Raw genomic sequence first — 115343 nt, forward strand, 5'->3', positions numbered from 1 at the left:
AGGAGCCAGCCGCCTAAGGTGGGATAGATGATTGGGGTGAAGTCGTAACAAGGTAGCCGTATCGGAAGGTGCGGCTGGATCACCTCCTTTCTAAGGAAAATGGAATTTATATTCCATCAAAGATTGTTGACGATTTGTTGTTCAGTTTTGAGGGAGCAATTCCTCAAAAAACAGGCTTATATTAAGCCGATTGTTCCTTGAAAACTAGATTATGAATAAACAAGATAGAAACCGAGTAATCGCCATCTTAGATTCTCTATTTTAGAGAATTACTTCTTTGAAAAGTAATCGTATCAAACGACTATTTATTCGAAGATTTGAGAGCAAAGAGAAGCAAGTAGGTCAAGGAAGCGACCGAGCGAGCACCGGAGCGTACGCTAGTACGTGAGGAGCAGAGTGAGGAAGTTGACGAAGAGATACGCCGCTTATCTTTGGTCGAAACTTAAGTTAAGTTAGAAAGGGCGCACGGTGGATGCCTTGGCACTAGGAGCCGATGAAGGACGGGATTAACACCGATATGCTTTGGGGAGCTGTAAGTAAGCTTTGATCCAGAGATTTCCGAATGGGGAAACCCTCTATCCGTAATGGGATAGAATCTTTACCTGAATACATAGGGTACTGAAGGCAGACCCGGGGAACTGAAACATCTAAGTACCCGGAGGAAGAGAAAGCAAACGCGATTCCCTGAGTAGCGGCGAGCGAAACGGGATTAGCCCAAACCAAGAGGCTTGCCTCTTGGGGTTGTAGGACACTCTATATGGAGTTACAAAGGAACGGGGTAGACGAATCGATCTGGAAAGGTCAGTCGTAGAAGGTAAAAACCCTGTAGTCGAAACTTCGTTCCCTCTTGAGTGTATCCTGAGTACGGCGGGACACGAGAAATCCCGTCGGAAGCAGGGAGGACCATCTCCCAAGGCTAAATACTCCCTAGTGACCGATAGTGAACCAGTACCGTGAGGGAAAGGTGAAAAGCACCCCGGAAGGGGAGTGAAATAGATCCTGAAACCGTGTGCCTACAAGTAGTTAGAGCCCATTTATGGGTGATAGCGTGCCTTTTGTAGAATGAACCGGCGAGTTACGATTACATGCGAGGTTAAGTTGATAAGACGGAGCCGCAGCGAAAGCGAGTCTGAATAGGGCGAAATAGTATGTGGTTGTAGACCCGAAACCAGGTGATCTACCCATGTCCAGGGTGAAGTCCAGGTAACACTGGATGGAGGCCCGAACCCACGCACGTTGAAAAGTGCGGGGATGAGGTGTGGGTAGCGGAGAAATTCCAATCGAACTTGGAGATAGCTGGTTCTCTCCGAAATAGCTTTAGGGCTAGCCTCAAGATTTAGAGTATTGGAGGTAGAGCACTGTTTGGACTAGGGGCCCCCATCGGGTTACCGAATTCAGACAAACTCCGAATGCCAAATACTTATTCTTGGGAGTCAGACTACGAGTGATAAGATCCGTGGTCAAGAGGGAAACAGCCCAGACCACCAGCTAAGGTCCCAAAGTATACGTTAAGTGGAAAAGGATGTGGAGTTGCTTAGACAACCAGGATGTTGGCTTAGAAGCAGCCACCATTTAAAGAGTGCGTAATAGCTCACTGGTCGAGTGACTCTGCGCCGAAAATGTACCGGGGCTAAACGTATCACCGAAGCTGTGGATTGACATCTATGATGTCAGTGGTAGGAGAGCGTTCTAAGTGCGTCGAAGCTAGACCGTAAGGACTGGTGGAGCGCTTAGAAGTGAGAATGCCGGTATGAGTAGCGAAAGATGAGTGAGAATCTCATCCACCGAATGCCTAAGGTTTCCTGAGGAAGGCTCGTCCGCTCAGGGTTAGTCGGGACCTAAGCCGAGGCTGAAAAGCGTAGGCGATGGACAACAGGTTGATATTCCTGTACCACCTTTAAATCGTTTGAGCAATGGGGGGACGCAGGAGGATAGGGTAAGCGTGCTGTTGGATTAGCACGTCCAAGCAGTTAGGCCGGTAATGAGGCAAATCCCATTACCACAAAAGCGGAGCTGTGACGGCGAGGGAAATATAGTACCGAAGTTCCTGATTCCACACTGCCAAGAAAAGCCTCTAGCGAGATTTATGGTGCCCGTACCGCAAACCGACACAGGTAGGCGAGGAGAGAATCCTAAGGTGAGCGAGAGAACTCTCGTTAAGGAACTCGGCAAAATGACCCCGTAACTTCGGGAGAAGGGGTGCTCTTTTGGGTGTTAAAGCCCGAGAGAGCCGCAGTGAATAGGCCCAGGCGACTGTTTAGCAAAAACACAGGTCTCTGCGAAGCCGCAAGGCGAAGTATAGGGGCTGACACCTGCCCGGTGCTGGAAGGTTAAGAGGAGGGGTTAGCACGTTAAGTGCGAAGCTCTGAATTGAAGCCCCAGTAAACGGCGGCCGTAACTATAACGGTCCTAAGGTAGCGAAATTCCTTGTCGGGTAAGTTCCGACCCGCACGAAAGGTGTAACGATCTGGGCACTGTCTCAACGAGAGACTCGGTGAAATTATAGTACCTGTGAAGATGCAGGTTACCCGCGACAGGACGGAAAGACCCCGTGGAGCTTTACTGCAGCCTGATATTGAATTTTGGTACAGCTTGTACAGGATAGGTAGGAGCCTTGGAAGCCGGAGCGCTAGCTTCGGTGGAGGCATTGGTGGGATACTACCCTGGCTGTATTGACATTCTAACCCGCACCCCTTATCGGGGTGGGAGACAGTGTCAGGTGGGCAGTTTGACTGGGGCGGTCGCCTCCTAAAAAGTAACGGAGGCGCCCAAAGGTTCCCTCAGAATGGTTGGAAATCATTCGTAGAGTGTAAAGGCACAAGGGAGCTTGACTGCGAGACCTACAAGTCGAGCAGGGACGAAAGTCGGGCTTAGTGATCCGGTGGTTCCGCATGGAAGGGCCATCGCTCAACGGATAAAAGCTACCCCGGGGATAACAGGCTTATCTCCCCCAAGAGTCCACATCGACGGGGAGGTTTGGCACCTCGATGTCGGCTCATCGCATCCTGGGGCTGTAGTCGGTCCCAAGGGTTGGGCTGTTCGCCCATTAAAGCGGTACGCGAGCTGGGTTCAGAACGTCGTGAGACAGTTCGGTCCCTATCCGTCGTGGGCGTAGGAAATTTGAGAGGAGCTGTCCTTAGTACGAGAGGACCGGGATGGACGCACCGCTGGTGTACCAGTTGTCTTGCCAAAGGCATCGCTGGGTAGCTATGTGCGGAAGGGATAAGTGCTGAAAGCATCTAAGCATGAAGCCCCCCTCAAGATGAGATTTCCCATAGCGTAAGCTAGTAAGATCCCTGAAAGATGATCAGGTTGATAGGTCAGAGGTGGAAGCGTGGCGACATGTGGAGCTGACTGATACTAATAGATCGAGGACTTAACTAAAACGAAAAGCGGAAACGCCTGTTTATCGGCGTACAAACTGGATGAGCATGTTCTTTCGATAAAGGAAACACGATGAGCGCAAGTGAATCGATGTTGACTTACGCAAAAGAGATGATCGGAAGTTTGATAGGCGATAGGCGTTGGAGCTGGACAATAATGATTACTCATTTCTTTCTTTTACTTCATAATCTAGTTTTCAGGGAATAATTTTTCGAAATTATACTTGAAAAAATCTCAAAAACATGTATAATAAAATATGTCTTGAGAAAAAGTCTGGTGGCGATAGCGAGAAGGTCACACCCGTTCCCATACCGAACACGGAAGTTAAGCTTCTCAGCGCCGATGGTAGTTGGGGGTTCTCCCCCTGTGAGAGTAGGACGTCGCCAGGCATACCATATTATTCCGCAGTAGCTCAGTGGTAGAGCATTCGGCTGTTAACCGAACGGTCGTAGGTTCGAGTCCTACCTGCGGAGCCATATTGGAGAGCTGTCCGAGTGGCCGAAGGAGCACGATTGGAAATCGTGTAGGCGGGTAACCCTGTCTCAAGGGTTCAAATCCCTTGCTCTCCGCCATTAACTTTTCATATGGCCCATTGGTCAAGCGGTTAAGACACCGCCCTTTCACGGCGGTAACACGGGTTCGAATCCCGTATGGGTCACCAATACTTATCATTACATTATGGAGGATTAGCTCAGCTGGGAGAGCATCTGCCTTACAAGCAGAGGGTCGGCGGTTCGATCCCGTCATCCTCCACCATTACTATTATCGCGGGGTGGAGCAGTCTGGTAGCTCGTCGGGCTCATAACCCGAAGGTCGCAGGTTCAAATCCTGTCCCCGCAATCTGGTCCGGTAGTTCAGTTGGTTAGAATGCCTGCCTGTCACGCAGGAGGTCGCGGGTTCGAGTCCCGTCCGGACCGCCATTTTTAAAAAAATCAATAGCAATAAATAATGGCTCAGTAGCTCAGTCGGTAGAGCAAAGGACTGAAAATCCTTGTGTCGGCGGTTCGATTCCGTCCTGAGCCACCATTTATGTCGGAGGGGTAGCGAAGTGGCTAAACGCGGCGGACTGTAAATCCGCTCCTTCGGGTTCGGCGGTTCGAATCCGTCCCCCTCCACCATCTATACAGGGGTATAGTTTAAAGGTAGAACGAAGGTCTCCAAAACCTTTGGTGTGGGTTCAATTCCTACTACCCCTGCCAATTTCCATTAAATATTATGGCGGATATGGCGAAGTGGTTAACGCATCGGATTGTGGCTCCGACACTCGTGGGTTCGATTCCCATTATTCGCCCCATTTTTTTGACACTTTTTTTATTTTATTGCATATAAATAGTATTGGGCTATAGCCAAGCGGTAAGGCAACGGACTTTGACTCCGTCACTCGTTGGTTCGAATCCAGCTAGCCCAGCCATTTGCGGAAGTAGTTCAGTGGTAGAACACCACCTTGCCAAGGTGGGGGTCGCGGGTTCGAATCCCGTCTTCCGCTCCAAGAATATTATGGCGGCATAGCCAAGTGGTAAGGCAGAGGTCTGCAAAACCTTTACCACCGGTTCGAATCCGGTTGCCGCCTCCATAATGCTTATTAAGTTTCCTAATCATATTACGCCGGGGTGGCGGAACTGGCAGACGCACAGGACTTAAAATCCTGCGGTAGGTGACTACCGTACCGGTTCGATTCCGGTCCTCGGCATTACCAAAACTTATAAGCGCGCCGGTGTGGCGGAATTGGCAGACGCGCACGACTCAAAATCGTGTTCCTTCTGGAGTGTCGGTTCGACCCCGACCACCGGTATCATAAAAAGGTATAAACCTTTATAAGTCAATGCTTTGAGCAATCGAGGCATTGGCTTTTTTTGTACTTTATTTTGCTAAAGTGATTTCCAAATCGTGTGGACAACAATTTTCGATTATTAAGTACCTTTAAGACCAATTTTCTTAAAGGGGAGATTTTTTGTGGCTGTAATCAATCGAAAGAAAAAAGTTAAGTTGGAGAAAACGGTAGAGGAACTTTTTAAAGATTTTCAGATGGATAACAGAATTAAAAATTTATCAGAAATGACCATTAGATTCTATGACCAAAATGTAATTCACTTCATGCGATTCCTAGATGATGAAGGTATACATCTTGTAAAATTAATTGAAAAGGATGATATAGATGAATTTATTTTGTTCTTAAAGCAAAAAGACCTTAAGGCAACAACGATTAATACTTATCTTAGAGCCACAAGGGCATTGTTATATTATGCAATGCGTGAGCAGCATTTAAACAAATTTGAGATAAATTTGATAAAGGCTGATAAGCAACAAAAAGAGCCTTACACAGAAGTTGAAATTAAGAAACTTATTAAAAAGCCGAATTTAAAGGAATGTGGATTTGTCGAGCATAGAAATTGGGTGCTAATTAATTACCTCCTTGAGACAGGAAACAGGCTCAATACTATTCTCAACATAAAAGTTGCTGATATTGATTTGGAGAATGGAATGGTTGTTTTAACGACAACTAAAAATAGAAAAACACAGTTTAATCCAATCAGCGAACATTTAGTTAAAACTATAAAATTTGGAACCTATTCTTTAGGTGGTGGACTTGATGAAGGTGAATCCGTGGTTGCTAATCTTCAATCAATTGCATGGGGCATTTTGTCCGAAGGTGGACTTCAGATTGATATTGATAAATCAGGTGAAGCGTTCCAACGTGGGCAAATTAAAATCCGTGCAAGAATCAATAGTGATTTTGCATTAACAAATCCAAAATTGATTTCTCATATCAGACCGACAACAACAGTTTAAAAATGTAGATTGACAGGGCAGGGGGAAACCCTGGCTTTTTTTGTTGTAAATAATCTTAGTATTTGAAATAATTGTTATTGAACTAACGCCCCGTTAGTTTAATAAGAAATCACAAAAGTAATGAGCATTTACTTTAAAATAAAATTAAACGGGGGTTTATATGCGCAAAGTTTATCTAGATAGAACAGAATTAACTGGAGCCGCCATAGGTGTAGATTTAGAAGATACTCAAGTTATACTAGCAGGGACAACGATGTTTCCTATGAGTGCTCATGATAAAAATGAAGAGTATAAAAAATATGCTAGCGATTATGATATACAATTTATCTTTGATGATGATATTCCACATTTAGAATTTTTTACGGTTCCACATGTAGATATTATGGCAAAAGATAGTAAGGGTGGATTTATCGGGACTGTTTATCAACCGTGTGATTTGGCAAGTGACGAACGACCAATTTGTTATATCAATAGGGATTTAGAATGCTTGGTAATTTCTGGAAACTTAAAAGGTTTTCTGAGTAATGTAGGAACTTGGCAAGACGACTTGAAACCCTATGATAAAATTACCATTTATCGTTCGAAAGCAGAAGCAGAAACTGAACTAGAATTTATCGATTTGTCTGTCTGATAGTCCTCCATTATTATAAATTCATGGTTGGCTAACGAGTGCATTACTTCAATAAGAATAGGTTTTAACAAATGGCTTTATATCGATTATTGGATAATATTTTAAATTGTTATAAGTAAATATTTATATTAGAATGATGACATAGGTATTTAATAATCGTATGGACAATTATATTAAAGCATTGAATATAATGGCTTAAAACCTTTTGACCGTGCCTATACCACGGAATTGGCAGGCGCGCACGACTCAAAATCGTGTTCCTCTGGAGTGTCGGTTCGACCCCGACCACCGGTATCTTTATTAAAATGTACTATAGCTTTTTTGTATATTAAGATAGTCTTATCTTAAAAATGCATAGAAATTAATTTTGTTTTACACAAGCAATACGGCACATCTTCGTTGGTTCATTTTAGATGAGCATTATCAAGGTCTTGGCGTTGGAACAAAGCTATTAGAAACAGCCATTAACTATTGTAAAGAACAAAGTTACCAACATATTTATCTATGGACAATTAGTATACTCCATGCTGCACGACATTTATATGCGAAATACGATTTTACACTGTCGGAGGAAAAAGAAAACGTTGAGTGGTGTAGTGAAAGAGTAATCGAAGAACGTTGGGACTTAGAACTATAGCATGAAAGTAAACAATAAAACTTTTGAGATTATTGTGAAATGATAACGCAACAATCAAGGCAATATATATTTTTTTCCACAATCTGGCGCGATTGTGGAAGACCATCAGTCTAATTCAACGGTAAAAATATAGAGGGAATTAGACCTTTTTTATCTCTCGCAATGCTGAATGCATTAAAAAGTTGGTGTCAGCGTAAAAAGTCAGTTGTCTTTTTATGTTCCTTAATATCGATTTTTATATCCATATTACACACCATAAGGAATTCCCCCAATCATTTGTACCCTTGGAAACCACCCCCATTCAAATATATCCCAATCGAATAGCTTACTCTTATTAATAAATTCATAAGTATCTCTAATTTATACATGATTTTCCCTCTATATTTAGGTGTACTTTATAGAATTCTAGTTTGATAAAATGAATAAAGAATTAGCTTTCAAATAAACTGGTTAGGTATGTAAGGGAGAGAATCGTATGAGTAAGGATACAATTGGTATTCCCTTAGAAGGTTTGCACCGTTTAGTAGAATAGTAGCTGCAGAGGGTGCCACGTGTATAATTTAGAGGATGGGAAAGAAGTAGTAACTTCCATGTATGATAAAGATGGCGTACAGGCTGGAGCAGTAACTATTTCACGTAACGGACAAGCGCTTTCTGTTATTGCCGATATAGGAGATAAGCCGTTTTCTCTGTTTTTACATGGCATAGAAGGTATAAATAAAGTAACTACTGGAGAATGGACTAAAGAAGAAAATGGAGTAAAAGTTCAGCTAAAAGGGTCTGCGGTGATTAAGTTTTAATGATGATAATATGGAACTTATTTACGTTTATGTCTGCCACCTATCGATTTTTATAGATGGCAGGCATTTTTATTTTTTGTGTAAATAGATGGAGTTTTTGTAGGTGTACGTATTTATACGAATATGTAAGTCGTGTCACCTTGTACCGAGTAAGATTATTTACAGTAGATTTAAGTTGACGTTAACTGGTTTTTATATAGAAAGCGCTTCGTTTTGGATTATCATCTAGTTTTGCAACTTCCTCATCATGGGTTACAATAATTATCTTTTAAAGTAAAGAGTGGTTCCTCTTACATACAATAATCACTAGTGCAATCACTGTGCAGGAATTGACAGATGACTTTACCCACTATTTTTCTTTTGAGTTACAGTGAGAAGTGTAAGAGAAAGCTCGACCAACTTCAAATCGTCCTTAATTTTGTAATGGTAGTTGCGGCGATTGCAATAGACAAAATACCTATAGAGATTAATATACTAATAAAAATCCAACTGTATGAAACCTTCATTCCAAATAAAATTATACTACCTAAAATTGCTCCAGAAATAATTGGGACTCCTGACCAGAGAAAGATTTCTTTAGAGAAATGAATCAGTATTCGACGCTTAGTCCACCCGATAATATGGTACATAGAAAATTCTTTCGCTCTGTATTGAAGAAGTGCTGTAACACTCTCACTAACTGCTAGGTAAGAAAGCAATACTGTTATGACCAAAATGGAAAGTTGTATGATTAATGTTTCATCCATTGTAAATTGACCTAGTGTTGTTCCCTTAGCTTTTTCAATGGAATACCCTAAGTTAGATATTTGAATAACCAGTAAAATAATAGAGATGAACAAAACAAAAATGGTTGGTAATATGAACTCCTTATAATGAATAATTGCTGGAACTTTCTTATATTCCATTATCCTAGTTTTATTCCCTGATCCATTTCTTAAAAATAACAAACATACCATGACCACGGTTAGGAACCATAATAATGAAGAGAGAAAATAAGGGAATGCGCCTTGTTTGAATAGAGTAAATAAAATAAGGCTAACTACATACCCAATAGTAATAATAATAAATTGTTCAAGACAGTTCCGCAGAAAAATAAATTTCCTTTTCCACCCTAATAAATATAGTAACTCATCTTCCTTATTTAAGGCTTTTTTTTCAAAAGTCACTCTTGAATATAACCAAAGAAACCCAAAAAGAGAAAACAATATGAAAGAAATCACGGACATGTGATTCCAATTTTCACTCAGCTCTTGTGCTACCCCTAGAGTTGTCCAAGGCTCCAATATCTGGCCTAAACCTTCAACATCTAATCTCATTTGTTTAAAAGAGGAACCAGCAACAATATCTACTTCATAACCAGATTTTAGTAGGTCTATTGCAACTTGTTCAATTTTCTCTTGAGAATCCGCGTTATATTTATTTATCCCGGCCACTTTAATCCTGATTGCATCAATCGGTTTTTTACCTTTTACCATTTCAGCAGCTTCAAGAGTTGTTATCCCACTGGCCGGTGTAGGAATAAAGCTTCCAGGAAAGATTGTAGATTGTACCACTTTACCATCTAAGCTTTTTGACTCTGTGGTAGAATATATACCTAATGGGCTTGAAGCTAACTGGTTAGTATCCCTATTAGGTGAAAATTCTCCCACTTGTTCAATAATAAAGGGCACCTTTTGACTTTGATAGGCACTTATCCCCTTTTTATTCACTGCTTTATATATTGGGGGAGGTCCATCTTCAAGTATGGGCACTTCTAGATTATTTTCATTTATTTTATAGTTGATTTTTGATGCTATGTAATAAATAGAGGTATCTTGGTCAGACATAAAGCGATCAGTCTCACTTAAACTGAAATCCTCCCCAATCTTTACAGCTGTCCCCTCAAACGGTTTTTGGAATTTAGATAAATCTAAATTATATTCTCTATAATCAAGCGCTTTAACTTTAGATAGTTCATTAATGACTTGCTCCATTTTTTCAGGTTTTTCATAGCCCATTAATAGCGAGTCATCTTTCATCAAGCCTAATTTCTCCTGGTATTCTTCAAGAGTTATATCTATCCTATCTGTCTTCACAGTCATATGTAATGGAATATTTATATCATGTCGCTGAAGTACTTTAATGACGGGGGGATTTCCTAAACTTTCCCTAAGTTCTTTAAATTCAATATCGTTTATCTCTTTATCTAATTCCGAATAGTCAATTCCAGTTAGCTTACTTTCACTTTCCACATCAACAGCAGCTAATAGATAATAATTAAAAGGCATTAATACCGTCATTGCCATACCCGTTAGTAAACTTTGTGTCGAAGCGGCAATATATTGTAAGTTTCCTGGAACCGAACCATCGAAATAATATAATTCCTCTTTCTGATCAATAGGATATTTATGAATTCCATCTGAGGTATAAAATTGCCAAGAAAATCTTGTTGGTTCCTTTAATACTGGAAGTTCAATAGACATCCTTTTACCACTAAAATACCCTAGAGATGCTACTGGGGCGGCCAATTCTATGTCCGGGTTTCTTTTAATCTGTTCCCAATCAGAAATAGAAATACCACCTCCTCCATCTCCGACATAATTCTCTTCAATCATTCCTAATTTTTTTTCAACATCTGTTCTAGTGGAACTTGGTCGGACTAAGATGTCATATGTACCTCGTCCGTATTCTTCTACGGAATGATTAACTGCTAACTTAATTTCTTTTGTGCTCTGAAAACCTAATGGAATAAGTGTATATAAACCAATAAAGGCTAACAAAATGGTAATGGAGATCAACTTTCTGCTTAAAATACGAACCCAAGCAAAACGTATCATACAAGTACCTCGTTTTCCTTTAAATTACCTTTGTATAATTTATAGGTCTTATCACCTAGTTTCGCAACTTCCTCGTCATGGGTTACAATAATAATTGTTTGTCCTTTATTCTTGCATTCAATCAGAATGCGCAGGATGTTATCCTTATTTTCAATATCCAAGTTTCCAGTCGGTTCATCACATATCAGCACCTTTGGATTAGCCATTAAAGCTCTTGCAATCCCAATTCTTTGCTTTTCCCCTCCTGATAAAGATTCTGGCAGTCTAGCAAACAAAGAATTACTAATTCCAACACTCTCAAGTAATTTTTCCGATCTAATATATAGTTCCTTTTTCGGATAATCATAAATAAGAGGTAACATGACATTGTCAATAACAGAGTAGTGGGGCAAAAGTTTGAAGTCCTGAAATATAAAACCAATATTTTTTTTTCTATACTCGCTTCTCGCATTTTCATTCATGGTATAAATATTAGTTCCATCGTATAAGACCTCGCTTTTATCAGGCTTTAAAAGTCCTGAAATACATTTAAGTAAAGTAGACTTTCCTGTACCAGAAGGGCCAACAATCGTATACCACTTTCCCTCTTCAATAGACAAGGATACATTTTCTATTAGGGAATTGGATTCAGAAAATGACTTTTGTAAATACTTAATATCAATCATGATGCTCCTCCTTACATTACATTAATCACAAGCACCCTAGTCAGTTGACTAGGGTGCCATAGAATTCACTTTACCTCTTAAGTGTTACTGTGCCGGTAGCCTGTGCAGTTCCACTCCCAGCAGATGAAACAGTTAGCCTAAGTGGCCACTGCTTAGTACTTAGGGAACCTAGATAGTATTTAGAGCTTACAGTATAAGAGTAATAATTAGCAGCAGGATCTGTATGTTGAGTAGTAATACCATCATGGTACTTTACATTATAAATTCCATTACCCCCACCCCAAGAAATAGTTTTAGTCATTGTAGCAGAAGAACCACTTAAAATTTGATTTTTTGGACCACTAATCTTTGCTTCAGTTGGTATTGCTGCAGATACGTTAGATAAACCTATTCCTAGAGATATACCTATTGCCAATCCACCAACCATTAATCTTTTCATTATATTCATTTGAATTTTCTCTTCCTATATTTTACAATTTAAGCATACTAAATAATATATTACATGTAAACTATTTTTTCAAAAAATTTACACTAATCTATCTTATTTAAATTCAAATCTATTTCACTACTAAATGCTTAAGCAATAGACTCTATTTCTGATACATCTTGTTAGAAAAAATATAAAGCGCTATCACTTTAATTCTCCACTGTCAATGTATTCCATCTTTCTGTAAAATTTATTATTACTAGCATTGAAGACATGTTTTAACTATTTCAGTTTATCGCATTCACAAAATCTAACTCTCTATCAGTCTTCGACAAATTCCGAGGCGTCACTGTGACCACACATGTAAAACTTACTATCTAGATCCTTTGGAAATGTAATTTTATGAGTTTTCCTAGGAACAACGCCAAATTCCATTAAATCTTGTTCTAATGTAGGGGAAGTAATATCAAGAGAAACAACTTCGAAATCCCCAACTCGCGTTTTCGCAATATGTTCACGAATTGGGTGTTCCGCCTCCATAGCTTCCTTGAACTTTAATATTATATCTTTGTCTTTTTTTGCAAGAGTAATAGTTAACGTTCCTTTTTTAGTAAGGCAACCATCGGCAAAGATGAAACCTAGTAGGTATGCCTTTTCTTCTGTGTTTACTACAGAGAAGTAATTGAAATTGGCACGGTACATATACCCCGTATTTCTTCGTTTAATCCCACGAACCCTTAGTAACTGCCTAACGTTTTGAGCACTCATATTATAATTCTTAGCCAAGTTACGAGTCGGCTCGCCTGAAATATATCCCTGAAGCACATTAATTGTCCTTTCTTTTGCATGTGTTAGTCCTAGTCTTTTTATAATTCTATCGGCAGTTCTAACCGAAACATTGTAGTTTTCTTTGATCCAAAGTTTATCGATAGGGTTTAAAAACGACTTTGCTCTTATTTCATCTAGTTGCTCTGCTGTTAATGGCAATTCTATTCCTCTTTTCGCATTTAATCTTTACTCCTCTAGAAAAAAGTAAATTCACAGTTTAATTCATTACAGGTTGGAATAATGTAAAGAGAATACTTATTGGCCAATAAAGTAATTCTACCTGAATAAATTGAGATTAATAGACGAAAGGAAATTAGCCAAATTAGGTAAGGGGTAGGTACTGTTATTGAAATAATAAGAACAAAAAAATAAAAATAAGAAAAATTATTGGCTGAACTTATCTAGTTTAGTAAAATATCTGTAAGAATAATGGAAAAGGATAAGGGAGAAGCTTAAGGTTCAAGAATTAGATTGATATTTAAAACAATTAGAGAATAGTTGAAATCAATAAATCTAAAAATAAATAAAAACAAAAGATCAAACTTATAAAGAATGTGTTGCTTCAAATTTAATGTTTAAGACAATTATATAGACTATAGTTTTATTTTGGATGAGTGATTGATATGTTTAGAGAGAAGGGGAGAAGAATATGAACTGGCAACATTTTCAAACTCATAATGACGCGCCAACACAGGCTTTTGAGTCAATGTGCAATCAATTGTTTGAATTGTGGTGCAATAAAACTTATCCAGAATCTTTGAAAACAGTTACAACTGTAAATGGATCTGGAGGAGATGGGGGAGTTGAATCCTTTGCAATAAAAAAAGATGAAACGATTATTGGAATGCAAGCTAAGTGGTTCTTAAATAGTATTACTGCGGGCCAATTTGGACAGATTAAAAATTCGATTAAAACGGCGCTTAATGTAAGACCATTAATTAAGAAATACATTGTGTGTATTCCTCGTGATTTATCAGCTGACCGTATTGGTAAAGGAAAAAAGGTTGTTGAAGATAATGAACTAAGCCGCTGGCTAAAACTTAAAAATAATTTAGAAGAAGAATATCCAGGGTTAGAAATAGAGTTATGGAATGAAACTCAACTACTAACTAAATTGCAAGATAGTGATGCTGCAGGGATATATCGATACTGGTTTGAAAAATCCGAGATTTCAAAGGATCTTCTAATATACTCTTATGAAAAACAAAAAAGTGGATGGCTGTCGCAGAAGTACACTCCTTCTCTCCATATTCAAGGACAAATTCAAAAAAGTATATTTAAATTTATAGGATCAATAGATGAACGTCAGAAAAGTATAAGTACACTAAATGTTATGAGCCAGCAATGTAGAAAATTCTTGAATGCTGGTGATGATTATATGCAATTTGTACAGGATTATTCTGATCAGGAGAAATTGATACGTGAAATTAAGAGTACTCAAGAAAGTGTAAAAAAACTATTAGATGAGTTAAATTCAGTATTAAAAGCTGTAAGTAATGATCAACAGACAAAGTCCGTTATAAATGAAGATATTTGGTATATTGATTTTGTATCGTTATTACAGTTGTTGAAGAAAAAGGAGCAAATTAGAGATAATTATTTTCACATTAACGAGATAAAAAAAGCAGCAGAAGCACTTCGTGCAAATGAAATACACACTATCATTTCGGACATTCGTTCTCAACTAGATAATGAAAAGTATCTTATATTAGGCAATCCTGGGTCTGGGAAAACACATGGTATAGCTTACCTAGTGGAAACATTATTAAAGGGCAATTCGCATATTCCCATATTGATTCGTGCGAAAGATATTAATCCGAATAATAATTGGATCAATATCTTAAAGAAAACATTAAGTCTAGCCTCTGTGTGGAACGAAACAGAATTGTGGCAGGCTTTAGAAGCTTTGTCTTATAGAGCTGAAATTAAAAATATTCCCATAGATGATTCAGTTAGAATTATACCTAAGATATTAATATGCATCGAGGGTATAGATGAATCAAGACCTTATGACCTTTGGTATGAGCGTTTACGAGAGATTGAAGCAATATGTTCAAATTATCCACGGTTGAGGTTTTGCATAACAAGTCGCCCTTACGTCTTTAGAGAGTTAGCTTTTGATGATAACTTATTAAGTAATACATTAAGATTACCTTCTGATGGTGATGTTCCGGTAAATGAGTTATTTAAGGACTATATCGAATATTATCGAGTTAATATTGCAGGATGTTCTTGGGTTAAGTGGAGCTTAAAAACTCCTATAGCCTTACGTGTCTTTTGTGAAAATTATAATAATAAAAGTATTTCTGGTATTAAGAAATCTTCTGTAACTATTACTAGCCTTCTCTCGCATAAATTTCGTATTATTGAAAAGGAATTTAAGTCGCAGTATGAAACTGATTATGGAGAAAAAGAGCACGTTGTTCAGGGTTCATTAGTAGCAATAGCTAATAATTTTCTTGAAAACAAAACTGTGTCCAGAGACGATTTGATTCATTCTCTGAAAGATGTTACAGGGCTTATTACTGTTTCCCATGATTATCGTAGAAAGCTAATAGACTTTATCGAAGATTATGGGATATTACAAAGCTATACAATAAATTCATTAAATATACTGGATCCTCCTAAAACATATTACACAATTGGAGTTCAACCTTTTTTTGACTATATACTTGCTCTCTTAATAACTAATCAATTTGAAGAACCATCACAGCTTAAACTTACAGACACATTGGTAGATCATGAAGGTGCTCTGCAAATGGTCTCAATTCTTCTTTTAGAAGATTATAACTATATGATAGCAAAGAATAAAAGCTTCAGAGATGGTTTAAGCAATAGTAAATTATTTGATTTAGTTTGTTTTTCATTATCAAATGTATCACCAAGCCCAACAGCGAAATACAAAACTTGGGTCAAAAGGATAATGAATCATAATTCTAATTATTTAAAAAGTATTGTGAGTAAAATTGTTCTTCCTGTATCACGAATTGAAAATCATCCACTTGGTCCACAGATGTTGCATGAACATCTTATGGGATTTGAAACAGTTGGAAGTCGAGATATTATGTGGTCTGTACCAAGTTACTTAAGGGGGCAAGAAGATGCTTCTTGGATATGCTATACAAACATTGATTTAAAAGATAGGAGATATAATTTAACTAGCGAGGACAAACATAATGGGCTACCTCTAATATATGCATGGATGCTAACTACTGTTAGTAATATTGATAGAGTAGATTATAGGCGAGAACTTATGAAGTGGGCTAAAAACCAACCTATTGAATTTTATAAGATGTTTAAGGAAACATGTAAAACGAATGATTCCCAGATGAAAGAGGATTTGTTTGCAATAGCAATGGGGACAGTGTTTATGCTTGAAAAGGGACACCCATGCACTAAATTATTCAGCGATTGGATGCTAAATAATATTTTCGCCCCAGAGAAAATTAGTATGTACTATAATTGTGCAATTCGTTACTATAGCAGAGCAATTGTTGAACGAGCCTATGCTTTTGGTGAAATAAAAGCTGAAGATGTTAAAAAGAGCCGTCCGCCATATCATACTGTTGGAAATATTCTTCTTAATCGTAATGCAACTTCTGGGACACGCATGGGTGGTTTTGGACCAATTGATTATGATTTGGCAAGATATGTACTGTGTGATCCAATTGATAGGATGTTTTTTAGTAATCGAGGTAGTGATACTACCATCGAAGAGGTTGATTTTACATCATTTTTTTCTGAGGAAGAAATTGAAGAGATATTGACTAACGAAGCAATTTCTCTTACTGAAAAATGCATTAGCACTTTAAAAGATATTCAAATGGAACATATGAATAGAAGAAGATCCTGGGATAATCTAATAAATAATCTTTCCATTCATAGTGTAGGTGAAAATTCGAAATTGCCTACTTACAAATATAACAAAGAAGGCGACAGCTTCTTATTAGAACACGCACGAATTTTAGAGATGGAAACATTGGAAGCGAGTCAATTTGTTCTAGCAGCCGCATATGCATACATCCTATTGCAAGGGTGGAATAATGAAGAATTCTATGGTTATCCAAATGGGGATAAACCAGGAGAAGTAATTGGTGTTGATATTGCAATAATGCGTCAACATCATTCCGCAACCCATGGTTCCAAAAGTAGCATAATGACTTTTGCTGAGAAGTATACGTGGTGCGCTCGTAATGAAATATTAGGCTACCTATCTGATCGATTATTATTTAGAGATTTTGAAAAAGCACCATCCTTGTTGAATGATTATGGATTACTTGATGATTTTCCAAATCCAGCCCAAGAGTTATTACAAGAAAATCCGGATAGCTTAATGGGGAAAACCTCTTGGTTTATGCCTGAAGATTTAGCTCCTTTAATTAATATAAATATAGGTGAAGCAGCTTTAAGGGATTGGATTATAAATGCTCCTAAACCTAATTTTAATAAATGGATCGATATTATTGAATTAAAAGATGATATCGTAAAAGATCAAAAGAAGGAATGGATATCTTTATATAGTTTTAATTCGGTATCAAATACTTTGGGTGGAGAATCACTTTTGTGGATCTCTTCGGGAATCGTCAAAAACAACGATTTTGAATATTTAAGGAATGACGTACTAAAAAGGCAAAAATCTTTAGTCAATAATCTCAAAAATCCTGAGGATTTTCATTCTTCTACTGAGACTCAATGCTATATAACTCCTAAAGAAGTATGTTGGATGAACTGGAAAGACGAGTGTTACAGTTCTCTCCAAAATGTCTCCATAGATAATGGTGATTTTATAGAATATACTATAACAAAAGCAGTCGAAGAATGTACTGCGAATTATCCCGAATTTGGTGATGTTTATTATAAATTACCTTCCAGAATTATACGAGAATTACTGGAGATAAGTGATGGAGATGGATATCAATATTACAATGGAGATAAGGAGCTAGAAGCTGTATTTTTTAATGCAGGGGAAAAATGGTACGACTCACAATCATATTTATGTGTTAATCGAGAGCAGCTCCTGTCGCAATTGGACCAATCCAATTCTAAAATATTTTGGATAGTAAGATTACTTAGACAAGCTACCTCAAAATCCCTTGAGAAATATCCTAAACTTCATAGTCGAAATGATAAATGTTGGATTGTTTGGTTCGACGACGGGGAGCTAAAATCTCAGCTTTTTTCAGAGGAGATTGGATAATTTTGTTTAAATAAATAAACAAGGCTGCTTTAGTAAAAACATCTTATTAAAGAAGTTCCTTATCCTAATGCTTTAAGTTAGTAGGATTACCTTCAGAGGTGTTTGATAGTTGATGACTTAGTACCAAATGAATAATAATAAGTCCTTCTGAATTAGATTGATTATCTAGAGTAGGAGGGATTTTTTATTATTAATTAGGGCTAGTTGCTAGTTGCCTTTCCTATTATTTTTTGTGGCAGATTTAAAAATTCTACAATTTATTTTTATGGTAAAATATAGTTATTCAAATATTTGTCGGGGTGATAGTGATGAGATCTTCTTTGTCTGCTGAGGAAACACCATTACATAAGATTTTTTCAGATGACTTTTTATTTACCATGCCTTCTGTACAAAGACCTTATTCTTGGACTACGGAAGAAGTAGGAGAACTTTTAGATGACTTGGTCGATTATATTAACCATTACAATATTGATCAAAAAACAATCTCGAAAATAGAAGAACCCTACTTTCTTGGGAGTGTTGTCCTGGTTAAGGGAGATAATCCTAAATCAGATGTCCTAGATGGGCAACAACGTCTTACCACGTTAACTATATTGTTAGCGGTGTTAAGAGACTACTTAGGTGATCACGAAATAGATGAAATGATCGTGCAAAGAGGGAAAAAGATACTTGGTACAAGTGATACATATCGGCTTCAACTTAGAAAAAGGGATAATGATTTTTTTCGAAATAATATACAAAATTTCGGGGCAACTCAAAAATTAAAAAGTGAAAAGAATGTTCAAACAGATAGCCAAAAATTAATCCGGGATAATGGCCTATACTTTATTGAAAGACTAAATGAATTAGATAAGACAACCGTCGAGATTCTTTCAAGTGTAATAGCAACACTTTGTTATATTGTCGTTGTTTCTACCCATAGCTTCGATTCTGCATTCCGCATCTTTACTGTCCTGAATGACAGAGGTTTAGATCTAATGACGAGTGACATCTTTAAAGCAAAGGTCATAGGTGATATTAAGGAAGAACATCAAGATGAGTATACTCGTAAATGGGAAGAAGTTGAAGTGTCGCTTGGGAGAGATAGATTTAATAAGCTATTTGAGCATATAAGAATGATCGTTCAAAAACGAAAGGGTAGTGCAAACATTAAAGACGAGTACGAAGAAATCTTTCCAAAAGTTAATGGTAGCGAATTTATTGATGACTTACTGATACCATATAGTGATGCCTATTTAAAAATTGTTGATTATAGAGTGCACTTTGGTGATAGTCCACAACTGCTCAAAATATTAGGGTTATTAAATCGCATTGATAATAATGATTGGATTCCGCCAGCAATATATTATATTCGTCATTATAATAGGGATCTAGAACAATTCTTTAATAAATTAGAGATTTTTGCTGGAACTAGTATGGTATTAAGGAAAAATTTTAATTGGAGAATGTCACGATATTCTTTAATAATACGTGGAATGGCAAACAATGAAGATATTTTTGCACAAAGTTCACCTTTAGAAGTTAAATCTGAGGATAAGTATGAAGTGTTAGAAAGACTAAAAGGAGACGTGTATACGGACTTAAAGGATTCTTCGAGACGATATATACTTCTTCGATTAGATTCACTGTTAACAACAGGACAACCTTACTATGATCATTCGGTCATAACAGTAGAGCATGTTCTTCCTCAAAATCCAGAACAAGATAGCGAATGGTTAAAAAACTTTGATGAGCCGGAACGCTATGTTCATAAGCTAGGTAATTTAGTCCTACTAACGCGTAAGAAGAATTCACAAGCAAAAAACTATGAATTTGATAAGAAAAAATCTTCTTATTTTCAGACAAAAAACGGAGTCAGTTCATTTGCTATAACTACACAAGTGATTAAAGAAAATCAATGGGATAAGGCTGTGTTAGAAAATAGACAAAAACAGTTGATAAATATGCTTGTCAAGGCTTGGGAATTAAACGTCCACTATAAAGAAGTACCTAAAGATGAGGGAGACAGAGTTTTCTTTTTTACAAACGGACCTCGTGGTGCAGAAGCAAAAGGTTATCCTACAGAGAATGGATTTATGGTACTAAAGGGATCATACTTTGCTACAGGTGTAAGTGACTCTATACAAAGTGGACATGTTGACCGGAGAAATAAATTGATTGAAAATAACAAATTAGTTAGAAAAGATGACAAGTTAGTGTTAATGGAAGACTATGAATTTGAAAGCCCATCCACAGCTGCTGGTATTGTGTTGGGGAGAAGTGCAAATGGTCGAACCGAGTGGAAGACTGAAGAGGGTAAAAGACTATCAGAAATAATGGAGTCAACGGCGGAGATGTGAGGGTAGAGAGTGTGAATTTTAACGTAATCGATAGGTGCCGAGCATCTGTCGATTAACCACTTTACGTCGACAAATTCTATCATATCTCGGGTGGTGCCAGGCACCTTTTTTCATCCTTTAAGCGTCTAATTGCTTTCTCAGTATTATTGCGGATATATTGGGAAGGGGTTTTGATTGAAGTTTTCATGGTCTAGTTCCTCAAGATGGTTTATTTGTTTCGGTAGTTTATCCACCGACAGGAAGTAACGTAACCCTTTGAAGGCAAAAAACAAGAGAGAATTGTAGGGAGTGTAATATATCTACGTTAACCACAATTAATATATATTTTCTGATATAATATAACTGTAAATTAAAGTAAATAAGTTACATAAAAGGAGATAAATAAATGGCGGTAATCGGTTTTGAGGAAAAATTATGGGCAGCTGCAGATAAACTAAGAAATAACATGGATTCTGGAGAATATAAGCATGTTGTTTTAGGGTTGATTTTCTTAAAGTATGTATCTGATTCGTTTCATGAAAAGTGGCAGGAACTGATGGATTTAGATCCTGATTTTGCAGAAGATCGTGATGCATATATGGCTGAGGGGATTTTCTGGGTACCTTCAAATGCTCGTTGGTCTTTTATTGCAGTAAGGTAAGGTCACAGTGACACCTCGAATAATCTTGTTTCACAGTAATGTTTCATGGGAGGTTTTAGTGATTCTCCGAATGTTGGTTTTACAATAAATAAAGATCAAAATCCACTCTTATTAAATACAGAAGGGGAAAACGTAGGATTAGGGCATAAATTCTTGGTCACAGTGACGCCCCGAAGTTTATCGAAGATTGATAGAGAATTAGATTGAGTGAATGATAAACTGAAATAGTTGAGTATTGCGAATAGATTGAGCAGGCAGTGCGGGGAAAGAGCCACTTTTTTTGGTCACTTTTTCCCGAATTTATACATGTCTACTAATAGGGGCTCACTGCACTGTGACGTCCCGAAGCCGATACAAGCTTTACCCGCCTTTTTATCAGATATTATCACAAAATATGGTCTTACAGAGGAAGAGGCAACACTCTTAACGGCATCTCATCGTGGGGAAGAATACCATATTGTAGCCTTGGAATCGATGTTAAAGAAATTGCCTATTAAAGAGGAAGAATTATTCTGTCCACCTTCTTATCCATTAAATGCAAATCCAAGAGATGCGATGTTAAGGAAAAGATTGGAGAAAAGAAGACTTTACCACAATTGTGCCGGCAAACATATGGGATTTTTAACTGTTTGTCGTGAAATGGGTTTTCCAACGGAAGGATACTGGGAGATTCATCACCCACTCCAACAACAAATTCTAACTATCCTTTCTGAACTGTCAAATGTACCAGTTTCAGATATAAAAGTAGGAACGGATGGGTGTGGTGTCCCGGTTTTTGCCATTCCATTAAAAAACATGGCTATTACCTATCTAAAATTATCTTCTCCTGAATTAATCGACAATTCTGATCTGAAAAGAGCAGTTAAAAGGATGACTGGATTGATGAATAAACATCCAAGAATAGTTGCCTCCGAGAAGTTTATTTGCACTACTTTATTAGAATACAGTAACATCGTAGCAAAAGGGGGAGCTCAAGGAGTTTATTGCTTTGGATTAAAAAAGGAAAGACTAGGCTTTGCATTAAAAGTAGCAAACGGTTCAGAAGATGTTTGGCCAAATATTATCGCATCCATTCTAGAACAAATCAATTACTCTAACAGCGATACAATTAATAGATTAAGAGAATTAAAACCCGCGATCATTAAAAATGATGGTGGAGTGGAAGTAGGGAGTATTAGAGAAGTATTTACATTATCTCGTATTTAAATATGCTGGTTTCTCTGGGGGTGTCCTATTTTTTGATGAAGCGTATAGCATAGCAGAGAATGATCTTAGCGATAGTTATGGGAAAGAAAGTCTTACTAAGTGTTAACAAAAGCTCTCGAAGATTAGCGTGATGACCTAGTTGTAATTGTAGCTTGATATCCTAATTTGATGGAGCAGTTCTTTCAATCCAATTTAGGATTAAAGTCGACATTCATTACTTTTATTTCTTTTAATAATTATTCACTCTATGAGCTTGTTCGAATACTCAATTACACTAGTAATCAAAATGACTATATTGCCGAAGATCAAGCTATTGGAAAAGTCCGAGATTTGTTGCAATAGAAATTTTATGAATAAGATGATTACTTTTCAATTAATTGTCTTGTTTGGAATCTGTTTGATGATATAAGGCTGAATCACTCGAAGAGGCTGTCGAAGTTGATGGGGGAATTACTAAAGGATGTCCTAAAGATGGTGATTTGTTTTAAAAGAGCACTTTAGAATTTAGGAGTGGACCCAATTATTTTGTCTTGTGGAACATTGCTGTGAAACAAGATTATTCGGGTTGTGACAGGGACTTCAGCTAAATTGCTACAGCAACAATCTCTTCCTTTTTTCCCTCGTTAGTAATTCTAACTATCTCATAAAGTGGTATTTTCCTAAATAATGAGGAGTTCTTAGAACATAGATTCTATGAACCTGTTAAATTGAGGAACAGTTTATACAAAATATTAATGAATTTCCAAGAAAATAACAAGATCTACAGTGCTAAACGATCCTTTAGACAAGTTAATGGTTTACTGACAACACAAGGAAAAAAATATCAAAAAAACCATTTTTATAGTTTTGTCTATTTTTGTCGAAGCTATTTGAATGTCAGTAAAAACTAGTATAATAGTACTGGTTTGGATAAATAGTCGGTTCTGATCAACTTTTGAAGATTTAGATAGGTAAATCCCTTATTAACAAACTACTAAAAATTATCAGGCTGTTTATAATTACTATACTTTTAAAACTGTACAGAACTTCGTAAAAAATATCCAAATGGGGTAGATTCAAATCACACAGCACTATGAGGGAAGGTAATCACATGTTCAATGCAAAGTTAAGAAAAAATGCAATCGACAATTATAATGCAGCGGTTGAACGTTATGAAAAAGTCGCCAATGATTTAGGTGAAAATACGAATGTTCTTTATAAAGAGCGTGAAAAAGCTTTAAAACTTGTTAAATTAATAGAAGAACGAATAAATAAATTAGCAAACACTCCAAAGGAATTCAAAGTAACACTTAAAAAAATTGAAATTGAAGTGGAAAATTTTAAGACAAAACAACAAGAAATTAAAAAGGCAGAAGTTGAAGCAAAAGCAGCTGCTGGAGGTTCTGGAGCGGGTGCAACTTTAAGTGCTCTTGGAGTTGCTGTAGCGACAATGGGTCCGACAGCAGCAATGGGCATTGCCACTACTTTTGGTGTTGCATCAACAGGTACTGCTATCTCTACTTTATCAGGAGCCGCTGCGACTAATGCTGCATTGGCATGGCTTGGTGGTGGTGCATTAGCAGCTGGTGGTGGTGGAATGAGTGCAGGTAGTGCATTCCTCGCACTAGCAGGACCAGTAGGTTGGACAATTGCTGGTGTTATGCTTGCAGGTTCGGTTGGTTCAGGCTTGTTTGCCAGTCATAAAAACAAAAAAACTGCGAATAAGCTAATTGCTGAGAGAGAAAATCTCGAGAAAATAATTAGAAAATTTAACAATATGAACTCTGAAGTCAAGGCATTGATGGAAACTACCAACACTCAAATTACTGGAGTATCTAAGGCAGAGAAAGCTTTGATTGGAAGTGATTATAGTCAATTCTCCAAAGATGAAAAACTACAAGCTGGATTGCTTGTGAATTCAACTTTAACTTTGGCACAACTAGTCAATAAGGAGCTAAAATTAGATGCTTAGTGAACAGTCTATTGATAATAATGTTGAACAAGGGATTGCTTCATATGTCGATTATTTAAATAATATCCGATTAACAGATCTGATGAATACATTAGAATCAATTCTTACTAGTGAAACAGATAAATTATCAGACTTAGCTACTAAATCAGCAAATGCATTATCAAATCTAGATTGGGCGAAAACAGAAATCGATAATCTTATCAATATTAATCGTGGTGGAGATACTGGAGTACATGGTTTTATTTCAGAGTTTGCTGAAACGGGTATAAGAAATGCAAGAGATGTTTATCAAGGACTACAGAAAAGTGTAGTCCTATTAAATGATAATGGACCTGCAGATATTCTACTTCAAGGCAAAGAAGTGCAAATGAAGTTTTATGCCAATATCTTAGAAGAGATTAAGCAAGCATCCAATTATGATAAAATGAGTATGATTTTTCCAAAAGACCATGTGGAAGTCATAGAAAAAATTATGAGCGGAGCAAAATCTGTAGAATTTAATGGAAATATCTTGTCTAACTCCCAAATCAATAATATTAGAAAAGCCATTGAGGATGAGAGTGCTCTGCGTGGCGTTACTTATGATAAATGGTTGGAATCATCAGTTCTTGAATATAAAGATGTTCAAAAAGGAACAATTGACCAAACGTTATCAGGGGAAGTAAATGACATAAATAAGCAAACTGCTCAACAAAAATCTGATATTAAAAAAGAAGCGGATAGCGATAGATTAAGCGCCCAACAAGAAGCACAACCAAGTTTCGGAGAAGCATCTAAAGTTGCTGGAATAGGTGCAGCAGTACAAGGTGGGTTTAATCTAGGGATCTTTGTCTATCAAAAGCATAAAGATGGAAAAGAAGTCTGGGATTTTGATATTGAAGATTGGAAAGAGTGTGGAGTCAGTACAGCTAAAGGTGCTATTAAAGGTGGAATTTCTGGATATGCAATATATGGATTAACCAACGTTTGTCACCTTGCTGCACCAAGTGCTGGTGCAATTACTTCAGGAACTTTTGGGTTAAGTAATGCCATTGTCAAATATAGAAAAGGTGATGTTGATAGAGATGGATTTATTGATTTAGTAACACTAAATGCCATTGATGCAACAGGGGCTGCTATTGGTGCTGCTATAGGACAAGCAGTAATACCAATTCCAGTTGTTGGTGCTTTGGTTGGCTCAATCGTTGCAACCACAGCACTAAGCCTTGGAAAAGGTGTCCTAAGCAAACACGAAATAGAAGTTATTAATCTTTATCAAGAAAAAATGAATGCATTTGTTGATAAATTGGACAAAGAATACCAAGTAAAACTAGATGAGCTTTTGAATAAATATCATAAACTCGGGGAATTGCAGCAATACTCGTTTGACTTCAATATCAATGTTCAGCTAAGATTTGTTTCTTCTATTAATTTAGCGAAGTCAGTAGGAGTACCAGAGAAAAGTATTCTCAAAAATGAAGATGAAATTGATGAATACTTTCTATGTTGATTTGTTCCCGCAAACGACCATCAATAAAAATGGGGCATAAAAATTTAATTTTGATAGCTATCCTGACCTCTCAAGGCACGTTGAGGTAGTATCGCAGATGATTTTAAAAAATGAAGCAGGCTCCCTATAAGGGGAAATCCCGCTTCTATTCAAATGTTGGGGCGGCAAATCGGTAATGAATCACCGGTGTGCCGTCTTCTTTTACATCGATTCGATTGATGAGTCGATGTAAAATTTCGGGTGTTAATTCATCAAAGTTTAGAAATTGAAGAAGCTCTTGTTTTAGCTTATCGATATTATCCATGACTTGCTCACTTTCAAGCATCGAGATCATTTCATTTTTCTTTTCTGTAAGCTGAGAGAGTTCGTTATTGTTATCCTCCACCATTTCTAAATACTCATCATGATTAATTTTTTCATCGGCAAGCATATTGATGAATTTCTTTTTTCGAACTTTTAGAACATCCATTTGCTTATTAAGTTTTTCAAGCTTTTGTTGAATATCCTTCTTTGACTTCTTTGATTTTTCCTCAAGTTCTTTCAGATATTGTTCTTTATCAATTTCTTGAACAAGTTTTTGGATATCATATAAAATCGTTTCTTTGAGAAAATCCTCTTTAATCGTGTGGGCGCTGCAAGCCTTTTTACCGTGACGAGCATAATTGCCGCAAATGTAACCATTTGGTCTATTACTTCTATACCACATGCCCTTTCCGCAATCTGCACAAAAAAGGATGTTTGTAAATAAATGAAGTTTCGGAGCAGTAATGAATTTCTTTCGCTGCTTCATCAAATTTTGAACTGCTTCAAACATATCGCGTGAAATGATGGGTTCATGGGTATTGTCAATGGTATACATATCATCTTTATCTTGTTTCTTCCGTTTTTTGCTTGTGACACTTACGGTGGTTGTGCGCCCTTGAACTAAATCCCCTACGTAATGAGGATTTGTGAGAATGAGCTTGATTGTGGAATCATTCCACTTGTCACTCGCATTTTTCTTCCCTGCAACATCAGCGGGTGTTTTGATTCCTTCATTGTAAAGCCGTCGTGCGATACTTTCACGACCACTTCCTTCAAGATACTCCTTGTAAATTCGTCGCACAATTTCAGGTGTCTCATCATGACGGATATAAAGCTTCCCCTCTCTAACCTCATACCCATATGGAGGATTTGAACCTTTAAATAAGCCTTTTTTTGCACGTGTTTTCAAGGTTTCTTTCACACGATTGCTGGTGTTTTGAGACTCTTGTTCATACATCCAAGCATATAGCCCAAACATATTGGTATTTCCAGTAAGCGTGTTAATCGCATTATCTAGTGTAATAATGTGAATACCTTGGTTTTCGCAAAGGTTTTTGATTTTGTATGATAACTCCCCATTCCGAGCAAGCCGCGATAACTCTTTAGCTAAGATGATATCGAACTTTTTGTCTTGTGCGTCTTCAATCATTCGTTGGAGATTTTTTCTTTTTGCTGTTGTTCCGGATTGAACATCTACGTAAAATTCGTAGATGTCCCATCCTTTTTCTTCAATGAATTTGTAAAACAATTCTTTTTGATATTTCAGTGAGGCTTTTTGTTCTTCTTTATCAGTTGATACTCGAATATAAATTGCACATCTCATGAAGCATCTTGCTCCTTATCGTTTGATTGAGATGTAGCAGTGTTCACCTTGTTAGCAGTATTGACAAGTTCCTCAATTTTATTATCAATAATTGCTTTGATGACTTGGGCAAATGCCAACTTAGGATCTGTATATATACGTTCGACTGAATGAGGTTTTTTACCCATAGTGAGCAGCCTCCAATCGAACGTTGGGTATAACCAATTTTACGTTGTATTTTTCCAATTCACTTACAACGGCTGCAAGTTCACCAGTTTTTCGTGAGAAACATGAAAGTGAATGAGTGATAATGATATCTACTTTTTGGTTGCGGACTTGGTTTAGTAAATGGTTTAGAGATTGTCGTTGTCCAACGCCGCTGTCAATATCCAGAAAGATAATAGGTTCCAATCCGCTTTCCTTTGCATATACCTCTAAGTGATGAAGGGGTGCCATATTATTTGAATGATTTTACGATAATAGATTGCTACTCTAGGTTGTTTTTTCATGATTGTTTGTTCCCTTTCAATTTTTGTATTTTTTGTTTAATTTTCTTTGAAGCTAATTCAGCAAAATAATTTGAATGCTTTCTATAGTCTTTTAAAAAGTTAGTTAGTATTACCCCATACCTTAATTTCGCTGGATCATTAACTCTTGAATAAATGATAATTACCGGCTTGAGAACATTTTTCATAAATGATTTCTTCTCCTTTCTAAAAATAAAAAACCGCAGAATTACATAGCCCACTTTTTCAATAAGTGGCTAAGTAACCTCTGCGGTTTTCGCTTGTTGTTGGGTTACAATGTTTTTTTTATTACTTAATCTGTTCTTCTAACAGACGTTTCTTCTTACCATATTTGATTCGCTGACTCAGGGTTTGAGTATCATGTTCAATTATCCAAGCATAAAGACTAATTAAATCTACATTTCCTTGCTGAGTATTGATGGAACCATCTAACGTTATAATTTGAATTTCCTCCATCTCACAAAGCTTTTTCATACTAGTCGATAGTTTAGGATTCCGTAATAATCGTGATGTGTCTGTCGAAAGAATAACATCAAATTTACTATTTTGGGCATCTTCAATCATTGTCCGTAGATTTTTGTGATTATTGGGACCTGATCCAATATCAATATATGAATTATATAACTGCCAATTCCGTTCTGTAATAAACTGTTCAAGTCGCTCGGTTTGTGTTTTTAAGTGGTAATCTTGATTGTTTTTGCTTGCGGTTCGGATATAAATTGCACATTTCATAATAGATATTTCTCCTTTAAGTTTATTAAATTGAGTAAACCATAATTGTCTAACGTAATTAATAGCTCTTCATTTTCCCCCTTTAACTTTTTTAAATTAATAATTGGTCAACCGGAATACATTGTATCTTCGTATTTTCATATTCGAAGACTTTTTCTTAAAAAAATATGATTATTTCTTTGTGGTTTTACTTTCAAGGTATTACTCTTGGCTACAAGCGTTAATCATCTTACTCTTAAGAAATTAAAATTCTTATAGGTCTAAAGACTTATTTTTCTTATCGAATCTTAAAATAAAATTATGATTGTGAGTTAAACTTACAATTTCTTAAAAGAGAAATTTAATTCCCTTTTAAATGATATGGGATTAAGCAATTACAGGGTTACATCCAGAGGAAAATTAAGAAAACTTGAGTCAATCCTCCAGTGCAATCAAAACAGAGAAGGAAATAGACGAACACAAAGTATTAGTAGAATGACAAGAGTAACACCAAACGATGTAAAATTGTTAGCTGATTTATTAAAGAGCAAACAACAACAGATAACTACTTATTTAAGAGTATTAAAAGAATTAAAAATTTTAATATGGGGTGATCAATTAATATGAAGAAAATTGCTATTATTGGCGGTGATAATCAAAATGGATATAACACAAAAATAAAAAGCATTTGACTGTGAAGTTAAATACCATAATTGAAGGATGAAACGAACAGGTACTAAAAATTTCTTTGGGAATTTATTAAAGGATGTCGATTGTGTTATATTTATACTATCAGCTGTATCTCACGGAACGATGTATGCAGTCAAAGAAGTTGCTGCTGATTTGGGTATTAAAGTTGTCTATCAACGAAGTAAAGGAATATCTGGTGTATTACAAGCTGTCCACGATAATGTGGCTTTTTAATAAAATTAAAATAAAAGGAACTTTAAATACCTTTTTCTGATAATGTAAATTCATTTTTAGGAGTTGTTACTGTGGAGAATATTGAGATAAAGGCAAGTAGAGCTAGCATGGAAATAAGTGATCGTTTAAGAGGTGAAATGCAGTCTTATCAATATCATGAGGTTGCTAGTAGAATCTTTACCGCAAAATTCCTTTTAACAAATAAAAATCATTCACTAAAAATTCCAGCTGATACAACTTGGGAAAGAATCAGTTTATCTAATTATGGAATAGGACAACAAATTGATTCTTTATTTTATGAGATTGCTAAAGTCAACAAATCGGATCTCCAAATATTAAATAATTTTCCATTAGCCCAAATCGGTGATCAAAAGGTAAGGTCACAGTGACACCTCGAATAATCTTGTTTCACAGGAATGTTTCACGGGAGGATAAGCGTCAAAGTATGTCCTGAAGAAATTCTAAACGTTGGTGCCTGTCAACATTTTTCAAAGGTTCATTCGACAAACAATCGAAACATTTATCGCACTTTAACGCCGACCATTATTTGGACTGTCAGTACCAAAATCAAAAGATTCATTTTGTTAAAATAAGGGAGCAGGTACCCATATTGTTGGATACCTGCTTTTTCATTGAGTGTTTTTAAATTCTTTAACATGTTGTCTCCATCAGTATCCTGGATAATAAGGAGTTGGATAAGGTAAGGTCACAGTGACACCTCGAATAATCTTGTTTCACAGGAATGTTTCACGGGAGGATAAGCGTCAAAGTATGTCCTGAAGAAATTCTAAACGTTGGTGACAGGCACCATTTTTCAAACCGTTAATCTTTTCATTATATTCATTTGAATTTCCTCTTCCTATATTTTACAATTTAAGCATACTAAATAATATATTGCATGTAAACTATTTTTTCAAAAAATTTACACTAATCTATCTTATTTAAATTCAAATCTATTTCACTACTAAATGCTTAAGCAATAGACTCTATTTCTGATACATCTTGTTAGAAAAAATATAAAGAGCTATCACTTTAATTCTCCACTGTCAATGTATTCCATATTTATGTAAAATTTATTATTACTAGCATTGAAGACATGTTTTAACTATTTCAGTTTATCGCATTCACAAAATCTAACTCTCTATCAGTCTTCGACAAATTCCGAGGCGTCACTGTGACCACACATTAATGAATGCGCTTTAGTCCTCCGCGAAAGAAAACTTTCTTCTGACAGTTAGGGCAATAAAGTTCTTTTGCTTCTGATAGTGTTCTTAAATTTAACTTATCTTCATGAAATGCAAATTGTTTCTCTCCATTTTGATCAATCGCTACAAACATTTTCTCACCTCGTTTAGCTAGGAAAAGTACTTATCTTACAATTTGTATAAAACAATACTGTTTTTTATTTCATTTACCTAAATGTATTACATATATTTCCATGGGTGTATTTTAAGTATAAAATAAGTTGTGATGATTGAACAAGATAATGAAGAGGAAAGTAAGAATAGAAGAAGGGTATATAAAAATCTATTAACACCAAAAAATTTGTGGAGACAGCATATGACTATAATTGAAATAACACCGATTATTTGAAGTTCTAATATTTAATAATAACTATATATAGTAATATTAAAAAATGACAACACCATATATTGTGTTTAAGCCTAATAGAATGATATAATGAAATCAGGGGAATATTTATCCAAAAAAAATAGAAAGGGGAGTTGGGAATGGTGAAAAGTTTTAGTAAAGCAAAATTAAATAGTGAAATTCGTCGTGCCGAGAACAAAATAAAAGCTGAATTAAATAAGGCTGAACGCGAAATCAATAGAGAAATTAGTAAGTTTCAAAGACAAATAAAAAAGGGATTCTAATGTGCGGCAACACATAGAAACCCAGTTGAAATAATTTTATAGATTTATCATAAACGTATTCAATTAGAAAAAAAAGAGTATATATGTTCTAATTTCTCCTACCTTAATAATTTATTGGAGTGAAGTTAAATGGCTAAATCTAGTTCTAGAAAAACATCAAGTGCAAAACTAGCTACAAAAGCTTCCAAAGTACTTAAAAGCAAACGTTCAAGTAAAGTTGCAAGGTCTTTGGCAGGTAGTGTATTAGCTCAGGCAAAATCTAAATAAGAAGTTTATTTTTTAACAAGAGAGCATGTTTTGAAATTAAAACATGCTCTTATTGGTAAAAGAAAGCAATAATCAGACGCTTAACATTAAAGAAAAAACTAAAGAGCCTAAATAAATTTTTATAAAGGATGAAGCTCATATTATGACAAGTATATCGTTACTGGAGTCAAAAGTAAAAAGGCTACGCTCAGATATAAGTAGATTAGAAGGTAAACGGGCAGGTGTAGTAAAGGAAGAGAGTATCTCAATTAAGAAAATAAACAATGCAAACTCTGCTTTACAAAGAACAAAGAATTCTTCCACAATTTCCTCAAAATTAAAAGAAATTGACCGTGAAAATATAAAAATTCAAAGAGCTAAGGGAGAACAGGCAAAGTTGATGTCTGACATAGCAAAAAAGACCACAGAGTTAAATAAGACATTAACTGAACTAAGTAAAACTCAGCAAAAAGAAGCTGGAAAAATATATGCTCAACAGGAAAAAAAGGTTAACGAATTATATGCCCAACAAAAATCTAGTTTGGAACTACTAACTTCTTCGCAAAATAATGGATTAGAATATAATATAGAATATGATGTTTTTATATCTCATTCAGCAGATGATAAGGACAGTTATGTTTCAGAATTGGCGGAAGAGTTAAAAGCAGCTGGTGTTACAATTTGGTACGATACTGACAGTATTGGCTGGGGGCAAAGTATTAGAAAAGAAATCGATAAAGGACTAGCTAACTCCAAATATGGGATAGTAGTTATTTCCTCAAGTTTTATCGAGAAATATTGGACTAATTATGAACTCGATGGAATTTTAAATAAAGAAGGTTCAACTGGAAATCAAATGATACTTCCAATTTGGCACAATGTTACAGCAGACCAAGTGAAAAAATACAGTTATTCATTAGCGGGTAAATTAGCCCTTAACTCAGCTATTAATACATTTGAGGATATTGTCGAAAATGTAAAAAAACTTATAAAATAATAACATGAGGTGGCTACAATTAAATTTGTTAAGGAAGTTATATTGTTAATACTATAGTTAGCTGGATCTTGTGAAACTAGTATTTAGAACTTTAACTAAATTACCAAATTTAATAAAGGCATGTTTTGAATATGGAATTCAAAACATGCCTTTATTTATTTAGGATAACTATTAACTGGTGAAATTTTATTTAATTATTATCCAGAAACTACATGTGCAATATTCTCATTGACCATAGCATCTTATTTTCATAAAAATAATCTTCAAAATGAGAAAAATGTAAATATTCTTTATTGGACCGAGAATTTCTTCAAGATATGCTTTAAATGATTTAGGAGTTAATCCAACAAGATATGGAATCACTGGGTCGTTAGTTACACTCAATAAAAAAGTTGAGTTCAAATTAAAATGGGTAAATATCGCTCGCTTTTTCAAAATAAGAACTCACCTCCATTGATTAGTATAATTAAGTAATTGATTATCTAGATATTTCCAAATAACTGAAAGGTGGTATAATAAAAGGAATTGATTCTTTATAACTATGAATAGGAAATCGGGGGGATTTTATGAGAGGAATTAATTTGGCCAATCCCAATAATTTAGTACAAAAGAGTATATTCGCTAGTAGTAATAGTAATGCAAATGCTATTTGTATTTTTTTGTCTCATATAAGTGAAGATAAAGATGCAGTTGTCAAAATAGGAAATTATATTCAGGATGCGGGGTATAATATTTACTTAGACATTTATGATGAAGCGTTAAATCAAGCAGTCAAAAGTGGAAATCCTGATGCTATTACAAAAAGTATAGAAAAAGGTTTAGAGTATTCTTCACATGTAATGTGTATTGTATCAGAAGAAACTGTGAAATCTTGGTGGGTACCATATGAAATTGGATTTGGCAAACGATCAAGGAAACCTCTATCAACATTAACATTAAAAAATACTATTACCATACCATCTTATTTGGAGATTACTTATTTAATTAGAGGTACAGCGGGACTAAATGAATATTTAATGAGTTTAAGTAAACAAAGTACTTTATTAAATAAGTCAGTATCAAATTTTGTGGAATTAAATAAACATTCTATTGCAGTTCATCCATTAGATGCTTATTTAGATTGGCAAAAATAACTTTAGGGGAGGGCATAATATGTTTTTTGGGAATATAGTTAACAAAACTTCTAGGCATAAAACATTTATTAGTTATTACCATAAAGATGATCAGTTTTATAAAAATGAGTTTGAAAATCGCTTTGGGCATATTTTTATAAATAAGTCAGTTTCTAATGGAGAAATAGATACTGACTTGAGTACCAATTATATAAAAAGGCTTATTCAAAAAGAATATATTACAGATACATCAGTATTGGTTGTACTAATTGGTCCTAATACACGTTGCCGTAAACATGTAGATTGGGAAATATCAGCTGCATTAAATAAAAAAGTAGGAGGATATTCAGGGCTAATTGGAATACTATTACCTGAATTTCCACTGACATCAGAAGGAAAATATTATTATGAAGACATCCCACCTAGATTAGCAGATAATATAGAAAGTGGTTATGCAAATATTTATACATGGGATTGGGTATGTGCAAGTGAATCAAGAATTAAAAAAGCAGTGGACGATGCATTTCAGAATCGTATATCTAAATTAGAAAGAATCAATAATTCTTTAAAACAGTTTCAGCGAAATCGTTGTGAGTAGTTACTATAATAGGAGGTATATCGTGCAAACACAGAAAAGGTATCAACCAAGTTTAAAAATCTATGTAATGTGGCATCCAAATTATAAAGAAGGTCAAATGTATGCGGATCAGATATATGCAAATTTTGGACGAGAAATTCAGAATGATATAATATATCGAAGACCCGGTATTCCTGTATATTTTAATAATGATATTGATAAAGTAATAGATTTGAATGAGGCTAAACATATTGCTATTTTAGTTTTGATTGATGATGAAATGGTCGTTGATTCTAAATGGAATAATTATTTAGTGGATTTGTGGAATGAATTTAAAAGTAGGAAGGATGGAATGCATCGTATCTACCCAATATCTATTTCCAAGAATGCGTTCCAGCTTGAAGAGATAAGTTCTATAAATTATATAAGACTACATGAAATAGATAGTGAAGAAAAAAAATTGAAAAAACTTTTAGGGAATGCAACGCATGAGATTTGTAGGTTACTACTTAGTCGTCCAAGAATCTCCACAGAAACAGAGTTAAGTACGGCTCCCGTTTCGTTATTTTTAAGTCACGCAAAAAAAGATGGTTCAGAGCTAGCCAAAGCAATTAAAAATTATATTCATCAAGAAACCCCTCTAAAAACTTTTTTTGATGCCACAGACATTGCATCAGGGTACTCCTTTTCAAGTGAAATAAATCAAAGTATAAAAATAAAAGAAACTGCCCTTCTTGTTCTTCAGACGGATACCTATTCGTCTCGTGATTGGTGTCGGAAAGAAGTAATTCAAGCCAAACTTTCAAACATTCCTATCGTTGTAGTTAACCTAATAACAACTGGTGAAGAAAGAAGTTTTCCCTATTTAGGAAACGTACCGACTGTGCGTTGGGATGGTTCAATAGAAATGATACAGGATATAATCAATATAACTTTAACTGAGATTTTACGAGATTTATATACAAAATTACATTTAGAAAGCTTAACAAACATTTATGAAGTATCGGATAGAGTACATACATTAGCACATCATCCTGAGTTGATGAGCTTTGTTAAAATTATCGAAGAAGAAGGGGATAAAGATTTATTGACAGTTTTATATCCTGATCCACCTCTTGGATACGAAGAGCTTGCTTTACTAACGTCAATCAAGCCCAATTTTAAATTTCTAACACCAACAATGCTGCCCATACTGCGTTATGCAGAACAAGAAGCATCTAGCGACCAATTAGAAATATTGAAAAATACTAAGGTAGGTTTATCAATTTCGAATTCTTCTGATTTGATGAGTTATGGGTTAAACAATATGCACTTGGAAGATGCATTTGTAGAATTTTCTCGATATCTTCTAGTTAATGGAGCAAAGTTGTTGTATGGTGGAGATTTAAGACAAGGAGGATTTACAGAAATATTATATAATCTAGTTCGAAATTATTTTCCTGAAGAGGTACAATCTGCTCACAAGATTGATAATTATCAAGCATGGCCAATATATCTAAACGTAACAACATCCATCCGTGCCGAATTAAATAAGGTTGTAAATTTTAAAATGATAGATTCACCTGAAAATTCACAAGTGGATCCACGTGAATTTTTACCACCAAATTGTAAAGAAAATAGAGTAATTTGGGCAAATAGTTTAACGAAAATGCGAGAAGAAATGAACAACGACCTTGATGCTAGGGTATTAATTGGTGGTGCAGTTCAAAATTATAAAGGTAAATATCCGGGACTTTTGGAAGAAGCATACATAGCCCTCCGTGATGGAAAGCCTCTTTATTTGTTAGGTGGTTTTGGAGGTTGTACAAAGGCTGTTATTGAAGCTTTATTGGGAAATAAACCAAGAGAGCTAACTGGAGATTTTCAAATGAGTAATCGTGAGTATTCTGAAATGGTTCAAGAATATAACTCTAAAAGTATAGATGATGAATCCATAGATTATGATAAGGTTCTAAATTTTTTAAAGGAAAAGGGAATCAGCAGTTTGAATAATGGCCTTTCTGAAGATGAAAATTTAATTTTGTTTAATAGTCCTCATATACCAGAAATGATATCTTTGGTTTTAAAAGGGTTGGCAAAAATCGCAAATGAATAGGAGTGATATATTAATTTGAATTATTAATGCAGTAGTAGTTTTAATTAAGTAAAAGCATTCCGGCCACTTTAAAAATCATGATATTAGTTACAAAAATGAAACGAGGTATATAGTTGAATAGAAAAAGAGTTTTTAATCCATTGTATCTTTTTTGTATAATACTGTTAATTTTATTTCTTTACGTTGTCGTATGGTTAGATTTAAGTTCCTTGAGTAGTAACCGTATATTAGTCAATGTAAAAACACTTTCAACATTATTATTAGGTTTTCTACCTATGTTGTTATTGGTAATTATAATATTTGGGCTTTTAACCAATAAATGGGCTATAAAAATTGAAAAAGTAAGTTTAGGAGGTTTCAATGTTCTATTTGATAATCCGGTTAGTTTGTATAAAAGATCTGTCCGTTCTTTTTTAGATACAAAGCGAGCTTTATTTTATATAGATTTTGACAGAGATAATTTTGATGAGACATTATCCTCCTATTATAAGACATATGAGTTTTTTAGAAATGAAATAAAAATATTGGAAAACAAAAAAGAGAGAGGCCGTCGGACCCATAAAGAGCAAGAAGAACTATATAGTAAAACAAATGAAATATTACAGGTACTCAATGAGTTTTTGACATCACATCAAAATAACTATCGAAGATGGTATAAACACATTTCTGAAAAAAATGAACTTGAAAGAATTGATGGATCAGGTGATTTATTAGAATTTTATTTGACTCCTATACATGAGGTACAAAAGCATTATTATCGATATGAAGAGATTTGCAAAGGGTTTAATGAAATAAACAATTATTTTAGATCTGACGTAAACAGCTATTTTCATGTGAATCTTCAAAAGTGGGAAAGGGTTGATTAAAGTTGCATAAGACATTTATTAGTTACCACCATGATAATGATCAAGATTTAAAAGATCAAATTATTGAAGGTTTTGGGGGTGAGGACTTTATAGATAAATCTGTTCATGACGGAGATATAGATACAGATAATTCAGAAGAGACAATAATGAGGAAAATAAGAGAAGAATATTTATCAGATTCAACTGTTACATTGGTTATTATTGGACAAGAGACTGCCCTACGACCATTCGTGAATTCTGAAATACAAGCATCACTTTGGGGGAATAATCCAAATGGGCTTTTAGCTGTAGTAAGAGATGAAGTTTATGATTTAATGTATAAATCGGGTACTTGTACTTCACCTAGTTGTAATTGCGGTATAAAACTAAGAAATACAACTAGCTTCTATAAAATTTATACTCCTGATTTAGTTTATGAGAATAGAATTTATGAGGGGAATGAAGCTCATTATAATGATTCGCAAGTATATTGTTCATTAATGCGCTTTTCAACTTTTATTAAAGATCCGGAAAAATATATTAATGAAGCTTTTGATAAAAGGGACTCCGGGTTTAAAATAAAGAAAAAATTAAAATCCGATACTCCTAAGATTGAAACTAAAAATAAAATTACTATGCTATAATGGACTATGATTTAAGTTACATATAACCTTATAAGAACCTTATGATAGTATGCAACTTTACATATCAAAATTTCTGTAATTTGACAACAATCAACACTCAAAACATGTAGATAATAAAAAAGAAGGTTAGATATTCGCCTTCTGTTGAAGTGATAATTTTAATATGAATACTAGTAATATTGTAAACTGTCACTTTATATCCTCTCAAATTCCTCCGGAATTGTTTATATACTTCTCTAGAATAATGTGCTAAATTTTTTGCATATTAGAAGGGGGAGTTTTTTTATGATCAAATTTCATGATTTTGGTATCAGCTTAGTGGAGTATGAAAAAAGAGGAAAAAAGAATGGATTTCCTTTGTTTGATGTATGTCCAAACTGCAAATGTCATGCCCATGGGAATCTTCATCGTAACGGCTATTACTGGCGATATGGAATAACTGATGAGACAACCGTACGTATCCCAATTTGTCGCCTAAGATGTTTACAGTGTGGAGTGAATATCTCTATCCTTCCAGACTTTCTTATCCCTTATTTTCAACATACTATTCATACAATTATAGAACGAGTGATGAAAATTCTTCAAAGGAAAAAAGCGAAAGGCAGCCGACAATTATTGAGGTTCCATCTTAATCGTTACTTAAAATGTATTAATTGGATTCACAGCTTCTTTATCAGCTTGGGGAAGAAAAGTGGCATGTCAGAGGATATAAATAGAGAAGCCACAAAATATATGAAAATGATCCTTGATTTTGGCGAATCACCCTTCTTACGAAGGTCACGGGGTCACTTATCAAAATACTTTATGGCAAATTAATTCTATCATATTTGGGTGAATTTAAAAATGTTCTTTGTCCCACATACCTTTTTCATAGTCAGAAAATATCGAAAAAAGTAGAATAATAACCATGGATGACCGGTCATCCTTCTATGAAAAAGGAGGAAGATTCCATGAATGAAAAAGAGCGTGAAAAAGTGGCCTTATTTCGGTATGGCTTAATAGCCCCCCTCTTGAATGGACAAGTTGACCCGAAAGAATATTTAAAAGGATTAGAGGGTAAGGTTCATTCTGTCCCTCATTATGGAGAAAGGAAAATTGCAGAGAAAACAATGAAAGAGTGGCTGCTTCATTATCGAAGAAATGGGTTTGAGGCACTAAAGCCGAAAAAGCGCATGGATAGAGGGAATTCTCGACGGCTGTCCCCTGATGACCAAGATCTTGTTCTTGAAATACGAAAAAAATCTCCCCATATGCCGGTTAGTGTTTTCTACGAACAACTAATCGAGCGTGGAGAGATACAAAAAAATCAAATATCTTACTCTACTATAATTCGATTATTAAAAAAACACAACCTTGTAGGAAAGCAAATTTTAGCGACTCCAGAAAGAAAACGTTTCGCTCACGACAAGGTGAACGTATTGTGGCAGGCCGATTTATCTCATGGGCCATTTGTGCCCATCAATGGAAAAAAGACAAAGACCTTTTTAATTGCCTACATTGACGATTGTTCTCGCCTTGTGCCGTACGCGCAATTCTTTTCGTCAGAGAAGTTTGATGGATTAAGAGAAGTCACGAAAGAAGCTTTAATTCGAAGGGGAAAACCGACCATCATTTATGCGGATAATGGCAAGATTTATAGATCTGAAACGCTTCAATATGCTTGTGCTCAGCTTGGGATTACCTTAGCTCATACGCAGCCGTATGATCCCCGTGCGAAAGGGAAAATAGAAAGGCTATTTAAAACGATTCAAACACGGTTTTATCCATTATTACAAGCGGAGCCAGCCAAGTCATTAGAAGAGCTGAATGAGAGGTTTTGGCGATGGCTTGAGGAAAATTATCATCGAAGAGTTCATGCCTCTTTAGAGGGTAAAACGCCTCATGAGGTGTTCCACTCTCAACTAAAGGATATAACATTTTTGGAGGATTTGTCTATTCTTGAAACAATCTTTTTGAAAAGAGAGCAACGGAAGGTAAAGGCTGATAGTACGATAACCTTAAATAAGCAACTCTACGAGGTACCTTCACGTTTTATCGGTTATTCCATCGATGTGAGGCTAGACGAAAAAGGTGTCTATATCTTTGAGAATGATAAGAAAGTGGCTGAAGCAGTTCCGGTATCCATGAAGGATAATGCGCATGTAAAACGGGCTCGCTCTCCATTTTCATTATCTCAAACAGCTGAATTGAAAGGGGAACAAGATCATGTATAAATCTTTTTACTCTTTAGCTCAAGCACCATTTTCGAAGGATATACGGCCAGCGGATGCGTTTCCCTCCACTGATTATCAAGGGGCTTTAAATGCATTAAATTATTTACAAAAATCAAAGGGAATGGGTCTCCTTATTGGGGATCCAGGCGCAGGCAAAACCTTTACCTTGCGGTCCTTCAAGGAGTCACTAAACCCTTCTTTATATCATCTAATCTACTTTCCCCTTTCAACTGGTGGTGTCATGGATTTTTACCGGGGGTTAGTATACGGCTTAGGGGAGGAACCGAAGTTCCGTAAAGTTGATCTTTTTAGGCAAATTCAACATGGAATCGAGCGAATGGCTGGGGAACGGAAGATCACACCCGTTTTCATTTTAGATGAAATGCATATGGCCAAAGATGCCTTTTTGCAAGATATCGCACTATTATTTAACTTTCAAATGGACTCAACTAATCCGTTTATCCTGGTTTTAGCTGGCCTACCGCACTTAAAGACTCGCTTAGCGTTAAATCATCATCGGCCACTATCACAGAGAATGATTATGAAATATGAGATTCAACCATTATCGAAAGAGGAAGTATCCAATTATATACATCATCATATGAAGCTAGCAGGATCGAAAATGCCTATCTTTACAGAAACCGCTATAGAAGCTATTGCTTTACGTTCTCAGGGTTGGCCGCGTGTTATTAATACATTAACGATTAATAGTTTATTATTTGGATCTCAGCTTAATAAGGAACAGATTGATGAGGAAATTGTTAGGTTAGCTATAGAGGATAATGGCTTGTCATGAAGCGTGGGATATTAGTATTTGACCATTATCAGCAAGAATGGAGAGCGTGGTTAGGACAACAGTCCTTTTGGGTAGAGCAAGGCCAGTCATTTGAACTGAGAATCCAAACCAGATATTTAAAGGCAACCTTGGAAAAGGACTTTGATTGGTTCATAACTCTTGAAAGTGAAGTAAGGTTCGTTCTCCACACTCACGAGGTGTATAAAATCCGGATAAAAAGACAGGATTATATGCCAGTTCATGCCCCTTTTTAGGGGTTTTCTTTTACCAAATTTAAGCTGAAATTAATTGAAAAAGATTCTGCACATTCCGAAATATAGTGAAAAAAATAGCACATTATTTCAGATTTTCTCCCGGATTAAAGTGGAAAAGAGTATCTGGAATATTATGCTCGTTTACATTAACCGAATGGCAAAATCCCTCGTAAATAAAAGAACGTTACAAAGTTCTGGAACATCGTTTGCGGCTGGTTTACCTGGTGGGTGGGCTATGGCTGCCACAATTCCTGCCGACACTCTTCAATTTTTCGGAGTAGCTTTACGTTTATCTCAAGAACTAGCTTATATGTTTGGATACAGGGACTTTTGGGATGATGATGAACTAGACTTGGAGCGAGTGAGAAGTGAATTGATTTTATTCCTTGGTGTTATGTTTGGTGTAGGGGGGGCTGCTTCGACCTTAAAAGTGGTTTCTTCCAAAATGGCACAACAGGCATTAAAAAAGCTACCTCAAAAAGCATTAACTAAAACATTCTACTATCCTATAGTTAAGAAAATAGCAACTCTTATTGGGGTTAAGATGACAAAAGATATATTTGCAAAAGGGGTCTCTAAAGTAATTCCTGTTGTTGGAGGAGTAGTTTCTGGTGGTCTAACTTATACATCAATGACTAAAATGGGAAACCGTTTAAGAAATACAATGTATGATTCTTTAAACTACTCAACACAAGAATTTCAAAAGGATACGAATGAAATTAAGAGAGAAATGTCAGACATCATTGACATAGAATTTGAAGAGATAGAGGATCAGATTATAGACCAGTCAGATAAAGATAACGATCAAGATAAAGATAACGATCAACATAAACACGAATAACCATCAGCTATCTAAGTGTCCCAAATAAAAATTTCCGTTTCTTAGATATTATCATCGGTCTTTAAATAATAGTTACGTTCCAATTCCGTAGGTTTTTTTCGGTACTTTTCCTGGAAGACCTTCGGATTTTTTATTTCCAAAATCGTATAAAATCCCATCACAAATCAATCTCCATTTCAATCAGTTTCCAATCCATATCTATTTGTTTCTCTCATTTCTAGGCCTCTCCATTCCTTGTCCAATAAGGTTTCAGGCTTCATCCAATTCCTTTTCAGTTGTTTTCCACACGCAATAGAGTCGAGTGATTCCAGGAGTTTTACTAGTTTTTTCGTTAGTTTTTCAGGCGAAAGGTAAATCAGGAAGTCATTCGGAATCCCTCTACTCTGGAACGTAATTTTTTTCTCGAAAACAGTGAAAAATCGTTACAAATCCGAGTGAAAATGCGGAAAAAGCTGGAATGTAATTTTTTTATAAGAGAGAATGGAATGGGAAGTAAAAGGGGCGTGAATACTGAAGGAACGATTATAATGAATAGATATAGTATTGCTAATACAACAAAGGCAGTAAGGGAAAAACTTGTTGCTAATGCTGAAGCGATTAATTCATTGGGAGCTGAACCATTGACGAAAGATAATCGGTCTTTACTTAAAAAGTACGTTGGTGGGATAATTGAACTCGATGATTTACGAAAAATGATAATTGATAAATATAAAAAGCATTAATAAAAGGCATTCGTTAAGCTAATAGAAAGAGATGCTGGAAGAGTCTTTGATTTATATTGATATAATCTTGCAGAAATTGATACAATTTAATTATTATCCATGTTTGAGTGCTTAGGGTGTGCAAAACTGGAAAACGGAATATCCGTTTATTTTAATTAAGTTCAGTTATTGCAGAAACGGAGGTAAAAATGTTTATAGACACAAATTCCCGTGAAGCAATGTTGCAGGGAATCTGTAATTATTTTCGTATTACAACGAAAGAAGTTTCGGTTCTTTTTGACAAGGCAGGAAAAGAATCACGGAAAGAATCCTATTTAGATGGCGATATATTCAATAACATTATTAATGATTTCATTAATGCAAAGATGCCTAATACTCCTGTAGATCAAGTTTTGTTTTTTCATTTAGGTCGAAGATTGAACTCTAATATGAGCGATTACACTGGCAAAAATCTCTATGACTTATTATCAATAGAAAACGAAACTACAAAATTTTTAAAAAACCACGGAGTTGAATTTTTTCCCATTGAAGGTCGTTTGGAACTGGTATATAAAGGGGAAATAGTATCCTTATTGGATTCGTATAAAGAAAATGTCCCATACTTAAGATGGAGGTTGGGGCATAACGTAAATCGTATTGACTATTGCTTTAATGGTTTTATGTTGAAAGATTTATTGTATAAAAATCATTATGCACGGGATCTGTTTAATACATCTGAACTTATTAGTGTGTTAGCACAATTCTTGAACCGAAGGGATATTGTAGTTGACTACTATGAAAATAGCACTTATTATTGTTTTGAATATTGTTGTCCATTAAAAAAAATACTTTTTGATAGCAATGAGAATTTATCATTTGAGGGGAAGCAAAGGTATTTGTTGAACCGAATTTTACAAAGGCTATATGATTACTCTGTGACAGAACTTCCTTATATGTTCGACCATGATAATCCAATAATTAGATTAAAGGATAATGATACTATGGATGGTGAATATTTTATTTCAATTGAAGAAATCACCAAAGAAATGCTTATGTAATGCTTATTAAGTTCCTTAATCGCCGGGTTTTTAACGTCAGTAATTCAGGGTCGCTTATAGGATTATCATTCTGTTCCATTTTTAAATAAAAGGCTCTGTTGAATTTTAATGTTGATAAATAGCACTAGTGTCGCACTAAAATAATTCAACACAAATTTTAAAACTGAATTTTCTGCAACTTAATTTTTCCATAAAAAAATCCTTTATAATGGTTGGGAGGTAGTAACCTATCCAAATCCAAAATAAAGGACTTACGCATGGATAAGTTTACACGAAAAACATCATTTGAACAATGGCTTTCACCGCTTAATCAGACATTATTAGAAGAACAGGTGAAAACACATCAATTAAATTACTATACAAAGAAGCTTTATATGGTTTCCTTTTTGAAACTACTTTTGTATGCGCAGCTCCATGAGACCGAGAGTTTACGGGCTTTGAGTGACGCTGTATTTTCAGACGATTTGCAATGTGCTACAGGGTTGAACTCGATTAGCTTCTCCCAATTAGGAAGACGAATCAATACAATTCCAACTGAGTTCTTTAAAGGTAAGGTCACAGTGACACCTCGAATAATCTTGTTTCACAGGAATGTTTCACGGGAGGATAAGCGTCAAAGTATGTCCTGAAGAAATTCTAAACGTTGGTGCCTGTCAACATTTTTCAAAGGTTCATTCGACAAACAATCGAAACATTTATAGCACTTAAACGCCGACCATTATTTGGACTGTCAGTACCAAAATCAAAAGATTCATTTTGTTAAAATAAGGGAGCAGGTCCCCATATTGTTGGGTACCTGCTTTTTCATTGAGTGTTTTTAAATTCTTTAACGTGCTGCTTCCATCAGTATCCTGGATAATAAGGAGTTGTATATGATGGATACGGGGATGGATAAGGATACGGATATGGGTAAGGAGCAGGTACTGGGTACGGAGCTGGTGTTGCCGCCGTGCCAAGTGCTAATCCTGTAAGAGTACCTAATGCAAATCCTCCTCCTGGATTATATCCACCTTGATGATGCCAGTTTCCACCGTGTCCCCAATTTGGATGTCCGCCGCCATGATGGTGCCAAGTAGCGTGACCACCATTGCCTCCTGATGCATGACCTCCACCGCCATGATGTGATCTCATACCTGTTTGATTAAAATTCATCATTGTTTTGGGCCCCTTTCCTGTAAATCTCTATATCATATGCCTATACTTTCAAAATGGATATAACATAGTTGGTAAAAAAATAACCTCACCCTCATTTAGGGAATGGGATGTTTTCCAAGTAGTTTTTCAAAGTCGGTATCAGCGTAAAAAGACAGTTATCTATTTAAGGTGCCAAGTATAGAAAATAGCTCAAATAAATAGAAAAAAGCCACCGTTTTCATTGTAAGATTGGAAGTACCTATCACAGCACTTCCAATCTTACTACCCTTCCCAAGGAGATGAAAACGATGGCATATTCATATTTTGAAAAAAGAAATTTATCAACTTCCTGCAAAGGCCAAATCAACAAGATTTAGTTTTCATCAATGGGCTAAATAGAAGAAGGGAAAGTAAAGCCAGTAACGGATAGAAGCTATTCTCTAAAGGAGGTTTCAAAAGCTCTTCAATATTTTGAAAAAGGGCATGCACAGGGAAAAGTGATGATAACTATGGAATAGGTAGAATAGTTTTCGGGGATAAAGGGGCTATCCCTTTGTCCCTTGACAATCTAATCTATTCAGTGTTACTATATACCGGTAGTTAGTATTACTTCATATCTGCAACACATACTACCTACGGAATAGAGTATAACTAAATATAGTGACTTATAAATGGGGTTGAAAATATGGAAAATATTACAGAGATGCTGAAAGGAGTGCTTGAGGGCTGTGTGCTTGAGATCATCAGTCGTGGGGAAACTTACGGATATGAAATCACGCAACAGCTGCGAGAACTTGGTTTCACGGATGTAGTGGAAGGAACAGTTTATACGATTACGATGCGACTGGAAAAAAATAATTTGGTGGATATCGAGAAAAAGCCATCTAATATGGGACCGCCAAGAAAATTTTATACTCTAAACGCAGCTGGCCAAGAGCAACTTAAAATGTTTTGGAGAAAATGGGAATTTGTATCAAGCAAAATTAATGAACTTAAAACAAAAAATCAAACGGGGATGATGTAATATGAGTATTTTTGAAAAGATTATTGGCAGTCTGAAAGATAAGCGTGAATGGAAGGCGATGGAGGCACGTGCGAAGGCACTTCCAAGTGAGTACAGCAATGCTTACAAAGCTATCCAAAAATATATGTGGGCTGCTGGTGGTGGTCCCACTGACTGGAAGGACAGCAGTCGCATTTTTAACGGCATTCTCGATCTTTTCGAGGAAGGAGCGGCGGAAGGAAAAAAAGTCACTGACCTTACGGGCGAGGATGTGGCAGCTTTTTGCGACGAGCTAGTGAAAGATGAGCAAACTTGGAAGGATAAGTATCGCAAGAAGTTGAACGATACCATTGGTCGTGGATAATGGCCCGATCTTAGTGAATGTTACCCTAGTAGCGATGCTAACGACGCAAACTTGAAAATTTTGTTTGAGTTTGCTCCACATGAAGTTCGTGAATGAGAGCATCAAGAAACGATTAATCAAGAATAAACTAAATAGCTAATATGGACTGAATAGTTATTACCAAAGTGAATTACCACCTTAACTATTCAGTTATATTTTCAACTAGGTAGTAAGTGATACAGAATATCAGTCAGACTAAGTAGGTGGGTGTAGGAATCAAGTTTAGCCAGGTGCTTTTTATAAGGAGGAAAAACATATGAGTAATGTAGCTATTTCTGTAAAAGGATTAAAGAAATCCTTTAAAGACAAGGAAGTATTAAAGGGAGTAGATTTTGAGGTGCAGCGTGGTGAAATTTTTGCATTGCTAGGTTCAAATGGAGCGGGTAAGACGACGATGGTCAACATCCTCTCAACGTTGATGAAACCTACTGATGGAGAAGTAAGTATATGCGGATTTGACATACAGCGTCAATCAGATAATGTTCGTCAGAGCATTAGCGTGACAGGGCAGTTTGCAGCATTAGATGGCATGCTTACTGGTCGTGAAAATCTGATAATGACCGCCAAATTATGGGGTGTTTCCAATCCGGTTCAAGAAGCTGACAACCTGCTTGAAAGATTCAGCTTGACCGATGCTGCACGCCGGCGGGCGGACCAGTATTCCGGTGGAATGAAGCGTCGGCTTGACATCGCCATGAGCTTAATCGGGACGCCGTCAGTAATTTTTCTCGATGAACCGACGACAGGGCTTGATCCTGAGGCGCGGATGGAAGTCTGGCACACAGTCAAGGAGCTTGCGGGCGGGGGCACGACCATCTTGCTAACGACTCAGTATCTGGAGGAAGCGGAACAGCTAGCAGACCGTATCGCTATCCTACATGGCGGAAAAATCATTACTACTGGTACGCTTACCGAACTTAAAGAGATGTTCCCACCGGCAAAAGTGGAGTATATCGAGAAGCAGCCGACGTTGGAGGAAATTTTCCTCGCAATTATTGGCAAAAAGGAGGAGATATAAATGAAAAGCAAATCATGGGTATTACTAGGGCGTTTAATGCGCAATATTATGCGAAGCCCAGATACGATAATTACAGTGGCGATTACGCCAATTATGATGATGCTTCTGTTCGTCTATGTATTTGGTGGGGCCATAGAGATCGGCACGGACAACTACGTGAATTATTTATTGCCGGGAATTCTGCTGATGGCAATCGCATCTGGTGTTGCTTACACTTCTCTACGGCTGTTTACGGATGTAAAGAGCGGACTGATGGCACGTTTTGTTACGATGCCTATTAAACGCTCGTCGGTATTGTGGGCTCACGTGTTGACTTCGATTATTTCCAATATGCTTACTGTCGTGGTCGTTATCCTTGTCGCATTATTGTTGGGCTTTCGTTCCAATGCTGATATTCTGGATTGGCTTGCTGTAGCTGGGATACTTGGACTATTTACACTAGCACTGACATGGCTAGCAGTCATTCCTGGATTAAGAGCGGGATCTATGGAAGGAGCTACAGCTTACTCATACCCACTGATGTTCCTACCGTTTATCAGTTCAGCCTTTGTCCCCACTGAAACGATGCCTAAGATTGTCCGTGCATTCGCTGAGAACCAGCCTGTGACTTCAATTGTGGATGCCATTCGTGCTCTCTTGTATGAAGGAACTGTTGGCAATGATATTTGGATAGCTCTTGCCTGGTGTATCGGTATCATGGTTATTGCTTATTTCTTCGCTAGTAAAGCATTTAAACATCAGTTTGGGTAAGTAACTTGTTAAAGGTGATAGGGCGGCTTCGATCCCTTATCCCAATTAACAAGTACAGGAAGAATAATAATCTTAAGAACTATGGATTACATTCAAGATTGAAATGTGATTCATAGTTTTTGGCGTTTAAGAAAGAAGTTTTTTCATTACATTAAAAAATAATGAGGGGGAAAAGGAGTATATAGTTAAATGAAAGAAGTGGTTATGCCAAACATAATTTGTGGTATAACTACCATGAAAACATATATTATTTTTTAGAATTTAAATGAGAATCGTTTTCATCAAATGGAATTTAGTGTATAATCTTCGTGGGGAAGCGGAACCTAACAGTATGCTCATTTCTGATCATTAAATACAAGGAGTTTGATTGTATGGAAAATAAAAAGAATCAAGATACAAACGATAATATTGAGGTCTGGGAGGATCTTGTTAAAATAAAGGATTTGGTTTTGGCGATAGCCATTTGTGCTATAACCACTATGGGCGCCTATTTTATCGCGCCAAATGAAGCGCCAAAGCCATTGTTTTTTGGCCTTGCTGGTGCTCTTATTGGTTTTATCATTTGTAGCTTTATCATTAAGCCAAAAAGAAACTTTAAGGGAACAGGAGAAAAATAATGGACATCGTATTAATTATAGAGATGATTGCTGCTGCCGTTTTAGCAGCTGTTTTATATACAATAATCGGCGTTGCACCAGGGACAGATGAAACGGCTGTTTTAGCTCCGGTGACGTTAGCGATCGTATTGGCAGGAGTAGAGCCAATTGTGGTCTTAACCTTCTTTATGTCTGCGATTGTGGCCAATAAAGTAACGGATTCGATTCCAGTTGCTCTCGCTGGTATTCCTGGCGGGGTGATGGCGACCCCGATGGTGGAGCATGCACTCGTGTTAAAAAAACATGGCATGCCTGATATCAGTATTCGCAAAATGGCATCCGGCTCTGTTATCGGGACTCTCGTTTCGGTTCCCGTAAGCTTACTTATGGCACAAGCTTTAATTCCATTTTCTGATGTCATCAAAGAATATGCAAACCCTCTCTTTTTCATTGGGGCCGTTTTACTTGCATTAATGACAAAAAATAAGGTGTTAGCACTTGTATCGATTCTTCCCTTTGCCTTATTAATTGAAGGATTACGCCACCTTTATTGGGGAATAGGTGTTGTACCTGAGGGAACAAATGTCTTCATTTCCTTTTTCTTAGGAATTACAATTGGTCCCGTCATTCTGACAATATTTGAACTTTTACATAAAGAAAAACGAGATAGTATGCCAAGATTTCCAAAGAAAACGATTGATTTTGCGCAAACAAATCCCATTAAAGGATTTCCTAGTCCTTTTAAAATATTGACAAAACAGGAAACAGGATCAAGTGTGCTTGCTAGTTTTATAGGTTCTATTACCTTTATCATGAGCCCTGTTGGCATGACCATATTTCTTGGAGAACTTTTTTCAAGCAGAGTCAAGGATCCGGTGAAAAAAGCGTCTGTTGCTATCGCGTCAATGGAGGGGCTGACTAACGCTACGTATATTTCAGGAACCTTGATTCCTTTAATCGCACTTGGTATTCCCTTGTCTCCAATGGCGATTGGTCCAGCCAATGCCCTTTTTAATGCGCCACCAGTATTTACAACAGAGCATAACCTGCATCATATCTTATCGAATGCAGACTTTGTCTGGGCAACGCTTATCGGTGCAACGATTGCCCTTGCAATCACTTATTTTGTTACCGTCAAATACGCCCATAAAATTTGTGCCTTTGTGTTTCGCTGGATTCCCCATGAAGCAATTCTAGGACTATTTTTTGGACTTGTGCTATTATTAGCTTTTATGGACGCTGGTTTTATCAATATTATCGGTGTACTTGTCATCGGGTTATTTGCTGGTATGCTACACCGCTGGGGCGTTAATTATGGCGTTCAGTTTATGATCCTCTATGCAGCACCATGGATCATTACTTGGTTTTAAAACTTGGCTGTTTTAGTAAAGTTTGTTGCTATGACCCGCAGCCTGAATACACTTCGCTTTCCATGGGGCGAGCGGTGAGCCTCCTCAGCTTCGCCTCCGGGGTCTCACCTGTCTCGCTAATTCCATAGGAGCATTCCGTGTAGTCAGGCTGCTCAGTAGTTCTAAAAAATTTTATTTTTCCTTATAAAAAAAACAATCTTTTAGAAAACAGCCTAAAACTTAGACAAAAGATAGATACATCTAGATAAACATCTAATTTATTCAATGAAAGTGGGGATATCGATGCTTGAAACTCCACAAAAAGTTGCGGTAGGCCGAGCACATAGTAAATTGATTTTAATTGGAGAGCACTCCGTTGTTTACGGACAACCGGCAATTGCTTTTCCATTTAAACAAATAGAAGTAAAAGTAACAGTGAAAAATATTGGGGGAAATGGGATACAAATTGAAAGCCCCTTTTATCAAGGATCGATAGAACAGATTCCTGAAAAGATGGAGGGAATTGGTGATTGCATCATCCAAACATTGAAGGTTCTTGAAAAACGTTCTTCAGGCTTACATATTCAGATTGCATCCTCGATTCCAATTGGGCGTGGACTAGGTTCAAGTGCAGCGATTGCGATTGCCCTTGTACGCGGTCTTTTTTCCTTTTTCAATCAGAAGCTCAAGCATAGTCAGTTGATGACATTAGTGGAGCGTGCCGAAAAATTTGCGCACGGAACGCCGAGTGGGATCGATATGATGGCAGCATCTAGCGCCAATCCAATTTGGTTTCAAAAACAACAAGAGGTTGAAAGTGTCAAAATAGGTGCTCCCTTTCATTTTGTCGTAGCAGATAGCGGCAGGGTTGGCGACACCTATTCAGCAGTTAAATCGATTCGAGATAAGTACGAAATGAAACCAGAGCAAATCGAGGAATCAATTATACTACTTGGCAAATTGGCACAAGAGGTGAGGCTGGCTCTTGCAGCAGGCAATCCTCAACAGGTTGGTGATAAATTAAATCAAGCACATCAACAGCTCTCTTTGTTAGGTGTCAGTGACCTAGGATTAGACGGCCTAGTAGAGGCGGCTCGAACTGCTGGGGCATTAGGCGCGAAATTAACAGGTGGTGGCCGTGGTGGTTGTATTTTGGCACTAGTAAAAAATGAAATTACCGGCAAAAAGGTTGCTGATGCCTTGATACAAGCTGGTGCTGCTCAAACATGGCAGTACACAATAGCTAAATGCTAATTATTAAAATGAGGAGTGTGGTTAATGGAAGCGATCGCTCGAGCTCACACGAATATTGCCTTAATAAAATATTGGGGGAAACGTGATTCCCAATTGTTTTTACCAATGAATAGTAGTTTATCGATTACATTGGATCATTTTTATACAGAAACAAAGGTACAGTTTTCTGATCAGTTTGAGAAAGATTCCCTCCTATTAGATGGAAATCAAGTCACTGATAATGAGATAATGAAAGTAACAGCTTTTCTTAATCATGTACGCAACCTTGCAGGCACCAAAACCTTTGCAAAGGTGACATCAGTTAATCATGTACCGACAGCTGCTGGGTTTGCTTCCTCCGCTTCAGGCTATGCAGCATTAGCAGCGGCAGCAAGTAAAGCGTTACAGTTAGATTTAACAGGCACAGAGCTTTCTGCTTTAGCTCGTCAAGGCTCTGGTTCTGCTTCTCGCTCCATTTTTGGCGGATTTGTTGAATGGCAAAAAGGAGAGAAAACGGATGGAACGGATTCGTTTGCGACACAAATCATAGACGAAAAAGCATGGGATATTAGTGTTCTATCTGTTGTGGTGGAAGCTGGTCCTAAATCTGTTTCGAGCCGAGATGGCATGCAGCGGACAGTAGACACTTCTCCATTTTACGAAGGTTGGTTAGCGACGCTTGAAGAAGATTTGAAACGAATAAAGGAAGCTATTAAAGCGCGCGACTTCACAAAGCTAGGAGAAATTGCGGAAGCGAATGCATTAAAAATGCACGCAACGATGCTAGGGGCAAAGCCGCCATTTTTTTATTGGCAAAGTGCAACACTTGACGTTATGCAGAAGGTCATGGAATTGCGCCAACAAGGCTTAGAAGCTTATTTCACGATTGATGCAGGACCGAATGTAAAAGTACTTTGTGAACCTATGAATGAACAGATGATGAAAGAAAAGCTAGCTGCTTTACCTTCTGTTCGTGATGTGATTGTATGTCATCCAGGACCTGGGATTCAGTATTTATCTGAATAGAATGGATAATAGCAAGAAAGAAGCAGGAATAGGTAACGGTAAATTAGCACTTTAAAGGGAGGGAGTCTGGATGCGCGAAATCAAAGTTCCAGGGAAACTTTTTGTTGCTGGGGAATACGCCGTATTGGAACCAGGCTATCCAGCGATTGTTGTGGCAGTTGACCGATTTATTACAGCACAGGTTGCAAGGAGTGAACAACAGACTCTTTCATTACCGCAGCTAGGTCTTCTAAATGTTGCTTGTCGATTTGAACGTGGACAAGTCATTTTGGAAGAGACAGATGCAAGATTAGATTTTATAAAAAATACAATTGCTGTGGTCCATCAATATTTAGGGGAAAGGTCTATAGAAACCAAGCCGTTCTCACTGACTGTAACGAGTGAATTGGATGATGCCGATTCTGGCCGGAAATATGGTCTAGGTTCAAGTGCAGCCGTAGTTGTCGCAGTTGTATCCTCTATTTTAACGCTGTATCGAGATCGATTGCCTGTTTCGAAAACCCTTATTTTTAAACTAGCTGCAATTGCTCATTATCAGACACAAGGGAGTGGTTCTTGTGCAGATGTGGCAGCATCGACTTATGGCGGTTGGCTCCACTATACAGCGTTTAAAGCTAGTTGGTTAAAAGAAAAGCTTATGGAGCAAAGGGATATTTCTCAATTGGTGGAAGAGGCATGGCCATATCTACAGATCGAGCAGCTAGAAGCTCCTAAGGAATTAGTACTTGCTGTCGGCTGGACAGGTAGTTCTGCCAAAACAGCTTCTTTGATAAAAAAGATCGCGCCACTTAAAAATCAAAATTCCAATAGTTATGGAGCGTTCTTACGTAAAAGCCGTGATGCAGTTTCCACTATGGTAGAAGGCTTTAAACATAATGATATGGAGTTAGTGATGGCAAGCTTATCCGCTAATCGGTCGGCATTATTAGCGTTAAGTCGAGAAACTGGCGGAGCAATTGAAACGATTCATTTAGAAAAATTGATTGAAATTGCTAATCGTTATGGAGCTGGAAAATCGTCTGGAGCTGGTGGCGGTGATTGTGGAATTGCTTTTACAAGTACAGACAAGCTTGAACGATTACATAAAGCATGGCAGGATGCTGGTATTGTTCCTTTAGATATCCTCCCTGCAACCAAATATAATTAGATTGGAGTTTGGAGAATGACTGATTCAATTGACAAAAGAAAAGCCCAGCACATTGAGTTGGTTTTAAATGAGAAAGTAACAGGTGAAAACATATCAACTGGTCTTGAAAAGTATCGATTTCTACATAATGCCTTGCCAGAAATTGATTTTGATGAAATTACATTAGACACACAGTTTCTAGGTAAAAAGATGAAGACGCCTTTCTTGGTAAGCTCGATGACTGGTGGTGCTGCGATGGCGGAGACGATTAATCGAAACCTTGCGATTGCTGCAGAGGAACGAGGTTGGGCATTTGCCTTGGGTTCTACAAGAGCACTCATCGAAAATGAAAAATATCGAGAATCCTTTCAAATTCGAAAATATGCGCCAACTATTCCAATCATCGCCAATTTAGGTGCGGTGCAGTTTAATTATGGCTTTGGAATCGACCAGTGTAAACAAATTATCGAGATGACAGAAGCAGATATGCTCGTTCTCCATTTGAATAGCATTCAGGAAATTATTCAACAAGAAGGAGATCGTAATTTTAAAGATCTGTTAGGGAAAATCGAACAAGTATGTACACAGCTAGATATTCCCGTTGGTGCAAAAGAGGTTGGCTTTGGAATCGATGGCACCATCGCGAAAAAACTGACTGACGTTGGAATCTCGTTTATTGATGTCGCTGGTGCAGGTGGTACATCATGGAGCCAAGTGGAAAAACTACGCTCCAAAGAGAAGATTAAGAAAATAGCAGCCGAAGCTTTTACTAGCTGGGGGATTCCAACTGCCGAATGTATTGTTTCCGTTAACGAAGCGATTGACAAACCAATCATCGCTAGTGGTGGAATCAAAAATGGAATGGATGCTGCTAAGGCTATCGCGCTTGGATCAGATATGGTTGGTTTTGCTCGTTCGATTCTAAGAGAAGCTACAGAATCACCAGAGGATCTGATAGAACTTTTTGAGACTCGAGAGCTGGAATTACAGATGACTATGTTTGGAATTGGTGCGGCTACTGTTGGGGCATTGAAGGGAACAGATAGGATTAGGTAAGGAAGCAGGGGAAGTTCTTTTGCTTCCTTTTTGGTTGTCTTCTATACTATATTAAATAGGCACTTAATAATTTCTAGTATATAGCAGAAACTTAGATAAGAAACCACCTCTAAAGCTTTTTTCTTACTTGATTATCTAAAATAATGTTTGAAATTTTCTTTGTTTTGATAAATGGTACTGAAAAATGGTATAAGTGTAAAAGAATCAAGAAATTTGTACTTATTATTTTTGGGAGGGACAAGGGGTCTGTCCCCTTGTCCCTTTGAAAGGATTTGAATAGATATGACAGAAAATTTTTGGCGTGACTTGCCACGACCATTTTTTGTGCTTGCACCAATGGAAGATGTGACGGATGTTGTTTTTCGCCATGTGGTGAGTAAAGCAGGTAGACCAGATGTATTTTTTACCGAGTTTACAAATACGGAGAGCTATTGTCATCCAGAGGGTAAACAAAGTGTCCGTGGACGATTGACTTTTACAGAAGATGAACAGCCAATGGTTGCACATATATGGGGAGACAAGCCCGAATATTTTCGCCAAATGAGTATTGGTATGGCGGAGCTTGGATTTAAGGGGATTGACCTTAATATGGGCTGTCCTGTCCCAAATGTGGCAGCGAAAGGAAAAGGAAGCGGCCTTATCCTACGTCCAGAAGTCGCTACAGAATTAATCCAAGCTGCAAAAGCGGGGGGATTACCGGTAAGTGTGAAGACAAGACTTGGTTATACGGAGATAGAAGAGTGGCACGATTGGTTAGCACATATACTGGAACAAGATATCGCTAATCTCTCCATTCATTTGCGTACGAGAAAAGAAATGAGCCAAGTGGATGCACATTGGGAGCTAATTCCGGAAATCAAAAAGCTCCGTGATCGCATTGCACCAGATACCCTTTTGACAATCAATGGGGATATTCCTGATCGTCAAACTGGCTTGAGGCTAGCCGAACAATATGGTGTGGATGGAATTATGATAGGGCGTGGTATTTTCAAAAATCCATTTGCCTTTGAAAAAGAACCGAAAGAGCATAGTAGCAAGGAATATTTGGATCTCCTAAGATTGCAGCTTGATCTTCATGATAAATATTCAAGTGAATTAGAGCCACGTCCATTCCAAGCTCTTCATCGCTTTTTTAAGATATATGTAAAGGGATTTAGAGGAGCGAGTGAATTGAGAAATCAATTGATGAGCACAAAGTCGACGGATGAAGTGCGTGCGATGCTTGATGGTTTTGAGATTGTTGAGTGAGGGAATGTTGGTGGGATTAGGAGCAATAAACTGATTAAAAGATAGAGCTGATATTATAAATGGATGTTATGAGTAGGTATTAAACTGTACTCATGTCATCCATTTTTTGTTTGGTTTAGTATGAAAATTACCGTTATTATCCTAGTTGAAATTATGGTACCTGTAAAATAGAAGAATGAAATTTGGAAAAAACTAGGGTGCTATGAATGGGAATCACAAACTAAAAAAGGTAGGAGAGAGGAGTTTAACTCCTTATAATTGAATGTGGTAAAATATTCATATAAATGTATATGAAAGGTAATCATCCAATGAATACGTTAGAAATAATCTCTATGCCATTTACTCATTCTTCAATAGACTCTTTGTATGGTAAGTCCTATTCTGACTATCCGGTTGTATATTTCTTAAACAATAATACTAAGGTTTATATTGGTGAAACGGTAGCTGTACGAAACCGTATGAAAAATCATTTGAAAAATCCAGAAAGAAAATCACTTGATAAGATGACGGTTATTATTCATGAAAAATTTAATCGATCAGCAACCTATAATATTGAAACAAAACTGATTAATTACTTTTTAGCAGATGAGCGTTATAAGCTTCAAAATAAGAGTCAAACAGTTGTTAGTGTTAGTCACAATTACTATGATAAGCCATTTTATAATGAAAAGGTATTTAATGAATTATGGGATCAGTTAAAGAAAAGGGATTATGTTACTCACTCAAGAGAAGTTATTGAAAATAAAGATATATTTAAGCTATCTCCTTTTAAAGAATTATCGATAGAACAAATTGAATTAAAAGAGAAAATTATTGCTGTATGTGAAAAACATATTAATGATGATAAGCCTTTTGTTTTCCTTGTTAAAGGTGAAGCCGGTACTGGAAAGAGTGTGGTTTTAAGCGCAGTTTTTAATCGGATACAAGAGCTAGCAAAGGAGAAGTCGTCAGCACTTTATAATAGTAATAATTTTTTATTAGTTAATCATAGTGAGATGTTAAAAACATATCAAAAAATTGCAGGGAAAGTAAAAGCGCTTAAAAAGAATAATTTTGACAAGCCTACACCTTTTATAAACAAAAGGAAAAAGGATAATCAAAAAGCGGATATCGTTTTTGTGGATGAAGCACATTTATTGTTAACCCGAGCGGATAGCTTTAATAATTTTAATGAGAATAACCATCTAGAAGAGATAATGAAACATAGTAAAATTGTCATATTGGTATTTGATGAAAAGCAAGTATTAAAAATGAAAAGCTATTGGGATAAAAATATGCTACTGCACCTTGTAGACAGTCATCATTCAGAAGAATACATATTAAAAAATCAATTTCGCATGCAGGCAAGTCTTGAAATGATTAATTGGATTGATCACTTTGTAGAAAAAAAGATACTACCTGCACCTAAAGAGGAAGAGTTTGATTTTCAAATTTTTGATTCAGCAGCTATGTTGTATAAAAAAATATGTGAGAAAAATAAAAGATTTGGCTTAGCAAGAGTGGTATCAACCTTCGATTACGTTCATAAAAAGGATGGCGAAACATATTATATCAAAGAAAATCAATTTAAATTACCTTGGAATACTACTACGAATAGAGATACTACTTGGGCTGAGAGAAAAGATACTATAAAGGAAGTTGGCTCTATCTATACGATTCAGGGGTTTGATTTGAATTATGTTGGTGTAATATTAGGACCATCGGTTACGTATGACCAGGAAAAGGATGAATTAAAAATCATTACAGAAAATTATAAGGATACAGAGGCGTTCAGAGGAAAAGATGAATTCGATGATCCTGAATATATAAAGGAAAGAATAATTCTAAATTCGATAAATGTTCTATTGAAAAGGGGAATAAAGGGGTTATATCTATTTGCAAGTGACCCAGAACTAAGAGTACATTTAATGAAGCTTTATGAGAATCGGACGGAAAACAATGAAATTTTGAAGATTGCAGAGGATAAGAGTGAATATCATTAATAATAGAGAGACAAGAATAAGGAAGTGAAGAAGGTGTGTTGACTTTGAAGTATTTGGATTCATTTTATAGGGACGACAGTAAAAAAATAGATATAGTTTTAACAAAGCTAAAAGCTAACTATCCTGAAATAGATTGGCAAACGGAAATACGTGAAAATGATGACATTTCGTTGATTGTGCCATCCTCCCAGTTTGAAGATGCTGAACAAATTTATGAAAACTTCAAAGAGCAAGGTTTTAATTTTGAAACATCGATTTTTGATTCATTAATTAATGAAATTTTAAGCTTTCGAGACGAAAGAAATTGGAAACAATTTCACAATCCCAAGGATTTAGCTATATCTCTTTCTTTGGAAGCAAGTGAATTATTAGAAAACTTTCAGTGGAAAACAAGTGAAGAAGGTATAGTTGCCAATAGGGAAAATATTAAAGATGAAATAGCAGACGTGGTTATATATGCATTACTAATGTCTAATGAGATTGGAATAAATTTGGAACAGGCTATTAAAGAGAAAGTTCGTAAAAATAAACAGAAATATCCTGTTGATAAGTCTTTTGGATCAAGAAAGAAATATACTGATTTATAAGGTTGAGTTAATCAATTAGCCATTTAATAATATCTTAACTCATAATATTATAAATATTTGAAGTGTGTTAATTTCGTCTCTACAACTAAGTAGAGGCGTTTTTTGTGTTGTTTTTAATAGTTACCATACACAAAAATCAAAAGTTCCTCTAATTTATCTTTATCATTCCTGTTCGTTGTATAGAGAAGGAGAATCTTAATCGGCGAAAGGATGGATTCATTAAAAATGTGAATTACTCTGTTTTAACAAAGAAAGCAATTGAAATGTAGGCAGGCTAGAGTAGAAAAAATTTTACTAATTGGAGAGTTAAGGAATTTAAGCCCTTTTAAAATTATATATTATTTTGATGAATATTTTCCTATTTAAAATCGTAACTAAAACAAAGGAAAAGATTATGCGAATTTAAATTACCAATCTTTTTATTAAACCTGAACATATCCGATTTTAAATGATATAAAGTACGTCTCTAATTATTAAAAAAGGAGGAACCCCACCATGATCACCCTAACCGGCACCAACCTAACCCTATCCCAACTAAAAAAAATCCTCTACACAAACGAACCCGTCAAACCATCAAAAGAAAGCCTAACAAAAGTAAAAAACAGCCGAAAAGCCGTCGAAGAAATCGTAAACCTAGGAAAAACGGTTTATGGCATTAATACTGGCTTCGGTAAATTAAGCGACGTCCGCATTGATAAGGAGGATGTAGAAACACTACAGCTCAATTTGATCCATTCCCATGCCTGTGGAGTAGGAGAGCCTTTTCCAGAAGTGGTTTCAAGAGCTATGCTTCTTCTTCGAGCGAATGCTTTACTAAAGGGATATTCAGGAGTTCGTCCTCTCATCATTGATAGATTACTAGCACTTCTAAATAAAGCAATTCATCCAGTCATACCACAGCAAGGATCCCTTGGTGCGAGTGGGGATCTTGCTCCTTTATCTCATCTTGCCTTGGCACTTCTCGGTGAAGGAGAAGTATTCTATAAAGGAAAAAGAATACCAGCGCTAAATGCTTTACAGGCTGAGGGCATTGAACCAATCAGGCTTTCCGCAAAGGAAGGGTTAGCACTGATTAATGGAACACAAGCGATGACGGCGATGGGGGCTGTAGCCTACTTGGAAGCGGAGAAACTGGCCTATCAAGCGGAACAAATTGCTGCCGTTACGATGGAAGGGTTAAGGGGGATTATCGATGCTTTTGATGATGACATCCATCAAGCAAGAGGGTATCAAGAGCAAATAGATGTGGCTCAGCGGATGCGTGTATATCTTGCTGGAAGTAAGCTAATAACGAGGCAAGGTGAATTGCGTGTCCAGGATGCCTATTCGCTTCGTTGTATTCCCCAAGTACATGGTGCTACTTGGCAGACATTGCAATATGTGAAACATAAACTAGAAATAGAGATGAATGCAGCGACAGATAATCCACTAATTTTTAACAATGGTGAAAAAGTAATCTCTGGTGGGAATTTTCATGGTCAGCCGATTGCGTTGGCGATGGATTTTATGGGAATTGCGATGGCGGAGCTGGCGAATATTTCAGAGCGGCGGATTGAACGGTTAGTTAATCCTCAACTAAATGATTTGCCAGCATTCTTAAGCTCCAAGCCTGGCTTGCAATCTGGGGCGATGATTATGCAATATGTTGCAGCTTCATTGGTTTCGGAAAATAAAATCCTTGCCCATCCAGCTAGTGTGGATTCGATTCCGTCTTCTGCAAATCAGGAGGATCATGTTAGTATGGGGACCATTGGTGCGAGGCATGCGTATCAAATTATTGAACATACACGAAAAGTATTGGCGATTGAATTGATCTGTGCAGCACAGGCTGCGGAAATTCGCGGAAAAGAAAAGATGGCAGCTTTTACGAAAAAGTTATTGGAACATATAAGAAAGAGTGTTGCTTCAATTGATGAGGACCGGATTTTCTCGGAGGATATCGAGAGGTTAAGCAAAGCATTGAAAGAGTCATTTGAAATCGATATAGATGGAATCACGGATAAAAAAATATAGCATCATTCTAATGCCTGTCTACTGTTATAATAGTGTCAAAGTCATTATTGTAAGGGAGCAGGTTTTTTATGTTTAAAATCTTGATTGCAGATCGTGACAAGCAAGAAGTGAATGGAATTGAATGGCTTGTTTCGAAAAATTCGTCACCGGATTTTATCATAGAGAAAAGAAATGAGCTGGCAGAAGTATTAGCGGTTCTCGAAACAGATTTACCAGATATTTTGTTTATTGAATTAGATATGATCCCGGATACGCATTGGAAGATGGTTCAATCCTATATTAATAGATATGCAAAGAATGTCGTTACCCTTACAGCTGAAACTACCTTTGAGCGTGCGATGCAGGCGATGGCAGTTAAAGCAGTTGATCTACTTGTTAAACCTTTAACACCGAATCTCGTCAAAAAAGCCTTTCAAGAATTAATGCGAATGCAATTAACTCCTATGAACGATGAAAAAAATACCTCTAGAATAGCATATGACTCGAAATATGAAGCACTTTTTATTGATGACTTGATGCCATATGAATACCCGGTATTTCTCATAGAAAGTGAATGGAACGATGCATTAGATGAAATAAGAGCATTTAGTAATGAATTTGATTTTTATTACAAGCCTGTTATTTTTTCGACGAGTGACCATCTTGTCCTTGCCTTTCAACATGACCTACAGGATGAAATCAACGAAGCAAAGCGTTTCTTAAGAGAATGGGAAATCGAGCATGATGCGCCGCTCGCGATTGCGATTAGTCGTCGCGATCAGCATTCTCTCTATCAGACATATAATCATTTAAGAAAAGCAATAAATGTAACGTTTTATACAGGATACCGTCAAGTGATTTTGGCCAATGATTTTCATGAGTGGGTAGAAAGGGATCCTTTTTTAACGATGGAGCAGCAACGGGATTGGGTCTATATGCTTGATGAAAAGGAAATTAGTGAAATTAAGGCATGGATGTACGGTGAATTTTTCAGTATGAAAAGTCCTTATCCTTCTCCTAGTATGCTTCGAACGAGGTTAACAAGTATTCTTGCACAGGTTCGTCGCTATATGATTAAAAGCGGACTGCAAGACAGCAGCAGTGAGAATTATTATAAGGATGTTTTTAATAACATCTTAAACTATAGTGTTCTATATCGAATTGTCCAGGAAATAATTTTGTTTATTGATTACTTATTTGATCTGCAAAATCAACAAGTAGAAAAACCGAAGCTGGATATAATGGAAGCAGCGATTACCTATATGGAAAAAAACTATTACCGTTCCGATTTATCATTAGTCGAAGTGGCAAATCATATCGGTCGTAGTCCATCCTACTTCAGCTATTTATTAACCAACAAAAACAACAGAAGTTTTCGAGAAATCCTAACAAATATCCGCATTCAAAAAGCAAAGGATATTTTAAGCACCTCCGACACACCAATCCAAAACACAGCAAAATTAGTCGGCTTTAATAACCCAAACTACTTTAGCCGCATCTTTAGAAAACAAACCGGACTATCCCCAAGAGAGTTTATCAGACAGCAAACACTTTAATATAGTTTGTTATCTTCAATAGGTAAAAAGAATTAGTTGGAAAAATAGAGCAGCTGGAATATACGTAGACTCCTGTGGGATTAGCGAGACAGTCTTAAGACCCTGCAGGAGCGTAGCGACGAAGCGACGAAGCGGCTCAGCGCGATCCCCACGGAAAGCGAAGTGTATTCCAGCTGCGGGTGATAGCAACAAACTTTACGAAAAAAGCCTTAAGAAGATGCCTCCTATTGAGAAATAATCGGCAGGGACGTCTTTTGATTTTTAACTGCGTTGAAAACAATAAAACAGGTTATCATCTAATATTTTTATCCTATCCAAAATAATTATCATAAATTTAACCGTTTTTATCATGCTTGTCAGATACAACCCGTAAATAATTATCTTTTTTCATAAGTTAATTACCTATTATAATTTATAAATTTTGATAAAGTTTAAATTATAAGAAAATTTAATTATTTAGGGGATGGTACATGTGACAACGATAAAAAGACAAGTAGAACAATATACAGGTACTACATTACACGCGAAAAATTGGATCTCTGAAGCAGCCTTACGAATGTTAAACAATAACCTGAGTCCAGAAGTAGCGGAAAATCCCGATCAATTAGTTGTGTACGGTGGTATAGGGAAAGCAGCACGTAACTGGGAATGTTATGAAGCGATTGTCAATGAATTAAAACAATTGGAGGAAGACGAAACATTACTTGTCCAGTCCGGAAAGCCAGTTGCTGTCTTTAGAACACATAAAGACGCGCCAAAAGTATTGATTGCCAATTCCAATCTTGTTCCTGCATGGGCCAATTGGGACCATTTTAATGAATTAGATAGAAAGGGTTTAATGATGTACGGGCAAATGACTGCTGGAAGCTGGATTTACATCGGTAGCCAAGGGATTGTCCAAGGTACTTATGAAACCTTTGCGGAATGTGCTCGTCAACATTTTGGATCAAGCCTGAAAGGAACGATCACACTAACTGCCGGTCTTGGTGGAATGGGTGGAGCACAGCCGTTAGCAGTAACCTTAAATGAAGGTGTTTGTATTGCTGTAGAAGTGGACCAACATCGTATTGATCGCAGACTAGAGACGAAATACTTGGATATTTCCACAGATAGTCTAGAAGAGGCTATCCGTTTGGCAAATGAGGCGAAGCAAGAAGGTCGTGCCCTTTCGATTGGCTTACTTGGAAATGCTGCTGAAATTTTACCACAAATGATTGAGAGAGGCTTTATCCCAGAGGTACTGACAGATCAAACATCTTCCCATGATCCACTGAACGGTTATGTGCCTGCACAGATGACGCTTGAGGAAGCAGCAGAATTAAGAGCTTCTAACCCAGAAATGTACACCATATTAGCGAAAAAGAGTATTGCAGCACATGTGCAGGCAATGTTAGATATGCAAGCTAAAGGGGCAGTAACATTCGACTATGGAAACAATATTCGCCAGGTTGCAAAAGATGAAGGGATAGAGAATGCCTTTGATTTTCCTGGTTTTGTTCCAGCTTATATTCGTCCTCAATTCTGTGAAGGAAAAGGACCATTCCGTTGGGTAGCATTATCAGGCGATCCGGAAGATATTTATAAAACAGACGAGGTCATATTAAGGGAATTTAGCGACAACGAGGCTTTATGTAAGTGGATCAAAATGGCACAGGACAAAATCAGTTTTCAAGGCTTGCCATCCCGGATTTGCTGGCTTGGCTATGGGGAACGGGCAAGGTTTGGAAAAATCATTAATGACATGGTTGCAAGTGGAGAATTGAAAGCACCAATCGTCATCGGGCGTGACCATTTAGATTCTGGCTCTGTTGCATCGCCGAACCGTGAGACAGAAGCAATGAAGGATGGGAGTGATGCGGTAGCAGATTGGCCGATTCTAAATGCATTGATCAATAGTGTCGGTGGAGCTAGCTGGGTGAGTGTTCACCATGGTGGCGGCGTAGGGATGGGATACTCTCTACATGCAGGGATGGTCATTGTAGCAGATGGAACAAAGGATGCGGAAAAGCGGATTGAGCGAGTATTGACGACAGACCCAGGCATGGGGGTAGTTAGACATGTCGATGCAGGTTATGAATCTGCTGTGAAAACAGCGAAAGAAAAAGGAATCCATATTCCGATGTTAAAAAATGCGGAGGTGTAATGCTTGACGGATTTACTGTTTATTAAACATGCAGCACAACTAATTACGGTGGAAGGTCATTCGGGAACACCAGCTAAAAAGCAGGCGATGAGCGAGATTACTGTCATTGAAAATGGAGCAGTACTCGTTCAAAATGGCAGGATTCTTGATGTTGGAGAAACAAGTGCAATCGAAGCAAAATATCCAAATTTGATTGCGGATGCAAAGCAGATCGATGCGACGAATAAAACAGTAACCCCTGGTTTAATTGATCCCCATACACATTTGGTTCACGCCGGTACAAGAGAAAAGGAATATGCGATGCGTCTCCAAGGCAAAACCTATATGGATATTATGAATGCTGGCGGAGGAATTCACGCCACAACGCGAGCGACACAGGAAGCTTCCTTTGAGCAATTATACGCAGAGTCAAAAGCTAGATTAGATAAATTTTTACTCCATGGAGTGACAACCGTAGAAGCAAAAAGTGGCTATGGCTTGTCCTTAGAGCATGAAATAAAACAGCTGGAGGTTGCCAAAAAACTCCAGCAGGATCACTACATGGATATCGTTTCTACTTTTATGGGAGCACATGCCATCCCATTGGCTGATAAAGATAATCCAGAACACTTTGTCGATCAAGTTATTAACGAGATGATTCCGGAAGTGTCACGGAGAGGCTTAGCAACGTTTAATGATGTTTTTTGTGAACGAGGTGTGTTTACGCCAAAACAATCACGACGCATCTTAGAAGCGGGGAAGGAACATGGATTAATTCCGAAAATCCATGCCGACGAAATTGAACCATATGGCGGTGCAGAGCTAGCGGCAGAAGTAGGCGCGATATCCGCGGATCACTTATTAAGAGCCTCTAGTCATGGGATTGAACAGATGGCAGTGCGTGATGTCATGGCTGTTTTATTACCAGGTACCGCATTTTTCTTGATGGCAGAATTTGCGGAAGCGAGAAAAATGATTGATAGAGGCGTTGCTGTAGCCCTATCGACAGATGCCAATCCAGGGTCCTCGCCAACCCTATCACTCCCATTCATTATGAATTTGGGTTGCTTGAAAATGGGCATGACACCAGAAGAATTACTCACCGCAACAACGATAAATGCTGCCCATGCGATTGGCCGTGCAGATACAATAGGTAGCTTGGAAAAAGGAAAACAAGCAGACATAACCATATTTGATGTACCCAATTATCTAACCTTATCCTATCAGTATGGAATGAACCATGTGGATACAGTGATCAAAAAAGGAGTACCAGTCGTTAGAGAAAAACAGCTTCAATAAAGGTAGACATGATTGAATTTGGAGATATTACATTATCATCTTCTATGTATAGCATTAAAAAATTTAATCGAAGCTTGTTTTTTTAATGAATAATATTTAACATTCTGAGTTGATTGGAGCGGAAGACACTTGACTCCTGCGGGAAGAAGAGGACGCTTTAGACCCCACAAGCGAAAGCCGAGGAGACTCAGCTCCTCCCCGTGAAAAGGAAGTAAATGTAGCGGAAATCAACGATCCCATTCACAAGGAAAACAGCATTAAAAAAATCAATATTGGAGGAAAGCGCATGGAAACTACGGAAAGACAAATCCCTTTAGAACAAGGAAAAAGCCCAAATAGTAGTCTAAAAGTTTTTAAGTTTATTGTTTACAGCATAATCGGTATTTTTACCTTTTTCATCCCTATTACCATCAATGACAGCTCCACAATCCCACTCGATCATCTAGTCACCTTTGTTCAGCAAGCCGTTCCAGCTGCCTTACCGTATTATGCATTACTCGTTATATTATTTGGCGCCATTTATCCATTTGTTAATAAATCATGGAATAAAAATGCAGTCAATATCGTCTTATCCTTTTTCAAAATCATCGGTCTTGTTTTTGCTATTTCTTATGTTTTTAAAATTGGACCAGCGTGGTTTTTTGAACCAGGAATGGGACCATTCTTATTTGATAAGCTAGTAATCCCTGTAGGTGTGCTTGTCCCAATTGGCGCTGTGTTCTTAGCATTATTAGCTGGATATGGATTATTAGAATTCATTGGCGTCCTTTTGCAGCCAGTTATGCGCCCTATTTGGAAAACCCCAGGTCGTTCTGCGATTGATGCCGTTGCATCCTTTGTTGGAAGCTATTCGATTGGTCTGTTAATTACAAACAAAGTATTTAAAGAAGGGAAATATACCATCAAAGAAGCAACGATCATTGCGACAGGATTTTCTACTGTTTCTGCCACCTTCATGATTGTTGTGGCGAAAACATTAGGTTTAATGGACATTTGGAATATGTACTTCTGGGTTACCTTAGTTGTAACGTTTGCCGTAACAGCGATTACCGTTCGAATTTGGCCACTTAATAGAATAAGTGAGGAGTATTATCAAGGGAATGCAAATCCAGAAGAGGTCATTAAAGAGAAAAGATTGCAACATGCATGGAAACAAGCAATGGACGCTGCTGATAACTCCTTACCAATCTTTAAAAATATCGTTAGTAATTTAAAAGACGGATTTATTATGACAATGGCTATTTTGCCATCGATATTATCTGTTGGGTTACTCGGCTTAGTATTAGCGGAATATACACCGGTTTTTGATATTATCGGAATGATTTTCTATCCATTTACTTGGATTCTGCAAATTCCTGATCCAATGCTAGCTGCAAAAGCATCAGCCGTTGAGGTTGCAGAAATGTTCTTGCCAGCAGGGCTTGTAGCAGAGGCGGAATTAATTACTAGATTTGTAATTGGAACGTTATCAGTCTCAGCAGTTATCTTTTTCTCTTCCCTCGTTCCTTGTATTTTATCAACGGATATTCCGATCAGTATTCCTAAATTGCTTGTCATCTGGATTGAACGAACAATCTTAACATTAATTATTGTAACGCCACTTGCATTTTTGCTATTATAGTTTGTTTTTTTTAAGAAATGACAATCTAAAACTCTCCTGACTTTTGGTTAGGGGAGTTTGGTTGTTCATCATAGACTGAAAGAGTTTCGAGAGGGAGTGAGGATAAAAAATGCTTAGCGTAAATAAACAACGAATAGAACAGAAGCTATTTACTTTAGGGAAGATTGGCCGCAATGCGAACGGAGGGATGGACAGGACAACGTTTACACCAGCAGAAATCGCAGCGAGGAATTGGTTGAAGCAGGAACTTCTTCAATTGAACCTAGCTGTCCATGTGGATGAAGTGGCAAACATTTGGGGGAGAAGAGAAGGGACTAATCCAGAATTACCTGTTCTTGCATTTGGTTCTCATATTGATTCCGTGCCAAATGGGGGCATTTATGATGGGGCGCTTGGCGTGATTCTGGCTTTAGAAGTGATGCATGTGTTGGAGGAAAATAAAGTAAAAACAATGCATCCATTAGAGCTGGTTTCATTCAGTGCAGAGGAGCCTAACCCATTTGGTTTCTCGACTTTTGGTAGTAGAGCGATGTCTGGAAAAATAACGGCTGAAGATATTGTCGGTGTCACGGATCCAGACGGCCGATTATTAACAGACGCATTACAGGATGCAGGCGGAAATCCAAATGTTTTTGCAAGTGCTGTAAGAAACCCTCATGAATTTGCCGCCTATTTGGAGGTACATATTGAACAAGGAAAACGATTGCTGCAACGTGATATCCCAGTTGGAATTGTAACGGGTATTACTGGCATATACCGTGAAGAAGTGACGGTTATAGGGGAAGCGAATCATTCAGGGACGACATTAATGAGGGATAGATCGGATGCATTTCTAGCCACTGCAAGTATGGCACTCGCATTAGAAGAAATTTTACTAAACTACCCTGATGAAGAGGTGGTTGGGACGATTGGCCAGGTTTTCGTAAAGCCGAATGCAACGAATATTGTACCAGGTGAAGTGACTTTTTCTTTAGAAATTAGAGGACAAACGAGTGAGAAAATTCAGGATGTGTTAGCAAAATGGGAAGAGAAGGTACAAATTATTCATAGACATAGAAAGGTAAAGGTCGAACGAGAAGTAAAGCTTGATCAAGGACCCGTCCCAATGAGTGAAAAAATAATGGCATGCTGTGAGGAGCAGGCGGCTAATCTTAGCTATCCGTCTTACCGATTAGGAAGCATGGCAGGCCATGATGCTGCCCATATGGCATCGGTCACTCAAGCTGGCATGTTATTTGTTCCGAGTTTAGCTGGGAAAAGTCATTGTCCGGAAGAGGAGAGTCGGATGGAGGACATTGGAAAAGTTGGAAATGTATTACTACATTCTATTTTAGCATTGGATAACAGTCATTAAGGAGGAGAATCGGTGGGGAAATTATTTATAGCGGATAGTGTTTATGCGAACGGAACTTTTAAAGAGCGATATAGTTTGTATGTGGAAGATGGAGTGATTAAGGAAATTGGCCCGACTGGCAAGTTAAAGGAAAAGTATAAAGGGGCTATGGTTCATTCATTAGAAGGAAAAACGATTATTCCAGGCACTGTCAATTCTCATAATCATTCCTTTCAAAGTTTACTGAGAGGAATTGCGGTCGATCGACCATTTTTGGAATGGCGGGATGAGGCATTATATAAATATACGCCATACTTAGATGAAGAGGCGATTTACATGGGTGCTTTGTTTGCATTTGGGGAAATGCTTCGCTATGGGGCGACGACTGTCAGTGATTTTTTCTATGTGCATAACAATGGGATAGCCTATGATGAAGCAGTTATTCAGGCTGCAAAGGATGTTGGGATTAGACTTGTATTAGCACGGACGATGTATGATTGGGATGGAGCTCCGAAAGCGTATATCGAGACAATTGATGATGCTGTTTCCAGAACCTATGCGCTTGCGAAGAAATATCAAGGCAATTCGATGATCCATATCCAACCAGCACCACATAGTCCACATGCTGCATCTCCGGAAATGATTAAAGCCGGGCATCGTCTTGCTTGTGAGATGGACACACCGTTCCATATTCATGTAGCAGAAGAACCCTTTGAGGTGGAAGAGACGCTAGCGAAATATGGACTTCGACCAGTTCATTACTTAGATTCATTAGGAGTAGTCGATGAGCGAATGATCGCGATTCATTTGGTTTGGCTAGAACAAGCTGAAATAGAACTTCTTGGTTCCAGAAACTCCTCCCTTGCTTATTGTCCATCTAGCAATATGTTTCTAGCGGATGGGATTACGAAGATTCCAGATTTGGTGAAGTCAGGGGTGAATATTACACTGGGATCAGATGGTGCGTGTAGCAATAATCGAATTTCCGTTTTTGAGGAAATGAGAATGTGCTCAATCTTACAAAAGGTTGATAGATTGGATGGAACGGTTGTAAATGCCCAGCAAGTATTTGATATGGGGACAAAAAATGCGGGAGAGATCTTGCGTTTACCAATCGGAAAATTAGAACAGGGAATGCAAGCTGATTTTGTGGCGATCGATACCAATGATTTGTCATTATTACCAAAAACTAATTTAATTGCAAATATTGTCTATTCGATGCAGCCGAATGCTATTAAAGATGTGTTTGTGGAAGGGAAGCAGATTGTCGGGGATGGTAAGCTTTTGACCGTTTCGGAGGAGACTATTGGGAAACGGGTGAATGCTTTTTTTGAAAAGACTAAAGCTGAAATGAATAAAGGGTAAATGGGAATATGTTAGGGCAGGGGATACCTTGTCCTTTTTGTGTTGTGAACAAATGGGAGCTTACTCCAACATATCAACTAAGTGTTGTAAAAGGAATGATTATTGAGATACATTTCAGATAGAGGAATATTTAAGTAAACATATTATGAATCTAAAAAAGGAAGAAATGAGACAAGGATACTTTGTAAAATTAAAAATAGGTGATGATACTAGAAACTGATTAAATCAATAACTTGTCTTTAATGTTGCACATTATATCTTTTGAAGGTACATCACTAATATATTTAAAGATATATAAAGACCATTAGGACTTGATAAACTACAGGGCTAGCTTAGTTCGGTCAGATAAAATTTGAATTTCCAATTATCTAAACCAAGGATAACTTCTGAATTAAATGTTTAAGAGGAGTAATTATATAGTAAAAGATTTGACACAGTATCTAATAAGAATATATTACAATAAAATTAGCAAGAAATTGCTAATAATAAGCTTTCAGAGAGGTAGAAGCGAATGGTAAATTATGATGTTATAGTAGTTGGTGCTGGTTCGATGGGGATGGCGGCAGGATATTATTTATCTTTAACGGGGAAAAAAGTACTTTTATTAGATTCGCATAATCCTCCTCATGATAAGGGAAGTCATCATGGGGAAACAAGGATTATCAGACATGCTTATGGAGAAGGGGAAGAGTATGTACCTTTAGCACTTAAAGCACAAGAGTTGTGGTATGAGTTAGAGAGGGAAACAGGAAAACAATTCTTTTTAAAAACAGGGGTTTTAAATGTAGGAAAAGAATCCTCTAGTTCTATAAAAAATATAATTTCTAGCTCTAAACGCTTTTCTCTTCCAATTGAAATAATGAGTGCAGAAGATATTAAAGACCGTTGGCCAGGTATTACAGTGCCAAGTGGCTTCATTGGTTGCTATGAACCAACTTCTGGTGTACTTCGATGCGAAGAAAGTATTGATGCATATCGTGAACTAGCTATATTAAATGGTGTCACTATATTAACAAACAATAGAGTTACATCCATTACTGCTAATGCAGAGAGTGTTGAGGTATCGACAAATTCTGATTCCTTTATTGCTAACTCATTGATTTTGACTGCTGGTGCATGGTCAAATCAATTGTTAGCCATGCTTGACTTGGAGTTACCTCTTAATCCGGTAAGAAAGACCTTTGCGTGGTTTGATGTGGATGAGGCGATTTATGGGGAGAATGTTTTCCCGGCTTTCGCGTTTGATACACCTAATGGCTACTACTACGGATTCCCTAGTATTCAAAAAGCTGGCTTGAAAGTTGGTAGACACGATGGAGGAACTACGATAAATCCAGATGAAGCTATGACAACATTTGGTGAGGAAGTAGGAGATCAAGAAGACTTGACACAGTTTTTAATAAATTTTATGCCTTCTACTGGGAAATTATTATATGGAAAAACATGTACATACACATTAACACCTGATGAAGATTTTATTGTAGATTTACATCCAAAACATCCTAATATAGCAATAGCAGCTGGATTTTCAGGACATGGTTTTAAATTTAGCAGTGTAATAGGAAAAATTCTAAGTGAATTAATAATAAACAGAAGAACAAATGAAAATATTGACCTTTTTGCAATTGAGCGATTTAAGTAGGAATGAAAGAGGTTAGGACATAAGTATTCCATTTATAGATAAACGCGAATAATCATATGATAGTTATTTATGATTATTCGTAACTCTCTAGCAATCATCGACAAATTTCGAGGCGTCACTGTGACCACGAATTTTGTGTTTTTTTACACATTTGGAAAAAAGAATATGGTATTATTTTTTATAGGGGAAAGGTAATCGCTTACAAGGGGAGTTTTCTGAATTGCCTGCCACTAGCTCGTTGTAAAAAATCTGTCATAAACCTATCCAATAGAAGAGGTGTTTATATGGAATTTACGATTAACCAAGACATGTTAAAAAACGGAACGGCAACTGAAGATGCTGGTTTCTTATTTTATCAAGAAAAAGAGGCATTTAGTGGAATACATAAAATAGCTAGAAAGGTTATGGGGGATGTGGAGCTAGTATTTGGCTATGCACCACAAGTGACTGCGGATCGAAAGAAGCTTGGAAAGCATGCTGTTTTATATGGAACGGTGAATCATAGTCCAATGCTTCATGAATTGGAAGAGAAAAAGCTGATTGATCTGTCAGTAGTGAAAGGAAAGAGAGAAGTATATTTATTTCAAGTGATTGATCATCCCTTTGAAGAGGTGGAAAAAGCACTGATAATTGCAGGGAGTGATAAACGTGGTACAATCTATGGTCTATTTCATTTATCAGAGCTCCTTGGTGTTTCGCCGTTGGTAGATTGGTGTGATGTCAAACCGAAGCGTAAAGAGTCATTCTCGTTAAATGGAGACTTAAAATATCTTTCGAAAGAGCCGTCTGTTCGTTACCGTGGTTTTTTTATCAATGATGAATGGCCAGCCTTTGGGAACTGGACGACGAAGAATTTTGGTGGATTTAATGCGGAAATGTATGATCATGTTTTTGAATTGTTGCTGAGGTTAAAAGGGAATTATCTATGGCCAGCTATGTGGTCTGCCCGTTTTAGTGAGGATGGACCAGGATTGTTAAATGCAGAACTGGCAGATGAATATGGGGTAGTCATGGGGGCGTCCCATCATGAACCTTGTTTGCGAAATGGAGAGGAATATAAATATTTGCGTGGGAAGGACTCCATTTATGGAGACGCCTGGAATTTTATTGCGAATAGAGAAGGGATTACTAGGTTTTGGGAAGATGGTCTAAAGCGGAACGGAAACTTTGAAAATGTTATTACAGTTGGGATGCGTGGGGAAGCGGACACAACTATTATGGGGAAAGATGCTACCCTTGCAGATAATATCGAATTACTAAGAGATGTTATCAAGACGCAAAATCAATTAATGCAGGAAACGATTAATCCAAATCTTTCAGAAGTTCCGAGAATGCTAGCTTTATATAAAGAAGTGGAGCCCTTCTTTTATGGAGATGAACATACGTCGGGCTTAATCGGCTCCGAGGAGCTTGAAGATATCATTCTCATGCTCTGTGATGATAACCACGGAAATTTGCGTACCTTGCCAACAGAAGAAATGCGCAGCCATTCAGGTGGGTATGGGATGTACTATCATTTTGATTACCATGGTGGACCCATTTCGTATGAATGGATAAACAGCTCCTATCTTCCGAAGATATGGGAACAGATGACAATGGCTTACGATTTTGGCGTCCGCGACTTGTGGATTGTAAATGTAGGAGATATTGCTACACAGGAATTCCCGTTAGCTTATTTCTTGGATTTGGCATATGACTTTGAAAAATGGGGAACGTCTGCAAAAAATAAGACAGATGATTATACGAGAAAATGGATTGATACGCAGTTTGACGGTGTATTTAATGAGAATGAAAAAGAGAAGGTTTTTGAGCTCTTAACAGGCTACACGAAGATAGCACATAATCGCAGGCCAGAGCATATGAATGCCAAAGTCTATCATCCAGTTCATTATATGGAAACAGATCAGACATTGCAGCAAATCCATTATCTTTTAAAGGCTGCGAATGAACTATATAAGCATGTGGATCCAGAAAAATTATCAAAGTATTTCTCCTTAGTCTATTATCCTGCAGTAGGGAACTTGAATTTGCAGAAGATGTGGCTACTTACCGGGAAAAATCATGATGATGCCAAGCTTGGTAAAATGGAAGCGAACAAATTAGCAGAACAGATTAGAGCGTGTTTGAATAGAGATAGAGAACTGGTGGAGCAATATCATACGATTGATAATGGGAAGTGGTATGGAATGGGACTTTCTGAACATATCGGTTTTACAAACTGGAATGAAGAAGGCTGCCAAAATCCAAGCCTTATGCAAGTGTTACCTGCTAATAAACCGAGATTAGTCGTTTCAATAGATGGGACGGATCAGCATTCAGAAGGTCCAGCATGGCATAATAATACGCTGTATTTAGATGTATTCCTACAGCCACATATAGATGAGGCAACATTTACTATTTCTAGCATGAGTGATAAAAATGCGGACTTTACAATTACTTGTGAAAATCAGTGGCTAGCTTGTTCTAAAAAGAGTGGCAGCTTAGATGGCAAAGAAAAAACGACGGAAGTCATACAGGTGAGAATTAACCGTAAGGAAATGAGGGACGAATCAGAAGGGCATATTGTCGTAGAAATGCCTTGTGGTATCTGTACCATTCTAGTATACGCATCTCAAAGTGATTACAGGGAATTCCCTGAACGGACCTTTGTGGATACAAATGGCTATATTGCGATAGAAGCAGAGCATTATTTTTTAAACAAGGAAGCGGTTACTCAACAGGGGGATATTTATCGATTTGAAGTGCTTGAAGGCTATGGCAAGACATTATCTGCGATGAAGGCTTTTCCAACAACCAAGCATTTTACAGCAGGGGAGGATGCACCTTATCTAGAGTACCATTTTGTCGTACAGCATGCTGGAACGCATGAAGTAGAATTATATCTACAGCCTTCTAATCCAGTCACGAAGGATAATACCTTATTCTGTGGTATCCAAGCAAATGAGGATGACATCAACATTGTTAATATCATCCCAGAAGAGTATATCGTTGGGGAAAGTAACAATTGGGGAATGGATGTGCTGAATAATATCCACAGATACTGTAATCGAATCAAGTGTAAAGCAGGATTGAATACACTAAGAATTTATGCAGTAAGCCCAGGATTTGTATTGGAAAAGCTAGTAATCTCTCCAAAAGGTAAGAAGCCGGCAGCTAGCTATTTAGGGCCGACGGAAACTTATTTTGTGGGGAAGTAACATTTAAATAATGGAAAAAGCAAGTGGAGAAAAATAGCTCGTTTTTCTCTACTTGCTTTATACTAGTTGCATTTACAGCTTCTTTATTTTACAGAAACATTAACAAAAGATTTGCCACTAGAATAATACTTTAGCCTCGCTAAACTTAAATATCCAGAGGAAACAGGAGATATTTCCTTAACATATAAAGCAGAAGGAGTATTGCCATCTGTAAATTGGGATGGGAGGAGGTTATATAATTAAGTGGAAGGAACCGATTTGTATTGAGCCCCTTTTCTAAAGATGCGTTTCCTCTAAAAAGAGGTTAGAAGAAAAAACATTTCAGATTTAAGCCACCACATTTCGTTGTATCTAATACAACAGCTAACTGTTTTTAAAATCTCTCAAACTATTTTAGTATAAAAAAAGAAGGTAATAACCATGCGATATATTGGAAAGTTGATCTTGTTATTATCTTATATTTTTTTATTATACTTTGTGAAAAAAATCACAAGAAACGATGAGCATCAGTAATCCTAGTATAAGGAGGTTTCAAGTATGTTGAATCATTTATTTTCTTCAGGAAAAATTGGATCGATGGAAACAAGAAACAGAATTGTGATGACTGCAATGGGGAATTATTTGGCGAATCCCGATGGTAGTGTGTCAGATAAGGATATTGCTTTTTATGGAGCAAGGGCAAAAGGCGGTGTCGGGGTTGTTATTACGGAATGTGCGTTTGTGGATGGAGAAAGAGGAAGAGGGAATTCTCATCAAATATCTGTAGCGAACGATCAAATGATTCCAGGTCTTAAGCTGCTGGCAGAGGAGATTCATCGATATGACGGCAAGGTAGTTGTCCAAATTTATCATCCAGGAAGACAAGGTATCAGTGCTGTAAACGGAAACTTACCGATGATGGCACCAAGTGAAATAGAATGTCCGACTGTTCATCAGCCTACAAAATCAATGACTAAAGATGAAATTTCGGAGTTGGTAGAAAAATTTATTCATGCTGCAGAGCGGCTGAAAAAAGCTGGAATTGATGGCGTTGAGGTGCATAGTGCTCATGGGTATTTAATTCATGAATTCTTGAGTCCACGTGCTAATAAGCGAACAGATGAATATGGTGGAAGCTTAGAAAACCGAATGCGATTTTTAGAAGAGATTGTTACAGGTATAAGAGCTCGATGTGGGAAGGATTTCCCTTTACTTGTTCGTTTATCAGTAGAAGAGTTTACTGATACGGTTGGATTTCCTGGAGATGGTTTACAGTTGCCTGAAGGAGTAAGGATTGCAAAGCGATTGGAAGAATTAGGAGTCGATGCAATTGATGTTAGTTCCGGAACCTATGAAACGATGAATACAGCATGGGAGCCAACTTCATTTGAACAAGGCTGGAAAATCCATTTATCCGAGGCAGTCAAAAAAGAACTAAATAATATCCCAGTCATTGGAGTTGCTGTCATTAGAGACCCTGAGTATGCTGATCAGATTATTGGAGAAGGAAAACTTGATTTTGTAGGTTCAGCAAGGCAACATTTTGCAGATGCAGAATGGTCCAATAAGGCAAAAGAGGGACGAATAAATGAAATAAGAAAATGTATCTCCTGCCTTCATTGTATGGAAACATTAATGGGAGCAGACAGATCTTCAATACCTTGTCAATGTGGTATCAACATTGAGGCTGGAAGAGAGCTAGAATATAGCAGCTTGCAAAAAGATGGAGAAGGAAGAACAGTTGCTGTTATAGGAGCAGGTCCGGCAGGATTAGAGGCAGCAAGAATATTAGCAGAAAGAGACTATAAGCCAGTTGTTTTTGAAAAAGGTGATCGAGTTGGCGGGCAATTAGAGTATGCTAGTAAACCGCCGCATAAAGAGAAAATTAATTGGTTAACCGATTATTTTCAAGCACAGGTAGAAAAATTAGGTATCGAAGTAAGATTCAATACACCAGCAACCCTGGTGGAGCTAAAAACCTTAAATCCGTATGCTGTATTTATTGCCCAAGGATCTTCACCTGTTATTCCACGCTCCATCCCAGGAGCCGACGGAGAAGAAATATTGACTCCTGTTGATATATTAAGTGGCAAAATAAAGCTGAAGGATATGAAGGTTGGAGTAATTGGCTCCGGGATGACTGGGATAGAGGTTGCACATCTGTTAGCAGAAGAGGGAAATGATGTTAGCCTTTTTGAAATGGAAGATAATATAGGACCCGGAATTTATTTTCAGAGCTTGATTGATGTGATGAGCCATCTTGGACCATTAGGTGTTCCGATGTATCCAAAGCATAAATTAATGTCCCTTGATCAAGGAAAAGCAAGTTTTGAAGACCTAGAAACAGGAGAAACAAAAGAATTTATGTTTGATTATGTGGTCCTTTCACTAGGGACAAAATCCAATACAGAATTAATAGAGGAGATACAATCTAACTTTGAAACAGTCAGAGTATTGGGAGACGCTGCTAAGCCGGGAAGAATAAGGGATGCAGTGGAAGCAGGCTATCTAAATGCCTATGCACTTTAAACTAGAAGAAGGAGGAGTAAGGAAAATGGCAAAATATGCACAGCTATGTCCCATTATATTTGGGAATGGATTCATTAGCCAAACGGGAGAGGAAGTAAAGAATCTAGGATGTAAAAAAGTTATCCTTGTATCTGATGAAACGATTTCTAAATTAGATGCGTATCACACCTGTAAAAATAGTTTAGTAGCGGCAGGGATAGAAGTCGTCCCTTTTAATAAAGTGATACCTGATCCACCTGATTACATTATCGATGAAGGAGGAGAACTAGCTAAGGCTGAAAAAATTGATGGTATCGTTGCTTTAGGTGGGGGAAGTGTAATGGATGCGGCGAAAGCAATTAATGTATTAGTTCATAATCCACTTCCTATCAATCAGTATCTCGGCAATCCTGTATATAACCCAGGAGTTCCAGTCATTGTTATCCCAACAACGGCCGGAACAGGGAGTGAGAGCACGATAATGGGAGTGGTCACAGATACTTCTAATCAAGTAAAAAGTGCTGTTCTTTGTCCAGCAACATTAGGAATTTTAGACCCAGAGGTAACGTTAGATGTACCGCCAAGTGTCACAGCGTATACGGGGATGGATGCATTTGCCCATGCAGCAGAAGCAATCACAACAAAATACCCTAATCCTAAGTCAGAACTTTTAGCCTTAGAAGCAATAAAGAATGTAACGAATTACCTGCCAACGGCTGTCGAAGATGGGAAAAATATCGTAGCAAGGGAAAAGCTTTTATTGGCTAGTAATTTTGCTGGGATTGCTTTTAATGATGCATTAGTTCATCTTGGACATGCGATTGCCCATTCTGTTGGTGCTACATTCCATAAAGCTCATGGTGTTATTTGTGCACTTGCTTTGCCAGAAGTGATGAAATATGCTGCATTGGTTAGCCCTGATAAAGTGAAGCTGATAGGAGAAGCAATGGAGGTTTCTTTTACTGGGGATGAAGGAGCAGTAGAGATTGGTGAAGTGGTAGCAGCAGCTATCCGGAAGTTGATTACAACTATCCGAATTCCTTCTATCAAAGATCTTGGAATTTCGAAGGAAGAGCTTCTCGGTGTAGCAAGGATGGTATTGGAAGATGTCTGTTATCAATATGTACCAAAGGAATTAACTACAGAAGAGCTTGTAGACATATTAGAAGCAATCTATGAGAATTACTAACAAATTGTTGCTTAATGTTCAATAGTTGAATAAACATTCCCTTTTAAGAGCTTGTATACTATAGATACAAGCTCTTATCTTGTTTGAGGTGATGCAAATGGATATTGCTGACTTAAAGTGTTTTTTAAAGGTCTGTGAAACAAAAAATCTAACTAAAGCTGCTAAAGATCTTTATATTACGCAGCAGGCTCTTAGTAGGACGATAAATAATATTGAAAAGCAAATGGGTTCTGCTCTGTTTCATCGAAATTCACGTGGGGTGACGCTTACAGAATTTGGTGAGTATCTCTATGGGAGGGCAGAAAAATTAATGAAGCAATTTGATGAGTTTTCTGATGATATTTATCGTAAAGTCGAAAGGGAAAAGAAAAGACTGAAGGTTGGTTTTTCTCCGGGAACATTAAGAATTCTAAGAAGTAAAGATATTCTAGAACTAGGTAAGGAACAAATTGGCATCGAGATTGATATTTTTGAATTTGCCGATAAAATGTGTGAATTAAGTGTCCTAGATGGAACGCTTGATATGGCTTTAACAGCTAATCCAAAAAATGAAATCGATTTTTCTTTCTATCCGGTGATGAAGCATCCGCTTGTTGCAATTGTGAATAAACAGCATTCAATCTCAAGAAAAGAGAGCATAACCTTTACCGATCTTAAGAATGAAAAACTGATTCTCATTGATGATACCTTTCGTTTATCACAAGTTGTGGCGGATAATTTTGCAATGGAAGGAATCACACCTAATATTTACAGCAAACTTAGTCATGATCTAAATTTTGCATATGAATTTGTTAGTCTTAATAAAGGGATATTCCTCTTTATAGGCTGTTTAACAGATATAAAAGGATACAGTGAAATCACAAACATTCCTATAAATGTTCCGAGTGCAGCTTGGGAAGTAGGCTTTATCGTAAAAAAGCATATGCTAATGAATCAAACGATGGAATTATTTATAGACTTAATTGGAAAGTGCTATAAGTAAAACTAAATATTCTATCAACCTAATGAATTTGTAAATCAGGCTCAAAAGCAAAGCACAAACAGAAATGTCCTAGAAGTTTTGGATGTACGCTATCCTATTTGAGACAGTTCAAAAATTAAACATCTGAAAATATCATTTTTATAAATAATGATGGAACATCAATAGACATTTCGGTGTTAAAGTAAGGAGAATCAATTGATTCTCCTTATTTATATTATATAAAAGCTCGCTTTAAACTCCAGGAAACCAACCAGGTGTATGGATAATTGCATTCCAAAGAGGATCAGGAATGACAAGTTCTTTCTGCTTTTCTTTATTAATCGCTGTAACAATCGATTCTTCTTTTCCATCGGCGATTTTTTGTACCCAATAGGGGTCAATAATAAGTTCTCTACCTAAAGCGAGGAGAGGAATTCCTGTTTCTAGAGCTTGTTGTGCATCTGATGCACTGTAAATCGAACCAACGCCGATAAGTGGAACACGATTATTGATTGTTTCAAGCAAATAAGCAATGCGCGTTTTCGATAAGTCTTCCACCCCTCTTCTTGGCGTGGAATGGAAATCTTGGAGCGAAACATGCAAGTAATCCAAGCCTTTGTCGGCTAGTTTATCGACTAGGGCAAGGGTATCACCCATTGTAATTCCAGGTGTTTCGGGTTCCTCAGGGGAAAAACGATAGCCTACAATGAACGGAGAGGTAGCGTATTTGTCTACCACACTTTTTACTTTGTCAATAATCGCTAACGGAAAAGTCATCCGTTTTTCAAGGCTTCCGCCAAAGCGATCTTCTCGAATATTGGCATGGGGAGAGAAAAATTGTTGAATAAGGTACCCGTTTGCTCCATGAATTTCCACACCATCATAACCTGCTTCAATCGCACGACGTGTTGTTTCCCCGAAAGCATCAATAATAGCTTCGACCTCTGATTCTGATAAAGCTCGTGGAACAGGATTTCTACTTCCTTCAGCAGGTATATCACTAGCACTCACAATATCTCCATTTACTAAGTCAGGAGGACACATCCGTCCGCCATGGAAAATTTGGAGAACTGCCTTTGCTCCTTGCTCTTTAATGCTTGAGGCTAATTTCGTTAAGCTAGGAATAAAGTCATCACTATAGGCAGCGAATTCGCCTGGAAACCCTTGACCATTACGCGTAACGTTTGTGCATGCAGTAATGACCATGCTAACTCCTGCAGAACGATGTGCATAATAATTTACTTCTTCCTCTGTAACAGTCCCATCTTGATTGGAAGAAAAATTGGTCATTGGAGCCATGACCACTCGGTTTTTAAGTGTTACTCCATTGGGCAAGGTAAACGAAGATAAAAGCTCATTTTTAGTCATCTTTTTTTCTCCTTTTCAAAAGTATAAGCGTAATCATATACAAATTAATCCATTCTGTAAATTATAATGCTTTGGTAGTTTTTCCGGTTTTTATGATGAATAAACGCGGGATACTAGTTTTGAAGATTTTTAGGAATATTCCATGATAGATGGGTGGCCTTAAAGGTACACCCTATTTCGATTATTTAATGAGCAATATACGAAAATTGTACGGTCAACTAAAGTGCAATTGTTTTTGTGAAATATCTTTTTTAAAAATATTGTGTTTATGAGTAGATTTTTTTTAAAAACTTAATTAACCATCATACACATGAGAGGCAGTACATACACTATATCTTGAAAACGATTTCTAGATGGAGGGAGAGCTGGAGAATAGTTTCGTTATCATGCTTATTTTTCTAGCAGTACTACTTTTACCAGGAATAGGGTCTTAAAGTAGTACGGTTAATGAAAGTGAACTTTTAAAATTGTATGGTTTAATTCGCATCGGAGATTGCTTATTTCAAATAAAAATAGAAAAGAGAGAAGGGTATAGATGGCAAAAAAATACGCAAATTTAATTTTAGATAAACAATTTAAAATAGCAGAAATTGATGATCGTTTGTACGGGTCTTTTATTGAACATATGGGTAGGGCGGTTTATGAAGGTATTTATCAACCGGGTCATCCGAAAGCTGATCCAGATGGTTTCAGACAGGATGTAATGGAGATGGTAAAAGAATTAAATGTACCGATTATTCGCTATCCTGGCGGGAACTTTGTATCCAACTTCTTTTGGGAAGATAGTGTTGGGCCAAAAGGTCAGAGACCGACCAGATTAGATTTAGCGTGGCGGAGTATTGAAACAAATGAAGTCGGCATCCAAGAGTTTAACAAGTGGACCGAAAAGATAGGCTCTGAAATTATGATGGCGGTTAACTTAGGTACTAGAGGGGTAGCAGATGCATGTAATTTGATTGAATATTGTAATCATCCAGATGGTACTAAATATAGTAACTTGAGGATTGAACATGGAAAGGTAGAACCATATAACATAAAAACATGGTGCTTAGGAAATGAAATGGATGGTCCTTGGCAAATGGGAAGTAAAACAGCAGAAGAATATGGACGTCTTGCTTCCGAAACAGCAAAGGCAATGAAACTAATAGACCCTACCATCGAATTAGTATCATGCGGAAGTTCAAACACTTCGATGGAAACATTCCCAACCTGGGAAGTAGAAACGTTAATGCACACCTATGATTATGTCGATTATATTTCCTTACATCAATATTTTGATAACTATGAAGATGATCCCGTAAACTATCTTGCTAAGTCAATGGAGATCGATCATTTTATTAAAACGGTCATTTCCTCGGTTGATTATGTAAAAGCGAGAAAAAGAAGCAAGAAACAAATTAATCTTTCCTTTGATGAATGGAATGTATGGTATCACTCAAGAGTTGGAGACAACATTATTCAAACGAAGGATAATGAAAAGAAATTGATGACAATGGCCAAAAACCCATGGAGAAAAGCACCGCATATTCTGGAAGACGTATATAACATGGAAGATGCGTTAGTTGTTGGTTTAACGTTAATTACCTTTTTAAAGCATGCTGATCGTATTAAAATAGCATGCCTTGCACAGCTAGTTAATGTTATTGCACCGATTATGACCGATGCAGATGGGGATGCTTGGAAACAGACTATTTATTATCCATTCTTGCATGTTTCCAAATATGGAAGAGGGACTGCCCTGCTTCCTGCCTTAAATTCATCGAAACATGATTCAAAAGATTATTCAGATGTTACCGATGTTGACAGTGCTGCTGTATATAATGAAGAAACAGAAGAATTGACTATCTTTGCAGTTAACCGAGACTTAGAAGAGAGCATTACATTAGAATGCAATATTAGAAGTTTTGAAGGTTATACATTTAGTGAGCATATCGTTCTAGAAAACGATAATTTGAAAGCGGTTAATACTGTCTTCGAACAAACGATTACATCGAAAAAATTATTTGACTATGAAATGGAAAATGGAATTTTGAAGATTAAGCTAAATAAAAAATCTTGGAATGTAATACGATTAAAAAAGCAGAAGTAAGCAGGAGAGAGCTTAAGTGAAATATAGCATTAGGAAATATATTTGATTTTTTCCTTCTTACAACAGAGGATATAAGTTGAGATGAAGTATCTCTTACTAACTATTTTTTATTTGGTACATATCACAAGCCCACCATCATAACTTTTTAAGAAAAAATCAAATGACTTGTTTCATATAGAATCCTTTTAAACAAATGGACTTTTTAAGTCTTTGTATAAAAGTTTATTTACTACATATTTTTGGGAGGTAGTGTATGAACAATGGTAGTGAGGTCAATACCAAAGAAAATTTACAGTCAATCAATACAACGATAGGCAAAAAAATAGGATTTGGTGAGAGACTGGGATTCGGAGTTGGCGATTTAGCTATTAACTTTGTTTGGGCATCGATGGGAATGTTTATTGTGTTTTTCTATACAGATGTAGTGGGCATTTCTGCTGCAGTTGTCGGTACGATTATGCTTGTTTCCCGTTTTTTAGATGGGATTTCAGATGTTGCAATGGGAGTAATAGTGGACCGAACGAAATCTAAGCATGGTAAAGCGCGACCATGGATTTTGTGGATGTGTGTACCATTTGCTGCTTTGACTGTTTTGTTATTTACTGTGCCAGATGTTGGCGATACAGGGAAAATTATTTATGCGTTTATCACGTATAACATACTGACATTAGCCTTTACGGCAGTAGTTATTCCGTATGGAACACTAAATTCATTGATAACCCAAGATCAGCATCAGCGTTCTCTCTTAAATATTTTTAGAATGTTCCTTGCCCAAATAGGGGTCATTCTTGTTAGTAGTTTGACGCTTCCATTGGTCGATTTCTTTGGTGGAACACAAACGGGATGGATTATGACCTATATTGTGTATGGAATTATCGCTATTTTCTTGTTTATATTTACCTTTAAAGCAACGAAAGAAAGGGTACAAATCACACAAGAAAAAACAGAGGAAAAAATACCATTAAAAGTTAGTTTAAAAGCTTTATTACAAAATAAATATTGGGCGATGATATTTGGTTTCTTTATCATATACAGCATGGGAACTGCCCTATGGCAAGGAAGTACCATTTATTACGCTCAATATTTACTTGATAATCAAACATTAACAGGTATATTAACAATGGCCATTACCATTCCCGTTATTATTGGATTCTTCTTTATGCCAGCACTATTTAAGCGATTTGGAAAAAGAAATATCGTATTAGCGGGTTCGGTTATTTCCATAATAGGTACACTTATTATCATGATCGATATTACCAATATCTATTTCGTAATAATTGGGCAAATCATAAGAGGATTAGGAAAATCACCGTTTACAGGAGCTTTATGGGCGTTTTTACCTGACACGATCGAATATGGGGAATATAAAACGGGGATTAGAAATGAGGGCTTGGTCTACAGCGCCGGCAGTATGGGGCAGAAAATAGGAGTTGGACTCGGAGCAGCTTTAGTAGGATGGGTATTAGGATGGACGGGATATATTGGTGGAGTAGCAGTGCAGCCAGATGAAGCGCTATTCGGTATTAATGCTCTTTTTCTTTACTTGCCACTTGCAACCTATGTTTTACAATCCATCTTACTATTATTCTATAAATTAGATAAAATCTATCCTCAAGTAGAAAAAGAGCTTTTAGAAAGAAGAAGTAAAATAAATTCACACTGAAAATAGCTTGCATAGAGAGGCTGGGACAAAACTAAATAGCCAATCTGTAAAGACGAGCAATCTCTAATTTACCTCTTAAATAAAGGCTACTTTTTCATGCTAGTTATTTATGATTTTAAATATAGTCAATGTAAAAACTAATTCGTTTTTTAAGATTGTTTTTCTATAACTATTATGGAAATAGAAAAAATTAATTAATAGGAAAGACGGAGCAGCCTGAATACACGTAGACTCCTATGGGAGCTGCGAGAAAGTCCGAGACCCCGCAGGAGCTAGCGACGAGGAGGCTTGGCGCTCGCCCCATGGAAAGCGAAGTGTATTCAGGCTGCGGATAATAACACCATCTTTACGGAAACAGCCTTTTATAAACCAATATAAACCCGAACAATAATATGAAAGTATCGTATGTTTGTTCGGGTTTATTTATGGCTGGAATACTTATGTCCCAGCCTCTTTGTATGATGATGCAGGGTGTAAAATATTTAAAAAACATTTCATTGATTACTAGTTAAAATTTTTAGAAAATTAATAAAATTCCCATTTACAAAAAATAAATAGTAGTATAATATAGCCCATATAAAAGAAAATCAGGCTGGGACAAAACTAAATAGCCAATCTGTAAAGACGAACAATCTCTAATTTAGCTTTTAAATAAAGGCTATTTTTTCATACTAATTATTTGTGATTTTAAATATAGTCAAGTATAAAACCAATTCGTTCCAAAGATTGTTTTCTAAAAAATTTTTAATATAAAAACATTAATTATTCAGGCTGCGGATAATAACAACAGACTTTATTGAAACCTTCTTTTTAAAAACTAAAAAAAACGAACGTTTATTCGTATAAATGTTCGTGTTTATAGCTGACTGAAATACTTATGTCCCAGCCTCTAAGTGGCAGTTATAAAAATAAATCTCTTTAAATTAGCATAAAACGGATCCTGAAACAATCAAAATTGAAGAGTTTTTTACAGACAAATCATTTGCTATGTATCCTTTTCCTCCATTGCTAGTGTATTTCCTTTAGTTATCTATCCCCACAGATTACCCATTATTTAATGGTCTTTTTCATAAATTTTTGCTTGAAAGTAAAAATCATAAAATGTTTGGAGGAGCTTATATTGTCAATAGAAATTTCGAACCGTTTAACCAATATTCCTTTTTCTAGTATTAGGGAAATTTTTGATGAAGCAAATGCGATGCAAAAAAGTGGGATAAACATTACACATATGGAAATAGGAAGACCTGATTTTGATACGCCTATACATATTAAAGAAGCAGCAAATACAGCATTGCAAGAGGGATTTGTTCATTATACAGCAAATAACGGTATTCAAGAATTAAGGGAAGCAATTGCAGTCAAGCTAAAAAGGGAAAATAAGATTCATGTCGATCCTAATAAAGAAGTAGTTGTTTCAGTTGGTTGTAAAGAAGCCATCGTCAGCATGATTTTTGCATTTATTAATCCTGGTGATGAAGTGTTGATTCCTGATCCTGCTTGGCTTGAATATCAATATATCGTCGAGCTTGCTGGAGGGGTAGTCGTGTCGATTCCTTTACGGGAAGAGGAGGACTTTATTCTTAATCCAGATGATGTAAGAGGTAGGATAACAAGTAAAACGAAAATGCTTCTTTTAAATTCTCCTCATAACCCAACAGGAGCAGTATTGCCTGAGGCTTATTTAAAAGAATTGGCTGACATTGCGATTAATCATAATCTATTAGTACTATCTGATGAAATCTATGAAAAATTAATTTATGAAGATGCGGAACATATAAGCATTGCTACATTGCCAGGTATGTTTGAACGGACAATTACGATAAACGGTTTTTCAAAGGCGTATGCGATGGACGGCTGGAGGTTAGGCTATGCAGCTGGTCCTGAAAAGCTAATGAAACCTATTATGAAAGTGCATCAATATAATACTTCTAGCGCTACTTCCTTTGCACAATATGGTGCGGTTGCTGCGTATATGGGGACACAGGAGCCTGTTTATGAAATGGTTCAAGAGTTTGATAAACGACGTCAATTATTAGTTAAAAGATTAAAGGAAATAGAGCATGTTAGTTGTGTTGTTCCTCAAGGTGCCTTTTACGTTTTCCCTTCTTTCAAGGGAATTGGAATGACGTCAAAGGAATTGGCAACATTTCTATTAAGAGAAGCACAGATTGCTTGTGTTCCTGGATCAGCATTTGGAAACTATGGAGAGGGATATCTCCGCATGGCCTATTCAACGGAGTATAAGCAAATCGACGAGGCAATGGATCGATTAGCCGAGGCCTTGAAACAGGTAAAAGTAAAAGGCTAGTTTCAGAGGGAATTAGATTTGGAAAAGGGAATTCCCAATCTAATATAATAATAACAACTACTACGAGATACTATATGTTTGTTTGGAGGTCAAAAACTTGAAGCTTTTAATCATGTTAAGAGATGCTTTCTATGAAGCAAATCCAAAGTTTATAGAAGATGCAAAGCAACTAGGTGAAGTGAAAATATTATATACCGATAATGGAATTGGGAAAGAGGAATTGAAAAAAGAAGTTAAAGATGTAGATATTATTATTGTTGCAGTAGTGAAAATTGATAGCGAAGTAATAGAAGCTGCACCTAATTTAAAATACATTATTAAATATGGAGCAGGCTATGACAATATTGATGTCGATTATGCCTATGAAAAAGGAATTCTAGTAACAAATGCTCCTGGTGTAAATGCCCAATCAGCAGCTGATCTTGCGTTCGGTTTGATGTTATCAGCAGCAAGAAATATTCCTAAAAAAGATCAAGAAATAAAATCAGGATACTGGGAATTATCGATGGGAAATGAAATTTACCAGAAGAAGCTTGGAATCATAGGATTCGGATCCATCGCTAAGGCAATCGCAAAACGTGCAACAGGATTTGATATGGAAACAATGGTATTCACTAACTATCCAGATCAAACGGTTTCTGATACATTAAATATTACTTTTGTAGATAAGGAAGAACTGTTTAAAACGGCTGACTATATTATTATTGCCACTTCTTTGAACGATAAAAATAGGCATTTGATTAATAGTGAAACATTAAGCTTAATGAAAGCAACTGCTTACATCATCAATATATCTCGTGGTCTATTAGTGAACGAAATAGATTTAGTCAAAGCATTAGAGGAGAAAAAAATTAAAGGTGCAGCATTAGATGTATTTGAAGTAGAGCCACCTATTAATGATTTACCGGGAAGAAAGGAGATTGTTGCGACCCCGCATATTGGAGGAGCAACCTTTGAATCTATAAAAAGAGTAGGTGACTTATCTATTTCGAATATAAAGAAATTTGTTCTTAAGGAAGAGCTTGAATTTGTTGTGGTTCCGAAGCAAAAAACGTAACTTTCTTTTATATGATTTTAATCAGCCCCTCCATCTTAAGACGGAGGGCTATTTGACATTTTTTTAAAGAGTTTTATAAGCAAAGACGTAATGCAATTATGTTTGTGGTAGCTGCAAATCTTTCTCTAATGTTTGTTAGAGAACAAAGCAATAACTATTATGATATATACATATTCTTCTGTCTATCCCTAGAGGATTTGATAAATTCGGCTAATCTTTCTATTGGTAAATTAGTACTTCTATTTTTAGCATAAACAATATGTATATATCTTGGTGGTGAATATTTTCCTAGATTGGTAATTTTGAAAGGAAGCATGTCATAAGACTCTGTTTTGTTGAAATTTCTTAATTGAACAAAATCTAAGATGAAGGATAAAGGGAGAAAACTATAACCTAGACCACTTGAAATCATGCTGATAAGTGCATAGGTATCATTTACTTCTTGAATATTTTCAGGAATTTCACCTAACATATTTAGTAGGATTTCATTTGCATCGTGTCTGAGTGGTAAAGATTTATTAAAAAGAATAAAAGGTTTATTTACTAATTTTTTTTTATCTAATGGATTTGAATCACTTTTGGGACCAATTAAGACAATATCATCCTTATAAATAGGAATAAATTCAAGCTCTTCTTGTGGCTTACAATAACAAACAATTCCAAAATGTAATTCGCCAAATAAGACTAGATCCAATACTAAATCTGTTAATTCTGAAGTGATATTGCATTTTAGGTTTGGGTCAAATTCATTAATACTAGATAATATATCAGGCAAAAGGGAAGTAGCAAGTGGTCTCGTTATACCTATTTTTAGATTATTATTTAAATTCGTAGAATGAAAAAAATCACCGTCTTGATCGAGTATATTTCCTGAATCAAACTCCCGAACCATCTTGAGAGCTTTCACTAAAAAGGAGGTTCCAGGTATGGTAAGCTCCACTCCTTTTTTACTTCTCTCAACTAGTTGGACCCCTACCTCAGTTTCTAATTTTTTTAATTTTGAAGTTAAAGCAGGCTGGGTGATATGAAGCATATGAGATGCTTTTGTAATGCTTTTTTCTCTAACAATAGTTATAAAAGAATCTAGCGAATTTAAATCCAATCCATTTCACCTCTCATTAATATTAAATTGTATTTTTGTATATTTATGCATACTTATCATATAACTTATCAGAAAATTTAGTATTTTTCAATATTGTTATCCATAGTTTTTTTCTATTACCACTATTACCATAAAATTTATTATAGTAATTACAAGAAACAGAATATTCTAAAAACGGAGGGAATGTAATGAAAGAGAATCTTATGAAAAAAACAATTAAAGAGTTAGCCCCTTTAATTAGGAATAAGGAGGTATCGCCAGTTGAGTTAGTCAATCAATGCATCAAGAGAATTGAGATAACAGAACCTAATATTAATGCTTTTATTACCGTTTTAGAGGATAGTGCAAAAGAAAAAGCCAAAATTGCAGAAAAGGAAATATTAAAAGGAAATTATAAAGGAGTACTGCATGGTATACCATATTCAGCCAAAGATTTGTATACAACCAAAGGAGTTAAAACAACAGCTGGTTCTAAAATCCTTTCTAATTATGTAGCAGATTTTGATGCGACCTCTGTATCAAAATTGAATAACGCAGGAGCTATCTTGGTAGGTAAAAATAATTTACATGAATTTGCTTACGGAGGAACGAATGAAAATGAACATTTTGGGCCAACTGGTAACCCGTGGAATCCGGCCATGATTCCTGGTGGATCTAGTGGTGGGTCAGGAGCAACTGTAGCAGCATCAAGTTCTATTTTCTCATTAGGTACAGATACAGGTGGTTCCATTAGGATACCAGCAGCGTTATGCGGAGTAGTTGGAATGAAAGCAACTTATGGGAGAGTAAGTAGGAATGGAGTATTACCGTTAAGTTCGTCTCTCGATCATGCAGGTCCTTTAGCAAAAACAACATGGGATACTGCTGCTGTTCTTTCTGTAATGGCTGGTTATGATTCAAAGGATGCTAGTTCATCAAAAAAAGAAGTTCCAAATTACTTCGAAGCATTTACAGAAGATAACCTTTCCTTAGAAGGTGTAACAATAGGAATTTGCGAAGAATATTATTTTGAAAATTTAGATCCAGAAGTAGATAAGAGTGTTCGTGAATCCATAGCATTATTTAAAAAAATGGGGGCAACCATTGTAGAAGTAGAACTTCCGTTTTTATCTGAGTCAGTTCAACTTCAAAGTATCCTTACTACAGCTGAAGCATATAGTTATCATTCTAGTTTCTTAAAGGAACGATATGAAGAATATGGTACAAATATACGTACTCGGTTAGAAATGGGACAATACACTCCAGCGTGGGCTTACATACAGGCACAAAGATTAAGACAAAAAACGAAAGAGAATTGGAATGAAGTATATAAAACTATTGATTTACTTCTCGCACCAACTACTGCTATTCCAGCATTTCCAATTAATTGTGAAACGATTACTTTTGGAAACAAAGAAATAAATCCAAGAGATTTAGGAGTACTTGCTAGGACTTCTCCAAGTAACTTTAATGGTTTCCCATCAATCTCTGTTCCGTGTGGTTTTACAGAATCAGGATTACCAATCGGATTACAATTACAAGGTCGTCCATTTGAAGAGTTATTGGTGTTCAGAGCAGCTAATTCATTTGAGAAAGCATATGAAGTTGCTAAATCTGATAGAGGAGTAGTCGTTTAAAAATTGGAAGGAGAGATTTTAAAATGGAAAAGGTGTTAGAAATGGAGCAGTTAGTTACTAATTTTGCTACCAAGAAAGGTCTAGTACCTGCCGTGAGAGGAGTCAACCTCTCTGTTGAGAGAGGGAAGACTCTGGTAATACTTGGTGAATCTGGTTCCGGTAAAAGTGTAACATTGCGTTCCATCTTACGCTTAACTCCTCCTGGAGCAGTTATAGAAGGTTCCATTAAATATCAGGGGGAAGATTTGTTAAAAAAGACTAGAAAAGACATTCAATCTATAAGAGGAAATAGAATAGCAATGATCTTTCAAGATTCTCTGTCAGCATTTGATCCACTTTACAAAGTAGGAAAACAAATAGAAGAAACTATTCTATCTCACCAAAAAATAAAGCGAAGTGAAGCGAAAGCACAAGTTATAGAGCTTTTCCGAAAAGTAGGAATTCCTTCTCCAGAACAACGAGTAAAAGCATATCCACATGAAATGAGTGGAGGTATGAGACAACGTGCTGTTATTTCGATGGCTCTATCTTGTCAGCCAGAAATATTACTAGCAGATGAGCCAACTACTGCTTTGGATGTAACGATTCAAGCACAAATCCTTAACCTTTTTAAACAAATACAAGCTGAATATGGGATGTCAATTGTATTAGTAACGCATGATATCGGTGTAGCTGCAGAGATGGCTGATGATATAGCAGTTATGTATGCAGGCAAAATCGTAGAGTATGGAAAAGCGAAACAAGTGATTTCTAGCCCCAACCATCCGTACACGAAAGGATTAATTGCAGCAACTCCTAGGCAAGGTCAGAAAGGTACACTAACAGCTATTCATGGAAAGCCACCATTAATAACTAATATGCCTAAGGGATGTGCTTTTGCTGATAGATGCCCTAATGTAATGGATTCCTGTAGAACATTAAATCCAAACTTGAAAAAATTGCCGAATGATAGTGAAGTGGCTTGTTTATTATATGAAAATACTGGGTCACCGAAAGAAATGGTACATGTTTAACTGATTCAAACGATAAAGGGGAAATCATATGAGGCCTAATAATACTAAATCATATTTTAGATGTATCTTACTGTTAATGATTGCAGTAGTAATTTTAACAGCATGTAATGGGAATAAATCAACAAGTTCTAATGAAACTCAAAGCTTAGTAATTGCAATGTCTGCTTCTAATATACCAAGCCCTGATACTACTCCTACGGAAGGGTATGAAGGTTATCGTTTTGTTGGTCATCAACTATATGATGGTTTAGTAGGATGGGATTTAACACAAGGTGAACAACCAGCAGACATAACTGCAGGATTGGCAGAGTCATGGGAAACATCTGAAGAGGATCCTACTATTTGGACTTTTCATCTACGTGAGAATATAACATTCCATGATGGAAGCCCGTTTAATGCTGATTCTGTTGTGTTTGCCTTTGATAGAATAAGTAATCCAGATTCAGAGTTTTATAATGCAAGTGTTGCTGGTGGAGTTTTATCTTATTTAAAGTATGTAGAAAGTTACGAAAAAATTGATGATTATACTTTTCAAATTAAAACAACGGAACCCTACAGTTTTTTACCCTATGATTTAACGTTTATTTTAATTCCTAGCACGGAAGCAGTAAAAGAATATGGGGAAGATTATGTAAGTCACCCATCTGGGACTGGTCCATTTAAATTCGTAAGCATGAGTCAAGGGGAAGAGTTGGTGATGGAAAAAAATGAATCCTATTGGGGGGAGATACCGAAAGTAGATCAAGTTATCTTAAAGCCGATGCCAGATGCTTCTTCTAGATTAGCAGGATTACAATCAGGCCAAGTAAACTGGGCAGAAATACCTCCAACAGAATCTATAGAGCAATTAAAGTCATCGGGATTGCAAGTATTATTAAATGACTATCCACACATTTGGCCATATTTGTTAAATCTGAAAGAAGAACCATGGAATGATGTAAGGGTGAGACAAGCAGCAAATTATGCTATTGACCGCGATGCTTTAGCGAACTCTTTATTAAATGGTGTTGCTAAACCTGCTACCCAAGTTTTATACGAGGGTCATCCTTGGTATAACGAAGAAGCTACACCATATACTTATGATCCAGAAAAAGCAAAAGAACTGTTAAAAGAAGCAGGCTATCCTAATGGTTTTGATACTACTTTTGTTGTACCAACTAGTGGTTCTGGTAATATGTGGCCATTAGAAATGAATGAATTTGTTCAAAAAAATCTTAAAGAAGTAGGAATTAATGTGGAAATTGAAGCGATTGAGTGGCAGACATTAATTACAGAGTATCGTGCTGGATTCCCAGATGATAGAGAAGTAGGGGCTTATAATATTTCCTTAGCACCAGTTGCTCCTTGGGTATTTGACCGCTATTTTGCAACAAGTTCATTTATACCAAATGGAACAAATATTATGGAATATTCAAATGAAGAATTAGATGAAATTATTCAGAAAGCTCGTGAAACCTTTGATACAGTTGAAAGGGATCAATACTTAAAAGAAGCTGGAAAGATAGTCGCTGATGATGCACCTTGGATATTTGTTGTACATGATCTAAATTTAAGAGTGTTATCAGAAAATGTAAAAGGATTTGTGCAACCACAATCATGGTTTGCAGATTTAAAAACTATTTCGATTGAATAACTGAAGATGTATTTATAAAGATAATAAAAAGAAGGTGAATAGATGGCTGGTTTTATTCTGAAAAGATGCTTGCTAATGATTCCTACTTTATTAGGTGTTACTGTTATTGTATTTGTAATGCTACAAATAGTTCCAGGAGATCCTGTAAACTCGTTACTTTCACCTGATGCAACTGAAGAGGACCGTCAGAGAATTGAACAAGAACTAGGGTTAGATAAGTCTTTGGTTGGTCAGTATTTTAGTTGGATAGGTAATACCCTACAAGGAGATTTCGGGAGGTCTATTATTAAACAGTTAGCGGTTAATGATTTATTATTTGATGCATTGGGGAATACCTTTATATTAGCCTTTGGAGCAGCAGTTTTTGCTTTCAGTTTGAGTTTGATAATTGGAGTTTATAGTGCTTATCATCCTAAATCATGGATTGCTTCTCTCGGTAATATTATTGGTCTGACAGGTGTAAGTATTCCAAACTTTTGGGCAGCACTTATTTTAATAGGAATATTTTCTGTTATTTTGGGCTGGCTCCCTTCAGCAGGAATGAAAGGTATTGGAGGGGGAGGTATAAGTGATACAATCACCCATTTAATACTACCTGCCATAGCAGTAGGAATGACTACTTTAGGAGTAATGACAAGAATGATTAGAAGTTCAGTAGTAGATCTCTTGCAAAAGGATTTTATCATTACTTTACAAGCAAAAGGAGCAGGTTCTTTTATTATCTTAATGCATGTATTGAAAAATTGTACGCCGACGATTTTAACTGTAGCAGGATTACAAGTAGGGTATTTGATAGGTGGATCTGTATTGGTTGAAACAGTATTTTCATGGCCAGGAGTAGGACAGTTAATCTATCAAGGGATAACTCAAAGAGATTTTCCTATTATTCAGGCAGGAGTACTAGTAATAAGTATTTTATTTGTATTAATCAATCTTATCGTTGATATTTTACATGCTGTTGTTGATCCAAGAATACGCCAAGCATAAGGAGGGAGAAAAATGATAACAGAAAATACTGAACGTATTAATACTGCTACAACAATTTTAACGAGAAAAGAAAAAGAAGATTCTACAACAAAAAAAGTAATAAGGGTTTTTTGTAAGAATCGTATTGCTTTTGTTTCATTTATAGTTTTACTGATTATAATTTTTTCCTGCCTTTTAGCTCCATTAATAGCACAATATGATCCTCTTGAAGGAGAGATTACGGATAGATTGCTAGTGATAGGTTCAGAAGGTCATATTTTAGGAACGGATGAACAAGGAAGAGATATGTTAACGAGAATCCTATATGGAGGAAGGCTAAGTTTGCTAGCTGGAATTGTTCCTGTACTAATTGCTGGTTTTATTGGTAGTTTTCTCGGTATTGTAGCAGGATACTTTGGGGGCGTTTTAAATACCATCATTATGCGAACACTCGATATATTTTATGCTTTTCCAGCTATATTGCTAGCAATTGGTATTTCTGCTGCACTAGGTCAAGGAATAAATAATATAATTATTGCTATTTCTATCGTTTTTATTCCGCCAGTAGCTAGAATAGCAGAATCAGCAGTAAAGGGGGTGAGGGAAGAAGAATTTATAGAAGCAGCAAAATCAAGTGGAGCAAGGAATTTCTCCATAATCCGTTACCACATCATTATGAATGTATTCAGTAGATTATTTGTGTATTGTACAACACAGATTAGTATAAGTCTTGTTCTTGCCTCTGGTCTAAGTTTCTTAGGTTTGGGTGTATCTCCACCAAATCCTGAATGGGGAATTATGTTAAATAATTTGAAACAACAAATATTTATAAATCCCTTACTAACTATCATCCCAGGGTTATTTATTTTTATTACTGCCTTAGCAATTAATTTAGTGTCAGATGGATTGAGGGATGCATTAGAAATCAAAGAATAATAGAGGTGAGAATATTGGGAGTAATACTTGAAGCAGTGGAACTTAAGAAAACATTTCCAATAAAGGGGTGGTTAGGTAAGACTAAGGGAGCTGTATCAGCAGTACATGATGTATCGTTTTCCTTAAAAGAACAATCTACAATTGGAATAGTAGGAGAATCGGGTTGTGGAAAATCAACATTGGCTAGATTAATAATGCGGCTTATAGAACCAGATCAAGGCAAAGTCCTTTTTAGAGGAAAAGATATCCTGACTTTATCTGGATCGGAGTTACAAAGTGTTCGAAAAAAAATACAAATGGTGTTTCAAAATCCTTATTCCTCCATAAATCCGAAGTTAACAATAATAGATAATGTTGCATTTAGTTTATGGGAAAATGGAGTCTCTAAGCAGGAAGCGAGAAAAAAAGCAAATTATTATCTAGAGGCAGTTGGATTACCGAGATCATACGCAACGCGATATCCGAGTAGTTTAAGTGGTGGGCAAAGGCAACGTGTAGCTATTGCAAGAGCTCTGGTTTTAGAGCCAGAGATTATTATTGCAGATGAGGCGGTGTCGGCTTTAGATAAGTCTGTACAAGCACAAGTACTGAATTTGTTGCAAGAATTAAAGACTGAATTTTCTTTATCTTTAGTGTTTATTTCACATGATTTAAATGTAGTGGAATATATAAGTGATGAAGTAATGGTCATGTATTTAGGGAAAGTAGTAGAAAAAGGTATTGCTAATCAAATATATGAAACACCAAATCATCCCTATACAAGAGCATTATTAAATTCTGTTCCATCTATGGAAGTAGGAGTATCTACATTAAATAATTCACCTATTACAGGAGAGTTACCAAGTCCGATGAATCCACCATCGGGTTGCAGATTTAGAACAAGATGTCCTCATGCGATTGAACAATGTGCAAACATGTACCCACCAGAAATAGAAATAAGAACAGGACAAAAAGTATCATGTATTTTATATGAAAGCAGCTCGAGAGAAAAAGTACTACTTTAAGTAGAAATAAAGATAATAAGGAGGATTAATTATGAATCAATATCTAAATCCAAATGAAACTGTGCTAATTTTAGTAGATATTCAAAATGATTTTTGTCATGAAGAAGGTGCCTGTTCTAAAATGGGGCGTGATGTAACGGGAGCTCAAGAAATTATTCCACAGGTAGAATTATTAATGGAGAATGCAAGAGAAATAAATATTCCCATTGTTTTTATTCAAATGACACAAGATGAACATACGATATCAGATGCATGGACTAATCGACCAAGACCAGCAGGATATACGGACCCATTAGATATTTGCAAAAAGGGATCCTGGGGAACAGAATTTTATAAAGTGTCTCCAAGAGAAGAGGATATCATTGTAGAAAAACATCGGTATAGTGGATTCATAGGGACAGATTTAGATATGATTTTACGAAATTTAAATTGCAAATCTATTATCTTAACAGGGGTTGCTACTAATGTTTGTGTGGAATCAACAGCAAGAGACGGATTTATGCTCGATTACCATGTAACAGTAGTTAAGGATGCGAGTGCTGGGTATATTCCGGCATTACATGAAGCTACATTTGCTAATATTCAAAATAATTTTGGAATGGCATTGGAGACTACTGAAATAATTAATTACTGGTCTAAGTTAAAATCAATGGTTTAATAGTCTATTCAAAATAGGGAGCGTGTTATAAATGAATCTAGAATTATTAAAGAATATCAGTGTTGAAATAAATGGTAGAAAGTTTGATCCAGACTTAGAAAAACAATTAGAAGTTTACGCAATGGGATTACAACCTGTACTTGATGGTCTTAGAGAAGTTTCAAAAGAATTTCCATTAGCCTTAGAGCCAGCACCTGTGTATTCTCCAGAGTAAGAAGAAAATGCTTTCCATTAGTATGTAATGGAAAGCATAGTTTTTTAATAGAATCCATTTAGAAAGAGGGAATTAGAAAATGGAAACCGTTCAATTAATGACTATTGCAAGTATTGGTGAGCAGTTAAGAAGTAAAGAATTATCACCTGTAGAATTATTAAAAAATATGCTTAAAAAAATTAATAAATATGAAAGTAAACTAAATACTTTTATTACCTTAATGACAGACATTGCAGAGAAACAAGCAGAAAATGCGGAAAAAGATATTATTAATGGTGACTACAAAGGTCCATTACATGGAATTCCTATTTCCCTAAAAGATATCATTGCTTATGCAAATATACCAATGACAAATGGCTCAAGAGTTAATCCTGAATATATTCCAGCTAATCATGCAACAGTAACAGAAAAATTACTAGAATCAGGTGCTGTTATCATAGGGAAAGCTCATTTACATGAATTTGCCTATAAGGGCCCACATCCGCACTATGGATGGACGAAAAACCCTTGGGATTTGAATAGAGTACCTGGCGGATCAAGTTCTGGCTCTGGATCAGGGGTTCAAGCTGGATTCGGGCTTGCCTCTATAGGGACAGATACAGGTGGGTCTATTCGCATGCCTGCCAGTTTATGTGGTGTTGTTGGTCTAAAACCAACTTATGGTAGAGTTAGCAGACATGGTGTAACTCCCCTATCTTGGACATTAGATCATATTGGTCCCTTAACTAGAACATGTGAAGATGCCGCAATTCTACTAGAAGCTATTTCAGGATATGATGTAAAAGATGAATCATCCTATAAACATTCAAAATGGAATATCAATGGATTTAATAAAAATGAAAGCTTAAAGGGGAAAAAGCTAGGAGTTCCAGTTTCGTATATCTTTGATTCTCTCCATGAGGATACAGCAACTTTTTTTAAAAAGGCTTTAAAAACTTTTGAATATTATGGTGCTGAAATTATACCTTTAGAAATACCTAGCTTGAATAGATTAAGAGAGGCACATAGTACAATTTTAACCTCTGAAGCGTACTCCTTTCATATGCATAATCTTGAGGGAAAAGCAGATGGTTATGGTCCTAATTTAAGACCAGCTTTTGAAATAGGGCAATTCTATACAGCTGAATCGTATATTCAAGCACAAAGGTATAGAAAAAAGATATCGCAAGAATTTAAGGAGATATTTAATAAAGTAGATGTTATTTTGACACCAACGTTTCCTGATGTAGCTCCTGAAATAGCATTATATAAAAAAGAGGTTTCATTCTGGCGTGGGAAATTTACTTTTATTGCGAATATTTTAGGTTTACCTGCTTTGTCATTGCCATGTGGTTTTTCAAAAGAAAATCTGCCAATAGGCCTTCAAATTATAGGTTCTCCTTATTCTGAAGGTGAAGTTTTATCAATAGGTTCAGTATATGAGCAACAAGAAGAATATTATAAAGTCCTGCCTAATGAAGTACTTTGGGAAGGGTGATTCTAGCAAGCAAATGAAAGGAAGAGCAGTTTGGATGAGGAAACGAATGTAGAAACTAGAAAGACTAAGCATGGCGTTTTGATTGCCATGCTATTAGGTTCATTCAGTGTAATATTAAATAACAGTATATTAAATATTTCTATTCCGTCTTTTATGCATATGTTTGATATTAATGCAACGGAGGCGCAAAATGTAATTGTTGGTTTTATGATACCCATGATGGTAACAATGACATTATCCGGGTATATTGCTGATTTATTTACTCGAAAGCTAGTATATATACTTGGTATGCTATTGTTTTTATGTGGATCCTTATTAGGGACTATCGCTTGGGACTTTCCATCATTAGTTATGTTTCGAGTGGTTCAGGGAATTGGTGGGGGTCTTGTAATGCCCTTGAGCATTTCCATATTATTTAGTTGTTTTCCGAAAGAGGAAAGAGGATTTGCTACAGGAATATGGGGTGTTGCAGCGATGATGGCACCTGCTATAGGACCAACAATCGGGGGATTAATTTTAGAGTATGGCTCTTGGGAAATGCTATTTGCAATGAATATTCCTACTAGCATTATTTGCATCTTTGTAACTAGTTACTTTATTAAAGAAAAATGGCAGAAAAAGAAGCTTAAGTTTGATATGATAGGTTTTTTATGTATTACTTTAGGTATTGTATGTTTAACGTTAGGGGTTAATAGAATTCCTTATGGCTTTACAGAAAATAATTGGCTAACTATATGTCTAATTTTAGCAGGATGTATTGGGTTTGTATTATTTATCTATACTGAATTACATACAAAGTTTCCCTTAATCGACTTGAGAATATTTAGAAATTCCATTTTTACTAATAGTACCATCATTGTAGCAGTTTGTACGGCAAGTCTTTTCAGTGGTGTATTATTATTACCCTTGCTTTTACAAGAAGTTCTCCATTTTAGCGCACTCGCAACAGGTATTATATTATTTCCACAAGGAATTGTTATGGGGATTGCAATGACGATAGGTGGGAAAATATTAGATCGAAGTGGTGTGAAATTTATATTGCCACTAGGTATATTACTGTTATCAAGTGTAACCTTCATTTTAGGTCTAACTGCTGGTGATATTAGTGAGTTGTTATTAATTACGTTATTAATAATTAGGGGATTTGGTATAGGATTTATAAATACACCAGCTACTACAGCAGGGTTAAATGCATTACCTGAATTTCAAGTATCACGGGCAATGTCAATGAATAATGTAATAAGACAACTTATTGGAGCGATAACAATTGTGCTGTTTTCCATGTTTTTTGAAACTAGACGTATCATATATATGGAGCATATGTCAAAGCAAGATGCTGGTATATTATCAATACAACAATCCTTTTTAATTATGAGTATAATAATATTACTGCTCATACCATTCTCTTTAAAAATGAGCTATAAGAACAAAAAAATAAATAATATGTCGCTACGTAAATTAGGATAAAATTTGTGTTGTTGCGATACCTATATTTAGTATTTTAGGTTTATATAGTAAATATGGGTGTTTATTTAGTAGGGGTAAATGACGATGTATTATAGTTGATAAGCTACTTTTGGCATGTCGATTATACTCTGACAATTTTTTGCTTTAATAATTTTGAATTACTAGTTTGTTAAGGAGATTGCAAGTTCATTTTATACTGAGCATGCAGTCTTTTTTTGTTTATGAAATGTACTAAAAAACAATTACAAAGTAAATCAAGCTATTACTGTTTTTACATCCAAAACAAAATTAACCAAAGAGAGAAAAAAAGAAAAAAGGATACCTTTTTATGAAAACGCTTTATTTTTAGATACAAATTATCAAACGAGATACCTTTCATGTTGGCGACCTTTTGATTTAAAATACAGGTACACGAACAGAATAGGGGGAGGATGCAATATGAAGGGCTCAAAGAGGAAGTTTTTTGCAGGCTTTTTAACGTTGATGATGGTTTTGTTAGCGGTTTCTGGATGTGGGAGTAATGCAGCTGATAAGAGTGATTCTGATAAAGTCCAGCTGCGGTTTGCGTGGTGGGGTGGAGAGGACCGGCATGATGCAACATTAAAGGCTATAAAAAGATATATGGAATTGAATCCAAATGTAGAAATCAAAGGGGAATATGGTGGATTTGATGGTTACAATCAAAAGCTTAGCACGCAAATAGCTGGAGGAACGGCTCCTGACATCATGCAAATGGATTACTATTATATGGAAGAGTACGCAAGTAAAGGTGATGCCTTTGTCAATTTAGATGACTATCAAGATCTTATATCCTTATCTGAATTTAGTGAGGATTTTCTCCAAGATTTTAGTGTGGTAGATGGGAAGCTAACTGGTCTTCCAACTGGTGTTAACGCCGTTATGCTATTTGCCGATAAAAATCTGCTTACTCAAAGTAATATTGATTTAACTGGGAAGTATGATTGGGAGAAGCTGATTGAAGAGGGAGAAAAGGTAAATAGGAATAATCCCGATCAATATTTCTTTAATATGGGTCCAGGTGAGATGGCAGATCTGGTATCTACTTATATGAAGCAAAAAACAGGAAATAATTTAATTAATGATGACTATACCTTAGGATTTGAGAAAGCAGATTTAGTAGAGGGATTTAACTATGCGGAAGAACTATGGGACAAAAAAGTAGCACCAAAAATTAGCGATTACTCAACGATTGTTCACAAAATTCAAGAGGCGCCAAAATGGATTAATGGCAATCTTGCAGCAGTTATGATGAGTGCATCTGCCATTGAAACATTTAAGACGAGTAAAAATGATTTAACACCATTATTATTGCCAATTAGCGAGGATGCAGTAGAAACTGCGATTCGCACACAGCCTTCTCAAGTTTTTTCTGTCAGCAAGAAATCAAAAAATCCAGAGGAAGCAGTGAAATTTATGAATTGGTTTTTAACAGATGAGGAAGCCATTGAGATTCTTGGATCTGTGCGTGGTGCCCAGCCGACAGAAAAAGGAAGAAACCTTTTGGCTGAAAGTGAGCAGTTGGATCCTTTAATTGCAGAAAGTGTAGATTTAGGCTTAGAGAATAGTGGGAAACCTGTAAATTCCATTTCCATTAATACAGAGATTGATAATGAATTTATAGATACCATTGAACAACTAGGTTATGGGAAATTATCAGCCGATAAAGCAGCGGATCATTTAATGGCTCAGATTAATAAGATAATAGAAGATGTGAAACCAGAATAATAGGAAGAAAGGAAAACGGGAAGCAAACGATTTGTCTGCTTCTCGTTTTCTATGACCTGATTTTATTCAAAGGGATAATAAATGATGACAGCGGTTCCCCAGTCTGGCTTGCTTAATAGGCGAAAGGTGCTCTTATAATTATAGGTTAGCTTTAGTCGTTTAACCGTATTGCTCAATCCAATATGTTCGGTGGAAAAATCATCACTTGAAAAGCTCTCATATAGTTCTGTTAATCTTTCTTTTGTTATTCCTTTTCCATTATCCATAATAGAGACTTCAATCCCATCATGCTTTTGTCTAATTTTAATCTTTATTTTAATAGAGTCTGACTCTTCCTCTTTATTTAATCCATGTGAAATGCTGTTTTCAATAAAAGGCTGGAAAAGGAGTTTCAAAATACTTACATGTAAAATCGTATCATCATGGTCCCATTGAACCGATAATTGATCCTTGAACCTGATTTGAAGAATTTTAATATAATTTTCCGTATTACGAATTTCTTCTTCTATGGAGACAGTTCTCCCACCAATTCTTAACGAGAAGTTTAATAAATCGGATAAATATTCGAGCATTCGAATTGCCTCATTTGGCTTTCCGGTTAAAGCGAGTATTTTCCAATAAATTGTCGTTAGTGTATTTGTTAAAAAATGTGGATTCATTTGACTTTGCAAAGCTAGTATTTCTGCTGATTGTAATTGATATTTCTTTTCCGCCAGTTCCATTTTTAGCTGATTTTGTTCCACATAGGATTTGATTATATTCTCCACTATATATTGATATTCCACGTCTTTAAATTGCTTAGTTTTAGACAAAAGGTGTTGGCCATTTTTGGCAGATTGAATAATCGAAATGACATTGCGAAGATGACTGATATTTTTATGAGAAAAATAAATGACGATTAAGATACCTAGAATGAAAGAAATAATACTTAATGAAATGGTTATGCGCTTTAACATAATTGGGACTTTATATAGAATATTCGTTTGAACAATCGAGACATATTTCCAGCCGCTTGTACTAGAATGGTGTTTCGTGACTAAATACGATTCCCCATTTACTTGGAGTGGAAAGGAATCTTGTTTTTTATTTCCAATCTGGTTAAGGTCAATATTTTTAATGGAAGGGCTATTTTTGTTGACAAAGAGAAACTGATTTTTTTCATCAAGGACAAAAATGGTTTGGTTTTGATAGGTTTTTAAGTTATTTAAAATCGTTTTGAAATAATTCTTTTTCATATTTAAGACAATGATTCCTTGGGTCTTTGTTGAATTAGACCAATAGATATTCCGATAAAGGGTAACAACATCATGTGGAGTATGAAAGTTATAGTTTTTGATCGTTCGATTTTGGACCCAAATAGTACTGTTCGAATTTTTTTTACTAAACTGGCTAAACCATTCTTGATCATAAAATTGTTCTAAGGTTACTAATCCATCGCTTGAAGTTAGGACTCGTTTATACTGGTTATCATAGTAGACATAAATGGAATAAATATAGGGGCGAGCAATGGCCTGTGTTGTCAGGGTACTTAAGCTAAAATTTAGTGCACTCGTTTGCTCATAATTTAGTGTTTCTGCCCGTAGGAAGTCTTTGAAGTTCATAATGTTTTCGGAATTTGCGCTATTATCCAAGTATAACGAATTCAGCTCATTAAAGATTAAGTCGATATGCTGCTCCATTTGGTTTAATAGATTGTTATTATTCATCGTGATAGATTGTTTAAATTGATGCTCGACAATGGTATAGGCTAGCGCCCCAAGCAGTGTCAACGGAATTAACATAGGGCATAAGAAAAAGATAATATTTTTAATGAAATATTTCTGACTCATAATCCGTCCCGGTTAGGCTCTTTTCGATACTCTCTCGGACTTTTTCCGAAAAATTTAATAAACATCCTTGTGAAATTTTTCGGATTGCTATACCCAACCATTGTACTAACATCATAGATTTTGTATTGACTGTCTAAGATAAATGCTGCTGCCTTTTTCATTCGGACAGTATGTACATAGGTCGAAAAATTTTCGCCGGTTTTGTTTTTAAAATAGGTACTAACATAATTTGCGCTCATATGGACAAGTGTGGCTGCATCTTCAAGGGTTGCACTGCTATAATGTTCGTTTACATAATTTTTTATTGTTTCAATAATGTTATCACTATAGGTCATTTGTTCAGGTGGGTTTTCTGTAGGTCTTGTTCGTTCGGGATCTAATTCTTTTTTTAAATTCGAAAGAACGCTATATAATTCATCGAATTTACTGGGTTTGATGATATAATCATAAACACCGTATTTGATGGCTTTTCTTGCATACTCAAAGTCTCGATAGCCGCTTAATAAAATGATTTTGATCGGTAATTCTCGCTTTACCACTTCTTCGGCCAGCTCTAATCCATTCATAACTGGCATTTGAATATCACTGAATAATACATCAATTTCATTATTTGTGATATATTCTAGGGCCTTTTTTCCATTATGGCATTCTGATACAACTTCAAATCCAATTTCATTCCAAGGAAAGTAATGGATTAGACCATAGCGAATCTCAGGTTCATCATCGACCAGTAAAACTTTATACATATAGACCTCCTCCTATGAATTGATCATTTTGGCCAAAGGGTACTAAGCTCTGAAGAAAAGATACATATAAGAGAAAAAATGATACTTTTTTATGAAAACGCTTAACTTTTGGTGGATTATAAAAATTGGGATACCTTTTTATTCTGGCATTCCTTCTATAAAATGATAATTAATAAAGTAACTACTATGAATATATTACATGAGGAGGCTGGAAATGACAATCGTTAACAGTGGAATGGAAGGGAGAGATGGTTATGTATTCGGAAAAAGAAATTAGTTTACCCCAAAATGAAATTCAATTAAACGTAAAGACCAAGAAGAAAAAGAAATACCAATATATTGGTCTTGTGTATATTTTACCTTGGTTAATTGGTATTAGTGTATTTGAGCTTTTTCCATTACTCTATTCTTTTTATCTATCCTTTACAGATTTCAATATTATTAGCGCACCGAAATTTATTGGACTATCAAACTATGTCAAAATGTTTACCGATGATCCAGATTTTTATACCTCTCTAAAAGTAACTTTCTATTATGTCTTGATTGCTGTGCCGTTAAAAATCGCCTTTGCCCTGTTAGTAGCAGTTCTCCTTAATTTTAATATCAAAGGAATGGGCATCTTTCGGACGGCGTATTATTTGCCTTCGATTTTAGGTGGAGGAATTGCAGTAGCGATTTTATGGCGGTTTATGTTCTCAGAGGACGGGTTAATTAATGATGTGCTGGCATTCTTCCATTTACCAACGGAAAACTGGTTGGGTAATCCTGAAACATCCTTATTGACGATTAGCTTGTTAACGGTTTGGCAGTTCGGATCCTCAATGGTATTATTCTTGGCTGGATTGAAGCAGGTTCCAGCTGAATTATACGAAGCTGCAAAGGTCGATGGTGCTTCAAAAATCCGGACGTTTTATTCTGTTACGTTACCGATGCTTACACCTATTCTATTATTCAATATTATTATGCAGACAATTAATGCGTTCCAAGAGTTTACTGCTGCCTTTGTCATTACGAATGGAGGGCCATTAAAGTCTACGTATTTATATGGTGTAATGCTTTATGAAAACGCATTCACTTATTTGAAAATGGGCTATGCATCTGCTCTTTCTTGGATTCTGTTTATCATAATTCTAATTTTCACATTAATACTATTCAAAACGTCCAAACAATGGGTGTTTTATCAAGATGAGAGGTGATTAAACGTGACGAAAAGAAATAACATCCTTTTATACGTATTTTTAATTATTTTCGGCCTAGTGCTGATTTATCCTTTTTTATTTATGATCTCCGCAACATTTAAAACGAATGAGGAAATATTTACAGGAATTGGGCTGATACCTGATCATTTTTCCTTTGAGGCTTTTCGGAACGGTTGGAAAGGAATTGGGGATACTACTTACGGAATGTTCTTAATGAATTCTATTAAACTAGTTGTTCCTACCGTTCTATTTACCATTGTGTCGAGCGTCATTGTGGCTTACGGATTTGCCAGATTTGAATTTCCTTTTAAAAAAATACTGTTTGGGATTATGGTAGCAACACTTATGCTTCCACAAGCAGTTGTCATTGTACCGAGATATTTATTATTTCATAAGTTGGGTTGGTTGGATACATACCTTCCATTTTATGTCCCTGCATTATTAGCTACATTTCCGTTCTTTACGTTTATGCTCATTCAGTTTATACGCGGCTTGCCAAAGGAACTAGATGAATCAGCTATTTTAGATGGCTGTAATTCCTTTATGATTTTAACGAAGATCCATTTGCCGTTATTAAAACCAGCTTTAATCTCAGTGGGAATTTTCCAATTCATGTGGACATGGAATGATTTCTTTAATTCTCTTATTTATATCAACAGTGTGGAAAAATATCCTGTTTCTCTTGGATTGCGTATGTTTTTAGATGCAGAGGGAGCTGTTACTTGGAATGAAATTATGGCGATGTCAGTAGTAACTATTTTCCCTTGTGTGCTTGTTTTCTTTATCTGTCAAAAGTATTTTGTTTCAGGTATTAGCACAAGTGGGTTAAAGGGCTAATCAAAAAATTATATAAAAGGGAGAGCGTAAAAATATGAATACGATAAAAACAAAAGATATCCAAATAGCTTATATTGGTGGAGGCTCACAAGGATGGGCGTGGGGATTGATGAGTGATCTTGCGAATGAGGAAGCAATTTCGGGTAAGGTGAAATTGTATGACCTTAACTATCAGGCTGCCTATCAAAATGAATTAATTGGGAATCGCTTACTGGAACGCTCAGATGTAGCTGGAAAATGGGAGTATGAAGCGGTAAAAACGATCGACGAATCCTTAACTGGTGCTGACTTTGTTATTATCTCGATTCTTCCTGGATCGTTTGATGACATGGAGTCGGATGTCCATTTACCAGAGAAGTACGGGGTATATCAGTCGGTTGGGGATACAGTTGGACCAGGAGGATTGGTTAGAGCATTACGATCCGTACCAATGTTCGTGGATATTGCGAATCAGATTCGTGAGTTTGCGCCTAATGCTTGGGTGATTAATTATACGAATCCAATGAGTCTATGTACGAGAGCTCTGTATGCGACATTTCCGGAGATTAAAGCGATTGGCTGTTGTCATGAAGTGTTTGGAACACAGAAATTACTTGCTTCCATGGTTCAAGAGTTATTGGGAATAGAGGGAGTAAAGCGTCAAGAGATAAAAGTTAACGTACTAGGAATTAATCACTTTATATGGATTAATCAAGCTTCCTACAAGGGATTAGATCTAATGCCATTGTATGAAAAGTTTGTAGATAAATATGCTGGAAATGGGTTTGAAGGGTCTGAAAGAGGTCATTGGATGAATAATCATTTTGTATCTGCGGAGAGAGTGAAATTTGATTTATTTAATCGATTTGGGGTAATTGCAGCAGCAGGAGATCGCCATTTGGCTGAATTTATGCCCAATACATGGTACTTAAAAAGCCCAGAAACGGTAAGAGAGTGGAAGTTTGGTTTAACACCAGTTGCTTGGCGAAAGCAAAATAAACAAGCGCTAGTGGAAAAAAGTGACCGGTTAGCAGATGGTACCGAGCCGTTTGAACAAAAGATGACTGGGGAAGAAGGAATTGATATTATGAAAGCCCTCCTAGGTCTAGGAGAATTTATGACGAATGTGAATGTTCCGAACCAAGTCCAAATAGGTGGAATTCCGAATGATGTGGTAGTAGAAACGAATGCTGTGATTAGCTTTGATAGTGTGCGGCCAGTACTTGCAGGAAAACTACCAAAGCCTGTACAAAACATGGTAATCCGCCATGTGTCGAACCAAGAAATCGTTCTGCAAGCAGCCCTCCAAAAGGATAAGAATTTAGCATTCCAGGCCTTTGTACAGGATCCGTTGCTAAGTACAATGAAACCGGAAGATGCTCAAGCGCTATTTCATGAAATGCTGGCTAAGACAGGTCAGCTATAGGAATAGATAAATCACTTTCATCCCACTCTTAACGGATAGTAAGACTCTCACCTCTTACTTAGGTGAATTAGAGGAAGGTAGGTGGGAGATCAACTGTCCGATTGGTTCAACTAGCCATCAGAGGGGGAGGAAGGAACCCCCCACTGATGGGTTAGTTGAACTTTATTTTTTGCAAGTCAATGAGAGGAAAGGTTGAACACTCACAATTGTTGTTATTTGGAAATTGTGGGTGTTCTTTTAATAGAAACAAGAATAAGCGGAGATGCATTGGAATAAAGAGACATTATCTCAATTTAACAAGTGTGAAATGTCAAGGGGATTAAGCTTAGTCCACTTAAGGCGGTATATACTCAGGGTGCTCCCTTATAGCAACAAAACTTTAAGAAAGCAGCCATAAAAAAATTTAATGGAAAAAATTAAGTGCGTAAGTAGTGAAATATTTCAAGATTCGTAATACAATATGTAAAGCAACGAATGCTTCCTTCTTTGAAAGAAGCATTTTTTTAAGGTCATACGAAAGGATACAGAAAATTTACTGTAGGAAGGCGATAGAAAATTGAATACATTAACAAATACTAAAAGGCTACAAATTGCTTTTCTATTGGGATCACTATCCCTATTAGGTCCATTTACAATAGATACATATTTACCTGCGTTTCCAACTATTGTAGAAGATTTTCACACGAGTGCATCCCTTGTGCAAGTTAGTTTAACGACTTGCTTGTTAGGACTGGGTTTAGGCCAGTTAATTATTGGACCAATGAGTGATGTACAGGGCCGTCGTAAGCCATTGCTTATTTTTCTTGGCTTGTATCTACTTTCTTCTTTAGTGTGTGCAATAGCACCAAATATCTCTATGTTGATTGCTGCTCGTTTCATACAAGGATTTGCAGCAGCCGGTGGTCTTGTTATTTCAAGAGCGGTGGTTCGAGATCTTTATAGTGGAAGAGAATTAACAAAGTTTTTTGCTACATTGATGCTGATTGGTAACCTAGGTCCAATTGTTGCGCCAATTATCGGTGGGGCTATTCTTTCTTTTGCAAATTGGAAAGTGGTTTTTCTTGTTTTAACATGTGTTGGCGCCATTTTGACTGTAGTCGTTTCCTTTAAATTAGAAGAAACGTTACCAACTGAAAAGCGCGTACCAAGCAATATGAAACAAGTAGTCATGAATTTCGGTTCGTTATTAAGAGACCGTGAATTTGCCGGTTATGCATTTACTCAAGGTTTCACTACTGCAGGAATCTTTGCCTATGTATCTGGTATTTCTTTTGTTTACCAAAATATTTACGGCGTTTCCCCTCAAGTCTTTAGCTTATTGTTTGGAATAAATGGGGTCGGTTTAATTATCGGAACGCAACTCGTTGGTCGATTATCTAGATTTTCTGAAAAAACATTCTTGAAGAGCGGTTTAGCTCTTTCTATGTCAGCTTCTATTCTTTTAGTAATCGCGATTTTACTACATGCACCATTACTAGCTGTTGCGATACCTATTTTCCTATTCGTAACTTCAATCAGTATTATTGGTACATCATCTTTCTCATTAGCGATGGAAACAAAGGGGCATATAGCAGGAAGTGCTTCTGCGTTATTAGGCTTATTACCATTCTTACTAGGGTCACTAACAGCACCATTAGTAGGAATTGGAGGAGAACATACAGCTGTACCGATGGGCATTATCATCTTCGCATCAAGCTTATTAGCCTTCTTATCCTACTATGTATTAGTTCGAAAAGCTTCTTTAAAGGTAAATACACCAAAGCATGTTACGCATAATTAATGAAATAGAGCTTTTCTGTAAAACAGGTACTTTCGAGTGAGAAAGTACCTGTTTTTTTTGGAAGAAGAGAAACGTTGTCTAATCATTTTCAATAAAAGACAAAATAGTTTGATAAAATGATTAAGAATAGAAAAATCCAGTTTGTACCGGAAAGCAAGGAAAGGGAATTTTATTACTATTTCACAGGAAATAAAAACTAACTAATAAGGAGGTATTACAGATGAACAAACCTAAAGTGCTACAAATATTACCGATGTATCATGAAGCAGCTGAGGAAATCTTAAAAAGTAAGGCAGAGGTTATAAGAACAGATAATTATAGTGTAGAAAATTTATGTGAACTAGTTAAAGATGTGGATGCAGTAGTTTTAAGAGCACCAGCAAGAATAGAGAAAGAGGTAATCGATGCGAATCCTCAATTAAAAGTGATTTCTGGTGCAGGAGTGGGACTTGATAATATTGATGTCACATATGCTACAAAGGTTGGGATTCCAGTATTACATGCACCTTCCGTAAATAAAGTTTCCACTGCAGAGCATACGGTAATGTTTATCATGGCATTAAGTAAGTCCCTTCTAAGCTTTCATAAAGAAATGGAAAAAGGAAATTTTGATGCGAGGAATCGAATAAGTACCCAAGAATTAAAAGGGAAGAAAGTGGGGCTAATAGGTTTTGGAAGCATTGCACAAGAGGTAGCAAAACGATTAGTGTATGGGTTAGATATGAAAGTGTCAGCTTGGGTAAGAGAGGTTAATCCTACTAAACAGAAAAAAGCGAATGATCTTGAAGTTGAAATTACCGACGATATCAAGAAAGTATTCGCTGAGTCTGACTTTTTATCTATACATATTCCATTAAATGAAGAAACGAAATATTCCATTGATAATGCGTTATTATCCTTGATGAAACCAACAGCATATATCATTAATACAGCAAGAGGGGCTGTCATTAATCAAGAGGATTTATACACGATTTTATCAGCCAATAAAATCGCAGGAGCTGCCCTTGATGTATTTGAAGTAGAGCCAATACCGAACGATAGTAAATTAATAAGCTTATCTAATGTCCTTCTCACCCCACATGTAGGTGGAACAACAAGGGAAAGTAATTATATTATGGCGACTACTGTTGCACAAAATGTTATTAAGTTCTTATATGGAGAGGAACCGAAATTTGTTGCTAATCCAAGTGTTTTGGAGAAGAATGAAAGAATCAAAACTTAGGAAAGAGGTTCATGATTAAAGCTTAATATGAGAAGCATGAGGTAGAGGAAAAAATATATTTACTATAGAAAAAAAGCAATCCTGATATTTCGGTATTATTGTATCGTTATATCGCGATTGCTTTTTTTAAAATAACTTTTTTCTTGATAGCAATAGGTATATTAATTAAGCCATATCTCTATAAATGGATATATTTGTTTATTTTTTTTCACAATAAAAATACCCCAATTATATAATAGTTGAAAAAAATAATGAACGGAAATAATCATTTAAATGACTATTTGGTAAGTAAAAAAGCTATCATGTCAACTTTCGTTCATTTCATTGAACTATTTGGTGCATGGTGATAAAATCATTTCGAAAAGGTAAGCGCTTACCTTTAGTAAAGGAGGGGGGACAATGGATATCTCATCCATGATAGATACGAATTGTATTTTGTTTGATTCAACAATTCAATCGAAAAAGGATTTGTTTTCTCGTCTAGCTAGTACACTTGAACATAATGGTTATATTTCAAATAAGAAACGTTTTATAAAGGATTTAGAAAGAAGAGAAAAGGAGTCATCAACTGGTATTGAAGATGGCTTTGGCATACCACATGCTAAGAGTAAAGCAGTAACAAACCCGGTGATCGTTTTCGCTCATACTGGGAAAATAAAAGATTATGTTGCACTAGATGGTTCACTGATTGAATATGTTTTTATGTTAGCTGTGCCTGAAAGAGCAAGTGATATTCATTTGAATATACTTAGCTATTTAGCAAGGAAGCTGATGAATAAGGACTTTAAATTGGAATTAAAACAAGCAAGAGATGCAGAGGATATACAAAGTTTATTAATGAATAGAGGAGGGAGTTCATTATGAAAATTGTTGGTGTAACATCTTGTCCGACAGGAATTGCACATACCTATATGGCTGCAGAAAAGTTACAGAGAACTGCAATAGAAAAAGGATATGCAACGAAATTTGAGACACAAGGTGTAAAGACAGAACATGTACTTTCGGCTGCTGAAATAGAAGAGGCGGATGTTATAATACTTGCTATTGATAAGATAGTTGAATTAGACAGATTCGTTGGGAAAAAGATAAAAAAAGTCTCTACAGCAAGAGCTATTAAGGAACCTCATCTTGTAATTGAGGAGGCTATTAATGGAAAAGGAACCTATATTCAACAAGGGAGTAACAATAATACATCACAGAATTCTGAGAATAAGAAGAGTTTGTATAATCATTTCATGAACGGTGTTAACTATATGCTTCCATTTGTCATTGCAGGAGGAATTCTAATAGCAATAAGCTTTGCTTTTGGTATTGAGGCATCGGATTCTAGTAGTGATCAATACAATGTAATTGCTGGCGCCTTATCAAAAATAGGTGGAGACACTGCTTTTGCATTAATGGTACCAGCTTTAGCAGCAGGAATCGCAGTATCATTCGCAGGGAGAGCAGGATTTGCGCCAGGATTAGTAGCTGGTACATTAGCTGTGGCTGGAGGTTCGGGTTTTTTAGGTGGAATGATAGGTGGATTAGTAGCAGGTTATATCACGGATAAAATAGCAAATAAAATAAATGTTAAAAAGTCGTTTCAAGCTATTTACCAGTTAATTGTTGTGCCACTAGTAGCAATTACTGTCGTAGGGCTGTCGATGGTGTTTTTAATTGATACACCAATTTCTTGGTTATTAAATGTATTGACAAACTTTTTAAATGGACTAGGAGAAACCTCAGGACTCGTGTTTGGATTATTAATAGGATTAATGATGGCTGCAGATATGGGTGGACCAATTAATAAATCAATTTCAACTTTTTCTATTGGATTAATGTCTGCAGGTGTTAATGCACCGATAGCTGCTTGCATGATAGCAGGAATGACACCTCCACTTGGATTAGCACTTGCCACAATAATATTTAAACATAAGTTTAATGAGGAAGAAAGAACTTCTGGAAAGTCTTGCTGGATTTTGGGTGCTTCTTATATTACCGAAGGAGCAATTCCTTTTGCAGTCGCTGATCCTATCAGGGTCATTCCAAGTTTAATGGCCGGATCAGCTGTTGCTGCCTCTATATCAATGGCATCAGGCGTGACTTCCATGGCACCACATGGTGGAGTATGGGTCATGTTTATACCAAATGTCATTAGTAATCTACCAATGTATTTTCTTGCATTAGTAGCAGGTACACTTGTTACAGCTATCACAGTAGGGTTACTAAAGAAAACACCGGTTAAAAAAGATAAGAAAATATCTAGTGAATTAGAAAACAAAGAAGGGATTGCATAAAATGTTATATACAATGAAGGATTTACTAAAAGTAGCAAAGGAAAATCAGTTTGCTGTACCAGCTTTTAATATTTGTAGTTTTGATATGTTGAAGACTATTATGGAAGAGGTAGAAGAACAGAATGCTCCTGTAATTATTGAAATTCACCCAGATGAAATCGCTTATTTAGGAGATAAGTTTATTGCTACGGTTCGAGAATATGCATTATACAGTAAAGTTCCTGTTGTAATCCATATGGATCATGGAGGAAGTATAGATGATGTGTTAAGAGCAATCAGAAATGGCTATACTTCAGTAATGATTGATGCTTCGCTATCTGATTATGAAGAGAATGTAGAAATAACAAGAGCTGTGGTAGAATTGGCACATAAAGTGAATGTTTCAGTTGAAGCCGAATTAGGAACTATTGGAAATAATGGTTCGTATGAAGGCGGATCAAATCAAATAATTTATACTGAACCAGATCAAGCGGTTGATTTTGTCAAACGAACAGGCATAGATACTTTAGCCGTTGCAATTGGAACAGCTCATGGACTATATCCAAAAGGAGTTAATCCAAAACTTAATATCCCATTACTAAAGGAATTAAACGAACGAATTGATATTCCATTTGTATTACATGGTGGCTCGGGCAATCCGGATTCTGAAGTGATTGAATCGGTTAAATATGGAGTAGGTAAAGTGAATTTATCATCTGATTTGAAGAGCGTATTTTTTAATGAAATTCTTCATGTCTTAACAGAAAATCCAGGAATGTATGAGCCAAATCAAGTTTATATTCGTCCAAATGAGAAGGTGAAGGAAGTTGTTCGTCATAAATTAAATATCTTGAACACAGTAAATAAGGCCGATTTGTATTAAAATATTCTTAATTGGTATGGACATTTATGTTCATGCCAATTAATGCTTTTCAACTAGATTAATAGTAAAAATCAGTTCTGTTGAAAGGAGATAGAAGAATGACAACAGCAATACAAAAGGAAAGACAAGATAAAATTGTTAATCATTTAAAATTAGAAAGCTTTATGAAGACTATTGATTTAGCTGGATTATTAAACTATAGTGAAGCAACGATAAAGCGTGACTTAATAGAATTAGAAAACCAAGGATTAATTAGAAGAACTCGTGGTGGGGCGGTAATTATTGACCGGCAAAAAATTGATATTCCTTATTTAATGAAAGTAGATAAGTTTAATGATGATAAAGAAAAAGAAAGAATGGCAAAATTGGCAAAGGAATTGCTTCATAATGATATGAATCTATTTATTGATTCAAGTAGTACAGCATTGCATTTGGTTCATCAATTAAACAAGTTTGAAGGGTTACAAGTGATTACAAATGGTGTAATTACAGCAAGTTTATTATCTGAGTATACATCAGCAAAAGTGAATATTCTGGGTGGATCAATTGTTCCTAAGCGGTTTACAGTTAATGGGTCTAAAGCATATCATGATGCATTAACTTATAATGTTGATTTAGCATTTGTTTCTTGTCGTGGCTTTGATTTTACTGTAGGTGCAACCGAATTAACAGAGGGTGAAGCATTAATTAAGCAGTCCTTCAGAAAACGTTCAAAAGAAGTTGTTCTTATGGTAACGCATGAAAAATTAAATCAGAAATATTTACATCAAAGCTTAAATTGCTCAGATATTGATTATATGATATTAGACAAACCATTATCAAAAATAGAACTAGAGCATCTACAAAAACATAAAATATCAGTTCTATACTAAAAAATAAATTCGCATGTTACAGAAGAGCTATAAAAGGTTATCCATATAAGACGAGGACAGGAAGGCAGACTTATTTCCGTAGTTGTTCTTAAATGATTTTGTTTAAATTTGATAATACATATGTTGAATTGAAGTAAATAAGGATAAACTTTTTTTAAAGAGAAGAGATATTTGAATTCAAAAGTAACTTGGTTGAAGAAAAACGTAAATGGTAACTAATAAAGAATATTTAATATCAAGATGAGACAACGGGATACCAATATGGGTCTAGATAAACGGAGCAATATAATTTGGTTTAGTAATGTTTTTGACTGGAAAAAAGAATGGAGAAGTTAGGATATAGAATTTAACTTGCTAGAAAAAACTCATCAATCTCGATGAGTTTTTTTCTAACAATAATAATATACAATTTACTCTATCGTCTTTTTCATGGCATTATACATATTTTCCACATGCTTATCCAATTCATCACGTGACATGCGCAAGCGATCGACAGAACTACCATATCCAATCTCCATCTTTCCTTCTTCTAATCCTTGGAAAATTCCATCGGCAAAGGCATCTAATGGTTCACCACTAGTATGTAAGCCGGCACCGCCTAAATCTGTATTCACCGCTGGAGGTGCAACTTCGATTACTTCTACAGAAGTGTCAGAAAGCTGGTGTCTTAAACTCATGGTGAAAGAATGCATTGCCGCTTTGGTTGCTGAATAAATTGGAGCAATTACCATCGGTGTAAAGGCTAAGCCTGATGTTACATTAACAATGGTCGCCTTTTCTTTTTCTGAAAAATAGGCCGCAAACAACATAGACAGATGGATAGAAGCTTCCATATTAATAGTGATTTCTTTGTTAAAATAGCTCCAATCATTCTTAGCGTCTGCTTTTAACACATTAAA

General features: G+C 36.4%; 91 protein-coding genes, 16 tRNA genes, 3 rRNA genes and 2 pseudogenes (2 of these 112 cut by a window edge). 97 read left to right on the forward strand and 15 right to left on the reverse strand.

Annotated elements, in window-relative coordinates; genetic code table 11:
• The 23 genes from AB3U99_RS04755 to AB3U99_RS04865 form a co-directional block, all read left to right on the forward strand.
• Nucleotides 1-90, forward strand: a 16S ribosomal RNA gene (locus AB3U99_RS04755) (it extends 1458 nt beyond the left edge of the window).
• A gap of 355 nt (nt 91-445) precedes the next feature.
• A 23S ribosomal RNA gene (locus tag AB3U99_RS04760) occupies nt 446-3384 on the forward strand.
• Nucleotides 3385-3656: 272 nt separating this feature from the next.
• Nucleotides 3657-3773, forward strand: a 5S ribosomal RNA gene (gene rrf / locus AB3U99_RS04765).
• Together the 16S, 23S and 5S rRNA genes with 15 tRNA genes alongside form the textbook arrangement of a ribosomal RNA operon.
• 12 nt (nt 3774-3785) lie before the next feature.
• Nucleotides 3786-3860: transfer RNA gene (locus AB3U99_RS04770), tRNA-Asn, on the forward strand.
• Between the two features lie 4 nt (nt 3861-3864).
• A tRNA-Ser gene (locus AB3U99_RS04775) sits at nt 3865-3956 on the forward strand.
• A gap of 14 nt (nt 3957-3970) precedes the next feature.
• A tRNA-Glu gene (locus AB3U99_RS04780) sits at nt 3971-4045 on the forward strand.
• A 19-nt stretch (nt 4046-4064) separates the two neighbouring features.
• Nucleotides 4065-4140 (forward strand) — tRNA-Val (locus AB3U99_RS04785).
• Between the two features lie 10 nt (nt 4141-4150).
• Nucleotides 4151-4224: transfer RNA gene (locus tag AB3U99_RS04790), tRNA-Met, on the forward strand.
• A 3-nt stretch (nt 4225-4227) separates the two neighbouring features.
• Nucleotides 4228-4304 (forward strand) — tRNA-Asp (locus AB3U99_RS04795).
• A 30-nt stretch (nt 4305-4334) separates the two neighbouring features.
• A tRNA-Phe gene (locus tag AB3U99_RS04800) sits at nt 4335-4410 on the forward strand.
• An 8-nt stretch (nt 4411-4418) separates the two neighbouring features.
• Nucleotides 4419-4502: transfer RNA gene (locus AB3U99_RS04805), tRNA-Tyr, on the forward strand.
• Between the two features lie 7 nt (nt 4503-4509).
• A tRNA-Trp gene (locus tag AB3U99_RS04810) sits at nt 4510-4583 on the forward strand.
• 19 nt (nt 4584-4602) lie between these two features.
• A tRNA-His gene (locus AB3U99_RS04815) sits at nt 4603-4678 on the forward strand.
• Between the two features lie 42 nt (nt 4679-4720).
• Nucleotides 4721-4795, forward strand: a tRNA-Gln gene (locus AB3U99_RS04820).
• A gap of 3 nt (nt 4796-4798) precedes the next feature.
• Nucleotides 4799-4873, forward strand: a tRNA-Gly gene (locus tag AB3U99_RS04825).
• 10 nt (nt 4874-4883) lie between these two features.
• Nucleotides 4884-4957: transfer RNA gene (locus tag AB3U99_RS04830), tRNA-Cys, on the forward strand.
• 31 nt (nt 4958-4988) lie between these two features.
• Nucleotides 4989-5074: transfer RNA gene (locus tag AB3U99_RS04835), tRNA-Leu, on the forward strand.
• A gap of 20 nt (nt 5075-5094) precedes the next feature.
• Nucleotides 5095-5176: transfer RNA gene (locus AB3U99_RS04840), tRNA-Leu, on the forward strand.
• 161 nt (nt 5177-5337) lie between these two features.
• Nucleotides 5338-6174 (forward strand): tyrosine-type recombinase/integrase, encoded by an 837-nt coding sequence (locus AB3U99_RS04845; protein WP_400245910.1) that lies wholly within the window; start codon nt 5338-5340, stop codon nt 6172-6174.
• Nucleotides 6175-6334: 160 nt separating this feature from the next.
• Complete coding sequence (locus AB3U99_RS04850; RefSeq protein ID WP_400245912.1) at nt 6335-6805, forward strand: hypothetical protein; 471 nt, start codon at nt 6335-6337, stop codon at nt 6803-6805.
• Between the two features lie 219 nt (nt 6806-7024).
• A tRNA-Leu gene (locus AB3U99_RS04855) sits at nt 7025-7099 on the forward strand.
• Between the two features lie 73 nt (nt 7100-7172).
• On the forward strand, nt 7173-7442 hold the full coding sequence (locus AB3U99_RS04860; protein ID WP_400245914.1) for a GNAT family N-acetyltransferase: 270 nt from the start codon (nt 7173-7175) through the stop codon (nt 7440-7442).
• Nucleotides 7443-7993: 551 nt separating this feature from the next.
• The gene (locus tag AB3U99_RS04865; RefSeq protein ID WP_400245915.1) at nt 7994-8242 is read left to right on the forward strand and encodes a hypothetical protein; all 249 of its coding nucleotides are present in this window, start codon (nt 7994-7996) and stop codon (nt 8240-8242) included.
• A gap of 401 nt (nt 8243-8643) precedes the next feature.
• Here the strand turns inward: AB3U99_RS04865 and AB3U99_RS04870 are convergent, their stop codons facing one another.
• The 4 genes from AB3U99_RS04870 to AB3U99_RS04885 form a co-directional block, all read right to left on the reverse strand.
• Complete coding sequence (locus AB3U99_RS04870) at nt 8644-11058, reverse strand: hypothetical protein (protein WP_400245917.1); 2415 nt, start codon at nt 11056-11058, stop codon at nt 8644-8646.
• Nucleotides 11055-11723 (reverse strand): ABC transporter ATP-binding protein, encoded by a 669-nt coding sequence (locus AB3U99_RS04875; RefSeq protein WP_400245919.1) that lies wholly within the window; start codon nt 11721-11723, stop codon nt 11055-11057. Before AB3U99_RS04875 ends, AB3U99_RS04870 begins: the two co-directional genes overlap by 4 nt.
• Before the next feature lie 70 nt (nt 11724-11793).
• Nucleotides 11794-12171 (reverse strand): hypothetical protein, encoded by a 378-nt coding sequence (locus AB3U99_RS04880; protein ID WP_400245921.1) that lies wholly within the window; start codon nt 12169-12171, stop codon nt 11794-11796.
• A gap of 300 nt (nt 12172-12471) precedes the next feature.
• On the reverse strand, nt 12472-13137 hold the full coding sequence (locus AB3U99_RS04885; RefSeq protein WP_400245923.1) for a hypothetical protein: 666 nt from the start codon (nt 13135-13137) through the stop codon (nt 12472-12474).
• Between the two features lie 490 nt (nt 13138-13627).
• Here AB3U99_RS04885 and AB3U99_RS04890 point away from each other — a divergent pair, with 490 nt between their 5' ends.
• The 6 genes and pseudogenes from AB3U99_RS04890 to AB3U99_RS04915 all read left to right on the forward strand — a co-directional run bounded on the left by AB3U99_RS04890 (nt 13628) and on the right by AB3U99_RS04915 (nt 25800).
• The gene (locus AB3U99_RS04890) at nt 13628-18175 is read left to right on the forward strand and encodes a hypothetical protein (protein WP_400245925.1); all 4548 of its coding nucleotides are present in this window, start codon (nt 13628-13630) and stop codon (nt 18173-18175) included.
• 308 nt (nt 18176-18483) lie between these two features.
• The gene (locus AB3U99_RS04895; protein ID WP_400245927.1) at nt 18484-20514 is read left to right on the forward strand and encodes a DUF4357 domain-containing protein; all 2031 of its coding nucleotides are present in this window, start codon (nt 18484-18486) and stop codon (nt 20512-20514) included.
• Nucleotides 20515-20899: 385 nt separating this feature from the next.
• A pseudogene (locus AB3U99_RS04900) lies at nt 20900-21142 on the forward strand (type I restriction-modification system subunit M N-terminal domain-containing protein); the annotation flags it as partial.
• A gap of 318 nt (nt 21143-21460) precedes the next feature.
• Entirely contained in the window at nt 21461-22360 is a 900-nt protein-coding gene (locus tag AB3U99_RS04905) for an asparaginase (protein WP_400245929.1), read from the forward strand.
• 1090 nt (nt 22361-23450) lie between these two features.
• Nucleotides 23451-24311, forward strand: a complete 861-nt coding sequence (locus tag AB3U99_RS04910) for a hypothetical protein (protein ID WP_400245931.1) — start codon at nt 23451-23453, stop codon at nt 24309-24311.
• On the forward strand, nt 24304-25800 hold the full coding sequence (locus tag AB3U99_RS04915) for a hypothetical protein (protein ID WP_400245933.1): 1497 nt from the start codon (nt 24304-24306) through the stop codon (nt 25798-25800). Before AB3U99_RS04910 ends, AB3U99_RS04915 begins: the two co-directional genes overlap by 8 nt.
• Before the next feature lie 145 nt (nt 25801-25945).
• Here the strand turns inward: AB3U99_RS04915 and AB3U99_RS04920 are convergent, their stop codons facing one another.
• The 4 genes from AB3U99_RS04920 to AB3U99_RS04935 form a co-directional block, all read right to left on the reverse strand.
• Complete coding sequence (locus AB3U99_RS04920) at nt 25946-27427, reverse strand: recombinase family protein (protein WP_400245935.1); 1482 nt, start codon at nt 27425-27427, stop codon at nt 25946-25948.
• A complete protein-coding gene (locus AB3U99_RS04925) occupies nt 27424-27594 on the reverse strand; it encodes a hypothetical protein (protein WP_400245937.1) in 171 nt (56 codons plus the stop codon). Before AB3U99_RS04925 ends, AB3U99_RS04920 begins: the two co-directional genes overlap by 4 nt.
• On the reverse strand, nt 27587-27862 hold the full coding sequence (locus tag AB3U99_RS04930) for a recombinase family protein (protein ID WP_400245939.1): 276 nt from the start codon (nt 27860-27862) through the stop codon (nt 27587-27589). The genes AB3U99_RS04925 and AB3U99_RS04930 overlap by 8 nt, the downstream gene beginning before the upstream one ends.
• 359 nt (nt 27863-28221) lie before the next feature.
• Nucleotides 28222-28665 (reverse strand): recombinase family protein, encoded by a 444-nt coding sequence (locus AB3U99_RS04935; RefSeq protein ID WP_400245941.1) that lies wholly within the window; start codon nt 28663-28665, stop codon nt 28222-28224.
• A 699-nt stretch (nt 28666-29364) separates the two neighbouring features.
• Here AB3U99_RS04935 and AB3U99_RS04940 point away from each other — a divergent pair.
• Nucleotides 29365-29568 (forward strand): DUF2325 domain-containing protein, encoded by a 204-nt coding sequence (locus AB3U99_RS04940; RefSeq protein WP_400245943.1) that lies wholly within the window; start codon nt 29365-29367, stop codon nt 29566-29568.
• Nucleotides 29569-29639: 71 nt separating this feature from the next.
• Nucleotides 29640-29957: a hypothetical protein gene (locus AB3U99_RS04945; protein ID WP_400245944.1), complete on the forward strand. Its 318-nt coding sequence runs from the start codon at nt 29640-29642 to the stop codon at nt 29955-29957.
• Between the two features lie 796 nt (nt 29958-30753).
• On the opposite strand, the gene AB3U99_RS04950 is transcribed toward AB3U99_RS04945, so the two are convergent.
• Entirely contained in the window at nt 30754-30906 is a 153-nt protein-coding gene (locus AB3U99_RS04950; RefSeq protein ID WP_400245946.1) for a competence protein CoiA family protein, read from the reverse strand.
• 392 nt (nt 30907-31298) lie between these two features.
• On the opposite strand from AB3U99_RS04950, the gene AB3U99_RS04955 reads away from it, so the two are divergent.
• The 16 genes and pseudogenes from AB3U99_RS04955 to AB3U99_RS05030 form a co-directional block, all read left to right on the forward strand.
• Nucleotides 31299-31442: a hypothetical protein gene (locus AB3U99_RS04955; protein ID WP_400245948.1), complete on the forward strand. Its 144-nt coding sequence runs from the start codon at nt 31299-31301 to the stop codon at nt 31440-31442.
• 129 nt (nt 31443-31571) lie between these two features.
• A complete protein-coding gene (locus AB3U99_RS04960; protein WP_400245950.1) occupies nt 31572-31709 on the forward strand; it encodes a hypothetical protein in 138 nt (45 codons plus the stop codon).
• 142 nt (nt 31710-31851) lie between these two features.
• Nucleotides 31852-32685, forward strand: a complete 834-nt coding sequence (locus tag AB3U99_RS04965) for a TIR domain-containing protein (RefSeq protein ID WP_400245952.1) — start codon at nt 31852-31854, stop codon at nt 32683-32685.
• A gap of 566 nt (nt 32686-33251) precedes the next feature.
• Nucleotides 33252-33818: a toll/interleukin-1 receptor domain-containing protein gene (locus AB3U99_RS04970; protein ID WP_400245954.1), complete on the forward strand. Its 567-nt coding sequence runs from the start codon at nt 33252-33254 to the stop codon at nt 33816-33818.
• Between the two features lie 19 nt (nt 33819-33837).
• Nucleotides 33838-34395, forward strand: coding sequence for a TIR domain-containing protein (locus AB3U99_RS04975; protein WP_400245956.1), 558 nt, complete (start codon nt 33838-33840; stop codon nt 34393-34395).
• Between the two features lie 22 nt (nt 34396-34417).
• A complete protein-coding gene (locus AB3U99_RS04980) occupies nt 34418-36469 on the forward strand; it encodes a TIR domain-containing protein (RefSeq protein WP_400245958.1) in 2052 nt (683 codons plus the stop codon).
• A gap of 113 nt (nt 36470-36582) precedes the next feature.
• Nucleotides 36583-37335 carry a hypothetical protein gene (locus tag AB3U99_RS04985; RefSeq protein WP_400245960.1) on the forward strand — a complete coding sequence of 251 codons (753 nt, stop codon included), beginning with the start codon at nt 36583-36585 and terminating at the stop codon, nt 37333-37335.
• A gap of 2 nt (nt 37336-37337) precedes the next feature.
• On the forward strand, nt 37338-37958 hold the full coding sequence (locus AB3U99_RS04990; RefSeq protein WP_400245961.1) for a TIR domain-containing protein: 621 nt from the start codon (nt 37338-37340) through the stop codon (nt 37956-37958).
• A 285-nt stretch (nt 37959-38243) separates the two neighbouring features.
• Nucleotides 38244-38774: a DUF6431 domain-containing protein gene (locus tag AB3U99_RS04995; RefSeq protein WP_400245963.1), complete on the forward strand. Its 531-nt coding sequence runs from the start codon at nt 38244-38246 to the stop codon at nt 38772-38774.
• A 134-nt stretch (nt 38775-38908) separates the two neighbouring features.
• Nucleotides 38909-40171: a DDE-type integrase/transposase/recombinase gene (locus AB3U99_RS05000; protein ID WP_400242241.1), complete on the forward strand. Its 1263-nt coding sequence runs from the start codon at nt 38909-38911 to the stop codon at nt 40169-40171.
• Nucleotides 40164-40967, forward strand: coding sequence for an ExeA family protein (locus tag AB3U99_RS05005; RefSeq protein ID WP_400243044.1), 804 nt, complete (start codon nt 40164-40166; stop codon nt 40965-40967). Before AB3U99_RS05000 ends, AB3U99_RS05005 begins: the two co-directional genes overlap by 8 nt.
• Nucleotides 40964-41221, forward strand: coding sequence for a DUF5348 domain-containing protein (locus AB3U99_RS05010; RefSeq protein WP_400242245.1), 258 nt, complete (start codon nt 40964-40966; stop codon nt 41219-41221). Before AB3U99_RS05005 ends, AB3U99_RS05010 begins: the two co-directional genes overlap by 4 nt.
• Before the next feature lie 235 nt (nt 41222-41456).
• On the forward strand, nt 41457-42062 hold the full coding sequence (locus AB3U99_RS05015; RefSeq protein WP_400245965.1) for a hypothetical protein: 606 nt from the start codon (nt 41457-41459) through the stop codon (nt 42060-42062).
• Between the two features lie 485 nt (nt 42063-42547).
• Nucleotides 42548-42784 (forward strand): hypothetical protein, encoded by a 237-nt coding sequence (locus AB3U99_RS05020; protein WP_400245967.1) that lies wholly within the window; start codon nt 42548-42550, stop codon nt 42782-42784.
• Between the two features lie 188 nt (nt 42785-42972).
• Nucleotides 42973-43821 carry a hypothetical protein gene (locus tag AB3U99_RS05025; RefSeq protein ID WP_400245969.1) on the forward strand — a complete coding sequence of 283 codons (849 nt, stop codon included), beginning with the start codon at nt 42973-42975 and terminating at the stop codon, nt 43819-43821.
• A gap of 257 nt (nt 43822-44078) precedes the next feature.
• Nucleotides 44079-44369: pseudogene (locus AB3U99_RS05030) on the forward strand (DUF4372 domain-containing protein); the annotation flags it as partial.
• A gap of 295 nt (nt 44370-44664) precedes the next feature.
• Here AB3U99_RS05030 and AB3U99_RS05035 read toward each other — a convergent pair.
• Nucleotides 44665-44976, reverse strand: coding sequence for a hypothetical protein (locus tag AB3U99_RS05035; RefSeq protein WP_400245971.1), 312 nt, complete (start codon nt 44974-44976; stop codon nt 44665-44667).
• A 374-nt stretch (nt 44977-45350) separates the two neighbouring features.
• Between AB3U99_RS05035 and AB3U99_RS05040 the strand changes: the two genes are divergently transcribed.
• From AB3U99_RS05040 to AB3U99_RS05165, 26 genes are all read left to right on the forward strand, one after another.
• Entirely contained in the window at nt 45351-45473 is a 123-nt protein-coding gene (locus AB3U99_RS05040; RefSeq protein ID WP_400247963.1) for a zinc-binding dehydrogenase, read from the forward strand.
• 167 nt (nt 45474-45640) lie between these two features.
• Entirely contained in the window at nt 45641-45979 is a 339-nt protein-coding gene (locus tag AB3U99_RS05045; RefSeq protein WP_400245973.1) for a PadR family transcriptional regulator, read from the forward strand.
• A 1-nt stretch (nt 45980) separates the two neighbouring features.
• On the forward strand, nt 45981-46322 hold the full coding sequence (locus AB3U99_RS05050) for a DUF1048 domain-containing protein (RefSeq protein ID WP_400245975.1): 342 nt from the start codon (nt 45981-45983) through the stop codon (nt 46320-46322).
• 295 nt (nt 46323-46617) lie between these two features.
• Nucleotides 46618-47379 carry an ABC transporter ATP-binding protein gene (locus AB3U99_RS05055; RefSeq protein ID WP_400245977.1) on the forward strand — a complete coding sequence of 254 codons (762 nt, stop codon included), beginning with the start codon at nt 46618-46620 and terminating at the stop codon, nt 47377-47379.
• Nucleotides 47380-48129 carry an ABC transporter permease gene (locus tag AB3U99_RS05060; RefSeq protein ID WP_400245979.1) on the forward strand — a complete coding sequence of 250 codons (750 nt, stop codon included), beginning with the start codon at nt 47380-47382 and terminating at the stop codon, nt 48127-48129.
• A gap of 371 nt (nt 48130-48500) precedes the next feature.
• Entirely contained in the window at nt 48501-48746 is a 246-nt protein-coding gene (locus AB3U99_RS05065; RefSeq protein ID WP_400245981.1) for a hypothetical protein, read from the forward strand.
• Complete coding sequence (locus AB3U99_RS05070; protein ID WP_400245983.1) at nt 48746-50095, forward strand: tripartite tricarboxylate transporter permease; 1350 nt, start codon at nt 48746-48748, stop codon at nt 50093-50095. Before AB3U99_RS05065 ends, AB3U99_RS05070 begins: the two co-directional genes overlap by 1 nt.
• Nucleotides 50096-50377: 282 nt before the next feature.
• Nucleotides 50378-51328 carry a mevalonate kinase gene (gene mvk / locus AB3U99_RS05075; RefSeq protein ID WP_400245985.1) on the forward strand — a complete coding sequence of 317 codons (951 nt, stop codon included), beginning with the start codon at nt 50378-50380 and terminating at the stop codon, nt 51326-51328.
• A gap of 24 nt (nt 51329-51352) precedes the next feature.
• Complete coding sequence (mvaD, locus tag AB3U99_RS05080; protein WP_400245987.1) at nt 51353-52333, forward strand: diphosphomevalonate decarboxylase; 981 nt, start codon at nt 51353-51355, stop codon at nt 52331-52333.
• A 70-nt stretch (nt 52334-52403) separates the two neighbouring features.
• Nucleotides 52404-53480: a phosphomevalonate kinase gene (locus AB3U99_RS05085; protein WP_400245989.1), complete on the forward strand. Its 1077-nt coding sequence runs from the start codon at nt 52404-52406 to the stop codon at nt 53478-53480.
• 15 nt (nt 53481-53495) lie between these two features.
• Nucleotides 53496-54515, forward strand: coding sequence for a type 2 isopentenyl-diphosphate Delta-isomerase (gene fni / locus AB3U99_RS05090; protein ID WP_400245991.1), 1020 nt, complete (start codon nt 53496-53498; stop codon nt 54513-54515).
• A gap of 282 nt (nt 54516-54797) precedes the next feature.
• Nucleotides 54798-55763: a tRNA dihydrouridine synthase gene (locus AB3U99_RS05095; protein ID WP_400245993.1), complete on the forward strand. Its 966-nt coding sequence runs from the start codon at nt 54798-54800 to the stop codon at nt 55761-55763.
• A gap of 308 nt (nt 55764-56071) precedes the next feature.
• Nucleotides 56072-57745: a DUF2075 domain-containing protein gene (locus tag AB3U99_RS05100; protein WP_400245994.1), complete on the forward strand. Its 1674-nt coding sequence runs from the start codon at nt 56072-56074 to the stop codon at nt 57743-57745.
• Nucleotides 57746-57999: 254 nt separating this feature from the next.
• The gene (locus AB3U99_RS05105; RefSeq protein WP_400247964.1) at nt 58000-58332 is read left to right on the forward strand and encodes a nucleotide pyrophosphohydrolase; all 333 of its coding nucleotides are present in this window, start codon (nt 58000-58002) and stop codon (nt 58330-58332) included.
• Between the two features lie 495 nt (nt 58333-58827).
• Nucleotides 58828-60345: a histidine ammonia-lyase gene (gene hutH / locus AB3U99_RS05110; protein WP_400245996.1), complete on the forward strand. Its 1518-nt coding sequence runs from the start codon at nt 58828-58830 to the stop codon at nt 60343-60345.
• A gap of 68 nt (nt 60346-60413) precedes the next feature.
• A complete protein-coding gene (locus tag AB3U99_RS05115; RefSeq protein ID WP_400245998.1) occupies nt 60414-61880 on the forward strand; it encodes a helix-turn-helix domain-containing protein in 1467 nt (488 codons plus the stop codon).
• Nucleotides 61881-62343: 463 nt separating this feature from the next.
• Nucleotides 62344-64023: a urocanate hydratase gene (hutU, locus tag AB3U99_RS05120; RefSeq protein WP_400246000.1), complete on the forward strand. Its 1680-nt coding sequence runs from the start codon at nt 62344-62346 to the stop codon at nt 64021-64023.
• Nucleotides 64024-64026: 3 nt separating this feature from the next.
• Entirely contained in the window at nt 64027-65301 is a 1275-nt protein-coding gene (hutI, locus tag AB3U99_RS05125; protein ID WP_400246002.1) for an imidazolonepropionase, read from the forward strand.
• Nucleotides 65302-65587: 286 nt separating this feature from the next.
• Nucleotides 65588-66922, forward strand: coding sequence for a YjiH family protein (locus AB3U99_RS05130; RefSeq protein ID WP_400246004.1), 1335 nt, complete (start codon nt 65588-65590; stop codon nt 66920-66922).
• A 109-nt stretch (nt 66923-67031) separates the two neighbouring features.
• On the forward strand, nt 67032-68276 hold the full coding sequence (locus AB3U99_RS05135; protein ID WP_400246006.1) for a Zn-dependent hydrolase: 1245 nt from the start codon (nt 67032-67034) through the stop codon (nt 68274-68276).
• Between the two features lie 12 nt (nt 68277-68288).
• Nucleotides 68289-69620 (forward strand): amidohydrolase family protein, encoded by a 1332-nt coding sequence (locus AB3U99_RS05140; RefSeq protein ID WP_400246008.1) that lies wholly within the window; start codon nt 68289-68291, stop codon nt 69618-69620.
• Nucleotides 69621-70131: 511 nt separating this feature from the next.
• Entirely contained in the window at nt 70132-71262 is a 1131-nt protein-coding gene (gene solA, locus AB3U99_RS05145) for an N-methyl-L-tryptophan oxidase (protein WP_400246010.1), read from the forward strand.
• A 284-nt stretch (nt 71263-71546) separates the two neighbouring features.
• On the forward strand, nt 71547-74459 hold the full coding sequence (locus tag AB3U99_RS05150) for a glycosyl hydrolase 115 family protein (RefSeq protein WP_400246012.1): 2913 nt from the start codon (nt 71547-71549) through the stop codon (nt 74457-74459).
• Nucleotides 74460-74996: 537 nt separating this feature from the next.
• Complete coding sequence (locus tag AB3U99_RS05155) at nt 74997-76967, forward strand: FAD-dependent oxidoreductase (RefSeq protein ID WP_400246014.1); 1971 nt, start codon at nt 74997-74999, stop codon at nt 76965-76967.
• 25 nt (nt 76968-76992) lie between these two features.
• Nucleotides 76993-78135, forward strand: a complete 1143-nt coding sequence (locus AB3U99_RS05160) for an iron-containing alcohol dehydrogenase (protein ID WP_400246016.1) — start codon at nt 76993-76995, stop codon at nt 78133-78135.
• A gap of 97 nt (nt 78136-78232) precedes the next feature.
• The gene (locus AB3U99_RS05165; RefSeq protein WP_400246018.1) at nt 78233-79117 is read left to right on the forward strand and encodes a LysR family transcriptional regulator; all 885 of its coding nucleotides are present in this window, start codon (nt 78233-78235) and stop codon (nt 79115-79117) included.
• A 231-nt stretch (nt 79118-79348) separates the two neighbouring features.
• Here AB3U99_RS05165 and AB3U99_RS05170 read toward each other — a convergent pair whose 3' ends face one another.
• Nucleotides 79349-80464, reverse strand: a complete 1116-nt coding sequence (locus AB3U99_RS05170) for an NADH-dependent flavin oxidoreductase (RefSeq protein ID WP_400246020.1) — start codon at nt 80462-80464, stop codon at nt 79349-79351.
• 535 nt (nt 80465-80999) lie between these two features.
• Here AB3U99_RS05170 and AB3U99_RS05175 point away from each other — a divergent pair.
• From AB3U99_RS05175 to AB3U99_RS05190, 4 genes are all read left to right on the forward strand, one after another.
• The gene (locus AB3U99_RS05175) at nt 81000-82553 is read left to right on the forward strand and encodes an alpha-N-arabinofuranosidase (RefSeq protein WP_400246022.1); all 1554 of its coding nucleotides are present in this window, start codon (nt 81000-81002) and stop codon (nt 82551-82553) included.
• Between the two features lie 253 nt (nt 82554-82806).
• A complete protein-coding gene (locus AB3U99_RS05180; RefSeq protein WP_400246024.1) occupies nt 82807-84216 on the forward strand; it encodes an MFS transporter in 1410 nt (469 codons plus the stop codon).
• Between the two features lie 1120 nt (nt 84217-85336).
• On the forward strand, nt 85337-86524 hold the full coding sequence (locus AB3U99_RS05185) for a pyridoxal phosphate-dependent aminotransferase (RefSeq protein WP_400246026.1): 1188 nt from the start codon (nt 85337-85339) through the stop codon (nt 86522-86524).
• 97 nt (nt 86525-86621) lie between these two features.
• The gene (locus AB3U99_RS05190) at nt 86622-87581 is read left to right on the forward strand and encodes a phosphoglycerate dehydrogenase (protein WP_400246028.1); all 960 of its coding nucleotides are present in this window, start codon (nt 86622-86624) and stop codon (nt 87579-87581) included.
• Between the two features lie 157 nt (nt 87582-87738).
• On the opposite strand, the gene AB3U99_RS05195 is transcribed toward AB3U99_RS05190, so the two are convergent.
• Nucleotides 87739-88683: a LysR family transcriptional regulator gene (locus AB3U99_RS05195; RefSeq protein ID WP_400246030.1), complete on the reverse strand. Its 945-nt coding sequence runs from the start codon at nt 88681-88683 to the stop codon at nt 87739-87741.
• Between the two features lie 188 nt (nt 88684-88871).
• Here AB3U99_RS05195 and AB3U99_RS05200 point away from each other — a divergent pair, with 188 nt between their 5' ends.
• The 11 genes from AB3U99_RS05200 (at nt 88872) to AB3U99_RS05250 (ending at nt 101413) form a co-directional block, all read left to right on the forward strand.
• Nucleotides 88872-90299, forward strand: a complete 1428-nt coding sequence (locus AB3U99_RS05200) for an amidase (protein WP_400246032.1) — start codon at nt 88872-88874, stop codon at nt 90297-90299.
• A 23-nt stretch (nt 90300-90322) separates the two neighbouring features.
• Entirely contained in the window at nt 90323-91312 is a 990-nt protein-coding gene (locus AB3U99_RS05205) for an ABC transporter ATP-binding protein (RefSeq protein WP_400246034.1), read from the forward strand.
• A 28-nt stretch (nt 91313-91340) separates the two neighbouring features.
• Complete coding sequence (locus AB3U99_RS05210) at nt 91341-92945, forward strand: ABC transporter substrate-binding protein (protein WP_400246036.1); 1605 nt, start codon at nt 91341-91343, stop codon at nt 92943-92945.
• A 42-nt stretch (nt 92946-92987) separates the two neighbouring features.
• A complete protein-coding gene (locus AB3U99_RS05215) occupies nt 92988-93932 on the forward strand; it encodes an ABC transporter permease (protein ID WP_400246038.1) in 945 nt (314 codons plus the stop codon).
• 12 nt (nt 93933-93944) lie between these two features.
• On the forward strand, nt 93945-94847 hold the full coding sequence (locus tag AB3U99_RS05220) for an ABC transporter permease (RefSeq protein WP_031537947.1): 903 nt from the start codon (nt 93945-93947) through the stop codon (nt 94845-94847).
• Between the two features lie 5 nt (nt 94848-94852).
• Complete coding sequence (locus AB3U99_RS05225) at nt 94853-95851, forward strand: ABC transporter ATP-binding protein (protein WP_400246040.1); 999 nt, start codon at nt 94853-94855, stop codon at nt 95849-95851.
• A 31-nt stretch (nt 95852-95882) separates the two neighbouring features.
• Nucleotides 95883-96509, forward strand: coding sequence for a cysteine hydrolase family protein (locus AB3U99_RS05230; protein WP_400246042.1), 627 nt, complete (start codon nt 95883-95885; stop codon nt 96507-96509).
• A gap of 31 nt (nt 96510-96540) precedes the next feature.
• On the forward strand, nt 96541-96723 hold the full coding sequence (locus AB3U99_RS05235; RefSeq protein WP_400246044.1) for a hypothetical protein: 183 nt from the start codon (nt 96541-96543) through the stop codon (nt 96721-96723).
• 79 nt (nt 96724-96802) lie between these two features.
• Nucleotides 96803-98200, forward strand: a complete 1398-nt coding sequence (locus tag AB3U99_RS05240; protein WP_400246046.1) for an amidase — start codon at nt 96803-96805, stop codon at nt 98198-98200.
• A gap of 30 nt (nt 98201-98230) precedes the next feature.
• Nucleotides 98231-99667: a DHA2 family efflux MFS transporter permease subunit gene (locus AB3U99_RS05245; protein ID WP_400246048.1), complete on the forward strand. Its 1437-nt coding sequence runs from the start codon at nt 98231-98233 to the stop codon at nt 99665-99667.
• 438 nt (nt 99668-100105) lie between these two features.
• A complete protein-coding gene (locus AB3U99_RS05250) occupies nt 100106-101413 on the forward strand; it encodes an extracellular solute-binding protein (RefSeq protein WP_400246050.1) in 1308 nt (435 codons plus the stop codon).
• 62 nt (nt 101414-101475) lie between these two features.
• On the opposite strand, the gene AB3U99_RS05255 is transcribed toward AB3U99_RS05250, so the two are convergent.
• Nucleotides 101476-103242 (reverse strand): sensor histidine kinase, encoded by a 1767-nt coding sequence (locus AB3U99_RS05255; RefSeq protein WP_400246052.1) that lies wholly within the window; start codon nt 103240-103242, stop codon nt 101476-101478.
• On the reverse strand, nt 103239-103988 hold the full coding sequence (locus tag AB3U99_RS05260) for a response regulator (RefSeq protein ID WP_400246054.1): 750 nt from the start codon (nt 103986-103988) through the stop codon (nt 103239-103241). Before AB3U99_RS05260 ends, AB3U99_RS05255 begins: the two co-directional genes overlap by 4 nt.
• 254 nt (nt 103989-104242) lie before the next feature.
• On the opposite strand from AB3U99_RS05260, the gene AB3U99_RS05265 reads away from it, so the two are divergent.
• From AB3U99_RS05265 to AB3U99_RS05305, 9 genes are all read left to right on the forward strand, one after another.
• Nucleotides 104243-105184 (forward strand): carbohydrate ABC transporter permease, encoded by a 942-nt coding sequence (locus AB3U99_RS05265; protein WP_400246056.1) that lies wholly within the window; start codon nt 104243-104245, stop codon nt 105182-105184.
• Nucleotides 105185-105190: 6 nt separating this feature from the next.
• Nucleotides 105191-106024 carry a carbohydrate ABC transporter permease gene (locus AB3U99_RS05270; protein WP_400246058.1) on the forward strand — a complete coding sequence of 278 codons (834 nt, stop codon included), beginning with the start codon at nt 105191-105193 and terminating at the stop codon, nt 106022-106024.
• A gap of 34 nt (nt 106025-106058) precedes the next feature.
• Nucleotides 106059-107429: an alpha-glucosidase/alpha-galactosidase gene (locus AB3U99_RS05275; RefSeq protein WP_400246060.1), complete on the forward strand. Its 1371-nt coding sequence runs from the start codon at nt 106059-106061 to the stop codon at nt 107427-107429.
• Between the two features lie 556 nt (nt 107430-107985).
• Complete coding sequence (locus AB3U99_RS05280; RefSeq protein ID WP_400246062.1) at nt 107986-109209, forward strand: Bcr/CflA family multidrug efflux MFS transporter; 1224 nt, start codon at nt 107986-107988, stop codon at nt 109207-109209.
• A 220-nt stretch (nt 109210-109429) separates the two neighbouring features.
• The gene (locus AB3U99_RS05285) at nt 109430-110431 is read left to right on the forward strand and encodes an NAD(P)-dependent oxidoreductase (RefSeq protein WP_400246064.1); all 1002 of its coding nucleotides are present in this window, start codon (nt 109430-109432) and stop codon (nt 110429-110431) included.
• Nucleotides 110432-110830: 399 nt separating this feature from the next.
• Nucleotides 110831-111295, forward strand: a complete 465-nt coding sequence (locus tag AB3U99_RS05290) for a PTS sugar transporter subunit IIA (RefSeq protein WP_400246066.1) — start codon at nt 110831-110833, stop codon at nt 111293-111295.
• On the forward strand, nt 111292-112710 hold the full coding sequence (locus AB3U99_RS05295) for a PTS fructose transporter subunit IIC (RefSeq protein WP_400246068.1): 1419 nt from the start codon (nt 111292-111294) through the stop codon (nt 112708-112710). Before AB3U99_RS05290 ends, AB3U99_RS05295 begins: the two co-directional genes overlap by 4 nt.
• A 1-nt stretch (nt 112711) precedes the next feature.
• A complete protein-coding gene (locus AB3U99_RS05300) occupies nt 112712-113572 on the forward strand; it encodes a ketose-bisphosphate aldolase (RefSeq protein ID WP_400246070.1) in 861 nt (286 codons plus the stop codon).
• A gap of 98 nt (nt 113573-113670) precedes the next feature.
• Nucleotides 113671-114444, forward strand: a complete 774-nt coding sequence (locus AB3U99_RS05305; protein WP_400246072.1) for a DeoR/GlpR family DNA-binding transcription regulator — start codon at nt 113671-113673, stop codon at nt 114442-114444.
• A gap of 410 nt (nt 114445-114854) precedes the next feature.
• On the opposite strand, the gene AB3U99_RS05310 is transcribed toward AB3U99_RS05305, so the two are convergent.
• On the reverse strand, nt 114855-115343 hold the 3' portion of the coding sequence (locus tag AB3U99_RS05310; protein ID WP_400246074.1) for an SDR family oxidoreductase. It continues 273 nt past the right edge of the window; 489 of the gene's 762 nt are visible here — the last part of the coding sequence; the start codon falls outside the window, past its right edge; its stop codon occupies nt 114855-114857.

This window comes from Niallia tiangongensis (genome assembly GCF_044704065.1).
Taxonomy (GTDB): domain Bacteria; phylum Bacillota; class Bacilli; order Bacillales; family Cytobacillaceae; genus Niallia; species Niallia tiangongensis.

Coding starts and splice junctions, on each gene's coding strand:
- AB3U99_RS04850 (WP_400245912.1), top strand. CDS start 6,335: ATGCGCAAAGTTTATCTAGATAGAACAGAATTAACTGGAGCCGCCATA.
- AB3U99_RS04870 (WP_400245917.1), bottom strand. CDS start 11,058: ATGATACGTTTTGCTTGGGTTCGTATTTTAAGCAGAAAGTTGATCTCC.
- AB3U99_RS04875 (WP_400245919.1), bottom strand. CDS start 11,723: ATGATTGATATTAAGTATTTACAAAAGTCATTTTCTGAATCCAATTCC.
- AB3U99_RS04880 (WP_400245921.1), bottom strand. CDS start 12,171: ATGAATATAATGAAAAGATTAATGGTTGGTGGATTGGCAATAGGTATA.
- AB3U99_RS04890 (WP_400245925.1), top strand. CDS start 13,628: ATGAACTGGCAACATTTTCAAACTCATAATGACGCGCCAACACAGGCT.
- AB3U99_RS04895 (WP_400245927.1), top strand. CDS start 18,484: ATGAGATCTTCTTTGTCTGCTGAGGAAACACCATTACATAAGATTTTT.
- AB3U99_RS04905 (WP_400245929.1), top strand. CDS start 21,461: ATGTCTACTAATAGGGGCTCACTGCACTGTGACGTCCCGAAGCCGATA.
- AB3U99_RS04910 (WP_400245931.1), top strand. CDS start 23,451: ATGTTCAATGCAAAGTTAAGAAAAAATGCAATCGACAATTATAATGCA.
- AB3U99_RS04915 (WP_400245933.1), top strand. CDS start 24,304: ATGCTTAGTGAACAGTCTATTGATAATAATGTTGAACAAGGGATTGCT.
- AB3U99_RS04920 (WP_400245935.1), bottom strand. CDS start 27,427: ATGAGATGTGCAATTTATATTCGAGTATCAACTGATAAAGAAGAACAA.
- AB3U99_RS04925 (WP_400245937.1), bottom strand. CDS start 27,594: ATGGGTAAAAAACCTCATTCAGTCGAACGTATATATACAGATCCTAAG.
- AB3U99_RS04930 (WP_400245939.1), bottom strand. CDS start 27,862: ATGGCACCCCTTCATCACTTAGAGGTATATGCAAAGGAAAGCGGATTG.
- AB3U99_RS04935 (WP_400245941.1), bottom strand. CDS start 28,665: ATGAAATGTGCAATTTATATCCGAACCGCAAGCAAAAACAATCAAGAT.
- AB3U99_RS04940 (WP_400245943.1), top strand. CDS start 29,365: ATGAAACGAACAGGTACTAAAAATTTCTTTGGGAATTTATTAAAGGAT.
- AB3U99_RS04950 (WP_400245946.1), bottom strand. CDS start 30,906: ATGTTTGTAGCGATTGATCAAAATGGAGAGAAACAATTTGCATTTCAT.
- AB3U99_RS04955 (WP_400245948.1), top strand. CDS start 31,299: ATGGTGAAAAGTTTTAGTAAAGCAAAATTAAATAGTGAAATTCGTCGT.
- AB3U99_RS04960 (WP_400245950.1), top strand. CDS start 31,572: ATGGCTAAATCTAGTTCTAGAAAAACATCAAGTGCAAAACTAGCTACA.
- AB3U99_RS04965 (WP_400245952.1), top strand. CDS start 31,852: ATGACAAGTATATCGTTACTGGAGTCAAAAGTAAAAAGGCTACGCTCA.
- AB3U99_RS04970 (WP_400245954.1), top strand. CDS start 33,252: ATGAGAGGAATTAATTTGGCCAATCCCAATAATTTAGTACAAAAGAGT.
- AB3U99_RS04975 (WP_400245956.1), top strand. CDS start 33,838: ATGTTTTTTGGGAATATAGTTAACAAAACTTCTAGGCATAAAACATTT.
- AB3U99_RS04995 (WP_400245963.1), top strand. CDS start 38,244: ATGATCAAATTTCATGATTTTGGTATCAGCTTAGTGGAGTATGAAAAA.
- AB3U99_RS05000 (WP_400242241.1), top strand. CDS start 38,909: ATGAATGAAAAAGAGCGTGAAAAAGTGGCCTTATTTCGGTATGGCTTA.
- AB3U99_RS05005 (WP_400243044.1), top strand. CDS start 40,164: ATGTATAAATCTTTTTACTCTTTAGCTCAAGCACCATTTTCGAAGGAT.
- AB3U99_RS05010 (WP_400242245.1), top strand. CDS start 40,964: ATGAAGCGTGGGATATTAGTATTTGACCATTATCAGCAAGAATGGAGA.
- AB3U99_RS05015 (WP_400245965.1), top strand. CDS start 41,457: ATGGCTGCCACAATTCCTGCCGACACTCTTCAATTTTTCGGAGTAGCT.
- AB3U99_RS05020 (WP_400245967.1), top strand. CDS start 42,548: ATGGGAAGTAAAAGGGGCGTGAATACTGAAGGAACGATTATAATGAAT.
- AB3U99_RS05025 (WP_400245969.1), top strand. CDS start 42,973: ATGTTTATAGACACAAATTCCCGTGAAGCAATGTTGCAGGGAATCTGT.
- AB3U99_RS05035 (WP_400245971.1), bottom strand. CDS start 44,976: ATGATGAATTTTAATCAAACAGGTATGAGATCACATCATGGCGGTGGA.
- AB3U99_RS05045 (WP_400245973.1), top strand. CDS start 45,641: ATGGAAAATATTACAGAGATGCTGAAAGGAGTGCTTGAGGGCTGTGTG.
- AB3U99_RS05050 (WP_400245975.1), top strand. CDS start 45,981: ATGAGTATTTTTGAAAAGATTATTGGCAGTCTGAAAGATAAGCGTGAA.
- AB3U99_RS05055 (WP_400245977.1), top strand. CDS start 46,618: ATGAGTAATGTAGCTATTTCTGTAAAAGGATTAAAGAAATCCTTTAAA.
- AB3U99_RS05060 (WP_400245979.1), top strand. CDS start 47,380: ATGAAAAGCAAATCATGGGTATTACTAGGGCGTTTAATGCGCAATATT.
- AB3U99_RS05065 (WP_400245981.1), top strand. CDS start 48,501: ATGGAAAATAAAAAGAATCAAGATACAAACGATAATATTGAGGTCTGG.
- AB3U99_RS05070 (WP_400245983.1), top strand. CDS start 48,746: ATGGACATCGTATTAATTATAGAGATGATTGCTGCTGCCGTTTTAGCA.
- mvk (WP_400245985.1), top strand. CDS start 50,378: ATGCTTGAAACTCCACAAAAAGTTGCGGTAGGCCGAGCACATAGTAAA.
- mvaD (WP_400245987.1), top strand. CDS start 51,353: ATGGAAGCGATCGCTCGAGCTCACACGAATATTGCCTTAATAAAATAT.
- AB3U99_RS05085 (WP_400245989.1), top strand. CDS start 52,404: ATGCGCGAAATCAAAGTTCCAGGGAAACTTTTTGTTGCTGGGGAATAC.
- fni (WP_400245991.1), top strand. CDS start 53,496: ATGACTGATTCAATTGACAAAAGAAAAGCCCAGCACATTGAGTTGGTT.
- AB3U99_RS05095 (WP_400245993.1), top strand. CDS start 54,798: ATGACAGAAAATTTTTGGCGTGACTTGCCACGACCATTTTTTGTGCTT.
- AB3U99_RS05100 (WP_400245994.1), top strand. CDS start 56,072: ATGAATACGTTAGAAATAATCTCTATGCCATTTACTCATTCTTCAATA.
- hutH (WP_400245996.1), top strand. CDS start 58,828: ATGATCACCCTAACCGGCACCAACCTAACCCTATCCCAACTAAAAAAA.
- AB3U99_RS05115 (WP_400245998.1), top strand. CDS start 60,414: ATGTTTAAAATCTTGATTGCAGATCGTGACAAGCAAGAAGTGAATGGA.
- hutU (WP_400246000.1), top strand. CDS start 62,344: ATGGTACATGTGACAACGATAAAAAGACAAGTAGAACAATATACAGGT.
- AB3U99_RS05130 (WP_400246004.1), top strand. CDS start 65,588: ATGGAAACTACGGAAAGACAAATCCCTTTAGAACAAGGAAAAAGCCCA.
- AB3U99_RS05135 (WP_400246006.1), top strand. CDS start 67,032: ATGCTTAGCGTAAATAAACAACGAATAGAACAGAAGCTATTTACTTTA.
- solA (WP_400246010.1), top strand. CDS start 70,132: ATGGTAAATTATGATGTTATAGTAGTTGGTGCTGGTTCGATGGGGATG.
- AB3U99_RS05150 (WP_400246012.1), top strand. CDS start 71,547: ATGGAATTTACGATTAACCAAGACATGTTAAAAAACGGAACGGCAACT.
- AB3U99_RS05155 (WP_400246014.1), top strand. CDS start 74,997: ATGTTGAATCATTTATTTTCTTCAGGAAAAATTGGATCGATGGAAACA.
- AB3U99_RS05160 (WP_400246016.1), top strand. CDS start 76,993: ATGGCAAAATATGCACAGCTATGTCCCATTATATTTGGGAATGGATTC.
- AB3U99_RS05165 (WP_400246018.1), top strand. CDS start 78,233: ATGGATATTGCTGACTTAAAGTGTTTTTTAAAGGTCTGTGAAACAAAA.
- AB3U99_RS05170 (WP_400246020.1), bottom strand. CDS start 80,464: ATGACTAAAAATGAGCTTTTATCTTCGTTTACCTTGCCCAATGGAGTA.
- AB3U99_RS05175 (WP_400246022.1), top strand. CDS start 81,000: ATGGCAAAAAAATACGCAAATTTAATTTTAGATAAACAATTTAAAATA.
- AB3U99_RS05180 (WP_400246024.1), top strand. CDS start 82,807: ATGAACAATGGTAGTGAGGTCAATACCAAAGAAAATTTACAGTCAATC.
- AB3U99_RS05200 (WP_400246032.1), top strand. CDS start 88,872: ATGAAAGAGAATCTTATGAAAAAAACAATTAAAGAGTTAGCCCCTTTA.
- AB3U99_RS05205 (WP_400246034.1), top strand. CDS start 90,323: ATGGAAAAGGTGTTAGAAATGGAGCAGTTAGTTACTAATTTTGCTACC.
- AB3U99_RS05210 (WP_400246036.1), top strand. CDS start 91,341: ATGAGGCCTAATAATACTAAATCATATTTTAGATGTATCTTACTGTTA.
- AB3U99_RS05215 (WP_400246038.1), top strand. CDS start 92,988: ATGGCTGGTTTTATTCTGAAAAGATGCTTGCTAATGATTCCTACTTTA.
- AB3U99_RS05220 (WP_031537947.1), top strand. CDS start 93,945: ATGATAACAGAAAATACTGAACGTATTAATACTGCTACAACAATTTTA.
- AB3U99_RS05230 (WP_400246042.1), top strand. CDS start 95,883: ATGAATCAATATCTAAATCCAAATGAAACTGTGCTAATTTTAGTAGAT.
- AB3U99_RS05235 (WP_400246044.1), top strand. CDS start 96,541: ATGAATCTAGAATTATTAAAGAATATCAGTGTTGAAATAAATGGTAGA.
- AB3U99_RS05240 (WP_400246046.1), top strand. CDS start 96,803: ATGGAAACCGTTCAATTAATGACTATTGCAAGTATTGGTGAGCAGTTA.
- AB3U99_RS05250 (WP_400246050.1), top strand. CDS start 100,106: ATGAAGGGCTCAAAGAGGAAGTTTTTTGCAGGCTTTTTAACGTTGATG.
- AB3U99_RS05255 (WP_400246052.1), bottom strand. CDS start 103,242: ATGAGTCAGAAATATTTCATTAAAAATATTATCTTTTTCTTATGCCCT.
- AB3U99_RS05260 (WP_400246054.1), bottom strand. CDS start 103,988: ATGTATAAAGTTTTACTGGTCGATGATGAACCTGAGATTCGCTATGGT.
- AB3U99_RS05265 (WP_400246056.1), top strand. CDS start 104,243: ATGTATTCGGAAAAAGAAATTAGTTTACCCCAAAATGAAATTCAATTA.
- AB3U99_RS05275 (WP_400246060.1), top strand. CDS start 106,059: ATGAATACGATAAAAACAAAAGATATCCAAATAGCTTATATTGGTGGA.
- AB3U99_RS05285 (WP_400246064.1), top strand. CDS start 109,430: ATGAACAAACCTAAAGTGCTACAAATATTACCGATGTATCATGAAGCA.
- AB3U99_RS05290 (WP_400246066.1), top strand. CDS start 110,831: ATGGATATCTCATCCATGATAGATACGAATTGTATTTTGTTTGATTCA.
- AB3U99_RS05295 (WP_400246068.1), top strand. CDS start 111,292: ATGAAAATTGTTGGTGTAACATCTTGTCCGACAGGAATTGCACATACC.
- AB3U99_RS05300 (WP_400246070.1), top strand. CDS start 112,712: ATGTTATATACAATGAAGGATTTACTAAAAGTAGCAAAGGAAAATCAG.
- AB3U99_RS05305 (WP_400246072.1), top strand. CDS start 113,671: ATGACAACAGCAATACAAAAGGAAAGACAAGATAAAATTGTTAATCAT.